This window comes from Sphingomonas sp. DBB INV C78 (genome assembly GCF_042693015.1).
Taxonomy (GTDB): Bacteria; Pseudomonadota; Alphaproteobacteria; order Sphingomonadales; family Sphingomonadaceae; genus Sphingomonas_E.
The window spans coordinates 2,387,617-2,502,959 of the sequence record NZ_CP170544.1 but is presented as its reverse complement, the minus strand read 5'-3'; the positions used below and the strand labels follow the sequence as shown (position 1 = coordinate 2,502,959).

99 protein-coding genes and 3 pseudogenes (2 of these 102 only partly in view) are annotated in these 115,343 nt (G+C 62.6%); 49 read left to right on the top strand and 53 right to left on the bottom strand.

From position 1 onward, the window contains the following. Positions 1-491, top strand: the 3' portion of a protein-coding gene (locus ACFB49_RS11825; RefSeq protein WP_380879662.1) for a TetR/AcrR family transcriptional regulator. Its footprint begins 181 nt before the window's first position; 491 of the gene's 672 nt are visible here — the last part of the coding sequence; its start codon lies off the left edge, out of view; it ends in the stop codon at positions 489-491. A 13-nt stretch (positions 492-504) separates the two neighbouring features. Here ACFB49_RS11825 and ACFB49_RS11820 read toward each other — a convergent pair whose 3' ends face one another. The 4 genes from ACFB49_RS11820 to ACFB49_RS11805 all read right to left on the bottom strand — a co-directional run bounded on the left by ACFB49_RS11820 (position 505) and on the right by ACFB49_RS11805 (position 3,635). Then, complete coding sequence (locus tag ACFB49_RS11820; protein WP_380879660.1) at positions 505-1,527, bottom strand: LLM class flavin-dependent oxidoreductase; 1,023 nt, start codon at positions 1,525-1,527, stop codon at positions 505-507. A gap of 27 nt (positions 1,528-1,554) precedes the next feature. Next, on the bottom strand, positions 1,555-1,932 hold the full coding sequence (locus ACFB49_RS11815; RefSeq protein ID WP_380879658.1) for a limonene-1,2-epoxide hydrolase family protein: 378 nt from the start codon (positions 1,930-1,932) through the stop codon (positions 1,555-1,557). Positions 1,933-1,939: 7 nt separating this feature from the next. After that, positions 1,940-2,257: a 2Fe-2S iron-sulfur cluster-binding protein gene (locus ACFB49_RS11810; protein ID WP_380879656.1), complete on the bottom strand. Its 318-nt coding sequence runs from the start codon at positions 2,255-2,257 to the stop codon at positions 1,940-1,942. Positions 2,258-2,351: 94 nt separating this feature from the next. After that, a complete protein-coding gene (locus ACFB49_RS11805) occupies positions 2,352-3,635 on the bottom strand; it encodes a sulfotransferase family protein (RefSeq protein WP_380879654.1) in 1,284 nt (427 codons plus the stop codon). Positions 3,636-3,804: 169 nt separating this feature from the next. Between ACFB49_RS11805 and ACFB49_RS11800 the strand changes: the two genes are divergently transcribed. The 13 genes from ACFB49_RS11800 (at position 3,805) to ACFB49_RS11740 (ending at position 17,186) form a co-directional block, all read left to right on the top strand. Next, positions 3,805-4,704: a helix-turn-helix domain-containing protein gene (locus ACFB49_RS11800; protein ID WP_380879652.1), complete on the top strand. Its 900-nt coding sequence runs from the start codon at positions 3,805-3,807 to the stop codon at positions 4,702-4,704. 116 nt (positions 4,705-4,820) lie between these two features. Beyond that, positions 4,821-5,606, top strand: coding sequence for an SDR family NAD(P)-dependent oxidoreductase (locus ACFB49_RS11795; protein WP_380879650.1), 786 nt, complete (start codon positions 4,821-4,823; stop codon positions 5,604-5,606). Positions 5,607-5,695: 89 nt separating this feature from the next. Beyond that, a complete protein-coding gene (locus tag ACFB49_RS11790) occupies positions 5,696-6,229 on the top strand; it encodes a VOC family protein (protein ID WP_380879648.1) in 534 nt (177 codons plus the stop codon). Then, a complete protein-coding gene (locus ACFB49_RS11785; protein WP_380879646.1) occupies positions 6,226-6,993 on the top strand; it encodes a tyrosine-protein phosphatase in 768 nt (255 codons plus the stop codon). Before ACFB49_RS11790 ends, ACFB49_RS11785 begins: the two co-directional genes overlap by 4 nt. Before the next feature lie 19 nt (positions 6,994-7,012). After that, entirely contained in the window at positions 7,013-7,858 is an 846-nt protein-coding gene (locus ACFB49_RS11780; protein WP_380879644.1) for an NAD(P)-dependent oxidoreductase, read from the top strand. Further along, a complete protein-coding gene (locus ACFB49_RS11775; protein ID WP_380879642.1) occupies positions 7,855-8,250 on the top strand; it encodes a carboxymuconolactone decarboxylase family protein in 396 nt (131 codons plus the stop codon). The genes ACFB49_RS11780 and ACFB49_RS11775 overlap by 4 nt, the downstream gene beginning before the upstream one ends. A gap of 395 nt (positions 8,251-8,645) precedes the next feature. Then, complete coding sequence (locus ACFB49_RS11770) at positions 8,646-9,221, top strand: helix-turn-helix domain-containing protein (RefSeq protein ID WP_380879640.1); 576 nt, start codon at positions 8,646-8,648, stop codon at positions 9,219-9,221. 280 nt (positions 9,222-9,501) lie between these two features. Beyond that, positions 9,502-11,877 (top strand): TonB-dependent receptor, encoded by a 2,376-nt coding sequence (locus ACFB49_RS11765; protein WP_380879638.1) that lies wholly within the window; start codon positions 9,502-9,504, stop codon positions 11,875-11,877. A 173-nt stretch (positions 11,878-12,050) separates the two neighbouring features. Next, positions 12,051-12,893: an SDR family NAD(P)-dependent oxidoreductase gene (locus ACFB49_RS11760; RefSeq protein WP_380879636.1), complete on the top strand. Its 843-nt coding sequence runs from the start codon at positions 12,051-12,053 to the stop codon at positions 12,891-12,893. A gap of 19 nt (positions 12,894-12,912) precedes the next feature. Beyond that, positions 12,913-13,713, top strand: coding sequence for an SDR family NAD(P)-dependent oxidoreductase (locus tag ACFB49_RS11755; RefSeq protein ID WP_380879634.1), 801 nt, complete (start codon positions 12,913-12,915; stop codon positions 13,711-13,713). Positions 13,714-13,789: 76 nt separating this feature from the next. Next, a complete protein-coding gene (locus ACFB49_RS11750) occupies positions 13,790-14,512 on the top strand; it encodes a TetR/AcrR family transcriptional regulator (RefSeq protein ID WP_380879632.1) in 723 nt (240 codons plus the stop codon). Beyond that, positions 14,509-16,086: a phytoene desaturase family protein gene (locus ACFB49_RS11745; RefSeq protein WP_380879630.1), complete on the top strand. Its 1,578-nt coding sequence runs from the start codon at positions 14,509-14,511 to the stop codon at positions 16,084-16,086. The genes ACFB49_RS11750 and ACFB49_RS11745 overlap by 4 nt, the downstream gene beginning before the upstream one ends. Further along, positions 16,083-17,186, top strand: coding sequence for a phosphotransferase (locus ACFB49_RS11740; RefSeq protein WP_380879628.1), 1,104 nt, complete (start codon positions 16,083-16,085; stop codon positions 17,184-17,186). Before ACFB49_RS11745 ends, ACFB49_RS11740 begins: the two co-directional genes overlap by 4 nt. Before the next feature lie 11 nt (positions 17,187-17,197). Here the strand turns inward: ACFB49_RS11740 and ACFB49_RS11735 are convergent, their stop codons facing one another. After that, positions 17,198-18,103: an alpha/beta hydrolase gene (locus ACFB49_RS11735; protein WP_380879626.1), complete on the bottom strand. Its 906-nt coding sequence runs from the start codon at positions 18,101-18,103 to the stop codon at positions 17,198-17,200. Positions 18,104-18,299: 196 nt separating this feature from the next. Between ACFB49_RS11735 and ACFB49_RS11730 the strand changes: the two genes are divergently transcribed. Beyond that, positions 18,300-19,481, top strand: a complete 1,182-nt coding sequence (locus ACFB49_RS11730) for a DUF1214 domain-containing protein (protein WP_380879624.1) — start codon at positions 18,300-18,302, stop codon at positions 19,479-19,481. Between the two features lie 110 nt (positions 19,482-19,591). Then, positions 19,592-20,812 (top strand): cytochrome P450, encoded by a 1,221-nt coding sequence (locus tag ACFB49_RS11725; RefSeq protein WP_232455641.1) that lies wholly within the window; start codon positions 19,592-19,594, stop codon positions 20,810-20,812. Positions 20,813-20,830: 18 nt separating this feature from the next. On the opposite strand, the gene ACFB49_RS11720 is transcribed toward ACFB49_RS11725, so the two are convergent. Next, positions 20,831-21,268, bottom strand: a complete 438-nt coding sequence (locus ACFB49_RS11720; protein ID WP_380879622.1) for a nuclear transport factor 2 family protein — start codon at positions 21,266-21,268, stop codon at positions 20,831-20,833. A 139-nt stretch (positions 21,269-21,407) separates the two neighbouring features. Between ACFB49_RS11720 and ACFB49_RS11715 the strand changes: the two genes are divergently transcribed. From ACFB49_RS11715 to ACFB49_RS11690, 6 genes are all read left to right on the top strand, one after another. Beyond that, on the top strand, positions 21,408-22,487 hold the full coding sequence (locus ACFB49_RS11715) for a TIGR03857 family LLM class F420-dependent oxidoreductase (RefSeq protein ID WP_380879620.1): 1,080 nt from the start codon (positions 21,408-21,410) through the stop codon (positions 22,485-22,487). Then, positions 22,487-23,611, top strand: coding sequence for a phosphotransferase family protein (locus ACFB49_RS11710; RefSeq protein ID WP_380879619.1), 1,125 nt, complete (start codon positions 22,487-22,489; stop codon positions 23,609-23,611). The genes ACFB49_RS11715 and ACFB49_RS11710 overlap by 1 nt, the downstream gene beginning before the upstream one ends. 116 nt (positions 23,612-23,727) lie before the next feature. Continuing rightward, positions 23,728-24,924: a sulfotransferase family protein gene (locus ACFB49_RS11705; RefSeq protein WP_380879618.1), complete on the top strand. Its 1,197-nt coding sequence runs from the start codon at positions 23,728-23,730 to the stop codon at positions 24,922-24,924. After that, a complete protein-coding gene (locus ACFB49_RS11700) occupies positions 24,921-25,700 on the top strand; it encodes an SDR family NAD(P)-dependent oxidoreductase (RefSeq protein ID WP_380879616.1) in 780 nt (259 codons plus the stop codon). The genes ACFB49_RS11705 and ACFB49_RS11700 overlap by 4 nt, the downstream gene beginning before the upstream one ends. Beyond that, a complete protein-coding gene (locus ACFB49_RS11695) occupies positions 25,697-26,974 on the top strand; it encodes a hypothetical protein (protein ID WP_380879614.1) in 1,278 nt (425 codons plus the stop codon). Before ACFB49_RS11700 ends, ACFB49_RS11695 begins: the two co-directional genes overlap by 4 nt. Position 26,975: 1 nt before the next feature. Next, the gene (locus ACFB49_RS11690; protein ID WP_380879612.1) at positions 26,976-27,506 is read left to right on the top strand and encodes a VOC family protein; all 531 of its coding nucleotides are present in this window, start codon (positions 26,976-26,978) and stop codon (positions 27,504-27,506) included. Here ACFB49_RS11690 and ACFB49_RS11685 read toward each other — a convergent pair. Genes ACFB49_RS11685 through ACFB49_RS11675 form a run of 3 tightly spaced genes read right to left on the bottom strand, consistent with a single transcriptional unit; the run spans position 27,503 to position 29,281 of the window. Then, entirely contained in the window at positions 27,503-28,297 is a 795-nt protein-coding gene (locus tag ACFB49_RS11685) for an SDR family NAD(P)-dependent oxidoreductase (protein WP_380879610.1), read from the bottom strand. The two genes, ACFB49_RS11690 and ACFB49_RS11685, sit on opposite strands and share 4 nt — an antisense overlap. 18 nt (positions 28,298-28,315) lie before the next feature. Further along, a complete protein-coding gene (locus ACFB49_RS11680; RefSeq protein WP_010124707.1) occupies positions 28,316-28,939 on the bottom strand; it encodes a TetR/AcrR family transcriptional regulator in 624 nt (207 codons plus the stop codon). A gap of 57 nt (positions 28,940-28,996) precedes the next feature. Continuing rightward, positions 28,997-29,281 (bottom strand): hypothetical protein, encoded by a 285-nt coding sequence (locus ACFB49_RS11675; protein WP_232455640.1) that lies wholly within the window; start codon positions 29,279-29,281, stop codon positions 28,997-28,999. A 268-nt stretch (positions 29,282-29,549) separates the two neighbouring features. Between ACFB49_RS11675 and ACFB49_RS11670 the strand changes: the two genes are divergently transcribed. Then, positions 29,550-30,866: a spinster family MFS transporter gene (locus ACFB49_RS11670; RefSeq protein WP_380879607.1), complete on the top strand. Its 1,317-nt coding sequence runs from the start codon at positions 29,550-29,552 to the stop codon at positions 30,864-30,866. Position 30,867: 1 nt separating this feature from the next. On the opposite strand, the pseudogene ACFB49_RS11665 reads toward ACFB49_RS11670, so the two are convergent. Then, a pseudogene (locus ACFB49_RS11665) lies at positions 30,868-31,850 on the bottom strand (aldo/keto reductase). Positions 31,851-32,102: 252 nt separating this feature from the next. Here ACFB49_RS11665 and ACFB49_RS11660 point away from each other — a divergent pair. Together ACFB49_RS11660 and ACFB49_RS11655 are read left to right on the top strand one after the other, a co-directional pair. Next, positions 32,103-32,912: an SDR family NAD(P)-dependent oxidoreductase gene (locus tag ACFB49_RS11660; protein WP_380879605.1), complete on the top strand. Its 810-nt coding sequence runs from the start codon at positions 32,103-32,105 to the stop codon at positions 32,910-32,912. A 23-nt stretch (positions 32,913-32,935) separates the two neighbouring features. Further along, positions 32,936-33,364, top strand: a complete 429-nt coding sequence (locus tag ACFB49_RS11655) for a nuclear transport factor 2 family protein (protein ID WP_380879603.1) — start codon at positions 32,936-32,938, stop codon at positions 33,362-33,364. Between the two features lie 23 nt (positions 33,365-33,387). Here ACFB49_RS11655 and ACFB49_RS11650 read toward each other — a convergent pair whose 3' ends face one another. The 13 genes from ACFB49_RS11650 to ACFB49_RS11590 form a co-directional block, all read right to left on the bottom strand. After that, positions 33,388-34,164 carry an SDR family NAD(P)-dependent oxidoreductase gene (locus ACFB49_RS11650; protein ID WP_380879601.1) on the bottom strand — a complete coding sequence of 259 codons (777 nt, stop codon included), beginning with the start codon at positions 34,162-34,164 and terminating at the stop codon, positions 33,388-33,390. After that, complete coding sequence (locus ACFB49_RS11645) at positions 34,161-35,834, bottom strand: FAD-dependent oxidoreductase (RefSeq protein WP_380879599.1); 1,674 nt, start codon at positions 35,832-35,834, stop codon at positions 34,161-34,163. The genes ACFB49_RS11650 and ACFB49_RS11645 overlap by 4 nt, the downstream gene beginning before the upstream one ends. A gap of 120 nt (positions 35,835-35,954) precedes the next feature. Then, on the bottom strand, positions 35,955-37,175 hold the full coding sequence (locus tag ACFB49_RS11640) for a cytochrome P450 (RefSeq protein WP_380879597.1): 1,221 nt from the start codon (positions 37,173-37,175) through the stop codon (positions 35,955-35,957). A 48-nt stretch (positions 37,176-37,223) separates the two neighbouring features. Next, positions 37,224-38,387, bottom strand: a complete 1,164-nt coding sequence (locus ACFB49_RS11635; protein ID WP_380879595.1) for an acyl-CoA dehydrogenase family protein — start codon at positions 38,385-38,387, stop codon at positions 37,224-37,226. 11 nt (positions 38,388-38,398) lie between these two features. After that, positions 38,399-39,121, bottom strand: coding sequence for a GntR family transcriptional regulator (locus ACFB49_RS11630; RefSeq protein WP_380879593.1), 723 nt, complete (start codon positions 39,119-39,121; stop codon positions 38,399-38,401). An 86-nt stretch (positions 39,122-39,207) separates the two neighbouring features. Then, positions 39,208-40,563 (bottom strand): phosphotransferase family protein, encoded by a 1,356-nt coding sequence (locus ACFB49_RS11625; RefSeq protein ID WP_380879591.1) that lies wholly within the window; start codon positions 40,561-40,563, stop codon positions 39,208-39,210. 24 nt (positions 40,564-40,587) lie between these two features. Continuing rightward, the gene (locus ACFB49_RS11620) at positions 40,588-40,941 is read right to left on the bottom strand and encodes a hypothetical protein (RefSeq protein WP_380879589.1); all 354 of its coding nucleotides are present in this window, start codon (positions 40,939-40,941) and stop codon (positions 40,588-40,590) included. 15 nt (positions 40,942-40,956) lie between these two features. Further along, a complete protein-coding gene (locus ACFB49_RS11615) occupies positions 40,957-43,371 on the bottom strand; it encodes a TonB-dependent receptor (protein WP_380879587.1) in 2,415 nt (804 codons plus the stop codon). 200 nt (positions 43,372-43,571) lie between these two features. Further along, entirely contained in the window at positions 43,572-44,180 is a 609-nt protein-coding gene (locus ACFB49_RS11610) for an NADPH-dependent FMN reductase (RefSeq protein WP_380879585.1), read from the bottom strand. Between the two features lie 233 nt (positions 44,181-44,413). Next, on the bottom strand, positions 44,414-45,241 hold the full coding sequence (locus ACFB49_RS11605) for an SDR family NAD(P)-dependent oxidoreductase (protein WP_380879583.1): 828 nt from the start codon (positions 45,239-45,241) through the stop codon (positions 44,414-44,416). Between the two features lie 20 nt (positions 45,242-45,261). Then, positions 45,262-46,119, bottom strand: a complete 858-nt coding sequence (locus ACFB49_RS11600) for an SMP-30/gluconolactonase/LRE family protein (protein ID WP_380879581.1) — start codon at positions 46,117-46,119, stop codon at positions 45,262-45,264. Next, positions 46,116-46,619 (bottom strand): VOC family protein, encoded by a 504-nt coding sequence (locus ACFB49_RS11595; RefSeq protein ID WP_380879579.1) that lies wholly within the window; start codon positions 46,617-46,619, stop codon positions 46,116-46,118. The genes ACFB49_RS11600 and ACFB49_RS11595 overlap by 4 nt, the downstream gene beginning before the upstream one ends. After that, positions 46,616-47,998 (bottom strand): aromatic ring-hydroxylating dioxygenase subunit alpha, encoded by a 1,383-nt coding sequence (locus ACFB49_RS11590; RefSeq protein ID WP_380879577.1) that lies wholly within the window; start codon positions 47,996-47,998, stop codon positions 46,616-46,618. The genes ACFB49_RS11595 and ACFB49_RS11590 overlap by 4 nt, the downstream gene beginning before the upstream one ends. Positions 47,999-48,633: 635 nt before the next feature. Between ACFB49_RS11590 and ACFB49_RS11585 the strand changes: the two genes are divergently transcribed. From ACFB49_RS11585 to ACFB49_RS11570, 4 genes are all read left to right on the top strand, one after another. Beyond that, a complete protein-coding gene (locus tag ACFB49_RS11585; protein ID WP_380879575.1) occupies positions 48,634-49,734 on the top strand; it encodes an ArdC family protein in 1,101 nt (366 codons plus the stop codon). Beyond that, positions 49,731-49,946 (top strand): hypothetical protein, encoded by a 216-nt coding sequence (locus ACFB49_RS11580; RefSeq protein ID WP_380879573.1) that lies wholly within the window; start codon positions 49,731-49,733, stop codon positions 49,944-49,946. The genes ACFB49_RS11585 and ACFB49_RS11580 overlap by 4 nt, the downstream gene beginning before the upstream one ends. Positions 49,947-50,029: 83 nt before the next feature. After that, the gene (locus ACFB49_RS11575) at positions 50,030-50,959 is read left to right on the top strand and encodes a HEPN domain-containing protein (protein ID WP_380879571.1); all 930 of its coding nucleotides are present in this window, start codon (positions 50,030-50,032) and stop codon (positions 50,957-50,959) included. 232 nt (positions 50,960-51,191) lie between these two features. Beyond that, positions 51,192-51,500: a hypothetical protein gene (locus ACFB49_RS11570; protein WP_380879569.1), complete on the top strand. Its 309-nt coding sequence runs from the start codon at positions 51,192-51,194 to the stop codon at positions 51,498-51,500. A gap of 128 nt (positions 51,501-51,628) precedes the next feature. On the opposite strand, the gene ACFB49_RS11565 is transcribed toward ACFB49_RS11570, so the two are convergent. The 3 genes from ACFB49_RS11565 to ACFB49_RS11555 are packed head-to-tail and all read right to left on the bottom strand — an operon-like array spanning position 51,629 to position 52,474. Continuing rightward, on the bottom strand, positions 51,629-51,958 hold the full coding sequence (locus ACFB49_RS11565; protein WP_380879567.1) for a hypothetical protein: 330 nt from the start codon (positions 51,956-51,958) through the stop codon (positions 51,629-51,631). Position 51,959: 1 nt separating this feature from the next. Continuing rightward, positions 51,960-52,259, bottom strand: coding sequence for a hypothetical protein (locus ACFB49_RS11560; protein ID WP_380879565.1), 300 nt, complete (start codon positions 52,257-52,259; stop codon positions 51,960-51,962). Then, positions 52,259-52,474 (bottom strand): hypothetical protein, encoded by a 216-nt coding sequence (locus tag ACFB49_RS11555; RefSeq protein WP_380879563.1) that lies wholly within the window; start codon positions 52,472-52,474, stop codon positions 52,259-52,261. The genes ACFB49_RS11560 and ACFB49_RS11555 overlap by 1 nt, the downstream gene beginning before the upstream one ends. A 613-nt stretch (positions 52,475-53,087) precedes the next feature. Here ACFB49_RS11555 and ACFB49_RS11550 point away from each other — a divergent pair. Genes ACFB49_RS11550 through ACFB49_RS11540 form a run of 3 tightly spaced genes read left to right on the top strand, consistent with a single transcriptional unit; the run spans position 53,088 to position 59,852 of the window. Beyond that, complete coding sequence (locus ACFB49_RS11550; RefSeq protein ID WP_380879561.1) at positions 53,088-57,086, top strand: hypothetical protein; 3,999 nt, start codon at positions 53,088-53,090, stop codon at positions 57,084-57,086. Further along, complete coding sequence (locus ACFB49_RS11545) at positions 57,019-58,344, top strand: ATP-binding protein (RefSeq protein WP_380879559.1); 1,326 nt, start codon at positions 57,019-57,021, stop codon at positions 58,342-58,344. Before ACFB49_RS11550 ends, ACFB49_RS11545 begins: the two co-directional genes overlap by 68 nt. Before the next feature lie 53 nt (positions 58,345-58,397). Then, on the top strand, positions 58,398-59,852 hold the full coding sequence (locus ACFB49_RS11540; RefSeq protein WP_380879557.1) for a TIR domain-containing protein: 1,455 nt from the start codon (positions 58,398-58,400) through the stop codon (positions 59,850-59,852). 225 nt (positions 59,853-60,077) lie between these two features. On the opposite strand, the gene ACFB49_RS11535 is transcribed toward ACFB49_RS11540, so the two are convergent. From ACFB49_RS11535 to ACFB49_RS11505, 7 genes are all read right to left on the bottom strand, one after another. Beyond that, a complete protein-coding gene (locus tag ACFB49_RS11535; RefSeq protein ID WP_380879555.1) occupies positions 60,078-60,929 on the bottom strand; it encodes a hypothetical protein in 852 nt (283 codons plus the stop codon). A 327-nt stretch (positions 60,930-61,256) separates the two neighbouring features. Next, positions 61,257-62,021, bottom strand: coding sequence for a hypothetical protein (locus ACFB49_RS11530; RefSeq protein ID WP_380879553.1), 765 nt, complete (start codon positions 62,019-62,021; stop codon positions 61,257-61,259). A 529-nt stretch (positions 62,022-62,550) separates the two neighbouring features. After that, complete coding sequence (locus ACFB49_RS11525; protein ID WP_380879551.1) at positions 62,551-63,543, bottom strand: hypothetical protein; 993 nt, start codon at positions 63,541-63,543, stop codon at positions 62,551-62,553. A gap of 120 nt (positions 63,544-63,663) precedes the next feature. Continuing rightward, on the bottom strand, positions 63,664-65,442 hold the full coding sequence (locus tag ACFB49_RS11520) for a hypothetical protein (RefSeq protein ID WP_380879549.1): 1,779 nt from the start codon (positions 65,440-65,442) through the stop codon (positions 63,664-63,666). A 94-nt stretch (positions 65,443-65,536) separates the two neighbouring features. Then, positions 65,537-66,199: a hypothetical protein gene (locus tag ACFB49_RS11515; protein WP_380879547.1), complete on the bottom strand. Its 663-nt coding sequence runs from the start codon at positions 66,197-66,199 to the stop codon at positions 65,537-65,539. 10 nt (positions 66,200-66,209) lie between these two features. Continuing rightward, positions 66,210-68,990, bottom strand: coding sequence for a patatin-like phospholipase family protein (locus ACFB49_RS11510; protein ID WP_380879545.1), 2,781 nt, complete (start codon positions 68,988-68,990; stop codon positions 66,210-66,212). A gap of 738 nt (positions 68,991-69,728) precedes the next feature. Beyond that, a complete protein-coding gene (locus tag ACFB49_RS11505; protein WP_380879543.1) occupies positions 69,729-70,592 on the bottom strand; it encodes a hypothetical protein in 864 nt (287 codons plus the stop codon). Positions 70,593-70,918: 326 nt separating this feature from the next. Here ACFB49_RS11505 and ACFB49_RS11500 point away from each other — a divergent pair, with 326 nt between their 5' ends. Beyond that, entirely contained in the window at positions 70,919-71,812 is an 894-nt protein-coding gene (locus ACFB49_RS11500; protein WP_380879541.1) for a hypothetical protein, read from the top strand. Between the two features lie 398 nt (positions 71,813-72,210). Here the strand turns inward: ACFB49_RS11500 and ACFB49_RS11495 are convergent, their stop codons facing one another. The 3 genes from ACFB49_RS11495 to nhaA all read right to left on the bottom strand — a co-directional run bounded on the left by ACFB49_RS11495 (position 72,211) and on the right by nhaA (position 75,295). Continuing rightward, positions 72,211-72,618, bottom strand: a complete 408-nt coding sequence (locus ACFB49_RS11495; protein WP_380879539.1) for a GFA family protein — start codon at positions 72,616-72,618, stop codon at positions 72,211-72,213. A 439-nt stretch (positions 72,619-73,057) separates the two neighbouring features. Next, entirely contained in the window at positions 73,058-73,924 is an 867-nt protein-coding gene (locus ACFB49_RS11490) for a hypothetical protein (RefSeq protein WP_380879537.1), read from the bottom strand. Between the two features lie 150 nt (positions 73,925-74,074). Further along, positions 74,075-75,295, bottom strand: coding sequence for a Na+/H+ antiporter NhaA (gene nhaA, locus ACFB49_RS11485; protein WP_380879535.1), 1,221 nt, complete (start codon positions 75,293-75,295; stop codon positions 74,075-74,077). Here nhaA and ACFB49_RS11480 point away from each other — a divergent pair. Further along, the gene (locus ACFB49_RS11480) at positions 75,213-76,877 is read left to right on the top strand and encodes a DUF389 domain-containing protein (RefSeq protein ID WP_380879946.1); all 1,665 of its coding nucleotides are present in this window, start codon (positions 75,213-75,215) and stop codon (positions 76,875-76,877) included. The two genes, nhaA and ACFB49_RS11480, sit on opposite strands and share 83 nt — an antisense overlap. 119 nt (positions 76,878-76,996) lie before the next feature. Here the strand turns inward: ACFB49_RS11480 and ACFB49_RS11475 are convergent, their stop codons facing one another. Together ACFB49_RS11475 and ACFB49_RS11470 are read right to left on the bottom strand one after the other, a co-directional pair. Further along, entirely contained in the window at positions 76,997-78,040 is a 1,044-nt protein-coding gene (locus ACFB49_RS11475) for an MBL fold metallo-hydrolase (protein WP_380879533.1), read from the bottom strand. 1,063 nt (positions 78,041-79,103) lie between these two features. Continuing rightward, a pseudogene (locus tag ACFB49_RS11470) lies at positions 79,104-80,891 on the bottom strand (conjugal transfer protein TraG); the annotation flags it as partial. A gap of 186 nt (positions 80,892-81,077) precedes the next feature. Here ACFB49_RS11470 and ACFB49_RS11465 point away from each other — a divergent pair. Next, complete coding sequence (locus tag ACFB49_RS11465; RefSeq protein ID WP_380879531.1) at positions 81,078-81,371, top strand: excalibur calcium-binding domain-containing protein; 294 nt, start codon at positions 81,078-81,080, stop codon at positions 81,369-81,371. 37 nt (positions 81,372-81,408) lie between these two features. On the opposite strand, the gene ACFB49_RS11460 is transcribed toward ACFB49_RS11465, so the two are convergent. Genes ACFB49_RS11460 through ACFB49_RS11450 form a run of 3 tightly spaced genes read right to left on the bottom strand, consistent with a single transcriptional unit; the run spans position 81,409 to position 82,286 of the window. After that, positions 81,409-81,750 (bottom strand): hypothetical protein, encoded by a 342-nt coding sequence (locus tag ACFB49_RS11460; RefSeq protein WP_380879529.1) that lies wholly within the window; start codon positions 81,748-81,750, stop codon positions 81,409-81,411. Positions 81,751-81,762: 12 nt separating this feature from the next. Beyond that, positions 81,763-81,999 carry a hypothetical protein gene (locus ACFB49_RS11455; RefSeq protein WP_380879527.1) on the bottom strand — a complete coding sequence of 79 codons (237 nt, stop codon included), beginning with the start codon at positions 81,997-81,999 and terminating at the stop codon, positions 81,763-81,765. Continuing rightward, positions 81,996-82,286: a hypothetical protein gene (locus tag ACFB49_RS11450; protein ID WP_380879525.1), complete on the bottom strand. Its 291-nt coding sequence runs from the start codon at positions 82,284-82,286 to the stop codon at positions 81,996-81,998. Before ACFB49_RS11450 ends, ACFB49_RS11455 begins: the two co-directional genes overlap by 4 nt. A gap of 60 nt (positions 82,287-82,346) precedes the next feature. Between ACFB49_RS11450 and ACFB49_RS11445 the strand changes: the two genes are divergently transcribed. Together ACFB49_RS11445 and ACFB49_RS11440 are read left to right on the top strand one after the other, a co-directional pair. Next, the gene (locus tag ACFB49_RS11445) at positions 82,347-83,018 is read left to right on the top strand and encodes an SOS response-associated peptidase family protein (protein WP_380879523.1); all 672 of its coding nucleotides are present in this window, start codon (positions 82,347-82,349) and stop codon (positions 83,016-83,018) included. A gap of 53 nt (positions 83,019-83,071) precedes the next feature. Beyond that, complete coding sequence (locus tag ACFB49_RS11440) at positions 83,072-83,740, top strand: SOS response-associated peptidase (protein ID WP_380879521.1); 669 nt, start codon at positions 83,072-83,074, stop codon at positions 83,738-83,740. Between the two features lie 373 nt (positions 83,741-84,113). Here ACFB49_RS11440 and ACFB49_RS11435 read toward each other — a convergent pair whose 3' ends face one another. Continuing rightward, positions 84,114-84,572: a PA2169 family four-helix-bundle protein gene (locus ACFB49_RS11435; RefSeq protein ID WP_380879519.1), complete on the bottom strand. Its 459-nt coding sequence runs from the start codon at positions 84,570-84,572 to the stop codon at positions 84,114-84,116. A gap of 437 nt (positions 84,573-85,009) precedes the next feature. After that, a complete protein-coding gene (locus ACFB49_RS11430; protein WP_380879517.1) occupies positions 85,010-86,179 on the bottom strand; it encodes a hypothetical protein in 1,170 nt (389 codons plus the stop codon). 298 nt (positions 86,180-86,477) lie between these two features. On the opposite strand from ACFB49_RS11430, the gene ACFB49_RS11425 reads away from it, so the two are divergent. The 4 genes from ACFB49_RS11425 (at position 86,478) to ACFB49_RS11410 (ending at position 93,315) form a co-directional block, all read left to right on the top strand. After that, a complete protein-coding gene (locus ACFB49_RS11425) occupies positions 86,478-87,740 on the top strand; it encodes a glycerate kinase (protein ID WP_380879515.1) in 1,263 nt (420 codons plus the stop codon). A gap of 271 nt (positions 87,741-88,011) precedes the next feature. After that, positions 88,012-88,806 carry an IclR family transcriptional regulator gene (locus tag ACFB49_RS11420; protein WP_380879513.1) on the top strand — a complete coding sequence of 265 codons (795 nt, stop codon included), beginning with the start codon at positions 88,012-88,014 and terminating at the stop codon, positions 88,804-88,806. A 259-nt stretch (positions 88,807-89,065) separates the two neighbouring features. Further along, the gene (locus tag ACFB49_RS11415; protein WP_380879511.1) at positions 89,066-91,972 is read left to right on the top strand and encodes a DUF1588 domain-containing protein; all 2,907 of its coding nucleotides are present in this window, start codon (positions 89,066-89,068) and stop codon (positions 91,970-91,972) included. Next, on the top strand, positions 91,969-93,315 hold the full coding sequence (locus ACFB49_RS11410) for a DUF1552 domain-containing protein (RefSeq protein WP_380879509.1): 1,347 nt from the start codon (positions 91,969-91,971) through the stop codon (positions 93,313-93,315). Before ACFB49_RS11415 ends, ACFB49_RS11410 begins: the two co-directional genes overlap by 4 nt. A gap of 60 nt (positions 93,316-93,375) precedes the next feature. Here the strand turns inward: ACFB49_RS11410 and ACFB49_RS11405 are convergent, their stop codons facing one another. The 5 genes from ACFB49_RS11405 to ACFB49_RS11385 form a co-directional block, all read right to left on the bottom strand. Next, complete coding sequence (locus tag ACFB49_RS11405) at positions 93,376-94,443, bottom strand: helix-turn-helix domain-containing protein (RefSeq protein WP_380879507.1); 1,068 nt, start codon at positions 94,441-94,443, stop codon at positions 93,376-93,378. Between the two features lie 183 nt (positions 94,444-94,626). After that, complete coding sequence (locus ACFB49_RS11400) at positions 94,627-95,523, bottom strand: 2-hydroxy-3-oxopropionate reductase (protein ID WP_380879505.1); 897 nt, start codon at positions 95,521-95,523, stop codon at positions 94,627-94,629. Positions 95,524-95,525: 2 nt separating this feature from the next. Beyond that, the gene (otnI, locus tag ACFB49_RS11395) at positions 95,526-96,317 is read right to left on the bottom strand and encodes a 2-oxo-tetronate isomerase (protein WP_380879503.1); all 792 of its coding nucleotides are present in this window, start codon (positions 96,315-96,317) and stop codon (positions 95,526-95,528) included. Next, positions 96,314-97,657 (bottom strand): glycerate kinase, encoded by a 1,344-nt coding sequence (locus ACFB49_RS11390; protein ID WP_380879501.1) that lies wholly within the window; start codon positions 97,655-97,657, stop codon positions 96,314-96,316. Before ACFB49_RS11390 ends, otnI begins: the two co-directional genes overlap by 4 nt. A gap of 62 nt (positions 97,658-97,719) precedes the next feature. Beyond that, the gene (locus ACFB49_RS11385) at positions 97,720-99,405 is read right to left on the bottom strand and encodes an L-lactate permease (RefSeq protein ID WP_380879499.1); all 1,686 of its coding nucleotides are present in this window, start codon (positions 99,403-99,405) and stop codon (positions 97,720-97,722) included. 220 nt (positions 99,406-99,625) lie between these two features. Here ACFB49_RS11385 and ACFB49_RS11380 point away from each other — a divergent pair, with 220 nt between their 5' ends. The 6 genes from ACFB49_RS11380 to ACFB49_RS11355 all read left to right on the top strand — a co-directional run bounded on the left by ACFB49_RS11380 (position 99,626) and on the right by ACFB49_RS11355 (position 110,127). After that, positions 99,626-100,702: a TolB family protein gene (locus ACFB49_RS11380; RefSeq protein ID WP_380879497.1), complete on the top strand. Its 1,077-nt coding sequence runs from the start codon at positions 99,626-99,628 to the stop codon at positions 100,700-100,702. A 218-nt stretch (positions 100,703-100,920) separates the two neighbouring features. Beyond that, a complete protein-coding gene (locus ACFB49_RS11375) occupies positions 100,921-103,287 on the top strand; it encodes a TonB-dependent receptor (RefSeq protein ID WP_380879495.1) in 2,367 nt (788 codons plus the stop codon). A 61-nt stretch (positions 103,288-103,348) separates the two neighbouring features. Next, on the top strand, positions 103,349-105,586 hold the full coding sequence (locus tag ACFB49_RS11370; RefSeq protein WP_380879493.1) for an alpha-amylase family protein: 2,238 nt from the start codon (positions 103,349-103,351) through the stop codon (positions 105,584-105,586). A 32-nt stretch (positions 105,587-105,618) separates the two neighbouring features. Continuing rightward, entirely contained in the window at positions 105,619-107,742 is a 2,124-nt protein-coding gene (locus tag ACFB49_RS11365) for an alpha-amylase family protein (RefSeq protein WP_380879491.1), read from the top strand. A gap of 62 nt (positions 107,743-107,804) precedes the next feature. Next, on the top strand, positions 107,805-108,581 hold the full coding sequence (locus ACFB49_RS11360; protein ID WP_380879489.1) for an SDR family NAD(P)-dependent oxidoreductase: 777 nt from the start codon (positions 107,805-107,807) through the stop codon (positions 108,579-108,581). Positions 108,582-108,792: 211 nt separating this feature from the next. Further along, a complete protein-coding gene (locus tag ACFB49_RS11355; RefSeq protein ID WP_380879487.1) occupies positions 108,793-110,127 on the top strand; it encodes an FG-GAP repeat domain-containing protein in 1,335 nt (444 codons plus the stop codon). Positions 110,128-110,483: 356 nt separating this feature from the next. Here the strand turns inward: ACFB49_RS11355 and ACFB49_RS11350 are convergent, their stop codons facing one another. From ACFB49_RS11350 to ACFB49_RS11330, 5 genes and pseudogenes are all read right to left on the bottom strand, one after another. Next, positions 110,484-110,867 (bottom strand): VOC family protein, encoded by a 384-nt coding sequence (locus ACFB49_RS11350; protein WP_380879485.1) that lies wholly within the window; start codon positions 110,865-110,867, stop codon positions 110,484-110,486. Between the two features lie 25 nt (positions 110,868-110,892). Then, positions 110,893-111,027, bottom strand: a pseudogene (locus ACFB49_RS11345) (S-(hydroxymethyl)glutathione dehydrogenase); the annotation flags it as partial. A gap of 89 nt (positions 111,028-111,116) precedes the next feature. Further along, positions 111,117-111,284 (bottom strand): hypothetical protein, encoded by a 168-nt coding sequence (locus ACFB49_RS11340; protein ID WP_380872345.1) that lies wholly within the window; start codon positions 111,282-111,284, stop codon positions 111,117-111,119. A gap of 319 nt (positions 111,285-111,603) precedes the next feature. Beyond that, the gene (locus tag ACFB49_RS11335; protein WP_380872344.1) at positions 111,604-112,077 is read right to left on the bottom strand and encodes a Fur family transcriptional regulator; all 474 of its coding nucleotides are present in this window, start codon (positions 112,075-112,077) and stop codon (positions 111,604-111,606) included. Then, entirely contained in the window at positions 112,067-112,456 is a 390-nt protein-coding gene (locus ACFB49_RS11330; RefSeq protein ID WP_380872343.1) for a MerC domain-containing protein, read from the bottom strand. Before ACFB49_RS11330 ends, ACFB49_RS11335 begins: the two co-directional genes overlap by 11 nt. A 90-nt stretch (positions 112,457-112,546) precedes the next feature. Between ACFB49_RS11330 and ACFB49_RS11325 the strand changes: the two genes are divergently transcribed. Both ACFB49_RS11325 and ACFB49_RS11320 read left to right on the top strand, forming a co-directional pair. Further along, complete coding sequence (locus tag ACFB49_RS11325) at positions 112,547-114,586, top strand: TonB-dependent receptor domain-containing protein (protein WP_380872342.1); 2,040 nt, start codon at positions 112,547-112,549, stop codon at positions 114,584-114,586. A gap of 54 nt (positions 114,587-114,640) precedes the next feature. After that, on the top strand, positions 114,641-115,343 hold the 5' portion of the coding sequence (locus tag ACFB49_RS11320) for a hypothetical protein (protein WP_380879483.1). The gene runs 41 nt beyond the window's last position; only the first 703 of its 744 coding nucleotides appear in the window; its start codon is at positions 114,641-114,643; the stop codon falls past the right edge of the window.

The following is a 115,343-nucleotide window of genomic DNA, read 5'->3' as shown; positions in this document are numbered from 1 at the left end:
ACAATCTCATCAACGTTAGGTTCGGCAAGAAGGCGGATCTGTGGAAGCGTGCGGTCGACTGGCGCCTCGGTCGCGCGTCGCTCGATGTCGCTGTGGCGTTCGACGTCGAGGATGGTCCGGAAGCGCGATTGCGAACCCTGGTCCACCTCTTCTGTCGCTGGGCGACATTCCATACCGACATCGTGTCGCTGACCCATGTCGAGGGTTACCGGAATACCTGGCGGCTCGATTATATCGTCCAGCGCTTCATCCTGCCCTTCAAGGAGCGGCTGGATGCTCTCGTCCACGATGTCGCGTTGATCCGGCCAGTGAGTCCAATTTCCACGCCGGCGTTGATGGCGCTTCTCGTCCAGGGCGTCGGCTATTTTTTCGGTGCGCAACCGCTCCAGCAGCGGATTGGCGCGGGCCCGCTTGTCGAACCGCGCCACGCCGAGGAGCAGGCCGCGCTGATGGCCGATTTCCTGCTCGCGGGCCTGCTTCCCGCCAAATAGATCGCTCGGGTCGTCAGCCGTAGAATAGCTCGCCGATCCGCCGGGTATAAGCCGCGCTCTTGTCCTCGCTCAGTCCGTAATGAGGAATGACCGGGGTGATCGCATCGGCCATGGCAGCGCGCTCGGCGACGCGACGACGTACTTCGTCCGCGCTGCCGATGATGGCGATGCTTTCCACCATTTCGTCGCTGCAGGCCGCGATCATCGTCGGGAAATCGCCACGCGAGAAGGCGTCCTGAATGGCAGCGGCCTCCCGGGCAAAGCCGATCGCCTCGAAATAACGAAGATATTGCGCGTTCTGGCTGTAATAGGCGATCGTCGCCCGGCTGTCCTCCAGTGCCTCGCGCCGATCATCCGAGATCGCGACAAAGCTCGATATGTTGAGCGAGAAGTCGCCCCGGGCGCGACCCGCGACTTCCAGACCCAGCTTGACGTTCTTCTGGACCTGGTCACGGATCCACGCATCGTTCCACAAGGGGTGGCCGAGCAGTCCGTCGGCGATCTCCCCCGCTTGGCAACAGGCCTTCTCGAACACCGCCGGAAGATAGATCGGTATCGAGGCGCGGATGGCCGGGTGGAGTAGGCGGAAATGGGAGAGGTCGAGCCTGTGATATTCGCCCCCGAGGGTCGTCAGCTCCCCGCTATGGCCATTGGCGACGATCGCGCGGATCATTGCAACGATCTCGCGCATATGGGCGAGCGGCTTGCCATAAGGGCTGCCGAACGAATCCTCGATCTGGCTCTGGGCGCTGGAGCCCAGCCCCAGCACGACGCGTCCGTTGCTGATGAGATCGAGGTCGATCGCGCTGCACGCCGTTTCAAGCGGGCTGCGCACGAAGGCCAGCGCTATGCCGCTTCCAAGCTTGATGCGATCGGTGACGGCGGCGGCAGCGGAAAGCGTGCCGAAGGGCGCGCCGAAAATCTGGGGCGACCAGATTCCCTCCACGTTGGCGGTTTCATAGGATCTGGCAAGCTCGACCAGCGCGTCCTTCGGCATCGGCGTCAACTGCGCCCAGACGGGCTTGCGGGTCGGCATGCTTGTTCCCCCGGGGTTCGAAACCGTTCAGAAGCCGGCTTTGGTGTCGAAATAGTCCCGCCACGCGAGGATCTTCGGACCGTCCATCTCGAATATGCCCATCAGCCTGATCGTCGCGATCGCCTTGTCCGCGGCGTCGTAGAAGATGTCCGTACGCTCGGTGAGCACGACATTGCCGATCGCGGCGGCATGATGAACGATCACTTCGCCGCGCTCGAACGGATATTGAGCGGAGAATCCCTCGAGAAACACCATCGCCTGGTCGAAGCCGACGGTGGTCGCGATCCCGACATTTTCCCACATGGTCCGGTCGGTGAATCGACGACGCATCGCCTCGATCATGTCGGCCTTGGCCAGACCCCACTCACCGAAGAACGACAGGACTTCTTCGAGCGCGCCGGACATCGCAGCCTCAATCCTCGGGAGCGATGACGACACGAAGACCTGACAGGGCTTCGCTCATCACGATCTGGCAGCAGAGGCGCGAGTTTGCGTTGCGATGGTCCGACCCGTCGAGCAGATCGTTCTCGTCGGCGCTCATCGGCGGAAGGCGATCGGAAAAGCCCGGATCGACATAGACATGGCAGGTTGCGCATGAGCAGCAACCGCCGCAAAGCGCGAGCAGTTCGTCGATGCCGCCGTCCCGCGTCACTTCCATGATGCTGAGGCCTTCGGCTGCCGCCAGGGTCTGCTCTTCTCCATCGCGGGTGACGACAATCAATTCGGCCATGGCTATTCCCTGAAAATGTCTGCGCGGACGGTCCGCGACGTTCGCCCGGGTCATTTCGCGCCAGCCGGTCCTGCGCACCTTTCCAAAGAAAGGGCTATCGGACCTCGGGCTTCACGGGAAAGCGGTCGAAGTAGAAGCCGAACCGCTGGCGCAATTCATCAGCGGTGACGCCAAAGTCGCGCTCGAGGTCATAGACGATCCTGTGCGTTTGCTTCTCTTCATGCGCGTCGAGATAGCCGTGGAGGGCGGTCAGCGCCTCGTCGGTCAGCGGCAGGTCGGCGCGACGGTAAATCTCGCGCAGGATGGGATCGGGATCTTTCGTCCACTGGTCGAAATAGACGTCGATCGTCTGCTCCTCGGGCAGGATAGCGCGATCGCGCACGCAGCGCCGGAGCAGTTCTTCGTAGCGCGCCGGCCAATAGCCGAGCGGCTCGGCCGGATCGACTTTCTTGCGCAACATCCGGGCCGCGTAGAGCGCCATGGTGAGCTGCGAGCGAACCGACCCCACAGGGTCGCGATGGGTGATGACGAAGGTCGCATCCGGGAAGGTTTTATAGAGCGCCGGGAGCTGTTCCATGTGCTGGGGGCACTTGATTACCCAGCGATTCGGCCCCTTGAGGAAGGTCAGGGCCTGCAGCGCCTTCTTGAGATAGGCATAGGGTCCGGTCTGATCGAGCGAAAGATAATAATCTCGCCAGCGAGGGACGTAGGCCAGCCACTCGATCAGATAGGAGGAAAAATCGAGCGCCTGGAGTTCGATATCCTCGCTGATATGATCGGCGGAGAATTCGTGCATGATCGCCATGTAGGGGAGGATGGCCTCCATCTCCTTCCAGCCGGCATCCGCCCTCGTCCAGCGAGGATTGGGATCGTCAGCCGTCGGCTCGTCGCCCGGCGAGGGGACGGGGGCGATCGCCTCCCACCAGGGAAGCGAGCGCAGCCGGGTGTCGGCGCTGAGCAGTCCCAGCAGATGCGTGGTCCCCGATCGTGGCAATCCTGCCACGATGATCGGTCGGTCGATCTCGATGTCGAGGATCTCCGGATGGCGCTTGACGAGGTCCTCGAGCCTTAGCCGGGTAGCAGCGAAACGGACCGTCATCTGGAACATGTTGAAGCGCGTGACCGAGGACGCATTCTCGTCCTCGGCAAGCGCCTGGAGCCAGATGGCGAGCCTCTCCAGAAAGTCGTCGCTGCCGAAATCGTCGAGGCCGGTCTCCGCACGCGCGGTGTCCAGCACGGCGTCCATCGAGAATGCGATGGGGATGGTGCTCGTCGCATCGAGCGCAGCCTGCTGCGCGGCGCTGAGCACGGGATTGTGCAGATCAGCGATGTGGATGCCGATCGGATCCGCATCGCGCTTCCTAGTCGCGCCCGTCATAGCCAGTCTCTCCGGATAGTCTTACTTGTCCAACGATAGGAGGATTAGCGCGCGATCTGGCTATCACGGCAATGCCCGAGGCTATCGCGAGGACGCCAAACCACGGTCGTTCGCGCCATCGCCTGAGTTTCCTTGGGCGAAAGCCGATCGCATGGACGGAGGACACGCAATGGGCCTGATGGAGCACGACCTGCCAAGCCTGCCCGAGGCCTACCGGGCATCGTTGCCGAGTTCTATCCGATGCGAGGTCCAGGGGCGGATTGCCTTGCCCCAGGCCGTCATCGAACTGCATGACTATCAGTTCGATGAACCACAACACGCGATATTCAAGTCGTCCCGCAGCTTTCTCGACCTCGCCCTCTCGCGACGTCCCGGTGACGCGCGCGGCGGCTATGTCGACCTGCCAGGCTTTGCAGCCCGTCCTCTTGGCGACATCATCTTCATTCCGGCCGGCCACGCGGTCGCCACTGAATGGGGGGCGGGTCGGCAGCAGTCGATTTGCTGCGGCTTCGACGGCGGGCGACCGGATGATGAGGATGATCTGTTCGCCTCTGCGGAACTCGAGGCCTGCCTCGACATCAGAAGTCCGTTCATCCGCGATGCAATGGTACGACTTGCGCGAGAGGTGCGCGACCCAGGCTTCTGTTCGGACCTGCTCGTCGGTGCGATGTGGATCGAGATCGCCGTCGAACTGGGGCGCCATCTGCGCCGCTCGCGCCACCGCGAAGAGGAAGACCGTGCGCGCCTGAGCGCGGCCAAGCTGCGCCTCGTCGACGACTGGATTGCGCAACCCGGAGCGATGCCCGCGGTCTCCGAACTTGCCGACGCTTGCGGGATGAGCGCGCGGCACTTCTTCCGGATGTTCAAGGCATCGACGGGCATGACCCTGTCCGATTATGCGGCCGCGATGCGCCTCGACCGGGCCAAGGCACTGCTGGCGACCGACCGTCTGGCGATCAAGGTGATCGCGTGGGAGTGCGGGTTCGGGACCGCAGCGGCCTTTTCCGCTGCCTTCCGCCGCGCCGTTGGCGTCACGCCTCACGAATTTCGCCGCTCCGCAATTCATTGAATGCGGCGCGGAACGGCGTTTGGGCAATGCAAATGGCGTAACGACGCTAGTATCGCCTGTTGTCGGCTTTCCGCGTCCACGACACGCTTCAGGCGATAAGGGAATGGAGAGCGTGGGTGGCTGAAAATCTGTTCGATCTCACGGGTAAGGTGGCGCTCGTTACCGGCGGCAATTCGGGGATCGGCTTCGGTTTTGCCCGTGGCCTTGCCCGGGCTGGGGCGGACGTCGTCATCTGGGGGCGGCGCGAGGATCGCAATGCAGAGGCAGCGGATGCCCTGCGGGCATGGGGCGGCCGTGTATTTGCCGATCAGGTCGATGTCGGCGACGAGGCCGCCATCGTGGCGGGGGTAGAGCGGGCGATCGAGAGGATGGGTCGCCTCGATACCGTCGTCGCCAATGCCGGTCTCGCCTCGCAGGCGCCTTTTGCGCAGATGGATGCCGCAACCTATCACGGGCTGTTGAACGTCAATCTGCATGGTGCCGTCTTCGTTCTGCGCGAGGCGGCGAGGCATATGATTTCCCGTGCAGGGGCCGGGGATCGCGGAGGGTCGCTGATTCTGTGCGGAAGCGGTTCCATCTTCCAGGGTGTGCCGACGATGGCTCATTACGGGATTGCCAAGGGCGCGCTGAACTCCTTGTCCAAGGCACTCGCCGCGGAACTGGGGCCTTATGGCATCCGGAGCAACGTCATCGCTCCGGGTTTCATTCACACCGAAATGACGCTGGCCGATCCCGAGCTCGGCGCCGCCATCACCCGGGCAGTCGAGGCCAAGACGCCGCTTGGCCGGGCCGGAAAGCCTGAGGATCTGGAGGGGGCGGTCATCTACCTCGCAAGCGACCTCTCCAGATATCATACGGGCGACACCTTGGTGATCGACGGGGGGAAGATGTCGGCCAACTGAACAATGTGCGCCGGGAATGGCGCACCCCATCGTTCGGCAGGCGGCCGGGCCGCGCCGGACGGGCACAGTTCGCCCCGAGAGGATACGCCATGTTCGCCCGACCCAATGCCAGCCATAGCCAGGTCGCCTATGTCACCAACGACATAGAGGCCGCTGCCGCCATGATGGAGGCGCAATTTGGTGCGCCGGGCTTCTTCATCTTTTCCAACGTCCAGCCCGGCATGGAGCAGGCAGGCGGGGCGGAATTGCGCATCGGTCTGACGCGCGTCGGCGGGATCGAGATCGAACTGATCGAGCCGCTTGGCGGCACCGCACCGCTGTTCAGCGACGTGCTGCCCGATGGCGATGGCGATAGCCTGGTCGTCAGATTCCACCATGTCTGCTCGCGAATCGAGGGGCCGATCGCGAACTGGGACGCGCACATAGCGTCGATCGACACCGATCTTCATCCCATCGTCTTCAGCGGTGCGCTGGGTGAGGACATGCGATTTGCCTATACCGACGAGCGCGCCACCCTTGGGCATCATGTCGAGCATGTCTGGTATTCGCCCGCCATGCTGGCGCAGATCCTGGCAGCAACCCCCACCTATCCGGCACCGGCGGAAACAGGAAAAGTTCAATGACGATCGCATTGTCCCGTCTCAATTTCCGGGATCTCGGCGGATTGCCGGCGGCGGACGGCCAGCGGGTGCGCACGGGGCTGATATTCCGGTCGGAAGGGCCCGCCAGCTTCTTTGATGCTCATCGGGCCGAACTGGCTGAACTGGGATTTCGCTCCATTTGCGACCTGCGTTCGAACGTGGAAAGGACGGCTGCACCCAATGACTGGTGCGGACCCGGCTGCCGACTGCTCAACCTGGACATGAACACCGACTTGCGCGCGCAAGGCAAGGAGGCCTGGGAGACCCTGCGGCTGGATCCCTCGCCCGAAAATGCCAAGCGCGTCATGATGGAAAATTACCGCCGGATGCCCGGCGCCCTGCATCCCTATCTGCCTGAACTCGTCGGCGCGCTGCTGACCGGCGACGTCCCCATGATGATCCACTGCACGGCGGGCAAGGACCGGACCGGTGTGGTCATTGCGCTGCTGCTTTCGCTCATCGGGGTTTCGCAAGAGACGATCCTGGCCGATTACGCAAAGTCCGATGTCTTCGGTGAGAATATGCGCATTGCAGGTTCGGTCGAGGACGGGTTTCGCGAGAGCTTCGGCTTCGTTCCCGGTGAAACGGTCATCGCCATGCTGATCGGAACCGAGCAGGATTTTCTGGTTGCCGCGCTCGACGAGGTCGACCGTCAGTGGGATGGGGTCGGCCAATATTTCGCGGCGGGCGGAGTCGATCGCGAGCTGCAGAACAACATTCGTACCATGATGCTGGAACCGCGGTGATGCGGTCGGGAGAATTATGATGAAGGCAGGAGTGATCGGACTGGGCGCGATCGGCAGCGGTGTTGCCTTGTGTCTGGCGCGTAGCGGTCAACTGGGTGCAGTCTATGATATCAGGCCCGAGGCGGCCGACGGGCTGGATGGCGTGCCGGCGGTAGCCGCGACGCCGGCGGCAGTCGCGGCAGCTGCGGACGTCGTCGTCATCGCCGTCGTCAGCGCGCAACAGACGGTGGATGTCCTCACGGGCCCCAACGGGATACTCGCAGGCGCGAAACCTGGCTTAACGGTGATCCTCGTCGCGACGGTTTCCATGGAAGATCTGGGACGGATCCGCGCCATCACCGATGCGGCCGGGGTCGCGCTCGTCGACTGCGGCGTGACTGGTGGGCAGAAGGTCCGTGAGAAGGGACTGGTTTGCCTCGTAGGCGGCGATGAGGCCATCGTTGCGAAGGTTCGTCCGGTTCTCGACGGCTTCGCAAAATATGTCGCGCACATGGGCGGACCCGGCGCCGGCATGGCGGCCAAGATCGCGCGCAATGTCATCGTCTTCGGGTGCCTTCGCGCTGGCTATGAGGCCGCGGTCCTGTGCCGCAATTCGGGGGTCGACATTCGCCAGCTGAGCGATGCGATCGACGCCAGTGCCGATGGTGTCGGCGGCCCGCTCATGCTCGCGACGCGCGAAGATCCGTTTCAGAGCGAACAGGAAGCCGGGGTCCGCGAATATACGCGGGCGCTGATGATCAAGGATCTTGATGCGGCGATCGACCTTGCTGCCAGCTATGGCATCCAGTTGCCGTTGATCGAATTGACCAAGAGAACCGACCAGGCCGTTGTCGGCATGGCAGATGTGATGGGAGAAAAAGCGTGAGCCTGACCGAGGAGCAATGGCTTAAGGGGCTGGGGATCGTCGACGAGGTCTATGGCCCTGGCGCGTCGGAGATGATGAAGCCCTATCGGGACAATCCGTTCAATCAGGAAATCGTCGGCAACCAGTTCGGCAAATTGTGGGCCGACCCGGCATTCTCCATCCGCGACAAGCGGCTGATGGTTCTCGGTGCGACGGCGATGCTGGGTCGGGCCGATCTGGTCGAGATCCAGATGGGCGGCGCGCTCGTCAACGAGGAGTTCACCGACGAGCAGCTCGACCAGATTCCACTGTTCATGCTTTTCTATGTCGGGGCCGGCAATACGACGGCTCTGTTCCGCGGGATCGAGGCGGCGCGCGCCAAGGCAAAGTCGAAGGCCGTGGCCACCAGCTGACATAGTTCGCCACACCCTACCCAAAGATAGAGGAGGAAAGGCCAAGTCCGACCTAATGTCGGCGAAACAAAAGCCGAGGAGAGGACATGTTTCGCCCCGAAAGCGATTGGACAGGGCAGGGCCGGGAGGGCGTAGAGGCTTTCGCCATCGACCGCCGGGTCGTGACCAACGGAGCGGCGGTCGATATTCGCCGGTTTCGCTGGGTAACCCCGAGCAGCGGCTCATTCTCTCCGGCGCGCCACTATCTTGATTATTCGCTGACGCAACAGCCGCGTCGGTCCTTGCTCAGGACCGATGCCTGGGCCGATGAATGCTATTCCGGGGATATCCTCTATCTGGCGCCGCGCCACGAATATTGGGGCGCGCCCGCGCTCCAGGAGCGCCGCTTGCTATGTGTGGCGCTCGACGACGATTTTCTGTCCGATGTGTTTGAGGACGGCGACCAGGCCGCAACGCTCCTCCCGAGCGCCGACGTTCGCGGCGGCGCGTTGAGGCGTCTTCTCGAGGCGACGGCGGCGGAGCTGATGGCGCCGGGCTTCGCGAGCGATGCTCTGGTGGGCGCGATGCTGGTAGGAATCGCGGTCGAGCTTGCCCGCAGCCTCCGGCAGCAGGATGCCGCCGAAAAGGAGGCCAGCGGCGTCGTGATGAGGCAGGTTCGTGCCATCACCGATTATGTGATGGATAATCTGTCGACGACGCTCAACATCGCCGACATCGGACGCGCGTGCGGATTGAGCACGCGCCATGTCGCGCGCGTCTTCAAGGAGGGGACCGGCATCAGTCTCGGGGAGTTCGTCGCTCGCAGTCGCGTTGCGCTCGCCAAAGAGCTCCTCACCAGGAACAATCTTCAGATCAAGGAAGTGAGCTGGCGCTGCGGCTTTGGCAGCACCGCCGCCTTTTCCGCCGCCTTCCGTCAGGCAACGGGGGCGACCCCGCGAGCCTTCCGGCATGGCACGAGCGCGCTGCAATGACCGGGAAAGTATAGGACGTCTGCCAAAGAGTATCGCGAGCAGGTCATGGATCGCTCAGACGATTGTCTCGAGGGTGTGAGACAAATATGGTATCATCTGTTCAATTTGTGCAATCCCGCGAGGCGGGTATAACAAATTTGGGGAGGGTCAGCTTATGAACCGCAAGATCAATATGCTGTTGTCGACAGCGCTTACAGGTATGTGCTTTACATTGTCTCAACCTGTATTGGCACAGGAGGAATCTGCTCAGGCGGAGACTTCCGGAGTCCAGGACATCGTCGTGACCGCGCGGCGTACCGAGGAAAATCTCCAGACGACGCCGGTTGCCGTCACCGCGCTTGGCGAGGCCTCACTTGTCGAGGCTCAGGTCAAGGATGTCGCCGACCTGCAACGCACGGCGCCCAGCCTCGTAATCTCCAAGGGCACGGCCGGAACCTCCGGCTTCGCGCTCGTCGCCATTCGCGGCCAGGGCAACCTCCAGCCGATCCTCGCCAATGATCCGGCCGTCGGTACCTATATCGATGGCGTCTATGTCGCGCGGCCTTCCGTCGGCCTGACCGACCTTCAGGACATCCAGCGCGTCGAGGTGCTGCGCGGTCCGCAGGGTACGCTGTTCGGCCGCAACACGACCGGTGGCGCGATCAACATCATCAGCAACGATCCCACCGACCAGTTCGAAGGCCAGGTGAGGGGTGAAGTCGGCAATTTCGACTACAAGTCCATTCAGGCGACGCTGAACATCCCGCTCGCCGACAATCTGAGCTCGCGCTTCAATTACGGATTCCGTCAGCGTGACGGCTTCGGCAAGAGCCTCACCACCGGCCGCGACATTGGCAATCTCGACAGTCACTTCGCACGCGGCAAGGTGAAATATGAGGGCGAGGGCTGGGACATCACCCTGTCCGGCGACTATAACAAGATGAAGGACACCGGCCAGAATATCCAGCTGAAGGCGGTCAACGAGGCCGTGATCAACGGCTCCCTGCGCCCCGGATTCTCCAACGCCTTCTTCGGCACGCCCAACTTTGCGTCGCTGACGCCTGCCCAGCAGGCTGTGGTGCAAGGCGCCATCAACGGGCTCTATCTCAACCCGCTGAATGCCGGCCTCCATTCCAAGGACAATTGGTGGGACAATACGGCCCGCGGCACCTTGCCCAACGCGGGCGCGGCCGCGCTCCCCGCCGATGTCCAGGCGCTTTACGGTGTGCCGCCGTTCAACAATCTCGAGGTTTACGGATTTGCCGGCACGATCAATGTTGAGCTCGGCGGCCTCAACCTGAAGTCGATCACTGCCTATCGGCACAATATGAACAAGGGCCTCAACGATACCGACGCGACCGCCGCCGGGCTTCTCGCGACCTTTTCGGGGTCGACGTCGGAATATTATTCGCAGGAACTGCAGCTCTCTGGCGACATCACCGATGCGCTCAGCTTCATTGCGGGCGGCTATTATGGCCATGAGAAGGGCGATGAATATAGCCGGTCGCAGATCTTCGGTGGCCTGCTTCGCGACTCCACTGCGGATATCACCAACGAGACCTTCGGCCTGTTCGCGCAAGGCTATTACCAGATAACCGACACGCTCCGGACGGTCGCGGGCTTCCGCTACACCTGGGACACTCGGGATTCGGTCCTGCATAACCGGCAGGTTCTCGGTCTGCCTTATAATGCACCGGTTGCAGGTACGCCGACCGGCATCAACTGCACTGTGACCAACCCCGACACGCCGCCGACGGCAGACACCTGCAACCAGACGCAGAACGCCAAGTTCAATTATCCCGCCTGGACTTTCGGTCTCGACTGGCAGGCGAGCGACGACGTGTTCGTCTACGCCAAGACCAGCGGCGCGGCCAAGGCGGGCGGGTGGAACCTGCGCGCGGGCGGCTTGCCCGCCTTCAAGCCGGAAAAGGTCATGGACGTCGAGGCGGGCCTCAAGGCCGATCTGTTCGACCGCCGGGTGCGTTTCAACACGGCGATCTTCCATACCTGGAAGAAGGACAATCAAGCGATCGTGAACTCGTTCGTCGAGGGAATTGGTGTCACGCAATATATCCAGAACAACGGCAAGGCCCGCATCTGGGGTATCGAGAACGAGCTTACCGTGATCCCGTGGGAAGGCATGGAGGTGAACGCCAACCTCAGCCTGATGGATGGCAAGTACAAGTCCGGCACGTTCAATGAAACGCAGGTGATTGCCGGCAGCGGCTGCCCCACGATCAACGGCGTGGCCAACAGCTGCGTTGTCGATCTGAGCGATTTGCCGCTCATCCAGCTGCCCAAGACCCAGCTCAACATCAGCGCCAAGCAGACCTTCCCGGTGGGCGAGGCCGAACTCTCGATCCAGGGCAACTATGCCTATGTGAGCAAGCAATATTTCAACCAGGTCAAGCCGGCCGATCAGCAGTCCGACGCGGTCAAGGCGCAATATGCCCGCGAGAACGAACTCGGCCAGATCCCGGGTTACGGCCTGTTCAATGCGCGCGTCGCAATCCAGCTGGAGAATCCCAATATCGAGTTCGCCGGATTCATGCGCAACATCGCCAACAAGAAGTATAACGTTCGCAGTTTCTCCGATCTCTACCGCCAGCTTGGCATAGCCGCCGAATATGCGGGCGACGCCCGCACATGGGGCATCTCGATGGCCTACAAATTCTGATCGCGCGAACGCGGATCGGATGAATGACGGGGGAAGCAGGCATGCCTGCTTCCCCTTTTTCGTGGCGCACATTTGACGCGCCATCCAATTGCACCCTGTCGGCGGATGGGACGATAGCGGTGGCGCGCTTTTAATATGCAGCCATTGACCATGGCGATCCCGGAGGAAGCAGCATGCGCAAAATCGACCGGCCCGATTATGATCGGGCAGCATTCGTCGCCAGATATGGGCCGTGGGCGGTGATCGCCGGCGCCTCGGAGGGGACGGGCGCCTGTTTTGCGCGGCAGCTTGCGGCGATGGGCATCAATATCGTGCTGGTATCGCGGCGGGCGCCGGCGCTCGAGGCGCTCGGGGACCAACTGGCCCAGCACCATGGCATCGAATATCGCGTGGTTACCGCCGATCTGCGCGAAGAAGGCGCCGCTGGCCAAATCATCGCGGCCACCGCTGACCTCGATGTCGGTCTTTATGTCTCGAATGCCGGGTCCGATGGCGCGGGCAACAGCTTTCTCGACAGTCCGGTCGAACGCTCGCTCAATCTCCTGTCGATGAATGCGGCAACCGTCGTCCGGGCAGTCCACGGTTTTGGCGAGCGTTTCAAGACAAGAGGCCGGGGTGGCTTCGTCATCATGTCATCTGGCGCGGGGCTCGGCGGTCAACCCTGGCTGGTGATGTATTCCGCAACGAAGGCGTTCGAGCTCAACTTCGCGGAATCGCTCTGGGCCGAACTGTCGGGCCAGGACATCGACATCATCGGCATTGCTGCGCCAATGATGGACACGCCGACCTTGCGTCGGGAAACCGAGGGCACGGGCTTCGATCTCAGCAATGCCTATGATCCGGACGACGTGGTCCACCTGGGACTCGCGGCGCTCGGTAAGGAGCCCCTCGTGATCGTGCCGGATGGACCGGACGAGTGGAAGATTCCACAGATCGAGGCGGACCGGAAAACGAGGCTGCTGGCCCTTGCCGAATGGGCCAAGGGCTACACGGTCGGCGCACGCGGCGAAGCCTGAAGCGGGTGAGGATGAAATCATGAAAAGACTCGAAGGCAAGGTCGCAATCGTCACCGGCGGCGGTGGCGGCATCGGATCCGCGGTCGCGCGGCGACTGGCGGACGAAGGAGCGAAGGTCGCGGTCGCCGACATTTTCGAGGACAGTGCCCGCCGCGCGGCTGAACCGCTCGGTGGCAACGGCCTCGCGCTCGCATTCGATGCGTCGGACGCGGCATCCGTCAAGGCCATGGTCGAGGCGACCGTCACGCATTTCGGTCGCCTCGATATCCTCCATAACAATGCTGCCATGACCGACCCGGTCAAAAGTCCGCAGGATACGACGGCGGTCGACATTCCGCTCGAAATCTGGCGCGAGATCCTCGACGTCAACCTCACCGGCTATTTGCTCGGCTGCAAATATGCGATCCCGCACATGGTCGCGGGCGGTGGCGGGTCGATCATCAACACCGCTTCCAATTCCGGCAGCGCAGGCGATCTAGCCCGCATCGCTTATGGTTCCTCGAAGGGCGCGATCATCGCACTCACCAAATATGTCGCGACCCAGCACGGCCGGCAGAATATCCGGTGCAACAGCGTTGCTCCCGGTGTGGTGCTCACCGAAGCACTTGAAAAGACGGTCCCGGGCCTGAAGGAGATCATCAAGCGGCACATCCTCACGCCCGAATTCGGAACGCCCGACGATATCGCGGCGCTCGTGGCGTTCCTGGCCTCCGACGAGTCCCGCTACATCACCGGCGAGAATATTTCGATCTCGGGCGGGGGGCTCGTCCACCAGCCCCATTATGCCGATCTGATGGCCTTCATGGAGCAAGCGGGCTGACCACCAGCCAAAGGACAGGGCCCGCAGCCTTCCGGTCCGGATAGCGTCTCCACTATAATTGGTGGGAGCGAGAGGCATGTCGACCGGAAAGGGAGCGGCCAAGCGGTCGCCGCAGCAGACGATCGCCGCCATCGTGGCGGCCGCCGGTGATGAATTTGGCGAGCGTGGCCTCGAAGGGGCGCGCATGGAGAATATCGCGCGGCGCTGCGGTCGGACCAAGCAGCTAATCTATCATTATTACGGTTCCAAGGAGCGGCTGTTCGCCGAGGTCGTTTCGCTGAGCCATGAAAGCGCCATCACCGAGTTGCTGGCGTATGATTATGACCGGTTATCGCCGGAAGAGGCGCTGGCGGCCTTCCTGCGCAACATGTCGGACCAGTATCGCCGGTTCCCGCAATGGGGCCCGATGATGCTCGATGAGAATCTGCTGCGCGGCGTGCATTATGCCGAACGCCGCCGGTTGAGCGCGATGACCCAACCTCTGCTCGCCCAGTTCCGCCGCATTCTGGTCCGGGGCGCGGCGCGGGGCGTGTTTGCCGCGGATGTCGATGTCGACAAATTCTATGCGGCCGCCTTCTCGATGGTGACCGCCTGCTATCTGACAGGGCAGGTCCTGTCCGAATATCTCGCAGTCGACATGCGCACGAGCGACGGGATCGCCGAATGGCATGAATATGCCATCGGCCTGCTCCTGGCCTCGCTCCGCCCTGGAAGTTTGACCGGGCGACAAATTCCCGCGGTGGACAAAGGTCGCCCGTCGCCGGCTAGTGCGATGGCAATCGAGGGGAGAATGGAATGACCGATCCGGTCGATGTGGTGATCGTCGGAGCTGGCCATAATGGCATGGCCGCCGCCGGCTATCTGTCCCGTGCGGGCAAGAAGGTCGTGGTCGTCGAGCGCATGGCCAAGGTCGGCGGGATGACCAGCTCTGGCTATATGATTCCCGAGGCGCCGGAGCATCTGGTCACACCGTGCGCCGTCGAGCTGCTGTTCGCACGCGGTTCCGGCATCATCGAGGATCTCGAACTCGACAAATATGGGCTGCGCACCGTCGATCCCGATCCGACCTATGCCTATCTCGACCCCGACGGCAGCTCGATCGCGATTTTCCGCGATCCTCGCCGGACTGCCGAGGATATCGCCCGGATCAATCGCAACGACGGCAAGGCCTATCTCGAATTCCTGCAGTGCCTCGACGCGATGATGGATATCGGCTTTCCGCTGATGAAGGCCGAACCCGGACGACCCGATGCGCGCAACCTGTCCAAGATGATCGGGAGTGCCATCCGCAACGTGAAACTGAAGGATGCGCTGACAGCCATTTCGAAGGGGACGGCGGACCAGGTCGCGTGCGAGCGGTTCGAGCATCCCGCAACGATCGCGCTCCTGCTCGGCATCGCTGCCGGGGCCGGACCGGTCGACGATGATGGCAATGCGGCTGCTTACATGATCCTTGCCGTGCTGCATCGGCTCGGCACGGGCAAGCCGATCGGCAGCCTTCAGGCCTTCGCCGATGCGATGGCGGCAAGCATCGCCGCCTCGGGCGCCACGATCGAGCTCAATGCGCCCGTAGCCGAGATCCTGGTCGATGGCGGCGCAGCCAAGGGCATTCGCCTTGCCGACGGTCGTGTGATCCGGTCGAAGATGGTGATCGCGACCTGCGATCCGCGGACCGCTATGGCGCTGACCACGCCCGGCGGTGTCGATCGCATGTTGATGAAGCGGATCGAACACGCCCCTGCCAACCGCGCAAATGCCGCACCTTTCCTGGCCAATGTGGCGATGAGCAAACCGCTCACGCTCGACCGGCACAATCAATGGAGACAGGATGGCGTCAATCTCGACCAGGCGGTCGGACTGATCGGCACGCCCGAGGAGGTGCGCGAATCCTTTGCGGCCGCCAAACGCGGGGACATCCCTCGCCGGCATGCGATGTCGGTCACGCCCTTGTCCAACTCAGATCCGAGCCAGGCACCGGCGGGCCAGTCGCTGGCCTATGTCTATCTGCCGGCGATCGCGGTGGATGCGCGCGAGGGCTGGTCCCCCGAACTCAAGGACCGGACGATGACTGACATCGTCCGGCACGCGTCGGAATATTATAGTGGTTTCGATGCCGAAGTCGGCCGCTTCGTCGAGACGCCGCGGGACCGCGAGAAGCGGCTCAACGTTACCAACGGCTGTGTCACGCATGTCGATTTCGGCGCGTTGCGGGCCGGCGTCCATCGGCCCGCAACCGGATTTGGCGGCCCCAAGCCGATCTTTCCCGGGTTCCTCATGGGTGGTGCGGGCAGTCATCCGGGCGGCGGGGTCTCGGGGATTGCCGGGCGTATCGCTGCAGACCGGGCGATCCGCGCGCTGAAGGCGATCCGGTGAGCGAGACCGAGGCGATGGCCGCAACGCGCGTCGCGATCCCGATGACGCTCGACGGCGTCAGTGCGGAGTGGCTGACGGCGATCCTCCAGTCGCGCTATCCCGGAATCGTGGTCGAGGCGATGGACGAAGTTCATCTGCGCAACAGCCACACAACCAAATATCAGGTGAGGCTGACGCTCAACGAGATCGGTCGCCTGGCCGGTATTCCCGAACATGTCTGCCTTAAGGCCAACTGGGCAGGGTTCGACAGCAAGGACATCTGCCGCCTCGAGGCTCGATTCTACGAGAATTTCCGACGGTTGGTCGATTTTCCGGCCCCCCGATATTATTTCGCGGATTGGGCCGACAATGCGTCGGGCCAGGGCTTCGTCATGATGGAGGACCTGGCCGTCGGCGGTGGAAAGTTCGGGCACAGTACCGACCATATGGGTGTGGAGGAGGCCGCCCGCGGCGTCGCCAGCCTTGCCAGGCTGCATGGCGCCTTCTGGGACAGCCCCGTGCTGCATGCGGCCGACTGGTTGCCCGTCTCGATGGCGACCCCGACGGATTCCGATCAGCTCCGCATGATGTATCAATATGCCGAGCTCAATCATCCGAAGCCCGAATATCAGGCCTTCCTGCCCCAGTGGATCCGGGGTGATCTCTCGCGGCTCCATATCGTCTATGACGCGCTCGTAGATTTCGCGCGCCACCGTGAACAGGGTCCTTACTGCCTCGTCCACGGGGATTCCCATCAGGGCAACAGCTATGTCCGCCCCGATGGCGAACGGGTCTGGCTGGATTGGCAGATGGTCCGGAAGGGCCGGCCCATCCGCGATTTCACCTATTTCATCCTCGGCGCCCTCACCATCGAGGAACGGCGCGCCCATGATCACGACCTGCTGCGCCACTATCGCGAATGTTTGGTGGCGACGGGCGCGCAGAATGTGCCGGACGACGACATGTTCTGGGAATCTTATCGGCGCTGGCCGCCTTATGCGATGCAGGCGTGGATCGCGAACATGGACGAATGGGGCCAGATCGGCATGCACATTGTCGAGCGCATCTTCACCGCCGGCGAGGATCTGAAGACGGTCGAGGCACTCGGCGTCAACTTCTGAGGCGCGCGCGGTCAGGCCGGCGTCGAGGCGATCCACCGGTCGAGTCGCTCCCAATGCTCCCGGCGCGTCGTTGCGAAATTCTGGCAGTGGGCAGCACCTTCGAGGACGCTGAGGGTGACATCCTTGCTGCCCTTGAAATAGGCTACCTCGCCCCACGGGTCGGGACTTGTGTCGACGATGCTATGGAGCACGAAGACCGGCGTGGCGATCGCAGCTGACGCATCATGGACGATCTGTGGCGTCAGCGCATCGCGCGCGAGGCACGACGGTGTCGGCGTACCCGCCGCCTCATCGGCCGCGACAATGTCTGCGGGTACGTCGGGCAGATAGAAGAGGCCCCGCATCTGCTCGCGCGGCGTCGGGATATAGCCTTCGGTGAGCAAAGTCTGCGACAGGGTCGCGACGTCGGTATCGCCCAGCACCATCGGCTGATTGGCCCATCCCAGCACCGCGACCCGGTGCATAGCCGGAAAGGCGGCCGCCTGGGTAATGACCATCATTCCGCCGATGCTGTGGCCGACGCCGGTCACCGAGACGCGTTGCGCCCGCGCGTGCGTGCCGTCGCCAAGCATCCGGACGGTTTCGGCGAGCGCATGGGCATTGGCGGCCGCGATCCTCGCGCGGGTCAGCTTGCTTTCGCGCTCCGGTGTCGAGCTGTCACCCATTCCGAGATGGTCCAGCGCCAGCACCACCTTGCCGCGATCGGTAAAGAAGCGCGAGAAGCTATACCCATCGTCCTCTCCGAAGGTGGGGTGCCAATAGCTCCGCCGATAGCCACCGCCATGAAGGGCAAGAATGAGGTCGACCGGATCCCCATCGGCAATTCCGTCGGGCAAGTGAAGCGTGCCCGCGACATGAACCGGCTCGTCGATCCCGGTTGCCGCGGTGACGTCGAATTTGAGGTCCAGTGAGCGCATCGGCAAAATTTCCTCATTCTGAGCCGGTGACGGCTTTGCAGGCCGACTAACAGCGTGAACCTGTCCCCGGACAGGATCATCATTGGCGCGCCCGCGATAGTCTTGGCAGTGGCCGTGTATCGAAGCGCCTACTTCAGCCTGTCCCAATGTCTATGGTGGGCCCGAACGAGCTCGACATGGCACGAGGGAGAAAGAGATGGCCGCGATGAACTGGGAAGAGTTGATCGACCAGTTGCGCCCGCTTGGCGAGATGATGCGCAACCGCGTGCCGGAAGCCCTGCGCAACGATCCTCATGTCATGCAGGAGTCGGTACGCCTCCTGCTCTACGGGCTGATGCGCGCGACAACCGATGCGGTCATCGGCGACCGCAATCACCCGATCTTCGTTCCCGAGCTCAATATCGCCCAGAATATCTTCCAGCCCAACGCCGATACCATCTACAAGACGGCGATGATCGGCCGGGGCGGCACCTATCGCCTGCGCGGCGACAGGGGCACCGTCCGGATGCTCATCCTCGCCCAGATGGGACCCGATACATTGAGAACCGGCCAGCATCATCCGGTGCTCGGTCAGCTCGATTTCGACGACCTGACGCTCGATGATCAGGGGCGCTTCGACGTGGTGATCTCGCCCGAACGACCCGCCGGTCATGCCGGCGACTGGCATGAGCTGCACGCCGAGGCGGAAAAGTTCATGGTGCGGATCGTGGGGTGCGACTGGGGCCGGGAGCGCGAGCCGCGCCTTTCGATCGATCGTCTGGACGTGGCGCCAGCGAAGGGTCGCGTCCCGCTCGAAGATCTCGCGTTCCGCCTGTCGGAGATCCCCGCGATCACGCGCAATTGCGCGCTCGCCTTTCCGCCCAAGGTCCAGCAGTTGCGCGACGAGGGACTCATCAACGCGCTCAAGGTTGTCGATTTCTCCCAGATGAGCGGGCTGTCGCGCCAATCCTATTATGAAGGCGCCTATGATCTTGGCGACGATGAGGCGCTGATCACCGAGGTCAAAATCCCTGAGTCCGTCGGCTACTGGTCGCTGATCCTGACCAATGAGCTTTATGAAACGACCGACTGGTACAATAACCAGAGCAGCCTGAACGACAGCCAGGCCATCGTCGATGCCGACGGCGTGTTCCGGGCCGTGATCAGCGCCCGCGATCCGGGCGTGCACAACTGGCTCGACACTTCGGGCTATCCGCGTGGGGCCGTGCAAGGTCGCTGGTTCGACACCGACGAGCGGCCGACGCCGACGATCCGCAAGGTGAAGGTCGATGCCGTGCGGGAAGCACTTCCCGCCGGTACAAGGCTGGTCTCCGCCGGGGAGCGAGAGAAGGCGCTGCGCGACAGGCGAAGCGCCGCCCAGTTGCGAACGATCTGGTGAGACGTTTGTCCGGTCGTGCCGTTTGAGCGCGCCGCCTGTCTTTGGTCAGGGTATCGCCCGCCCGGATCCTGTTAGACAATTGGCAGCGAATCTGACTCAGGAGCTTGATGATGGCGACCGCCCCCGAACTGACCGTGCCGGCCCATGTGCCGCCGGAACTGGTGTTCACGCTGCCGCTTTATGCGCGCAAGCGGGTCTACGAGAATCCGCAGGAAACCTTGATCCCTGAGATGCACGCGACGCTGCCGCCGATCGCCTACGTCACCAACATCTTTCCGGGTGACCAGCCGGGATGGCTCCTGAAGCGCGCCGAGGACGTGCAGGAGATGCTGCGCGACGCGGACAATTTCACCAAGAAGGGCATGGGCAAATGGGCCCAGAATATCGGCGAGGACTGGCTGGTGATCCCGACCGAGGCCGACCCGCCCGTTCACACCGAATATCGCAAGGCTCTGAACGCACATTTCTCGCCGCAGAAGATGTTCGCGCTCAAGGACCAGATCCGCGAGCGTGCGCGCGGGCTCGTCGCCGCGTTCAAGGACAAGGGGCATTGCGATTTCATCGAGGAGTTCTCGGAAAAATATCCGATCAACATCGTCCTCGACCTGCTTGGACTGCCCCAGGAGCGGATGCCGGAGTTCCTGAAATGGGAAAAGGACATGCTCCACACCAACGACTGGCAGGTCCGCGGCGATGCGGTGCGAGCGGTCAAGAATTATCTGCTCGAGGAGATCGAGAGCCGTCGCCAGGCCCCGCGCGACGATTATATCACGAAGGTCCTCAGCTTCGAGATGCAGGAACGGCTATGGACCAATGACGAGGTCCTCGGTCATTGCTTCAATCTTTATATCGGGGGGCTCGACACGGTAACATCGCTCCTCGGGAACATATTCCAGTTCCTGGCGACCCATGCGGACCACCAGAACCGGCTTCGCGCCGACCCGTCCCAGATCGTCCTGGCGGTGGAGGAATTCCTCCGCGCCTTCGCGCCGGTCACTGCCTTCCGCATCGCGTCGCGTGAAATCGAGATCTGCGGACAAAAGGTCATGCCGGGCGAATATGTCGCTGTGGCGACGCCGGTCACGGGTCGCGATCCGACCTTCTATCCCGAGCCGCAGGAGGTCCGTTTCGACCGAAAGGCGGCGCACATGTCGCTCGGCAGCGGGATTCACAAGTGCCTTGGGATGCATTTGGCTCGGCTGGAACTCCAGATCGCCGTCGAGGAGTTCGTGACGACGCTCCCCGAGTTCCGCATCAAGGATGGCTTCCAGGTGCCATTCTTCGTCGGCAACATTCTCCACGTCCCCGACCTGCACCTGCAGTGGGACTGAGGGGCGCTGCCCCGACTTTCAGCTGTGCATATCGACATGGAGGCGGGTCAGCTTCAGCGAAGCGATCCGCCATCCATCGCTCTCGCGGACATAATGCTCGTGATAGTGGCCGTAGCCCGTGATCGAGCGGACGCCCGGAATCGGTGACATGCCTTCGTTCCAGACGACGCGATCCTGCATCGCCCAGATGATGTCGCAAGCATCGTCGGAGACGAGCGTTATTTCGGGCGTATGGACCTGATGCGCGGACCGGGCGTGGATGACCGCGGCGCGAATCTGTTCGATAAGCGCGTCGCGTCCGACAAAGGGCTCCATGCCGGTGTCTTCGCGGACGTCGAGGATTGCGTCGGCCGTGAACAGACCTGCGAGGCCATCCCAGTCCTTGGTGTCGAGGAATCGGCAATAGCGCGCCTTCACGCAGCGAATGTCCTCGTAGATCTCGGCTCTGCTCGTCATCTGGATCCCTCGTCTGCCACCCGATGTCGATCGCCATTGTCCTTCCGGTCGAGACGCTTCTACCCTGCCTTCGGGCAGGTCAGTGCTAATGGCCGGCGAGGGAGAAGGGGCTATAGCCCCGTCCAGAGGATGCGATTTGATGACCGTTGAGGAAGCCGGCGCCGCGGCGCTGTTCGAGAAGTTCGGCACCTATATCCTGCCCGGCCGGGTCAGCGATCCGCGCCGCGGTATCGAGGAAGCACTCGAAGCCGAGCGGATCGGCCTTGGTGCGGTCTGGATCTCCGAGCGGTTCGCCCTGAAGGAGCCCGCCGTGCTCGCCGGCGCCGTCAGCGAGGCAACGTCGAGGATCCGCATCAGCGGCACGATGTACGCGACGATGCGGCATCCGATCGTGACGGCAAGCGTCGCCAACATGATGCAGGCGATGAGTGGCGACCGCTTCCGACTGATGTTCGCCCGGGCCGTTCCCGCCTATATGAAGATGCTCGGCGCGCCCGCGATCACGATGGAGCGACTGGCAGACGTCATCTCGATCGTGCGGCGCCTCTGGGCGGGCGAGACGGTCGATTATGAAGGCGTGATGGGCAAGTTTCCCATGCTGAAGCTGACCGACCGGCATGAAGGTCCGCCGCCGCCGATCATCTTCACTGCCATCGGCCCCAAGTCGCTCGAATTTGCCGGCGAGCATTGCGATGGCGTGCTGCTGCATCCGTTCGTGTCGGCGCAAGGGGTCGCCAACAGCATGAAGATCGTGCGCGAGGCGGCCGAGAAAGCCGGCCGGGATCCGATGTCGGTTCGGATCTATCACAATATCATCGTCGCGCCCGATCTGCCGAAGGATGAAGAGGAAGCGGTCGTCGGTGGACGCGCGATCACTTATTTCGAATTGCCGGGCTTCGGCGACCTGATCGTCGACATCAATGGTTGGGACAAGAAGGTGCTCGAGGCGATCCGGGCGCACCCCAAGATCGCCGGGCTCAATGGCAAGCCCGCCGACCAGGCCTATACGCGCCAGGAACTGGTCGATGTCAGCCGTCTGATCCCGCAGGCCTGGCTCGACGAGGGCGCTGCCGTCGGCACGGCCGCGCAATGTGCAACGAAGCTCATGGACTTTCTCGATGCCGGCGCCGACGAGATCCTCCTCCACGGCTCGGCGCCGAAGGACATGGGACCTTTGACCACCGAACTCAAGCGCGTGCTAGGCGCGAGGGCCGGTTGATGGCGGCGGTCGCACTCCAGCACGTCACGGTCACCCTGCGGGACTGGTTCGAGGCAAATGTCGGAGGCTGGCGCGATGTCGAGGTCAGGCCGCACGATGTCGAGCTGGGGGCGGGTTTCTCCGCCGAGATATTCTTCGTCGACGTGACCTATATCGATCGAGACGGTCCTCAGGCGCGCACGCTGGTCGTGCGACGCCAGCCCACCGATTTCGAGGTGGTTCTGGGAAGCAGCCTTGCGCTCCAGGGCAAGATGATGGCCGCGCTCGATGCCTGGGGCGGCGTACCCGTTCCGCCATGGATCGGCATGGAGCTCGATACCAGCGTCCTCGGCCTGCCGTTCCTCGTGATGGGCAAGGTCGACGGGCAGTGCGCGACGCAACGCCCGAACTATAATGTCGATGGCTGGCTCAAGGATATGGAGCCAGCCGGCCGCGCCCGGTCGTTTCGCAACGCGATCCACGCCTTTGCGAACCTGTCGAAGATCGACTGGAAGCAGGGTTTCGACTTCCTGGCCCGGAACGAATGGGGCAAGCCTGGCGTCGACCAGTATGTCGGCCATCTCGTCGCCTGGCATGCCGGCTGCGCAAAAGGCAGGTCGATGCGCTATATCGATGCGGCGCTCGACCATATCCAGCGCCACAAGCCCCTCCACGCCCCGGTCAACGTGCTATGGGGCGATGCGACGCCCTCCAATGTGATGTTCGATGCGAGCGGCGAGGTGCAGGCGCTGATCGACTGGGAGCTTGCAGCCCTTGGTCCGGCCGAACTCGATCTTGCCTGGTGGCTCTATTTCGACGACCTGTTCAGCCGCCGCTTTGGCATCGAGCGCCTGCCGGGTCTGCCGACGCGGGACGAGACCATCGCGATTTGGGAGGCGGCGGTCGGAAGGAAGGCCGAGAATCTCGAATATTATGATGTCGTCGTGGCGCTCAGGATGGCGCTCGTGGCGGTCGGGGCATTCGACCGGCAAGTTTCAGTGGGCAACATCAAGGCCGATAACAAATCGATCGATGCCAACCTCATGACGCTCTATCTGGCCGAGCGGCTCGGTATGGAGCCCCCGGAGTTCGGACCGGACTTCTATGCCTTCATGAGCAACCTGACCCCGGTCGAAGAGAAATAACGTCCGCCACGTCGACGCGGGCGTCGCCCGCTTGACGGTCCTTGCGCTCAATAAATATACACTGTGGATATAGTGGCGGCGTCACGCTGCAGGGACATTTCGGGAGAGGGTGTCAGATGACGGGACTTCCAGGCTTTCCAGGCGTCGATGCGCTGATCGAGGAAGCGAAGCTCGCCACCGGCCTGGAGGACCTCGGACCCGATTTGAGCTTCATGGAAGGCCTGCATCAGCTCGTCGCCGCCGTTGCGACGATGGAGGCGCCGGACCATCTCCGGTCGGCCCTGCATGCCAAGATCGTCGGGCTGTTGTCCGCACGCTTCCATTATGTCGAGGATGCGAAATGCCATCCAGAAATCCTTGCCCGGGATGTCGGTGACCCGCTGATCGTCTGCGGACTGCCGCGGACGGGAACGACGATCGTCTATGATCTTCTCTGCCTCGATCCCGCCGCGCGCGCACCGCGCGAGTGGGAATGGTACATCCCCTGGCCCGCCCCCGAGATCGCCACGTTCGACAGCGATCCCCGCATCGCCCAGGTGCAGTCGATCTACGAGAACTGGTTGAAGCATGCGCCGCAGCTCGCCGACATCCAGCGGATGGACTGTACCCAGCCCGGCGAATGCAATCATGGCATGATGCTCCATTTCGGCAGCACCAATTTCCCCGCCGAATTCGGCGTGCCGGCCTTTGCCGAGTGGCTCCAGGCCAATCCGCCCGAAGGCCAGTATCGCACGCACAAGCGCATGCTCCAGCAATTCCAGTGGAAGGGGCCTCGGGGACGCTGGACGCTCAAATCACCCCAGCACCTCTTCGACCTGCCCGGTCTCGTCGACGCCTATCCCGGAGCCATGCTCGTCTGGACCCATCGCGATCCGGTGCTCACCTTCTCTTCGCTTGCGAGCATGATCGCGGGCTTTCTCGCCGCCTTCGGTGCAGACAAGGATCTTCATGCGATCGGGCGATCCGTGTTTGAGATGTGGAGCGCGGGTATGCAGCGTGCGACCCGCGCACGTCTCGATCATCCCGACATCGAGGCTCGCATCATCGACCTCGCTCACAAGGATGTCGTCGCCGATCCCAAGGGCACGGTGACCCGCATCTACGAGCGGTTTTCCCTGCCGTTCGGCGAGGAACATGGACGGCGGATCACGCAGTTCCTCACCGACAATCCTGCTGCCGGCCGCCTCGGCAAGCATCGGCACAGTCCCGAGCAGTTCGGCATCGACGTGGCCGAAGTCCATGAGCGGCTCGCCGATTATTATGATCGTTTCGGCCACCTGCTCGGCCGCCCCCTCACCAAGGAACCAGCATGAGCGTATTCGACCGCTTCCGCCTCGACGGCCGCACGGCCATCCTCACCGGCGTCGGTCCGGGCGTCGGCGACCATGTCGCCAGGGCCTATGCCGAGCTCGGTGCCAATGTCGTGGTGTCGGCCCGCTCGGTCGACCGGCTCGAACGGATCGCGGCCGAGATCAATGCGGGAAAGGGGGGCAGGGCAATCGCGGTGGCCGCCGATGCGGGCGAGAAATCCGATCTCGTCGGCCTTGTCGCGGCTGCCCGCAAGGCCTTTGGTCCGATCCATATCGTCTTCAACAATGCGGCCGCCGGGATCGTCTACGGCAAGGACGGCAAGGGCATCTGGGACAATGACGATGCGGTGTGGAAGACCGCGCTCGACGTCAATCTGATGGCGACCTGGCGGCTTGCCGAGCTCACCACCGAAGACATGCAGGCCCATGGCAAGGGCAGCATCATCTCGGTCCAGAGCTGCGGCGGCTTCACGCCCATTCCACCGGCGATAGCCTATGGCGTGAGCAAGGCGGCGCTCGCCTTCCTGACCCGCTCGCTGGCAAAGGCGCTGGCGCCGCACACGCGCGTCAATGCGCTCTGCGTCGGGTCGATGAGCCCGGACGGACAGGAAGCCGAGATCCATCGCGGCCTTGGCCTTGCCGAGCGCAATGCCATCAAGCGTTTCGGCGCGGCCGACGAGGCCGTCGGTGCCGCGATCCTGCTGGCGGGCGACGGCTCGAGCTATTCGACCGGCAGCACCATCTTCACCGAAGGCGGTCGCGTCGGAACGATCTCATGAGCGCCAATCCGCTCCACACGGCCGACCAGCGCGCAGCCGAAACATTGGCGCTGCGGCTGATTGAGCGCGCAGACGTGCGAGCAGCACGCGAGCGCGCCCGGCGCGTCCTGCTGGCGGATGCGGTTGCCGCGTCACTCGATGGGCGCATCCTGCTCGATCGCGCGCTCGATCAATGGGTGCTCGCCCTTGCGATGCGCGAAGCCAATGGCGACGTCGCCGATCCGCGGGTCGTCTGGAACGTCAGCAATGCGCCCAGGCCCTGGTTCGACCATGTCTATCCGGGAGCCGCCGTCGCGATCGACAATCCCGACAATTTCAATCGGGAGATCCCGATCGCGGGCGAGGGCCGCTACGAGATCGCGATCCGGTTTTCGGAGGATCCGCCCCAGTTCAGCATCGTCATCGAGATGGAGCCCGATCATCATGCCGGACTTGGCCGGAACATCGGGGCTTTCACGCTTCAGGACCTGCTGGCCGGAGCCGACGCGGATCGCCGGGTCATCGTCACGGTCGGCCCCGACGATAATGGCGCGGGTCCCTTTCATTTCCGGACAGAGCCCGGACGCATCCAGATCTACACCCGCGACAGCCAGGCGGACTGGTCGCAGGTCCCGGCCGAGGTCAGCGTGCGGCGGCTCGATCCGCCGACGGGCTGGCAGCCGCGCAGCGAGGACGAGATTGCCACGACGGTCATCGCCGACATGCCCGCCTGGGTGCATTTCTGGGCCGGGTTCAAGGACGATTTTCTTGGATATCCCGAACCCAACCGGCTCGTCGGGCCCAATGGACGCGATGGCGGGTGGGGTTATCTGGCGGGCGGGCGATTCCGCCTTGCCGGAAACGAGGCCCTTGTCCTGACGCTCGACCCGGCCGGCTCTTATTATACGGGCTTCCAGGTGTCGGATCCGTGGACGATCTCGCCCGATCCGATGCATCGGACCGTCAGCCTCAACAAGGCCCAGACGGCCCTCAATCCCGATGGCACGGCGACCTTCGTGCTGTCCCCGGTTGACCCCGGCATTGCCAACTGGATCGATACGGTATCGCTGGCGGAAGGGTGGATGATGGTTCGCTGGCAGGGTGTCCCGGCTGGCGCCGATCCGGCGACCTTTATTCGCGATGTTCGCCTCGTTGCCGCCGATGCGCTGGATCAGGTACTGGCGGCCGGCGCGCCGCGGATCGAGATCGCCGGGCGTCGTCGGCAGATCGCCGAACGGGCCAGACTGCATGCGGCGAGGACCTGCGACGCGGCGTGGGCGAGACGGGAGGATTGAGATGCAACCGGACGGCGCGATTCTCGAACTTTGCCAGGTCGTGACCGACATCGACCGCGCGCTCGAGCATTGGACCAGGGTGATCGGGGCAGGGCCCTTCTTCGTCTTCGACGTACCGGTGCTGCCCGGGCAGCTCTATCGGGGACAGCCGACTGAGGTCTCGATGCGGGTCGCCTTCGGCTTTTCCGGCGGCCTGCTCATCGAACTGCTCCAGCAGACCAACGATAGGCCGTCGGTGTTCGGGGAGATGCTCGATGCCCATGGTGAGGGCTATCATCATGTGATGCTGCGCATCGCCTATGACCAAGGGGTCGAGCGGTTGTCGGGTCACGGCTACGAGATCGCCTTCAGCGGGCAGATGCCGTCAGGTGAGCGCTTCTGCCTCTTCGACACGCGTTCGGGCAATGGCGGCTATGTCGAGCTCATGGAGATTTCGCCGGCCATGGAGGACTCCCTTCGCCGCATGCACGCTGCTCATCTCGACTGGGATGGTGTGACTGCGCCGGTCCGCAGCATGGCGGACCTGCGCTAGAGCTTGGACCCGCCCACTTTGGCGAAGAAGGCCCGCATGTCGGCGAAGGTCGGCTGATGTGCGGTAAAGCCGCCGTCGACCGGAATCGCTGCGCCGGTGATGAAGGATGCGTCGTCGGAGGCCAGGAAGGCGACGACATCCGCAATATTCTCGGGCGTGCCGAGCTCGGGCAGAAGATGCTGGGCCGCGATCAGGTCCTTGATCTCCTGGGGGGTCGTCGCGATCGCCACGGGCGTCAGCACGAAGCCGATGATGATGACGTTCGAGCGAATCTTTTCGCGACCATATTGGGTGGCGATGAAGCGGCTGAGGTTGATCAATGCCGCCTTTGAGGCGCCATATGCCGTCAGTGTCGATTCTCCCAGCTGCCCGAAGCCCGACGAAGAGTGGATGATCGATCCGCCGCCTCCGGCAATCATGTGCGGAATGGCGTGCTTGCAAAGCAGCATCGGGCCCCTTGCATTCACGGCCATGGCGGCATCCCAGACCTCGGCATCGAGCTGGACAACGTCGAGGTCGCGCTGGCGCTGCGCCTCGCTCTGGAGGGCCGCATTGTTGTGGACGATATCGATCCGCCCGAAGCGGGCCATCACCCGATCGATGAAGGCTGCGATCGACCCTTCGTCCGTGAGGTCGAAGGCCTCGTTCACTGCGCCGTCGAGCTGCGGCTCCTGGAGATCCGCGGCAATGACCTTTGCGCCGTCGCGTCCGAGCCGCGCCGCCGTGGCGGCGCCAATGCCGCCTCCGGCGCCGGTGACGATCGCGACGCGGCCATCCAGCCTGTCTGTCATAAGGGCATCCTGTCCTGTTCAGTCACGGCGGTCGGTTGCCGCCTTTTCAATCGCGTCGAGCAGCATGTCCGTGCTGCGCGCAAAGGCTGCCTCGACCCGCTCTCGTCGAACCGCGAGCTGGGCATCGGCGGCGGGCAGGCTTTCGGCAATGACGACATTGCCCAGCACGACGACCGAGAAAAGGATCAGCATCTCTTCGCACTGCCGCTCGTCGAGCCCCGCCTGTCCGAGGGCTGCGAAGATTGCCTGGCGAATTTTGAGGGCATGAGGCTGGTCAAGGCGGTTGGCGCTCCTGCCGAGGATGAAACCTGCCGATCCCGGTACGTCGCGATAGGCGACATGGACGGCCGCGACGATGCGGCGCAACCTCGTCTGCCAATCCCCTGAAGTCAGATCGGGCATCCGCGCCCGCAGGATCTCGTCCGTCAGCAGGCCGAGCATTTCCTCCTTGTCGCGGACATGAAGGTAGATGAGGCGGGGAGAAACGCCGAGCGCCTGCGCAACCGCCCGGATGCTCAGGGCCTCGATACCCCGGGCGTGCGCCATCTCCACCAATGTATCCGTCAGGCGCTTCCGGTCGAGCGCGGGGCCTTCGACCAGGGGCCTGCGACCGCGACGGCCGGGGGAAGCTGTGACTGCCATGGCTCGCGTCCTAGCATGATCGCGGGCCCGGGCCACAGGTTCCCCCATGCCCCGGTGCTACATCTTCTTGAGCACGTCGTTGGTCAGGCTCGTCTTCAGATGATCGCCATCGGCGGCAAGCGAGTTCGCCGGGATGGTGATGAACTTGCCCCGATAGACGATGCGCGCGCCCGTCACCGCACCGCTCGAATCCTCGACCAGCTTGTCGATGCGACCAATCTTGGTGCCATCGGCGGAATAGACCGTGGCGCGCGCCTTGATGGCCGGGGCTTCGGTCTGTGCAAAGGCGGGGGCCTGCAACGCGGTTGCGGCGACTACCGCCAAAATCATCGGAAATTTCATCAGTTTCACCATTTGCGAGAGGTGGATTCGACGTCGGTCAAATTGGCGCCATTTTCAAGACAAAAATGAACAGATTAGTTAGAAGTTGTATAAAGTGTATCAAATAGCAGCGCTTGCCTTTTCCGTTCGTCAATGATTCCTGCCCCGACTCCGGCGTCGAGCATGAGCCGCCTATCCCTCGGAAGGCGCGGAGCGATGGCCGGGTGGCTTGATCGCAAACGGGCACTTCTCCAACAGGTCTGGCGGGTGCGGCAGGGAAGGGTGAGGCATGAGTGGGGCATTCAGCACCAGGGATCGATGGTTCCTCCTGATCCTCGGCCTGATTTACATGTTCAACTTCATCGACAGGACGATCATTTCCGTCCTCGGTGAGGCGATCCGCAAGGACCTCGCACTGAGTGATCTCCAGCTCGGTCTGATGGGTGGGCTCGCTTTCTCATTCTTCTACGCCGCGCTCGGCATTCCGCTGGCCCGGCTTGCCGAACGGCACAATCGCGTCCGTATCATTGCGGCGGTCACGGCCTTGTGGTCGCTCATGACGATGCTGTGCGGTGCCGCAGGCAGCTTTGTGCAGCTGCTCCTTTGCCGGATGGGTGTCGGAGTCGGCGAGGCGGGCTTCACGCCTGCGCTCGTCTCAATGATCTCGGATCGCTTTGCACCTGGGCGCCGCGCCTTCGTCTTTTCGGTCATCGCCGTCGGCGTGCCACTTGGCGGCGCCATCGCCGCGGTGGCCGGTGGCGCCATCGCGCAAACCTTTGGCTGGCGTCTCGCTTTCGCGGTCGTCGGCTTGCCGGGGCTGTTGCTCGCTTTGTTATTGTATCTGACCGTGCCCGAGCCCCCGCGGGACAGCGCCGGGGATGTCGCACCTTCGTTCGGCGCCGTTCTCAGGCGGCTGGGGCGTTCGCCGGCTTTCCTCCACCTGACCTTCGGCAGCGGCATGGTCGGACTTGTCGGCTTTGGCCTGAACCTGTTCCTGATCCCGCTTCTGGTCCGCCGGCACGGCATGGACCTTTCGCAAGCGGGCCTCGCCTTTGCTTTGTCCTTCAGCCTGGCCACAGCCTTGGGCACGCTGGTCGGCGGGCATCTTGCCGACCGTCTCGGGCGGCGCGACATACGCTGGTATGGCTGGACGCCGGCGCTCCTCCTGTGCCTGGGCCTGCCGCTCTACGTCGCAGCCATCTACCAGGACGACTGGCGCCTTTTGATGGGGCTCCTTTTCCTGGCGACAGCCTGTCTCTACGCATTCCTGCCGACGATCATGACGGTAACGCAGACGCTCGTGGAACCGCGGATGCGCGCATCGGCCGCCGCCATTCACAGCTTCGGCCAGACCGTCATGGGGCTGGGCCTGGGGTCCGTGCTGCTTGGTTATCTGAGCGACAGGCTCGCCGCTGCCGCCTTCGCCGGGAATTATGCTGAGACCTGCCTCGGCATGAAGGGCCATGCCCTTCTATCGCCTGCCTGCCATGAAGCTTCGGCGGTCGGACTTCAGCGCGCGATGATCGCGATCGCCGCCTTCCTCCTGCTTTCGATCGCCAGTTATCTGGCGGCGGCGCGCAACCTGCCGCGTGAGGTCACCCAATAGGTCAGGCAGGCGAGCTTAGTCCCGCGACCTTCGTACCCGCCGTAAGGCCCTCGATGATGTGCCCGCCCTTCAGGAAGTCGTGGGGAAAGCCGAGGTCGATGGCGGTCGCCTGGTTGAGCCGGGCCAGCTGGGCCTGATCGAGCGAAATGGCGAGAGCGCCGAGATTGTCCTCAAGCTGGCGGAAGGTCCTTGCACCGATCACCGGAGCGGTGACTGCCGAATGGTTGAAGGTCCATCCGATAGCTACCTGCGCCGACGTCGCTCCGATTTCGTCGGCGATGGCCTGGACGGTGTCCGCGACGGTGATGGACCCGGCGTTGATCCGTCCGACCGAATTGATAAGCGTGCCGCGGCCGCCTTCTTCTCCGGCGGGCATGGTTGCTCCGGTCGCATATTTGCCGGACAGCACGCCACTGCCGAGCGGCGACCAGGGCAGGACGCCGATCCCCATGGCCAGAGCCGCGGGCAACAGCTCGCGTTCGGCCGCCCTTTGCAGCAGATTATATTCGACCTGCATTCCGATGAAGCGCGGCCAGGCCCGAAGCTCTGCGAGCGTCTGCATCCGCGCCACCTGCCAGGCCGGCGTATCGGAAATGCCGGCATAGAGGATCTTGCCCTGCGGATCAGGTCGTCGAACCCCTGCAGGATCTCATCGGCCGGTGTCGTGTCGTCCCAGACATGCAGATAGAGCAGGTCGATATAATCGGTACCGAGGCGCGTCAGGCTGGATTCCACCGACGCGATCAGGCTCTTGCGGCCGTTTCCGGCCGCGTTCGGATCGCCATTCTCCACGGCCAGCGAATATTTGGTCGACAGGACAAGCCGCTGGCGCTTGGTACTCGCGAAGGCGCTGGTCAGCGCTTCGGACTGGCCTCGGGCATAATAGCCGGCCGTGTCTATGAAGTTGCCGCCACGATCGACATAGGCATCGAAGACGCGGCGCGATTCTGCTTCGCCGGCACCCCATGTCTCACCGAAGGTCATTGTGCCAAGGCACAATGGCGAGACACGCAGACCAGACCGTCCAAGCAGCCGATAATGGTCCAGAGAAAGCCCGTCGCCCATCGCGCGCATCCTTTTTTGCCCAGGAGGTGGTCATCCTGGAGGCAAATGCGATCGTGACCTTCCGGACGGCGGGCCGGCACGTTGGACGGTGCGTCCAATTAAGCTGCTTGCGCACCCGCCGGTGACAGCGTTGCTTGGCTCGATCAGGAGCGGGCCGGAAGAGGGTGTGCAATGAACCGATTGGCCGACAAGGTCAGCATCATCACGGGAGCTGGCAGTGGCATCGGCCGGGCAAGTGCCGGGATGTTCGCGAAGGAGGGTGCGACCGTCATCGTCACCGACATCCATGAGGATGCCGCCGATGCCGTCGCCCGCGAGATCGTCGCGGCCGGAGGCAGAGCGACTGCCATGAAGGTCGACGTCGGTGAAGAGCGCGACCTCGAGGCGATGATCGAGACGGTCATCGCCGCCCATGGCCGGATCGACGTCCTCTATAATAACGCCTTGTTCGTGAACAAGGATTTCGTGATGCGGGATCTCGACTTCCTGAAGTTCGACCCGGAAGTCTTCTACGCCAATATGCGCGTCAACGTGCTGGGCGGCGTGCTCGCCAGCAAGCTGGCGATCCCGCACATGCTGAAACAGGGCGGCGGATCGATCCTGTTCACCTCGTCGGGCAGTTCGCTTGGCGGGGACGTCACCGCCTATAGCTATGGCCCGTCCAAGGCGGCGCTCAACTGGTTCGTCCAGGCGATCGGGGCAACCTTCGGCAAGCAGGGTATCCGCAGCAACGCGATCCTGCCGGGGCCGACCCAGACGCCTTCGAAAAAGGCATGGTCGACGCCGGAAATGGATGCGGCCTTTCTCGAGATACTGAACGTGCCATTCATTGGCGAGCCCGAGGACATAGCGGCGATGGCCGTCTTCTTGGCGTCCGACGAATCCCGCTACGTCAACGGTATGCTCTACTCGGTGGACGGTGGCCTGAGCTGCACCGTCCCCTTTGTCGGGGTCACCCGCAAGATGCTGGCCGGATCCTGAAACACAGAAGAGAGGAATGAGAGATGGGCCGGAAGCAGGAGGAACTTGTCCGCGAATTTTGTGCGGCGTGGGGTGACGGCAGTCTGGAGACCAAGCCGGACGTCGAAAAGATCCTGTCGATGATGGCCGAGGATGCCGAATGGCAATTATGGGTGCCGGGCGGGCCGATCGTCAAAGGCAAGGCGGCGCTGCGCGAGGAGATCGAGCGGCAGAAGCGGATTGCAACCAACAACAAGTGCAATGAGGTCAATATCCTGTCGAGCGACGTCATGGTCATGCAGGAGCGATCGGATACCGCGATGATCCTGGGCAAGCCCTGCCCCCACCAGATGGTCGCGATCTATGAATTCGACGAGCAGGGCCTGATCAGCCGCTGGCGCGAATATCTCGACATGGCCGACCTCACCCGCAAGATGGGGGTCGACGAGACCTTTGCCGGAACCGGCGGCTAGGCGCCGCGGGCGCCCGGCACGCTTCAGCTCTGGGCCGTCCAGCCGCCGTCGACCGGCAGGATGTGCCCCGTCACCATCGCGGCAGCGTCCGAACATAGCCACATGATCGCCTCGGCCTGCTCGGCCGGCGCGATGGTCCGGCGGATGGGCTGATGGGCGAGCAGATCGTCGATCACCATCTGGCCGATCTCCGGACCTGCCTTGTTATAGGCCTGCGTCGGCGTCACGCCCGGGGCGATGCAGTTCACCCGGACGCCGCGGTCGGCATAATTGACCGCGGCAAATTTGGTGAGGCGGACGACGCCCGCCTTGGAAGCGGCGTAGGCGGCGCCCGATACGCCGACATGGAGGAGGGCGGCAAGCGACGTCACATTAGCGATGGCACCGCCCCCATGCTCGATCATGTGGGCGATCTCATGCTTGAGGCTGAGGAAGACGCTGCGCAGGCTGACCGCCATGGTGTGCTCCCAGGCATCGAGCGTCTGGAGATGAAATTCCGGGCCGCCGGCGCCAGGATGGGCATCGCCCACGACATTGGCGGCCAAATGCAGGCCGCCGAGCGTCTCGACCGTCTTGGCCACGAGCGCCTCGACATCCGCTTCGACGGTCGCATCCGCCGCCAGGAAATGCGCGTCATGGCCCGCGGACTTCAGACGTTCCGCCATGGCTTCTCCGGCGTCCCTGTTGATGTCGGAGAGCATGACGCGCGCGCCATGCCTGGCAAAAGCTTCGGCCGTCGCCGCACCGATGCCCGCGGCGGCCGCCGTTACCAGCGCGACCCGTCCTTCGAACCACGTCATGCCGGAACCCCTTGCGTGTCCGTTGGTGCGTCGGCGCGGCGCGTGCGTACCATGTCGAGCGCCGCCAGATAGCCGTAAAGAAGGCCGCGCGTGTTCGCGATGCCGCTATTGTAGCCGCCACCAATGTCGAGCCAGGCGGCCGAGTTGCCCGCGGCATAAAGTCCTGGAACGGGCAGGCCATCGGCTGCGAGGACGCGGGCATCGATGTCGATGGGAAGGCCCGCTGTCGGCACGCCCATCGTCACCCGCTCGATCTTCACCGCATGGAAAGGTGCTTTCTCCAGCGGCGCCATATTGGGATTGGGAAGTCGCGGGTCTCCGGTCATGATCCGTCCCCACGGCACCGAGCCGCGCGCGAAATCATGGTCGACCCCGTCTTCGCAAAACCGGTTGAAGCGGGCCACGGTAGCCTCAAGGCCCACTGCGTCGATTCCCGTCGCCACCGCCAGCTCGCCAAGGGTTGCCGCCGTCACCCCCATGCCTTCGGACATCGGCTGGCCGGGCCAGCCCGGCAGCATGCCATATTTGTCCAGCATGTTCTGGTCGAAGACGATCCAAGCCGGCCAATTGGGCTGACCCTGTTGCTGCCCGTCGAAGCGCGCAACCTTGGTGGCGACATCGGGATAGAAGGCATCATTGGCGAAGCGATGACCGGTGGCGTTGACCGCGATGCAATGCGGCGCGCCCGGCAGCCACATGCGATAGGATGGCTCGCCATAGACGGTCTCCGCCGGCACCTTGTAGCCGACGAAGATCGGGCTTTGCGACGGAGCGCGGGCGGGCACGGGGATCACGCCCGCCTTGGCCGCCATGACAATATGGTCGCCGGATATGGTGGGCGGAGCCATGCTGCCGGCCGCGGGCAAGGCATCGAATGCCCGGACATAGTCGGCCTTCCAGTCATAGCCGCCGGTCGCGAGCACCACACCCGATCGCGCGCGAATTCGGTGGGTGCCCTTGGCATCGCGCACGATGACCCCGGCAACCTTGCCATCATCGAGCACCAGATCGATCACTTCGGTCGATGTCCGCATCTCGACGCCCCGATCGCGCGCGGCGAGCACCTGCGCGGCCGCGAGACCCGCCCCGGCGCACCGTTCGCCTGCTTCAACGTGGCGCAGGAGGCAGACGCCCACAGGCGTCCCGCCTTTCTGCATCTCGACCCACTCATTGGAGGTGGTGAAACTGTAGCCGTCGCCATATGGCGAGGTCAGGACCTTGTCGGCCCAGTCGCCCAGTCTGTCGGCCGGAAAGGGCAGAACCTCGACATAGCGCCCTTCGGCCTGTGACCCGGAAACGGCCGGGAAATAATAGTCGGGAAGCCCGCGGACGACGGCCATCTCGACGTCAAGAACATCGGTTAGGTAGCGGAGCGCCTCGGGCGCCCGTCTGATGAAATTGGCCCGGCGCTCGGGCGTGGCAAAACCCTGGGACAGGTGACCGAGATAGGCCTCGGCCGCCGCCTCGGTATCCGCGATGCCGGCCGCTTCAGCCAGATGGTTGGGCCCGAGCCACAGCTGCCCCGACGACAAGGCTGATACGCCGCCGAGAAGTTCATATTTTTCCAGCACGATCGCGCGAGCACCATGCTCGGCCGCTGTCAGCGCTGCGGTCAGGCCTCCAAGCCCGGATCCCACGCAGACAATATCGAAATCCAGGTCCCATTGCATCGGCATCGCTCCAGTCGGGGAGGGTCTTTTGCCTCCCCCTCCGGGGTTCCGGACCTATCGCTCTCTAGGGTGCGCGGTTCGCTATGGGGCGCTGACCCGCACCCCCACCGGTTCCGTCGATCAGGGTTTCCAGACCAGCGGCAGCGCCACCGGCTGGATCATCCCCATATGGCTCACGACGACATGTCCCTCCGGCAGGTGGAATTCCGGGATGAGGGCAAGGAACTCCTCCATGGCGATCCGCATCTCGCGACGCGCAAGGTGCATGCCGAGACAGATGTGCGGCCCGAAGCCGAAGCTCACATGGCGGGGCCTGCGATCGAAGCGGACGGCGGCGGGGTCCGGGAACTCGGCCGGATCGCGGCCGCCGAGAGTCGTGCTCATCGCCACCTTGTCGCCTGGCAGGAAGCGCACGCCATTCAGTTCCGTTTCCTTGATGCAGGTGCGGAACGTCGTCACCGCCGGATAGGCGCGCATCATCTCCTCGATGGCATTGGGTATGAGGGCCGGACTGGCGCGAAGCAGCGCCTGGTCGTCCGGATGCTCGGCGAGATGCCGGAAATGGAGGCCCATGTTGGTCGAGACGGTGTCCAGCCCGCCAATGAAAAGGTTGAAGCAGAAGCCCATCAGCTCGTCTTCGGTGAGCGAGCGGCCCTCGACCTGTGCCTGGACGCCCCAGCTGATCAGGTCTTCTGTCGGATTGCGCCGCCGGTCCTCGATCTCGCCCCGCAGATAGTCGACGACGCTGCGGGTGGCAGCGGCGATCTTGCCGAGGTCATGATTGTGGAGGAGGTTCATCTCCCAGTCGAGGAACTCGCTGGTCTTGTCATGGGGCAGGCCCATCAGTTCCATGAAGACCTTGATCGGGAATTCGAAGGCGAAGTCCGCCATGAACTCGCATTCGCCTTTGGTCTGGAACGCGAGGATATAATCGCGCGCATAAGCACGGATCCGGTCCTCCAGAGCCGCCATTGCCTTTGGCGTAAAGAGCGGGTTGACCATGCTGCGATAGAGCCCGTGCATCGGCGGGTCATGCTCGGCCGGCAGGTTGTTCCAGGTCTCGCCGATCAGCTTGGAAAAGGGCGAGAAGTCCTTGCTCGAGAAATGCTCCGTATCGAAATAGATCTTGCGCAGATCGGCCATCCGCCGGGGCACCCATGCAGGCGTGCCGCCGGGATAGGCGTGCATCGCGTAAATGATGTCCGGCCCTTCATGCACGGAGTCGGCCAGGTCGTTGAACGGGTCCTTGTCGGTCGTCAGCCCGAACACGAACGGGAAGGGCTGAACGAGTTCGGCTGGCACATGGTCGGGCTTTGGAAGCACCGGGAATTCGAATCCCATTTCACTCTCCATGGATGAAGGCTTGCTGGTCGGCGAAGGCGACCAGCATCAGAAGGATCGGGGCAGCCCGAGGGATTCGGCGATGCCGTTGCGGACCATTTCGTTGGTGATGGGGCCGATCCGCCACAGGCGGGAATCGCGCCAGTAGCGCTGCATGTCGGTTTCCGCCGAATAGCCCATGCCGCCCATGATCTGAATGCCCATGTCGGCCGCCGCATTGGCATTCTCCGAAGCCATGAGCTTGAGCATGTTCGCCTCGACACCGACATTCTCGCCGCGGCTCTGCTTGCCTGCGCAGAAATGCAGCATCAGCTCGGTGGTCTTCTGCATTGTCGCGATGTCGGCGACATAATGCTGCAGGGCCTGGAAGCGGCCGATGATACCGCCGAAGGCCTTGCGTTGCTGCATATAGTCGACCGCGTCTTCGAGGACGCCGTCGATGACGCCGAGACAGAAGGCGCCGACCATGATCCGCTCGTTATTGAGCGTGGGCAAAAGCATGTACCAGGCCTTGTGCGGCTCACCGAGGACCAGGTCGTCCGGCACGAACACATTGTCGAGATGGATCGAGCACGACCCCATCGAGCGCATGCCGAGCTTGGCGAGCGGCGTGACCTTCACGCCATCGGTCGTAGTCGGCACCCAGAAGAGCGTCAGGCCCTGATGTTTTTTTTCGGCGGTCTTGTCGCTCCGGGCGATGAGCAGGAGATAATCGGCGACATGGGCCGACGAACTCCAGATCTTCTCGCCGTTCAGCACCCAGCCGCCCTCGACACGCTCCGCGGTCGTCTGCATCGAGCCGAGGAGATCGGTGCCGCCGGCCGGTTCGGTGAAGGCGATCGCCGCCTTGAGCCGCCCATTGGCGATCTCGGGCAGGAACTTCGCCTTCTGCTCGGCCGTGCCATAGAGGCCGATCGACTTGGACCCCGCGAACGAGGTGATGCCCCAGATCCATGCGAGGCCGCCAAGTGTCCGCGCGAGCTCGCGCGCGAGCAGCATCTGGGTGACAACGTCGCCGCCCTGGCCCCCATAATCCTCGGAGATGCCGACACCGTGTAGGCCCGCTTCGGTCAGCTTGTCCCACAGGACGAAAGGATAATTATGCTCGTCCTTCTCGAGCATGCGCGCCCAGTCCTTGGGGGCCTCCTTGTCGACCCAGCGGCGGACCATGTCGCGGAACGCGCGATATTCCTCGGGTAGTTCGAAATCCATGCTGGCCTCTTCTAGTTGACCGGTCGGAGGGGAGTGGGACGGACCGATTGTCCGGGAGCGTGCTGCGCCATGACGATCAGACGCGCGGACAGCTGGTCGAGGCGCGCAAGCAGGTCGGCCGTGTCGCCTCGTCTGAAAGCGGCGAGCATGGCCTCATGATGACGCAGGCCCTTCAAGGACAGGGTCGAGCGGCCATGAAGGAGAATGAAGCGGGCGATCAGCGATCGCCGGTCGAGCGTGGAACGCAGCAACTCGCTGTTGGCCGACGCCGATATGAATACCGTGTGGAAATCGTGGCCCGCGCCGATGATTGCGGGAAAATCGGCCGCATCGAGTGCTGCGCGATAGCGGCCTATGGCGGCTTCGAGCAGGCGAATTTGCTCGACGCCGACCTTCGAGAGGCCCCAGACATAGCCGAGCCGCCACAATTCGGTCTGGACCCGGAACAGGTCGAGGGTCGCGGGAAAATCGATCGGAGTCACTCGCTTCAGGCGATGGGCCTGGATCTCGACGATCCCTTCGGAGGCGAGCTCGCCCAGCGCCTCGCGGACCGGTGTCGCGCTGACACCGAGACTTCGGGCGAGAGCCGTCTCTCGGAGCAGCGTACCGGGTGCGATCTCCGCGGAAACAATGGCGTCGCGCAATTTGTCGACGACCGCCTGGCGGAGCGTGGAGGGCGAGGCCAGGCGTCCGACAAAGGCCTCACCGGCTCCGATTTCACGAACGCTCGTCATGCCACCTCACAGCATCACCAGTGCGGCGATGTTCGTGACGCCATATTCTATAGAATGTGGCACGCCGGTCCTGCCGGCCGATAGGGTCAGCGTGTCGGCGGCAGGCAGACGTGGGATGCGGACTGGCCGATCCGGGTCGGGCTGAACAGCAGCATGCGACGGGCTTCGATCGCGCCGAACAGTCGCAGCAGCCGCTCGTCCTGGTCCGGCCCGGCGTCGAGCACAAAGGTCTCGAGTGCCGTTTCCGCCTCGAACCACGAGCCAAAATCCCGTCCCAGAAGCGCGCCGACGTCGGCGAGATTGCGCGCGGCGACTTCTGCGCCCATCGCGTCGCTGCGGGCGACCCATTCGAGCAACTGGACGGCAAAATCCTTGCCCGACCTGTCCATCTCGGAAGCGCCTTCGATGCCGGCCACGGTATCCGCGAGCTTGGCGATCAGGGCTTCATTGTCACCGGATCGCGGCGTGAGTGGCGGCTCTTCCTCCAGCGTGACGCCGGTCAGCGCGGCCATGGCGAGCAGGATCGTCTGGCGCAGCGCGAGGTCGAACTCGAGATAGACGGCATGCGGATCGCCGGGCCGAGGCTCGCCGACCGTGCCGGCAAACTGCATCGTGCCGAGCGTCGCGAACTGAAGCGTGTGATAGTCGATGACCGCGTGATCCACCCTCTGGCCGCTGAAGGCCTCATAGTGCCCGCAGAGCGTGCGCAGCTCGTCGCCCAGCGGCTCGTAGCTGTCACGCATCCGCATGGTCGCGAGATCGACCATCGGGTCGCCGATCATGCTGAATTCGAAGTCGTAGAGGCCGGTCATGCGGCCATCTTCGAACAGGAACTGGCCGGAATCGAACTGGATGAAGGAAGGAATGCTCCGATGACGCGGGACGTTTCGCCGGATCCAGCCAATGACGAACTCGAGCATCGGTTCGGGCTTGCTCTTGGTCCGGCGATAGTGCGGCAGATAGGCATTGAGTCCGGCCAGTGCGATGGCTTCCGCGCCCTCGGGGACGGCAATGCCCTTTTCGGCAAACGCCTCGACCGGTACCTGATGCATCGCGACCACCGCGGCCATATAGTCGCGCGCGATCGCCTGGCGCTGGCTGTCGCTGGCAGCGTCCGCCACGTTGCGGCTGCCGGGCAGGGCATCCATCAGGATCGCCGGCGGGTCCGCGCAATAGCCATGGATGCGCGGCACGGGAATGCCATGGTCGCCTAGCACACTCATGACATCGGCTTCGCGCTTCAGTTCGGGAAAGATCGAGACATCGCCCTCGCGGTCACCGCGAAGGTGAAGATGCAGGATTTCGCCGTCGCGCTCGACATCGACGAACCAGGCGGGCCGCCAGCGCGTCTGCCGTTCCATGCGGATGATCCGGCCGCCCGTCTGCGCCTCGACGAAGGCCCGCATACGCTCCTCGCCGGCCGCGCCATAATCCGGGGTCATGCCTGATCCTCTCCGGTTGCTGTATCAGGCCTGGTGGAAATAGCGGATCTGCATCCGGCCATCCTCGAACTTGTAGGTCTCTATGCTCGGCATGCCGACATCGGTGTCGACGAAGCGGTTGTCGACATAGGTTGCCGCCTCATTGCCGTTGACGAGCAGCTGGAGAAGGTCTGTGCGGCACTTCCCGCCATATTGGGCGAACATCTCCTCCATCGCCTGCTCGCCGTCCTGGGGCAGGCGGCCGACATATTCGATCGTGAAGCCGTTGGGCGCCATGCGGCGAAAATATGCCATGAGCTCATCGCGCTTCTGGTCGTTCCAGAGCAGATATTGCTCGCGCAGGAAGGTCGCGATTTCGTCGCTCGACGGGTTGGCCATGTTGCTCTCCTGAAATCAGAAACGGTAACGAAGCTCGACGCCATAGGTGCGCGGCGGGGCGAAGATCGCGGTCGTGAAGCCGAGAAATGCGCCCGACGCATTGGCCGCCGCAGCATATTCCTCGTCGAACAGATTGCGCGCGTAGATCGATGCGTCGATCGCGGTGCCGCCGATCCGGTTCCAGTCGAGACGGGCATTGACCACGTCGTAAGATGGCAGGAACGTCCCGCTGTAAGAGAGCTTGTCTGACCAGTAATAGTCGGCATTGAACACGATCTCGCCGATCGATTCCGGAACGGGCAGCTCATAGCGGACGCCCGCCGTGAAGGTCTGCTTGGCGGTGTTGTTGAACGGGATCTTGTCCTCCGACACGAACGGCGCGATGGCTGCCGGGGCGTCGAAGCTGGTCGTCTCCGGCCACAGGAAGTTGACGGCATAGTTGAACGACAGCCGCCGATCGAACTGGACGATGCCGTCGATGTCGATACCCGACACCCGGCTTTCGCCGATGTTGACGAGCAAGGTGCCACCGGCCGGATCGTTGTTGGGATCGCAATCACCGTCGGGCGAGATCGGCGCGGGATTGTCGACGCCCGGCGTGCAGACGCCGAGCACGGTCTGGACGCCCGTCAGGGCCGTCTGGACATTGTCGTACCAGCCGATGAAGCCGCTTACGTTGAAACGCAATTGGACATCGCCAATGTCGAAGTCGGAACGCAGGCCCGCCTCGATATCGGTGACATCTTCGGGCGCGAAGGTCTGGAAGTCGACCAGTCGCCCGGTGAAGGACGGGCTGTTGACGCCTCCTGCCCGATAACCGTGGCGGGAGACGAGATAGGCGAAGATATTGTCGGTTGCCTGCCAGTTGACGCCGATCTGCCAGGTCGTGGCGTTGGATTTGGCCTTGTTGAGCGACGCGTTGGTCATTGTCGAGCTGCCGACGAAGCATTGATCGGGCTCGACATCGCCCGACGATGCCGTGGGGCCGATGCCGGTGCAGGCTCCGATCTTGTCCTTGGTGTAGCGGATCCCGGCCTCGACCTGCAGGCCGTCGGCGATCTCGTCGAGATTGTAGCGGACATTGCCGAAGACGGCCCTGCTGTCCTCCGTGATGAAGGTATAGGCGCCGCGTGCGGTCTCGAAGCCCGGGACCTGGGCAAAGCCCACGGTGTTGCCCTGCGGTCCCGAGGGTTTGGCCTTGAAATAGAAGCCACCGACAAGCCATTCGAGCTTGTCGCCGAACGACGTGCCGCGCAGCTGCAGCTCGTTGCTGTACTGGTGGACCTCGTTGGTGAGCGACGCCTGGATAAGGTCGACAGGCGTGCCGGCGGGGAAGGCACCCGTGCCATCGGCGAGGACGCGGCCCGTGCCGGAGTCGGTGTTGTAGGCGACCTTCGTATCGCGGTAGCCGAAGATGTTGACGAGCGTCAGATCGTCATTGAGCTCCCATTCGGTGCGATTGGTGATGCCGAAACGGCGATTGCGCTCATAGCCGACATTGGGCTGGGCATGGACGAAGGGTCCGCGGGCTTGCTGCGCGGCCAGTTCATCGAAGAATGGCTGCTGCAAGCCGAGCGCGGTCAACAGCGTGTTGCCGGGGAACACGTCGACCAGAATGCTCGCAAAACCGTGCGTGCTGCTCTTGTAATAATCGAAGATCGTAACGTTGGTCAGACCCTCGACGGGCTCGATCCAGATCGAGCCGCGCAGCGTATAATCGTTGATATTGTCCAGCTTGCGATCGGGGTGGGTGAGGTCGGTCGTATAGCCGTCGCGCTCATGCCAGGCGCCGCCGAGCCGGATCCGGACTGCCTCTGCGACCGGCACGTTGAGGACGCCTTCGAGTTCGCGATTGTCAAGATTGCCATAAGCAGCCTGGACATAGCCCTCGAGATCGGCCGTGGGCGACTGTGGCGAGATCAGCACTGCGCCGCCTGTCGTGTTGCGGCCGAACAGCGTACCCTGTGGTCCTTTCAGTACCTGGATAGAACTCAGATCGAACTGGGGCGTGAAGCTCCCGAACACCGGGTTCGGCACTTCCGCAAAATAGCTGATCACCGCCGGCGAACTCGGACCCGAGAGCGCCTTCGACTGGCCGCGGATCACGAAATTGGAATTCTGGCGCCCGCCATTGCCCGAGAGATACACGCCTGGCGTGCTCAGCTGGAGGTCTTCGGGTGTCGAGACCGAGTTTTCGCGCAAAGTCTCGCTACTGAAGGCCGCGACGGATACGGGCACAGACTGGATGCTCTCCTCGGACCGCCGTGCGGTAACGACGATGTCGCCCGCCGAACTCGCCTGGTCCTGCGGAGCTGGGTCCAGCCGGGGAACGTCGGGAGAAACGGCATCCCGTGCGAAGGCCGCCGGCACCGCGGTGCCGATGGCCAGTGCCATCGACGAGATCATCAACCCGAGCCCGGCCTTCGTCATCCTGTCCTCCCCGATGTGGAATTCTTGTTTCTGGCGGAGAGGATGGGCGGGCGCGCAGGGGCAGCGCCCTTTCTTGGGATAGGCGGCAATTTTACCGACCGACAAATGGATCGGGGCGCCAGCGCGGCTCCAGCCGGCAATGCAGTTTGACGTGGAGAGTTCGGGGGTGCCCGGCGGGACGGGCATGAAGCCTGCCGGAATCAGGCCGCTTCGGTCTCTTCCACTTCAGGTCGGGCCCGACTGAACCGCGCAAATTCGACGACCTGACAGCCGACCAGTTCGAGCTGATTGGTGGCGCCAGCGTCGCTGCACACGCCGCCCTTGAAGATCCCGCCCGAGCTATTGATGGCGGCGCCCAGTGGCGTTGGCCAACCGCGCAGCGCATGAACGACCGAACGCAGAGTGGCGAGCGTGCTGCCGGTCGCCTGCCAGCCATAGGCTGTGGCGATCAGGCCCACCGGAACACCGTCCAGATAGACGCGCGCATCCTTCGAGGTTTCTTCCAGATAATCGATGGCATTCTTGACGAGGCCCGAGATCGAGCCGTGATAGCCGGGGCTGGCGACGATCACGCCATCGGCGCGGCGGATCGCTTCCACCAGTTCCTTGCCCTCGGACGAAGTCGTGCTCTCCTCGGTCATGTAATGCGGCAGCGCTGCCAAGGTCGCAGCACCGAAAAGCTTCACCTCGGCCCCGGCGCGCTCGGCCGATGCGAGGGCGATCGCCAGGGCCTGTTCGGTCGAGGAATTGGCGCTCGCCGTGCCCCCTATCCCGACGATGAATGGCCGTGCTGAAGAGGAACGCGGCATCAGTGTCTCCCTGGCACCGGCGCAGTTGACGACGTCCGGCGGTTATGTCCCCGCAGCAATATTCGAGGCCATGCGAACCCCTCTTTCGACAGGGCTGGAGATCGACCCTCCCGACATGATTGCAGCGACGTCCGGGTGTGGCTGCAGATCCGGCGTGCGGATTGACGCAAGGCTGGAGCAGCTTGGCCGCGGATGGGCCCGGATGACCGCGACGTCACAGGTATCGCGAAGCCTCAATATTTGACGTTGCGGGTGAACCCGCCATCTACCGTGAGGTTGACGCCGGTGATCCAGGACGCTCGGGAACTGGCGAGATAAGCGACGGCATCGGCGATCTCGTCCGGTCTACCGAACCGGCCGGATGGCTGGCGGGACAGGTTGGCGGCGTAGTACTCGGGCATTTCGCGTTCGAGAAAGTCCCAGGATCCGCCGGGCATCTGAGTCGGGCCCGGGGATACGCAATTGCAGCGTATGCCCTCGCCCATGAACTCCAGCGCAAGCTGGTGGACATAGTTGATCAGCGCCGCCTTGATCGCGCCATAGCTGAACCCGCTACCGACGAACGTGTGGTTCTCGAAGGCCGTGATCGTTCCGATCTGGACGAAGGCCGACGGGGCGGCCGCCTTGAGAAAAGGGTAGGCCGCATCCCACATCGCGACCGCCGATTTGAGATCGATATCGTAGTTGAGGTCCCACCCTTTCATCGAGCGGGGTATGCCGCCGAGCGCGCTGGCGGCGGACACGACAATGTCGATCCCGCCCATCTGGTCCGCGGCCTTGGCCACCCAGCGACTGACTTGGAGAGCATCGCCACAATCGACGACCGAGCCATAGACCGTGCCGCGGCTGCTCAAGGCTTCTACCGCGTCATCGACCCCGTCGCCCATCAGTGGATTGGCGATGATATCGGCGTCGGTAGGATTGGGATCCGTGCCGCGGGCTCGGCGACCACAGAACGCGACGGTAGCACCTTCATCGAGAAACCGCTCGACGACCGCGCGGCCAACGCCTCGCGTGGCGGCGCTTACGATCACCTTCTTGCCGGCAAGCTCGAGGTCCATGGTGCGATACCTTCTGTGCGCTACAATCTGCTCTTGTGGACGGGCAGGCCGGCAACGCCGGGGTTCAGCCGGATCAGGCCACCCGTTCGGGAAGTGCCGTGACCGGCGGTCGTGACGAACAATTCAGTGAGGTCGGGGCCGCCGAAGGCGAGGCTGGTAACCGATGCGAACGGCAGCTTCATCCGCCGATCGAGCGTTCCGTCGGGACGATAGCGGCGAAGTTCTGCCTTTTCCCAGCAGGCGATCCAGACGCTGCCTTCGCAGTCCACGGCGAGGCCGTCGCAATCCGCGACCTCCACAATCAGCTCCTGGCCGAATGGCAACCCATCGTCGCCCATTTTCCAGCGCCAGACGCCGATGGTGGATTCGCTATGATAGAGCCACGCGCCATCGGGGCTGAAGCCGATGCCGTTGGACGCGACCACATCATCGCGCAGGACCACGACCTCGCCCGCCGCATCGAGCCGGAAGAACAGGCCGGGAGCAGGTGTGCCGCCGCTGAAGATCGCCGCGAAGTCGATCGTCCCGCCGAACAGATGGCCATGCGCATCGGCCTCGATGTCATTGACCGCGACGATCGAGTGGCCGGCGATCGCATCGAGCAAGGTTCTCTCGTCACCGCTGGCGGGATCGACCATTACCAGGCCCCCCTTGCCACCAAGTACGATTGCGCCACTCTCATCGAACACGGCGCCGCCGATCCACATGCGGTCGGCGAGCACGGTGCGCATTCGGCCGTCGGGATCCCAGGCATGATAGCCGCCGCCGGTCAGGTCGCTGAAAAAGGCGGTGCCGTCGTCCCCCGTCCGGGGAGCTTCGCAAAAGGCAAAGCCGGTCGCCAGCGTTTCAAACGCGACCGTGGCACCTGCGACCGTCAAAGCGCCGGGATCGCACTGTTCTCGCCGACTTCGATCAGCTCGAACACATTGCCGAAAAAATCCCGGCCATAGGTGGAACGGAAGCCCTGCCGGCGTCCGTCCTGCGCTTCCTCCCCGCCGGAATGTCGCGGTGGGCAGTGGAAGCGGATGCCTGCTTCCACCATGCGGGCATAGACCAGGTCGATATCTGCGACCTGGAGGCCGAAATGAGTATAGCCGAACCGGTTGACGGGGCGGTTCTCGTCCTGCGCAGTCGAGCGCGGCGTCAGATATTCGAACACCTCGATAAAGGCATTGCCCAGCCGCGCCATGAATTGCCGACCGGAACAGTCGGGCAGACCCACAATCTCGTTGATGAAGACGTTGCCCTCCTCCCACTCGGTCTGGGCCAACTCCTCCGCACCCAGCAGGTCGATGTAGAACTCCCGTGCGCGCGCGATGTCTGGAACCGACACGGCGACATGGTGGACGCCCTGGGCCAGCGGTTCCTGACGGCTCATTGCGGGGCCTGCGCCAGATACTTGTCGAGCGTCTGGTGCAGGTGGCGGATGCGCGATTCCTGGTAGACGGACAGCGTCTCCGCGCCCTTTTCGCTCGCATACATGCCTTCGCGCTGCCAGCGCATGATATCCGTGTCCTGGTCGAGGACGTGCGCGAGGAAGGGGTCCATCCCCTCGACCTCGGTGTAGGACTGGTGCTCCTCGATGCGGATCACGTCCGCTACCTCGAAATCCGAGCCGTCGGTGGGTTTGGGCCGCAGCACCATCTGGTCGAACAGGCAGCGATCATGGTCGTCGCCGTCGGGCCGGAACTGCTGGATCAGGGGCAAGCCGACCGACGGATAGATGAAGAGATTTGGGAATATGTTGTATTTGAGGGAGTCGATCATCTCCGGAACCGTGCGCTCCGAATAATCGAGGCCATAGGTGGCCGCCATCTGGCGGCGAAGCTGCTCCGCCATGGTCCACCGCGCGGATTTGCCGTCGGGAACGATCACGCGTTCGCCGACAGTGCTGCGATCGCCGACGAGCATGCTGTCGAGCAGCTCCTGCTCGCTCCGCTCCAGGGTCGATGTCGGGCTGGGGCTCGCCATGGCGCACAGGTCGCGACTGACATGGTCGGAGAAGATGTCGTGCTGCATGTTATGGTCGCTGACGACATGCGTCATTTCCGGATGCGCGACCGGCGTGTGATAGGCCTCCATGAAGGCTTCCTGCGCGAGCTTCCAGTTGCCCGGCAGCCGTTTCTGGACATGGGTGTGTACGTACCAGTTGGACATGTCCCACCGCGCGAAATGCTCGGGCAACACCTCCAGATAGTCGAGGAGGGGAGCCGCCTCGCGATCGAAGTTGACGAAGATGAAGCCGTTCCAGCTTTCGACGCGAGCCTGCGGCAAGCAAGCTTTCGCACGATCGAGCTGCGGAAATTCCCAGTCGCAGGGGATGTGCCTGATCGTGCCGTCGAGATTCCATTGCCAGCCATGGAACGGGCATTGGATCGATCCGCTCCAGCCGTTGCTGCCCGAAGGCTTCAACTTGGTTCCGCGATGGAGGCAGGAGTTGTGATAGGCGCGCAGGCCCTCGTCGGTGCGCACGATCACCAGTGAGAAGCGACCGATATCATAGACATAATAGTCACCGACTTCAGGAACATGCTCGTCCCGGCAGGCAAATTGCCAGACCTTGCGCCACATCTGGCGCATCTCGCGATCGAAGAAGGCGCGGCTCGTATAGCGTTCGAACGGAATATCTTCGGTCGATTGCTCCGGATTGCTTTGATGCTCGATCACCGGCGGCAGCTGCTCGCCATCGGCCCGCGCAATATCCCGATAGGTGCGGCCCGGGAAATGATCGCGCTGCAGTTGGGCGATATCGCTCATGCCGGATCCTCTCGCAACGTCATGGGCTCAACACGCGGCCCATGGATCACGGCTTCGAGGGTCGGCCGACAGGCTGGCTGGCACAACGAGCTTTATTGATAGGTGCGTGCGCGCCACTACGCGGTTGTGGAGGGTGTCCGATGGTCCGGGAGATCATTCGCTGCGGAACCTTGATGACAACGGTCGTCAGATGAGGTCGGCGCGCAATGGCAGGCGGGTGCGTGGCGGCCTTCACGATTGGCGCCAGGGCGTTTGCTGCTGTTCCGTCCTGCGATGGACCGAAACGGGGCGCGCCAGAACTGCCTGCCTTGGCCTCTCGATCCGCGGACGCACTCAGGCCTGACGGGGCAATGAGGACGCCGCGCGGTCCCCGGCGGGGACTCGCGCGGCGGCGCCTGCTGGTTGACCGGCCGCGGCCGGGCGGGGTGGGCGGAGCGCGCCTCTAGGTCCGCCGCGGCGGGCCGCAACCCGCGTATCCGCGGGTCCTCCGCTTTGCTTCGGCCCTTGAAGCCAGCGCTTCGCGCTGGCTTCCTGCGGGTGCGGCCCACCTCGATCGGCGGACCTGCCGTCCCGCTCCTTGCCGCCCACCCCGCCCATCCGGGGCCGGTTGCGGTTTTGGGAACGGGAGCAGGATCATGGGCAGGAACGATAGCGGGCGTGGCGTGGGCCTCGGAGGTCTGGACAGCGACGGGCAGGACGCAAGGCGGGCAGGGGAGGATCGACTGGGCAATCGGGATCGAAGCGCCGCCCGCGATCGAACCGGAGACGAGGAGCGGCGCAGTGCTTCGCTGCGGCGAGAGCGGCCGGCCGGGCGAGGAGCCGGCAAGGCGGCGATGCACCGGCGGCAAGGCAGGGAAGGGCGAGGGAGTCTCTATGGTGAGGTGACGCGCGCGATCCTTGCCGAAATGGGTGAAGGCCGGCTGCCATGGGTGCAGCCGTGGGACAGGGCGAAGGCCTGTGTGGGCATGCCGCGCAATGCGGCGAGCCATCGGCCTTATTCGGGGATCAATGTCCTGATCCTCTGGGGCGCGGTCGTCCGGTTCGGCTATGGCTCGCAAGGCTGGCTCACCTACCGGCAGGCACGCGAGCTGGGCGGACATGTGCGGCCCGGCGAGCGAGGCGTGACTGTCTGTTATGCCGACCGCTTCTGCCCGGATGGCGAGAGGGCACGGGCCGAACGCGACGGCGACGATCCCCGCAGCATTCCGTTCCTGAAGCGCTTCACCGTCTTCAATGTCGACCAGTGCGACGGTCTGCCCGAAATCGTGCGGCAGGGCGTCGAATCCTTGCCGCCGCGCGAGATCGTGCCGGTGGCCGAGGAGATCATTCGCAACACCGGTGCCGATCTGCGTGTCGGTGGCGACAAGGCCTTTTATCATCCGGGCGGCGACTTCATTCAGGTGCCGCCTTCTCAAGCCTTTCATCACCAGATCGACTGGTATCGCACCACCTTCCATGAGCTTGGCCACTGGACAGGACACCGCTCGCGCCTCGCGCGCGATCAGTCGGGGCGCTTTGGTTCAATCGAATATGCGAAGGAAGAGCTGGTCGCCGAGATTGCCAGCGCTTTCGTCTGCGCTGAACTCAATATCCGGCCAACCGTGCGCCACGCCGACTATCTGGCGACATGGGCCGATTATATCGGAGCAGACGAGCGCGCGATTTTCCGCGCTGCCGCGCAGGCCGCGAAGGCAGCGCAGTGGATCATGGGCCAGCGTCGCGAGGTGCGGCCATGAACCGGCACGATCGGCCATTAGCGCGGCTGCGCCGCGCCTGGGCGAGCCTTCCGGCGGAGGAGGCCGAGGTGCTGGCGCTTCACGCTTCGGGTGTGGAGCTTGCCGCGCTGGCCGTAGAATTGGGGATCGACGTGGCAGAGGTCGAGCGCCGGCTGGCCGCGGCGCTCGTCTCGTTCGACCGGGCATTGGGGGAGGGTGGGGCTTTCCCCTGAGCCGGCGCCGATACGACCGCGTTCCAGCGGTCGTATCGGCGCCATCTTCTTGTTAGGCCATCTTCTTGTTAGGGAAGAGCCACATGCGAACCGACCTCGACCATCTGCCGGCGTCCAAGCAGCGCGAACTCGAGCGCGTGGTCGCGATCCTGTTCGAGGAGTTCAACGACGTCGCGATGCTGGCGACGGGTCGGCGCAAGCTGGGCCGCGTTCTCAAGATCATCCTCTATGGCAGCCACGCGCGTGGGGGCTGGGTCGACGAGCCCCACACGGCGAAGGGCTATCGCTCGGACTTTGATCTGCTGATCATCGTCAACAACAAGCATGTCGCCGACCGCGCGCAATATTGGGCAAAGGCCGAGGAACGATTGAACCGTGAGGTGGCGATCACGAAGTCGCTCCGCACACCAGTGCATTTCATCGTCCACACGCTCCAGGAGGTGAATGACGGCCTCGCCCATGGCCGCTATTTCTTCATGGACGTCGCCCGCGAAGGCATCGCCCTTTACCAGCTCGACGACAGCGAACTGCACCAGCCCCGGCCCAAGACGCCGGATGCTGCGCTGGCGATGGCCAGGGAATACTTCGAGGAGTGGTTGCCAAGCGGGTTAAAGCGCTTCGAGATTGCGAAGTTTGATGTGTCGAAAGGCTATTTGAAGGACGCTGCCTTCGACATGCATCAAGCCGCCGAGCGGCTCTACAATTGCGTTCTTCTGGTCTCGACCTTCTACTCGCCGCATGTCCACAATCTTGGTTTCCTGCGGACGCAGGCCGAGCAGATAGATATCCGTCTCGTCCACGTCTGGCCGCGCGGGACGCGACGCGACCGCTCGAAGTTCGAGAAGCTCAAGGACGCCTATGTAAAGGCGCGCTACTCGAAACATTATCGCATCAGCGAGGAAGAACTCGGCTGGCTGGCCGAGCGCATCGAGGAGCTGGGAAGGGTCGTACACGCGATTTGTTCGGAACGTCTCGCCACCCTGGAAATGGCCGCAACCGCCAACGAAAAGTGAACGGCGCCACCTCAGATTGTCTCGTTACTCGTAGTTTTCGACTCGCGCTGGGGCGAGAAGCGGGTTGCCTTGCCGGAACCACTTCTTTGATCAATCCGTAGGTGCCTGACGGGTTTGTAGATACTGTCGCGCATCTCTGCGCCCGGTCGTCCTTGAGGATTAGCAAGCACTTGCTTTTGATAGCGGGTCGAATCTTCTAGAACAGCAATCGCTATTGTCGGAGGTTGCGCTCATGATTCAAGGTAAGGCTGTCGTCATCGCACTGGCCACTTTCGTTATCGGATTTGGTGCGGGCTTGGTGCTTCGCCCGGTTATCATGCCGATCAGTCAGACTACGGCTCTCGTCGTCCCTCCCGCGTCCACTGCGGCGATGTCCGCGCCGCGAGGCACGCAGTATTTTATCGCGCATATCGACGAAGCAAAGCAGGTCGTGGCGGGCTGTCGTGACGGGTCGGTACGCGGCGGCGAATGTGCAACTGCCGAAGAAGCGATATCGAAGTTCGATGCCGAGGACCGTCGCAAGCGGTTCTTGGGTAACTGACGGTCACCCGCCGCCGGGTTATGAGCTGCCCCCACCAAACTCCAGACCAGTTGGATCGGCTCCCTGTCTGGCGTGGTCACCTCAAGCAGGAAATGTGATCGCGTGATCCATGCCTACGTCCTTCTCCATCAACTGCGGAAGCGATTGACCGCACGCTTCCATATCCGTTCATCCGGGAACGGGAGGCAGATCGCGTCCACTGTCTCGTCGACGATTTCGACCTTCGCCGGACGCACCCGGCGCCCGAGACGGCCCGCGCAGGAACGGCACCAGAAGCGCGCGGCAACCTTCCTGAGATCGTCGTCGAAACCACGCTTCTCGAAGTGCCACCACAGTCCATGTGCGTTGAAGGTCGCAACATGGGGGCATTGGCTGCATCGGACGCGGATCGCGTGATGCCAGGCGGCACATTCGAACAGGTTCGTCGGAACCTTGAGGCCCTGATGGAAGCGCGCCACGTCATTCGACCACCATGTCGGCCGTCGGCATTGAGGCGATCAGGTCGTTGACGCTGACACTCCACGCACGGGAAAGTGCCTCAAGCTCGGAACGCGCGATCACGTCACCCTGGTCGATCGCCATCAGTCGTGCGGTCGGGATGCCCGTCCGTTGTGCGAGGCGCGGAAACGGGGTCGCCTTCTGGGCTATCCAGGCATTGAACCAGTTGGTGCCGGCGGCAATGCTGCGCGCGACCGGATGATCGGCGGACCAACGGTCGAGATAGCGCAAAACCGGCCGCTCTCCCTTGCGTCGTGTCATCAGAAGAACCTCGGCTGATCGTCAGCCTGAGGCTCGTCAGCGAGCGTGAATTCGTAGCAGCTCAGCCTGTCGGCGAGATGGAAGGCGAGGCGGCTCACGGCCGCCGACCTTGTCCGTCGGTCGCTGCCAAGCAGGCCAACGGTCAGATCGTGCGGCGCCGTCGCAAGAGCGATTTCCAGGTCATGCGCCAGATGGGAGGGGTCAATGCGACTCATGTTCACATCAGAACAAAAAGAGAACATTGAGTCAATCGGGCGATATAGGCTAGCAGCGCTTCATTCAATCCGCACGCGGCTCGTGGCGGCTGTGTCGGACGATCTCGACAGTCGGGAATCGGGACGCCCTTCGAAGTAAGCGGCCATTCGTTCAGCCGTTAGCGCATCTGCTTTGGGAGCAGGTGGGCGCGCGCCTGCTCCGTCGGACGATGGCGACAGTCACGAATCGGATTCCGTTCGAGGGAAGCGGCTGTTGGTGAAGCCCGTTAGCGCAACTGCTTTGAGAGGCAGAGGGAGCACTTGCTGCGTGGGACGATCGGGAATGACAAAATCCGGCATCGGCAGCGTGATACCTACCATCAAGCCGAGGACTTCCCCTTAGGGTGGCAACTGGTCAAACTTACTGGACTATAGAAGTCAGGCTATCTGTCCGGGTTGATCCTGAATCCGTGAGTTGGCCGTCAAATTGCTAGGCATCTCGTATAATGGGGTGCAGCTATTTGCTTCCGAGGAAAAGTTCTAGCAAAATGAGCATGATCCAGGCTGGTGCCGCAACCGATCGCGCGGTAGGCTCGATAGGCTCACATTTCGCACCACTGGATAAATTTTCAGCGTGAATATCATAGAGGATCCGATTTACCGGTGGCTTAGCTACGTGGATCATCGTGGTGAGACGCGGACGATCGGCCAGGATGAGATCGCTGGGATAGGTGGGCCCGTCGTCGTCCTCGGCGAGCCTGGCCAAGGCAAATCGATCCTGCTCGAGACAATAGCTGGTCAGTACAATCTGACCCTGGTCACCGCCAAGCAATTGCTGCGGCGCGTCCCAGCGCCGGTTACCGGGAGCATTGTGATCGACGCCTTGGACGAGGTCGTGACAGCGCGCGAGTCCGATGCTTTGCAGCGCGTCCTCGAACGGCTGGATGCCATGGGACGGCCAAGCTTCATTCTCTCGTGCCGCGCCGCGGACTGGCAGGGCATAATCGCGAGCCACGATATTGCCACCGACTATGGGCGCGCGCCGCGCCTCCTCACCCTACTCCCCTTTTCGCGCGATGAAGCCCGCACCTACCTCGGAGCTCATGTCCCCAACGCCGATTCCGAAAAACTGCTTGCGCACCTTGAGGATCGTGGACTGGAATCGCTCTACGGCAACCCACTGACTTTGCGCCTGCTCGCCGAAGTCGCCACAACGGCCTTGCCGGAAAATCGCGGCGCGTTGTTCGAAGCCGCGTCCAACCTGCTGTGGCGCGAAGAGGCGATTCAGCACGAGAATTCGCCGCTTGGAAACCTGACTCAAGGCGAAGCGCTCGACGCCGCCGGGGCGGCATGCGCGCTTCAGATTTTGACCGGTGCAGATGCAATCTCGACGCGCGCGGTGGGCAAGGTCGAAGCGAACGATCGCGCGCTGCGGGACGTGGAGATATTGCCAATGGGCGGATCCGCCCGGGCCGTCCTTGGCAGTCGGCTGTTTGTGAGGATCGCCGATCAACGCTTGGCGCCGTTGCACCGCGTTCTCGGAGAGTATCTGGGCGCACGTTGGCTGGCAGCATTGCTTACACATAAGGTGTCGCCGCGCCGGCTGTTCACGTTGCTCACCTTGTCGGACACCGTTCCGGCATCGTTGCGCGGCCTGCACGCGTGGATCGCCTATTACAGCGACGAAGCCGCTTCTGAAGTCATCCGCGCTGATCCGTTTGGAATGCTGCGTTATGGCGATGCGGGCGCCTTGAAGACGCCAAAAGCACGGCAACTACTGGAAGCGCTGGAAGTACTCGCAGCGGACGATCCCTACTTTCGCGCGCAGGACTGGGGCCAACTCTCGTTGCATGGTTTGGCACGCCCTGATCTCCAAGCTGACTTCGAGCGAATCCTCGACGACAGTAATAGCTTCCACCTACGCAAGCTCCTTTTGGAGGCAGTCAACGGTTCGCCGCTTGCACCGCTCATGGAGCGCCGCCTCATCGCGCTAATTCTCAACCCGGAAGCGACATTCTCGGAGCGCGCTGAGGCAGCCCAAGCGCTAATCGGCGAGATTGCCGATACGGCTTGGCCTGAAATGCTTGAAACGCTGCGATGTCTAGCGGACGAAAGTTCCGCGCGCTTGGCACTGGAGACGCTGGGTGACCTCGAACTTGCTCAGTTCTCGGACATACAGGTGGTCGAGATAATCGCAGCCTACTTGGGCTATACGTTGGTCCCAATCGAACGCGCTGCCCAGTGGACACGACAAATCGGCGGTACGATGAGTGTGTTTGCCGAAAGGATCCCGCACGAACGCGCCGCTAGCCTTCTCGATCTGCTCGTCGAGTATATCCCGATCAAGGCGTCGAAGGACGAATGGGAACGCCGCTGGGATCTTGCGCAACTCGCCATTACACTGGTTAAGCTCGTCGTGGCGGACAATTCAGTTGCTCCATCACGACTGTGGAGTTGGTTGCAGTTGCTCGACCCTTCCCATGGCCGCAGCCGCAACGACTACGTCATGCTTGAGGCACTTTTTCAGGGCAATTCCGATCTACGTCGAGCGATCCAGCGCCACGTTCTACTTGAACGCTCGGACAAAACGCTTTGGGAGCGCGCCTGGCGCCTGCACGAAACGCTTGTCGCGCTTGGCATAACGCCGGACGATGCATTGGCGTTTCTCACGGAAATCGGAGCGGATCGCCTACGTAGCGCCGAGCGAGATGGCCAGTGGATGGATTTGGTGCAGCTCGCACGCTCGCGCGACGGACTCAGCCCCGAGCAGCGCGCAATCGCGCGAATTTATGCTAAGGGCAACAGCGAACTGCTTGCTCATCTGCGCAAGGCAGCCAAGCCCACCAGCAATCGATGGGAAAAGCGGTCTGAGCAACGCCGCATCAAAGAAGAGCGCGAGCGACAGGCGCGATTCGCCGAGCATCGCATACAGTTCGCCGACCACATCGACGAACTACGCGCCGGCGAATTGAGTTGGATCGTACCAGCCGCTAGATCCTATCTTCGACTATTTCACGATTCCGATCGCGAACTGCCGCCCGTCGGAAGAGTGGAAGAATGGCTAGGTAATACCAACGCCCAAGCCGCGCTCGAAGGGTTTGAGTCCACCCTACATCGCAGCGATCTGCCTACCCCAGAGCAGGTCGTGACGGGGTTCACCGAACGCACCGTCTGGAACATGGTATATCCAATCATTGCTGGCCTTGCCGAACGTGTGCGTGAGCATCGCGGCCTCGACGATGTTCCGAGGGACACCGTCCGCGTGGGTTGGCTCATGCTGCAGCATGAGAGCTACCTTCCCGAGCACGCCAAGATCGACGACTTCACAGAGCAACTCGAAAAGCGGCTAGCCCGCGACCCGGCAGCATTCATCGATGATTTCCGTTTGCTGATCGAACCGCAGCTTGCAGCCAAGGCGGACCACGTTACGGGCCTTTACCGATTGATGCGCTCCCCGGGACTGCAGCCGACCGGCAATGCACTCGCAGCGGAGTGGATTGAGCGCCACAATGACCTCCCCCGCACAATCGAGCTTGAACTGGTGGATGGGCTATTGGCCATGCGGGCATTTTCTCAGCTCCGTGGCCTATGGCGCTCCCGCTGTCCCGATCCCACCGACAATCCCGAACGCGCACTCACTTGGCTCGCGGTGGCGTTTATCACGGACTTTTCTGCCGCAGAATTGACCCTCGACGAAGCAGCCTTCGTGCTGCCAGGGCTACTTTGGCCAATTCGTGGTCGGCTACGACGCGACGAGCGAGGCGAGCGCCTGCTCCTCACACCAGAGCAGCTCGCATGGATCGTCCGCACCTTCCGCGGCCGCTGGCCACTGACGCCCCACCCCAGCGGCGTCAGTTCAGGTGACAACAATCCTTGGGACGCGACCGACTTCCTTCAGTGGGCGATCGCTGAGCTTGCCGGCGACGTCTCCGAAAAGGCAATGGATTGCATGATCGCGCTTCGTGACGCGCCTCGTGACACCTATTCAGACACGATCCGTCATGCGGCTGCACAACAGCGCCGCGCTCGCAATGAAGCCAACTTCTCACCAGTGACAGCGGCCCGCGTCTTGGCGGTAGCCGAGAACAAGGCGCCGGCGTCGATCGATGACCTTCTGGCGACTCTGCTTGACAGTCTAACGGGTGTAGAGTCGAAGCTTCGGGGGAGTGAAACTAGACCGCTTGCCGCCTTCTATGCACTCGACGGTACGCCGCATGACGAGAATTACTGCCGCGACCGGCTGGTCGAATGGCTCGATCGTGAGCTGCCCCCCGGGGTCGCTCAGTCGACAGAGACACGAATGCCTGACGACAAGCGCAGTGATGTCGCCTTTACCTGTGGGAAACTTCTCGTTCCGTTGGAGATCAAGGCACAGTGGCATCCCCAGGTGTGGGACGCTGCGATCGAACAGTTAGACCGGTTCTACACAGGCGAGTGGCGCGCGGAGGGACGCGGCATCTATGTCGTGCTTTGGTTTGGCGAGACCGCCGCACGTCGCAAGCGCCTAACCCCCGCTCCGAATAGCCTTACGCCCGTTCGATCTGCGGACGGACTGCGGAGAGCGCTTGAACGCCGTATTCCTGAAGCGCGGCGCGGCCAGCTTGCGGTTGTGGTCATCGATCTGCAGCGATGAGCCCCACGGATCATCGGACAATATGATCGATCGTGCGCTCGCGCCGCGAGTCCGGGAACGCCTAGGTTCCTTCCCTTGTGTCGCCCTGCTCGGTCCCCGTCAGGTCGGAAAATCGACGTTGGCCGAAATGGTCGCGAACTCGGTCGACGGCGCGCTGGTCTTCAACCTCGCTCGCGCGGACGATCGCGCGCAGTTGGCAGGCGCCGAAGAATTTCTCGGCCGTCGCATTGGTCGCCTCATCGTTCTTGATGAGATTAGCCGCATGCCAGAACTAATGCCGATACTGCGAGCGCAAGTGGAACTACGCCTCCAAAAGCGTAATCGGGTGGGCCACTTCCTGCTACTGAGTTCGGATTGCGAATGGATGCGCCGCGCCGCTGCCGAGCACCTCGGCGGACATCTGGCTACGATCGATCTGGGCCCGTTCCAAACCCACGAGCTTGGGGTATCACGCCTCCCTGAGCTTGACCCGATGGCAGTCGAAGCAGCATCGCCAGCCTCCGTGGTTGACCCTCGCGAGGATGAGATGCGATTGTGGCTGCGTGGGGGCTTTCCGCTCAGTTATCTTGCCGAGAATGACGCACAGAGCCTGGAGTGGCGCCTGGCTTTTATCGATGCGGTAATCGGGCGGGGATTCGAGATCGACGGAGTGACGCTGGCGCTCGAGGCAATCCGGAGAGGCTGGGTTAGCGTTGCCACGCATCAGGCATGCGAGCTCAATAGCAACCGCATCGCACAGGCGCTCGGTACCAACGCAACTCAGGCCACCCGCTTCATTGACAAAGCGTGCGATGGTCAGCTGATGCGACGGCTGCCGCGATGGACTGCCAACGAGCGCAAGCAACAGAGTTTGCCGGGCAAACTCTATATACGCGATTCTGGTTTGCTACACGCCTTACTGGGCATCCATAATTCCGCTGCTCTCGAGCAGTATGGGTCCTCCGGTGAAAGCTGGGAGGGCCATGTCATCGAAGCGTTGTTCGCAGCTACGCGGTCCAACGTCGGTGCATCTTACTATCGCGCCGCGGATGGGCAGTCAGAGATGGACCTGCTCCTTCCTGTAGGCGGGCAACGTTGGTCCTTTGAGATCAAGAAAAGCTCCAAGCCTGGTCTATCAAAAGGTTTCTACGCCGCGCGGGACGTGCTGCAACCCGACCGCTCAATCGTGATCTATCGCGGCACAGACCGCTTCCAGACCGATCGCACCGTCGAGTTGATGTCGCTACGCGATGCGACGCGCGAGGTGGGTGCATCGTAGCTCGTCACGCGACACGACCATATCTATGTAGTGGTATCTAAAGGGAGGAATGCTTGTCCGAACGAGCAGAGGCCAATCGCAAGGCGTTCATCTCATATTCTTGGTCCACGCCGGAGCATAAAGCCTGGGTGAGGCGGTTGGCCGAGCGGCTGACCGAGGACGGCGTTTACATCATTCTAGACGAATGGGACCTCAAACCGGGTCATGATCCAATCCACTTCATGGAGCAGTCGATCACGAACCCCGAAGTAACCAAAGTGATGATCGTCTGCGATCGGGTCTACAAGGAGAAGGCCGACGGTCGCGCGGGCGGCGTCGGAACCGAGACGCAGATTCTCACGCCGGAAATCTATCGGATGACCGACCAGGGCAAGTATGCCGCCCTCGTTACCGAGGTTGATGATGAGGGGAATGCCTATGTGCCGACCTTCTATGGTGGCCGCATTTTCATCGATTTCAGCGACCCCGAGCGAGAAGAGGAAGCCTATGAGGAGCTAATCCGCTGGCTCAATGACGCACCGCTACACACGCGGCCCAAACTCGGGAAGACGCCCGCTTTTTTGACGAGTGGTGACGCAAAGCCCCTCGCGACGCAGTCGCGATTTCGTCGCGCCAAGGAAGCGCTCGACCGCGGAGTGCCGGGAGCGGCAAGTCTTGTTCGGGACTTTGGCGAAGGGCTCATCGAGCAGTTGATTGGGCTACGTCCGCCAGGCTCAAGCGGCCAGAACGATGTTCCGATCGATGAAGCCGTGGTGAATGCCGCCAACGCTATGCGGCCCTATGTCAAACAGGTTCACGAACTAACGCGATCAATCGCCAGGACAACGCCCCAGGCATTCGACGAAATACTGGCGATTCTGGAGCTGGTGCTGTCCACGACGGATCGCGCGCGAGGAACGACAGCATGGACCCCCGCGACCTTCGACGCGAACAAGATCATGGCCTATGAAGCGTTCCTTGGCGTTATCGCGACCTTGCTTGCCGAACGCCAACTCGACCTTATCGCGCGAGCCTTGGATCACCCCTATTATTATGATGATCCAAGCGGCGGACACGGGCGAAGCACCAAAGATTTTGGAGATTTTTCCCAGTACGCCGAGGTGCTTGAATACCGCAATCGGCGCCTCAATCAGAACCGCGCGGATTGGCAGGCCGATTTCGTCCACCAGCATTATCAATCAGGATCGCCATCATTCGTGCGGATGATGGAAGCCGACCTGCTATTGTTTATCAGGCGACCCGTCAGCGAGGAGAGTAAATATTATTCGTGGTTCCCGCACACGCTGATCTATACGGGAGGCTGGGGGTCGGCGCTGGAATTGTTTGCAAGGATGGAAAGCGCGCAATTCTTCGCCCTCGTCAGTCAGAAACTCTTTGGCGCGGTGAGTCCCCAGGTGTTCAAGGAAAGGGTGAGCGCCTTGAACGGCGAACGGCTCTGGCGAGGCGTTTACCCCGGAATGAGCATCGGAAGCATCGCGGGGGTTGGGCAGGTCGCATCGCGCCCATGAAGCACTGCAATCCGGAGCCACTATTTGGTGGATGATGTCTCAGACCATGAGAGCATGGGAAATATCGCACCGCCTCCACTGCGGCGGCTTGATGACGGAGGGTAAGTGTCGGGAGGCGCGCTCGGATTGAATGTTGCTTTTGTCGGCTTAATGCCACCTTCAAGGTCAGGATGAATGGGCACTAGGCGAATTTTCGTCAAAAAACCGGAGATCCGGCAGAATCGGCTAGACCTTCATGAGTGTCTGAAGCCGTGGACTTAGATCAGCTGCTAGCTTTTCGAGTCCCTCCTTATTGTTAAGGTACTGCACATATCGGTGGTGCTGCAAATCAAAGGGAACGTCGCTGGGGTGCTGAACAATCGGAATCACGTGTCGCCCGAGCGTGTGAGCGATACCCGCTTCATAAAAGACGTTGGCATTCTTCCCGCTGAAATCGCAGATCACCACCTTAGACTGGAAGATCAGCGAATAAATGTCCTGAATGACCGTGCTATGCTCCCAGATGTTATCGGCCCGGCTGCACTGATAGCCAATAGATTCCACGGCATCTTTGATAGCATTATAGACGGGCGTAAACTCCTGGCTAAAAGGCATCATTACCGAAACCAAGTTGGACTGCATCCTCTCGGGGGCTTTTAGGAACACCGATGATTGGGTGGTCTCCAATGCGCCGGCCTGTTGGAGGATATGGAGCAAATCACCCTCGCCTATCGTCCAGTGGCTGTGTTGCATGTCCCCGATTCCGCGAGACGGAAAGTTGCTTAGGCCGATAGCAGCTGCCATTCGATCGGCGGCAATGGGCGTGATCCCTGACGGAAGACTGTACGACACGTTCAGGTCGCGCCCGCTCTGGCTTATGTTGGTGATCCAACCAATCCGCGCCATCGGCACCTTATTATACCCGATCTCCTCGGTGAAAACTGTAGGTATGGACGTACAAAGTGCCTTCAATGAGCCGCCCGCGGGTGTCTGCCCTTCATATTCGGCCATGCTCTTCGGAAGGTAAAAACGGCTTCCAGACACCGTCGAGGTCCCGCTGTAATCGAAGAAGCCAACAATCACGTTATATTGAGACATGCAGATCGTTCCCCTTGCGAGCTAGCGGCCGTTTAACCGCGAACGGCTCACGTTGGGAAGATCGGTCGGAATACGCTGATGGGATGGATGTGCAGATTGGAAAATCAACGTCGGCCCATACAAGTTGCTACCCGATAAGCTGATGGGCGGCTTTCCCCGCCTTCATTAACATAATCGCCAGTTGCTCGAGGTTGTGATCCCGGTCGGTCGCGGATCAGCAGTTTCTGGTGAATAGATGGTCGCTTTCGAAACTAGCCTCAAACTGCCGAATCACCGCGAAGTGGACGGATATCTGAATGTGTCCCCGGCTTGTCCGCTACTGAAAGCCTAAATCATTGGCAGGAGGAAAAGAGACTCTTTGCCGGGGATGAAGAAACGTGCATCGCTTGGAAGCTTGTTTCGCGCGGCTAAACAGACCTGATTGACGTTAAGTCGCTTTTTCCGGTTCCAGGTCTCCGGCTGAGGAAAGTAGCGTGCCTTTCCGCTACCATGCCGTTCCCACTTCACGGGAAACTCCGGCTCAGGCGGGTTACTGCCGAACGCAAACAAAATATCTGAGCGCATGCCGTCTAATCGAGCATAATGCAGATGATAGCCGCTCAGGTTGTGCTCCTCAGCTTCGACCCTATGCCCCTTGTGCGGCTTACCGAGCGGTAGTCTTACCACCAGAAAAAGGATCGGCGTGTCGGATCGGTCGATTAGTGGCGAGTACTCGACGAGGTCAACATAGCTCCACGACGCATTCATTCGCCAGCATCTTCGCTCAATTGCAGCCAAACGTAGAGCTTCCCCGTAACGCTCGCCCAGACCGGTCAGAAAAGGACTGGATGAAATGGCTGCTAAGGCCTCCTCATCGGCCCCATCCAGACCATAGATTTGCGTTAACATTCGCTCTGCTTCCAAGAGCGGCTCACGAATGGCCTCAATAGGGTAATTGCTCCCTTGCCATACCCTGCCCTCTTTTTCTCCGCCAAATAGTTTCAGTTTTTCAGTGATTTCGCTTTGACGACGGGCATGCGCAACCAAGGCCGTTTCGATAAGGCCGGATAGATTGACCATGCGACCCAACACATCTTTGGTTTCTGTGTTCACGTCAAAATTCTCCGAATGCGTAGGGAGTTCACCTGATTCCTACCTATTTTCCAGATTCTTATACTGCCATACAAGCAGTTGATTTCGCGGTCTCGGACCGTCATCGCGCGGCACCATCAGCTGCGTACAGCGATTGCTTCTTCGATGGCTTGCTGTGCTACTAACTGTGCGATCCTCCCAGTGCTGCGCCCGTCTCAAATCAAGTCCGGGTCTTCCGGTCCCGACATCAGCGGGTTGCGATCCACATCACGGCATCGTGGTTTCATCTCATCATTTGCACTGTCTCGTCTGGCACCGGTTCGCATTCCATGGGCGGGGTCAAGCGCTAGCGACGACGTGACGGCGATAACTTTCGTGCAAAAATCTGGATGAACGAATGGCCGGTACCAAGGGGCCGGCCTATCCCTCCGAACGTCGGCAATGTCGGCGGCTTCAGTCTCCAGCCCAACGGTGACCTGGGAACGCCGATGGCGGCTGTCGGCGTCCCGTTATCGACTGAGACAGAAACGCCGACGTTGTGTCCGTCGCACTAACGCCCAATTGTCCCACCGTCTTCTTCTTCGCTATCGTAGCTCCTGTGGGTCAGGTCGCGAGGCGTTGAGAGCTTCAATCCCAGGCGTCTTGCGATCTCCAACTGGATCTCAGCGGCGGCGAGGGCGAAGCAATCGTCCGCGATCGCTCTGAACCGCCTATGCTTCGGGTCGGTCTCGTTGCGCAGCCTCTCGATTTCTTCCAACTGGCGGTGCTGCACTTCGAGCGAAATACCACCCTTGGAGACGTCTTTGAGATATTGCTTGATCGCCCCCTTTACCTCTTCCGGCAGGTCGGAAGGGAGGGCACGGCTGTTAAGCAGGCTGTCGATATTAGCCGCCTGAGCGGTAACTCGGCAGGAGCTGCCGTCAAACGCCACCTTCCCGCGCTCCACATCCTCATGAACGTCATGGAAGAAGCGGGTCGCATAGCGCAGGCGATCCCGCAGCCGGTCAATCGTGTCGTCATCGAGCAGGTCCTTTTGGACCTGGATCACGCCCCTGATGTCCTCAAGACGAATTTGCGCGGTCATCAATTCCGCCATGCATTTACGAAAACCCTCAGTCGGAAAAAGATAGGGTGGTCCCGCACGCCCCTTCGCGTCCCGCTCCGCGTCGATCAGCAGGGCGCGCAAGTTGCGTTTGACGGCCTTAAGTTCACGATAGGACCGCCCAAGCTGCGCATCGAGGTCCTGCAATGCCTTGATGCAGGCAAGCCGCTTCGTCTCTGCGTCCTTGCGGCGTTGTTCTTGGAGGGATTCGTTATCCCGTCGGAAAGCGAGCGCCGCGACCAGCACTGCGCCGACACCTGTGATCAGGAAAAACTGGAGTAGGAGTTTGACGGCTTCTCTCGCGTCAGCTCCACCGCGTTCAATCATGATGGCCGATACCGTCAGGCCCGCGACGGCAAAGGCCATTCCGAGAAAAAATAGAGGCTTCGCCGACGGTGAATTCCCGGATTTCTCTTCATCCAGCCTGGAAAGCTGCCCCATTGATCTTTCCGGAGTGACTTTCGAAGAGTCCGTCATGTGAATGACTCCCTTGCGGATTAATCGATCCCCGACGGTAGCAGAAATGGTCAGGTTTCCAGCCTTGCCCTCAACCCCAATTTCTCAAGTTGACCAGATTACTTCAAACTTGGCGCCAAGGCCGTTGCAACTTCGCCATGCACTTGCGAGCAAGGTGTTCAGCTGGTCGACCCGCAGACGATTGACGCCGGTTTTAGCTGCCTCCGCCTGGTCTTTTGCCGCCGTTCTGACGTGGGGCTGCAGCACCACGACCCGTCGCTCGAAATTATCACCAAGCTTCTCGATCGCTGCGACAAAATCGTCCTTGGCGACGGTCTTCCCATCCTTCCAGAAGTAGTTCGCGCTTCGCGCTGATCTGGAAAGGCCCTCCGCGAGGGCCTGTTTGTCGAGCCATTGAAGATTTTTGACAGCCTGGCCGGTCACCACCTCATAAGCCGACACCGATAGTCGACGACCGGGCTTGTCGCTTTTGGCGCCCTTGACGTGGATCAGCGAAAGAACGGGGACCTTTCCACTGTCGTCCAGATGGATGAAGTCGGCCTTCTCATTGGCGCCGTCATCGCAGGCAAGCCAGCCCCCATGAGTCTTCTGAACCCAGCAGAAAAGGCTATTTTCCCCGCCTATTTTGGCGAGATTGTCCGGCTTTTCCTTCTTCACGTTGAAGCCGGTGAAGTCCTGGTCGGCGAATTGCGTAAACGGGATGCGTGGAGCGCGCTGCTTGTAAACCTGGCCATCCGAGATGCTGTGGCCGCTGTCATAGCGGATGTTGATGCCTGCACCCTTGGCCAGGATCTCTGTCAGCCTCTCGAAGACCGGGTCGTCAACTCCGGTCGGTTTACGATTGTCGACCTTGAATTTGGTCTTGCCGTTGCGCGCGATGGTGACCTCAAGATCCAGTGTTCCAAGCGCCACCGAATTCAGTTCGATAGTGACCGCCAGATTGGCACCTGCAGACGGATCAGCGATAAAGTTGGCAGACAGGATGAGCGCAGCGTTCCGGTTGACGATGTCTGCATCATCGTCGCCGTCGTCCAGCATGTCCGGCGGCAGGATCGAAAGGTCATAGCCATCCTTGACGTCTTCCGGGTTGAGAGCCTCGAGAGGGACGGCCAGGAAGCGGAAGGGTTCGGATGCTTCTGCCTTCACCTTCGCTTTGGCTACGGAATCGATGACGATGGCCGTCGAGTTCGCAAAAGCTTCGAATTTCTTCGCCTTGCCGACCCAGATCCGCGAAGAACGTGGCGACACGCCGATTGTGATTTCAAGCGCCGCGCTGCGCGACCGCGCGGCTGACCAGTAGAAGCTTTGATCATCGAAGGGATCCAGCGAATAATCGAGATCCTGTCCCGCGAGGATCTTTGCGTCCGCCTTGCTGGCGCTTCGCCGGTGAATGCCCGACAGCCACAAGGTCTTCGCCTGGCCATTCTCCAGAAAGGCAGCCGACATCAGCAGCCGGGGAACAGGCGATAGCCAGGAAAGCGGGATGTCGGGATCATAGTCTGCGAGCAACCCGGCCCGTAGAGGCCCTTTCAGCTTCGGATCGGTCAGATGCAAGGCGACGTGGTTATTGCGGGCAATAGCGATCGCCAGATGATGCTCGACATTCTCAAAGCCGCCGCCACTGGTCCAGGAAGGCTGCAACGTCCGCTTGTAGCACATCGCCTGGAAGGTTGTTCCACCCGCCTTTTCCGCCTCGAAGCGCGTGAAATCGGTGGCGGTTGAAGTCTTTTCGTTCCCACAGGCCGTCTCGAGGTCCTTGAGGCAACGTTCCAGCCGCTCGCCGGGCGCGACCTGATCGGTCTTGGCAAGGGTCAACGATATAAAGGGATTTAGCGCTTCATAGAACCCTCTATCCTTGGCCATCCGCGGTCCTCTCCTCTTCCCTTCTCGTTGCCATCGGGCCGTTAGCGATGCTCCCCATCGTCATGCCGTCCCGGTGGACGGCGGAGCCGCTCCATCACATCCTCTCGAGGGCGGTCGTCAGCGGCAGTTCGCGGTTGAGTGTCGCGTGAACACTGAGTTCAAATGCCGGACTCCAGTCGCCACCTCCACCAGGCACACGTTCGGAAACAGGATCACCGCACCGCCCACGCAGGAGGCCGGACCAGAAACGCGGCCATTCGATCGCATTGACGTGGGACAGATCGCGCGACCGGAGACCGTGCGCCGCGAGCGCCGGGACAAGCAACATCCGGCCGCCCGAAGTGTAGATGAGCACGAAGCTCTCGGGTGTGTAGCTCAGCATGTTATCGAGCTGGCGCCGGAGCCGGGCATGGTCGCTCGACGACAGAGGCTTTCCGGGATCCTGCCGCTTGGCCTGGAGAAGCAGGAAGGTCTGCAACTGCCATTCTTCCGCGTCACAGGTGAAGCGGATGAGCGCATCCGTGCCATTCTCATTCTCGTCCAGCCGCTTGGTGAGCTTGGCGGTCAGGGACAGTCCAAGATCAGGCCTGCCCGCGGCGAAGCGTTCCGCTTCACTTTCGACGAGTGCCAGAAGCGGCCCCGTCACATGTTCCTCTTCCCGCCAGTCAGTACCAAATTTTCGCCTGTAGACCGCTTCGGTCCGTTCGCCGAACGCGACGCCCAACTGGTCCAGCATGATCTGGAATTCGGTCTGCATCCCGATCTCCTCAGGGCATCATCGAGGCCGGCCGCCAGCCACGTCTGGCTTCGGCGGGGGCGGGGCCGAAGAGTTTCTCGCCGGTCAGCTCGCCAAGCCTGCGATAGGCTTCCCATTGCGCCTCGTCGAAGAACTGGTCTGCCGTCGTTTGCTGCGGAAAGTCCCGATGACCACGGCCCTCCCTGTAAGCGAGGATCTCGGGCGGTTCGGCCAGCGTCAACCTGGGTTTTACCAGGAGGAGCGTGCCGATCGAGCCGTCGTCATAATCGATCCGGGCGATGGCGGCGACGGGGCCGGGGGCGCCTTCTTCGGCAGATTTCGACAGCGCGCTGAATTCGCCGATCAGACCTATGAGGTCCGTATTCTCCTTGAGTTTGTCCCTGATCTCGGCCGTCGAAAGGAAATGGATCTTCGCGCCGAGATCGGTGCGGGCTCGACCCATCAACCGGACCATGTCGGACATTTCGTACTGCGGGTCCGCGCCATTGTCGCAGATGATGATGAAGGCAACCCGCCGTTGAAGCAGTGCATAAGCGCCCGTATTCTCGAAATGCCCACCATCGGTCAGGTACCAGCGTCTGCGTCGCGTGCCGGCAAAGGCGCCTCGCAGTTCAAGCAGGAGGTAATTCTGGACAAAGTCGCGCAGATTAACCGGCAACGCGTCGAGCCACCCCATCACCGAGGCGCGCGCGGTGGCTCGATCGCCCAGGAGCTTCCTCATTGCGGCAATGAAATCACGGGCACGTTGCCACAACGACGGACGCTTTCTTGCCCGCGTGTCCTTCCACCAATAGCCAAGCCGAACATTGCCGAGCGTTGCCAGGATCGACGTGCCGAGCGAAGTGCCTGAACCAATCGCGGCTGAAACCGCGGCGCCGGAGATCGCTACCCAATTGGCCAGCGGCAGTTCCTCTCCGAATGCCAGGGGAAAGGAGCCTGCCTCGCCGACCATGGCCGTTCCAGGATGCGAACCCTCGTAGACGATCCCCCGCGGTGACAGATGCATCGGCTTGCCCTTCCGATCGCGCGCTACCAGGTTGGAATCGCCCGTCATGGTCTCGGCAATGGTGACGTTGATCAAATGCAGGGGGGCCAGGCTCCTTGCGCCGCCCGAATAATAGCGATCGAGCCGGATTGTGTCCTGAGGATTGTCGCTGCGAACCGATCCAGTGTCGCGCCCGGCACTGGACGCGCCGACATAGGCGCGGCGAAGGCGAGCTGCATAGAATGTGGAAAGCGACGAGAGGTTTATGAACGAGAAGGACATCCCCAGTATCAGGTTCGCGAGAACCAGGGGTAAAACCACGACGCAGGCCGGGCTCCATTGACTACCAAATATCGTCACGGCCTTGATGCCCGCGGCATTCAACGCGACGAACGCCCAGGCCGCAACGGCGCTCCAGATAACGAGCCACAGGACCAGGAGGCTCAAGCCGGCGATGCCGACGATTGTCGGTAGCCGTTGTTCGAGCCAATTGTTGCCGACCTGACCCGATCCTGACTTGAGCCGGGTGCTGGCCAGATAGCTCATGACCGGGGGAATGAATGTTGCAAGCAGGGGCCAGAGTTTTGCAAGGTCTGGCAATGTCGGACCACCACTTCCCCATGTCGTGAATGCCTGACGCAGCCGGTGTTCGACAAGGTCGCCAAATCGGACGACCACAAGAAGTGCCGCAATGGCGACAAGCGCCATTAGAGCCCTTGTCATCCCGTTGCTCAGCGCCGTCCGCACGCGATCTTCTGCCGCAATCAGATATTGGGGATTTCTGAGATCCTTCGCGCGTTTAGCTTTGCGCGTCTTGTTGTCGGCCTCATCGGAAACGGGCCTATGCTCGACGCCTCCATGCCAGAACTCCATTCCAACATAGAGGAGCAATGCCAGCCCTAATACGCTGGCAATGAACCCTGGCAGGAAACCTGCAGGAAAAGTCCAGGCGCCGAGCCCGTGGAGAGTATCGGCAAGCCGGCCGCCGCCGGGAAAAAGCGGCAGCCAGTCCATCAAACACTGCTTCCACCATGCGACGCTGAAATAGAGCACGGCGGCGACAATTGCCCAGAAGAACCCATTGGAGACCGCACGCCAGAAACGGTTACCGGGAATCCACTCGCGACGGGTCAACCAATAGGAGGTTCCAGCGGCCAGAACGGCGCCGGCGGCAAACAGGGTAACTCTCAGAAGCGTAGGGCTCCAATCGCCCGGTTTGGCACCAAGCCACTGGTCGGCAAGCCGCAGCGACCAGAACAGGAGCAACGCGACCATGCCGAATACGAAATGGACAGCGGCCCAGTTCCTGAGCACCAGCGCGGCCCCGAAGAATGCGTCACTGGTACCACCCGGCGTCAGATAGCGTCCAGCTTCCCGCAGACGCCGAACCGCTTCGCGTCCGGCTTCGCTCTGCAAAGGCTTCGTTGAGTCGAAGGCGAGCGCCTTGCCGGACAGTTCGCCATTGCCGCGATGGGTCTCAGGCACGAACAGGGCGCCGAAGAAGCTGCCAATATAGCTGCCGCCCGAGACCGTCGACAGATAGTCGATCCGCGGGATCAGGCCGTAGCCGCTTAGCGCCTGCAAGATCCCCAGGCTGAACGTGGCGCTTCGAATGCCGCCTCCCGACAAGGCCAGACCGGTGACGGGTTCATCGACGCTGATCGCTTCTTCAAATTTGCTGCGTCGAGCGTCGATCCCCTTGCGCTCAGCGGCGCAGAGCTTTTTGAAAGGATCTCCTTCGGTATTGACGAGTGGTCCCTGGTCGCTCGCTCCGACTTCGCCGGCCACTTGAGCATCGGCCGGCACGCCAGCCTCTGCATTTGGCTCCGCCTGCACTGGCGACGGCGCGTCCGTGTCCGAAGCTTCCGGCGACCCCAGAGAGTGCTCTGGGGCTTTAGTGGCCGGTGATCCACCCTCCGGCACAATGTCGGTTTTCCGGTCCTGGTCCAATTCTGCCCCCACACCAACTCTGCCCCGAATCGCAATTCACCAGTGCTGCACACCGGCGAACCACATTGATCGACCCGTATTGCTGACGCCTGGCTTTCAAGCCGTTCTTAAGAACGATTTCACCCGGACTGTTGTGCAGCGACCTTGCTCTGGAATGAGATTGAGCCAGTGATCGCGGAGCGAAGTCAAATGCAATTTGCAGAGTGTCGCGTGGCAAAGTCACATCTTCGGATGTTCGATTGGGGCCGAGCAAGCGGCGCCGGGTGATTCCAAAGGCTACGGTGCGCAGCATGATGTCGCAGTGTCCGCAGGAGCGACACGTTCAAGGAAGCCTGCGTGCTTGTAGTCATCAACGAGCGTCGAGGGCGAACCCCTCATACCAGCCGGCGCGCCGCTCGATTATCGCCCTCGATGCCACCCCTCCGAAGCGCGGTAGATCAGTTTCGTTCTCCGAACGTGCGCTTGGTGATTGTACGGCAACTATCAGGCGTCGCCGCAACAACCTTGTACGACCGCAAAGTCGGCGCCAAGCGACGGATCAGCAGTCCTATCGCGGCTCAGCCCTCGGTATTTCCAACTACCAGCCTCAAGCGATCAATTTCGGAGCCCCATCACCCCTTTCCCAAGTGGCTTTGCGGCAGCGATCATGGCGGCGGCCTCAGCCCGTTCGCCCGTGCGTGCATCGATAAGGTGCTCAGCACCGAACCGCACGAGCTCATAAGCGCCCGGTATAGCGGCCAGCAGGGTGGCGGGGTTGATTCCAAGCGCGAATGGCATCGCAATGCCAACCAAGGTGAAGACGGCCCGCGTCGCCACGACTTTCCCGCGCTGCGCAAAATAGGTCCGAATGGGCTGGTTGAGTTCGTCAGCTTGCCGGCGCAGGTCAGCAACGAGATCGCCTGAGCTTGCCCGACCTTTGGCAATGCGGTCGACGCCGTCCTCCATCCATGCGTAGAAGGCCGCTCGCTTCGCGCGGAATATCGGATCAAGCGACAGGTCTCGCGCACGCAGGACCAGATCCTCATCATCGTTTGACGATTGGATGATCGGTATCAACAGTTCGCGGCTGACGACGAATGCCAGCTGGCCCAGCGCAATATTATCAGGCTGCGGGATCGTCAGCTCGAAATCCTGCTGCGCTTCGTCTGCGTCGTGATACGCAGCAATCGCGCGCACCGTGACGCTCTCTGGTGTCTGTAAATCCTGATCCATCGCGAGAATTCGCCGGGTCGACTGCCACGGATCTTCGGCGATCTCCTTCCGTGCGCTTCGCCAATCTCGATATTGTCGTTGGCGCTGTTCGTCCCACTCGGCTCGTATAGCGACTTCCGGGCCGAGTTGTTCGATAAGCCCTTCCTGGAGTTCGGGCGCCCATCCCTCCCTTCGCCAACGTGTTCGCTCACCGTGTCCCGAAAATGTAGGAAAAACCAGGCGGTCGTAAAGCAAAAGGTCGGCCACAAGGGCCTGCGCGTTAAGGTGATCCCGAACGGATAACGTTCCCCAAAATTCTGCAGGCATTTCGACCCCATGCGATTACCTACCCACCGCCATCCGCGATAACACTTACCTTGGACGGCGTCGGTAACTCCTCAGGGCAAGGTTTTTGCCCTGCCGATTTTATCACGGACACAACCGGTGCGACAGGTCGCCGTGGCCAGATCGGCTGGACGATCGGCGCAGCGCAACTTGCGAATTTCCTCGATAGTCGGGCGCGGTTTCCATGATATATCGCCCAGGTTTCTTTGCGTAGATCGGCGATGTCCTCTGCTTGTGCGGAGTTGGCTATGGCAACGGTACCTAAGAGCTGGCGATCCTGGATCGCCCCGGGTTTCGCGATTTCTATGATTTTTGGCGTTGCAGCGTGTGGTAATGCGGAGAATGGAAGCACCGCTCGATTGCTCGACCCCACCGTCGAACATTCAAGCAGCGTTATCTTTGCGTCCATCTTCGGCGGAGCGGCCCTGATCGCCCTTTTTGCCGGCGCCGTGATCCTTGGAATCTCGCGCGCAGAGGCGGCCTCGAAGTCTGGCCCGAAATGGTATGGGGCCGTGCGCAACATGCTGATCGTCTTGTTGGGATCGCTAGCCGGCTGGGCCATTGCCGTCGCCTTCTCGCCGTTCGACGAGTCTGATGCCACACGAATATATTCAGTTTCCCAAGCGCTTACCGTTTTCGCGAGCGGCTATTTGCTGAGCAAGTTCGACCGCTTCCTTGAGCAGTCCCTGTTCGGGCAGAATGCCAACACGGAGCGCTGGGTTCTCCTTGCCCTTTTTATCGGAGGATTGCTCGCCGCTTTCCTTTTGACTTTCACGAACCGCCTCTACGGTGCTGGAAGTGAAAGTGATGTCCCGTCGCTCATCGCTCCCGCCCACCGTGGGGCAATCATCACCGTCGGCACGACGGTTCTAACGATCTCGGAAGATGGCCGATTGAGCGCAAATGGCCAATCTATGGGTGTGGCCGGTGCAGGGGCCGAAATCCGCGTCTACGAAGAAAGGCGGAAAGTCTATGTCGCGGGCGAACTGAGAAATCCGGGGCACCCTTACCCAAAATGGCCACCATCGACGGCGCCCGCGTCGCGTGCGGGCACCGCAGTGAACCAGAGTCGGAAGGTGTCCTCGACGGCGGCGGAGGCTGCACAAAACGAAGCTGCTGCGGCAAGTCACAACAGCATGTGAGCGCTAGACTGCGTTGAAAGGACTTGGACCATCAGGCGAACGGCGGCTAGGTTGAGCGAACATTAAGGGTCGGACGGTTTAGCCTTGGCGGGTTGCTATGTGAAGGAGCGTATGGCGAAAGCTGTCACTGTTGCCCCCTCGCAGGTGCATACTCTTTCCGGAGAGCAACCTTGGGTTTGAGACTTTCCCAGTTCACTGGATCGTAAGAGCCACCACCGCTCCGCCAACATGCTCAAAAGCAGAAAGGCAGATGGCCCCGCTCGCGGGCCTCTGGACGTCCGCCGGAACCGTTGTTCGTACTCAATCTGAACGTAGGGCAGCAATCGGGAGCGCCAAACGCCGCCTTCAACGTCGGCAATGGCGGCGCTGCCGGACCCAAAGGCTCCGATCCAACACGATTAACTCGGAAGCCCGTCTATTTTGGGAATGTCTTCCAAACGTGCATCCCACTGCGCCCGGCTCGCAAAACAGATATGCGCGTTTGGTTGGATGTCGATCGCGTTATCAAGACTTCCAGCAGGCACAACCAGCAAGGCACCGTTTAATTGGACGCTCGGAAGAGCAGATCCGCATTCCGTGCAAAAGCTCCTTTCATGGCGAGTCGCGGGAACCCGGTAAGTCTTGATGCAGTCATATCCCGACATCCAGGTGATCGCCGCGGTCGATGAAAATAAATTCGCCGCATGGGCTGACCCCGTACCCTTTCGACAACGCGCACAATGGCACAGAAAAAAGGTCTCGAACTCTCCGGAAATCTCAAATCGAACGGCGCCACACAGGCAAGAGCCATTATTTTTTCGGGCCATGTGTAGACTCATGTTCGTTTGAAATGGCCACCATCTTTAGCAAGGTTGCGGCCTTTTCGTAGCGTGAAAGGCACCGCTCTCGTGGCGGGACACTGCCTGAACCCGGGCATCGCCGCAAATCTGAATGGCGGGCAGCTATTGGGCAGCGGAATTCGCCCCCTAGATGACGGCTATGTGAGCGGATGCTGTCTGGTGCCTACCGAACGGGATAGCAATGCGGATGTCCCGTCGGAGCGTTGATCACGTCTAACCCTGCCGTATTGGGTCATCGATAGAGGAGCCACACGAATAGCCCGAAAAACAGGGCGACGGTTATGACGACGGCAGCGGGTCGAATGACTGGAAAGCGCATGTCCCACATAATCCTCAACGGCGTCTGACTGCGGGAATGTTCCCGCGGCATGATTACCATGCGGACCCGTAGCTGATGGCACCGCTGTTAACGCGTTGGCGAGGATAATGTCCCCGGCACGTTGAATCGATCGAACGATACCGGTGGCTGGGTCCTGATGAAATCTCGAAGCTGCGTCATCGGGAGCTGTGATTCGGCGATACCGCCCGTGGTGGGTCGATCAATGTCGATGACCAGCAGGAGGACGATGCCAAACAGGACGAACAGGAAGATGGCCGTCTCCCGCCCCCGCTGGCCAACGAGCATGTAGCTAATCGCGCCGGCGGCGACGAACAAGTAGATCAGCAGCACGAGAAACACCTCAGACGGGACATGCGCCTGACGCCCGGCCTTCCGGGTGGCATCCATGTCGATCATTGCGTTCATCGTTTCCAGATACGAACTGGAAAAATCATAGGGCTTCATCGACGGGAAGGCTGCGACGGTAGCCGTCCACAAATCGACGATCAGACGGTCGTTGCTGGTGAGCAGCGGCTGCACCGCCGGGCCTGGCCGACTGGTGGCAAGAGCGATCCGCACATCGGTATAATCCGCCAGCAGCTTGCTCAATCGTGCCCTGTGAGGCTCCTCGAGCAACTGGCTGCGTAAGTAGGTCGTGCCGATTGCATTGGCTTCCTCGAGCACATTCTGCCGTCGTGTTTCGAATCGGTCGACCGCGAGCGAAAAGCTGAATCCGATCAGCAGGGCCAACAGGCCCATGACCGACGAGACCATGAAGGATTCCTGGCTGCTCTCCTTTTCCTCGCCTTCGCGTCCATCTGGGCTCGCCTGGCGCTTGTGGCGCTGGCGGAGGAGTCTTCCAACATAGAGCATGACGAACATGCCGCCGAAGATCAGAAAGGCAATGGCCCACAGCGGGGATGTGACCAGGTAGTTGCCAAAGGGTTCGAGCATCAGATGATCTCCTTCAGCGACCACAGTGTGGTTCAAGAGGGGCTTCAACAATCGGGGAAAGCCCTGAACCGGGCAACATCCAGGATGACCGGCCAAGGTCCTTCCGCCTTCGATTGCTTGCGACGAGATCCTTCAGACGCCCGTTACATATCAGCTGTCCCCTGCCGACCGCATCTGCGGGGCGAAACGAAGGAGGGTATAGCCTGCGAGCGCCGAGAGCAGCGAACCGCCCAGCACTCCGATCTTCACCTCGTCCACCAGCAGTGGATCGGCGAAGGCGAGCCCGCCGATGAACAGGCTCATGGTGAAGCCGATGCCGCACAGCAGGGCCACGCCATAGACCTGGAGCCAGGTCGCGCCTGCCGGCCGCTCGCCGATTTTCAATGCCACGGCCAGCCGGACACTGGCGAAGATGCCGATCTGCTTGCCGAGGAACAAGCCCAGCGCCACGCCGAGCGGCAGCGGCGCCGCCAGCTCGGCCAGGCCCGTGCCCGCCAGCGACACGCCGGCATTGGCGAAACCGAACAAGGGCACGATCGCATAAGCGACCCAGGGATGCAGGCCATGTTCCAGCCGGTGCAGCGGCGAATCATCGGCGTCCGGCGCCCCCGGCGTCACCTTGATCGGGATCGCGACGGCCGCCAGCACGCCCGCGATCGTCGCATGGACGCCCGACAGCAGCACCGCGAACCAGAGGCCAACCGCCAGCAGCAGATAGGGCCATAGCCGCGTCACGCCGAAGCGGTTGAGGGCGAACATCGTCCCCCAGAGCAGGATCGCCGCCAGCAGCGCCGGGCCGCCGATGCTCGCGGTATAGGCCAGCGCGATGATCGCCACCGCGCCCATATCGTCGACGATCGCCACCGTCGTCAGGAACAGCTTGAGCGAGGTCGGTGCGCGGGAGCCGAGCAGCGCGAGCACGCCGATGGCGAAGGCGATATCGGTGGCGGACGGAATCGCCCATCCCCGCAGCAACGCCGGCGCCCCGCCCGTGACGATCAGATAGACCAAGGCGGGGACGATCATGCCCCCCGCAGCCGCAAAGATCGGCAGGCCGCGATCCTTCCAGCTCGCAAGATGGCCGTCGACGAACTCGCGCTTAATCTCCAGCCCGACGATCAGGAAGAACAGGGCCATCAGCGCATCGTTGATCCACAGATGCAGCGTCATCGGCCCCAGCTTCTCGCTCAGCACCGGCCCGGTTTCGAGATGGAGGAGATGGAAATAATCATCGGCCCACGGGCTGTTGGCGACGATCATCGCCAGCGCAGCCGCAACCATCAGCAGGATGCCCCCCGATGCCTCGGAATGGAGGAAGTCCCGGAGTGCGGAATTCACACCCCGGCGTGCGGTGGCCTTATGCACGATCATTTCCCGGAAATTTGCAGTTGTGCGCGGGTTAGCCGATGAAGCGGACGGATTGAACCTTTACCGACATCCTGCGGGCGAAAGGGAGCGAGTGACGGATCAGGCGATTGGCGAGCACAGGGGGCCATTGAGGGTCATGACCCGGTGGTGGCGGCTGCATGGGGTTGCCACGGTCGATCATGTCACCGTCCTCCAGAAAGTCGAGGAAGAGGCGCTCTGGTCGCCGCGCTATCTCTTCATGATCCTGATGTCTGCCGGGATCGCGCTGCTTGGCCTGCTCCTTTCCTCGCCAGCCGTTGTGATTGGCGCGATGCTGATCTCCCCCTTGATGGGGCCGATTCTCGGCGTCGGGTTCTCGCTGGCCGTTTTCGATTTCGACGACTTGAGGCGATCGGCGGGAGCGCTCGCTGTCGGTTCGTTGATAGCAGTCTTGTTCACCGCATTGATCGTGCTGGTATCGCCCATCCAGACGGTGACCGCAGAAATCGCCGCCCGGACGCGGCCTAATCTGTTCGATCTGCTCGTCGCGCTCTTCTCGGCCCTTGCCGGTTCCTATGCGATGATCCGTGGCAAGAGCGGAACCATCGTTGGCGTGGCGATTGCGACCGCGTTGATGCCTCCTCTGGCCGTTGTCGGATTCGGGCTGGCCACCTGGAATGGCGCGGTGTTCGGCGGCGCTCTCCTGCTCTTTGTCACCAATCTCATCACCATCGCACTCTCTGCCACTGCCATGGCGCGGATCTACGGTTTCGGGTCGCATCTCTCGCCCGGCCAGACGCGCTGGCAGGGTGCCTTGCTGATCGCCACCTTCGTGATCCTCTCCGTTCCGCTCGCCGTTGCGCTTCGCCAGATCGCCTGGGAAGCGGTTGCCGCCCGCCAGGCCCGCGATGTCGTACGCAGCCAGTTTGGCGAAAATGCTCGTTTGTCGGAGATTGACGTGGATTATTCCGCGCGGCCGCTTGCCGTCCGCGCGGAAATGCTGACCTCACGCATAGAACCGAATGCCGATGTAGCCGCAACGAAGCAGCTGGCGCGTCAGCTGGGACGTCCGGTCCAGGTCGAAATCTACCAGATCCGCATTGGCGAGGGGGCGCGAGACGCCGAACTTGCCGCGATAACCGCAGCGCAGTCATCCGAGGCCGCCCGCGCACAGGATCGTGCTCTTTCCTCCCTCCTCGCCAGGTTGAGCGCTGCCGCGGGGGTGCGCGAGGACGCGATCACCGTCGATCGTTCCAATCGCCGTGCGATTGCGTCGGCGGTACCGTTGCCGGGTGCGACCCTGGCGAGCTATCGCACCCTTGAGCAACGCGCCACCGAGGATATGGAGGGGTGGACGATCCTCCTGCTTCCGCCGCCCGCGGCGTTTCCGCCGCTAACTTTTACCGACGGGGTGCCGGATGCTGCGCCGCTGGACACTGCGAGTTGGGCCCATGCCCGACTATCGATCCCGATCGGCGTCGCCGGCGGGAAAGACAAGGATGCCGACGCGGTGCTTCAGGCGCTTCTTCAACGCGGCGTTGCTGTGACACGTTCGCGCGCCAGTGGCGATCTGCGTCTGGTGTGGCGGCTTGAAGCGTCCGACTGAACGAAGGGAAGCGTCGGGGATGAAACTACAAGGATGGGAAGGTCCGGAATGGCGGCGCCACCCGCTGCCGCCACTCTGGCGTGATCACCAATCCCTTCGTCGAATCGGGGTCAAGCCCGCTACCAATCGGCGAACTGCAACTCAGTTCCAACATATGGACGGATGATTTTCTGAGGCATGACCCGCATCGCCTCCTGGATGAACACGTCTCCAGTACAGTGCATCGGCACAATGTAGGTGGGATCGATGGTGGCGAATTCCGCGACGGTGCGGCGAGCCTCATCCTCGGTTCTGGGGCGTACGAGGTGAAATCCTCCGACAACGGCATGAACCTTGTCGATGCCGGACACCTTCTGCGCCTGCCGCACGCTGTTGATCACGCCCCGATGGCTGCAGGATGCAATGACGACCAGGCCGAGATTCTTCACGTTGTAGCACGTAGCGAGCTCGTGCTCGCCGTCATCGGGAAGTTGGTCGAGGTGGCGCTTGGACGGGTTCAGCGCATTCCTGTCACAACCTCTGCCCGGCCGCATTTGCGTTGGGATCGCCGCGCGCTCAAATCCAGCAAGGGGGATCACACCGGTGGAAAAGGCCTGCTGCTTGATAATCTGGGGCTCGGGCGAAATTCGAGCCATGAACCCAGCTTTTGCGAGCGCCGCGCGATCGAGCGTTCCCATTATTGGGGGCGGATCGCCGATGAGGGCGATCCGTTCGCAGAAGACCTCTTCACCACCGACATAGAGCGGCACCTGAGGTCGCGGTTCGTCCGGGAAGAATCCCCGAAATCCGCCATAATGATCCAAGTGTCCATGGCTGAGTACCGCGGCGTCGAGCCCGGAGAGGTCGATGCCGAGCATCGCGAGGTTGTTGCGAACCGCCTCAGGCGAGTAGCCGAAGTCGACCAGCACCTGGGCCGTCGAGCCATCTCGCCGGGAGGTTGCCAAGATCGAAAGGCCGAACTCCGCGTGAAGCGCAGTTCGAGACATAACTCCACCGACGGGATCACCGGTGTGGCGCTTTACACTTAGTCCGGGAAGCACGAGGTCGGGCAGAAACGGACCGAACGTGGCGTTGTCGACGAGAACTTGCAGCGTGAGCGTATCAACGACAGGAACGGCAGTCAGACCTCGGCCGGTCGCTGAACCAATAGCGAAGGCGGCCAAGCCTCCTGCGCCCGTTCGGAAAAACATCCTGCGACTTATCATACGAGTTGAGCTCGCGACGGGGACCGTTCGCTACCTTCCGTGCGGTGAGGTGCGCTAGTGTTAAATACTATTTGCGCAGTGGCGCCCCGAGTGTGCTCGTGAGGACACCTGCCGAAACCGGTCTTTAACCCGGGCATGGCACGTTGCGCCTCTGTTGCGTCGTTCCGGTCCAACTGACTTCGATCATGACGCATTTTGACCCTGATGCCGCAGGCCAGGTGATCGCAGAATTCCTGCCGCGCGTGACGATGCTTGCCGGATCGCCGTTGCCATTGAAGGTGATGGAGCCGGCGACGCGGTCGATCATATGTGTCCCGTCGGGCCGGGAAATCACCGCGATAAGCTCGCAGTCGGAACCGCAGTAAGGCTTTGGCCTGACTGCTGGCGAAAACACGCCACAACTCAAGTCTGCGGTGTCGATGACATAATCGCGCTTGCCATCACGGTTCAGGTCGAGCGGAACGGAAGTTCCCGCCTCCGAAGTGCTTTTTCCAGTGATCAACTCACCGCCGTAGCCAGGCAGAAACCGAAGGCGCCTCCCGGCCGCGGCACAATCCTGATCCCACTTTGCGAACTGGTCTTGCAGAGACCGGGGATAACCACTCAACTGACCAAATCGCCAATCCGGCTCTCCAAGCTGGCCCTTTTGCCAGGTCGTCGGCCCGGTCATCGACAGGGTCTCGTTGATGGCAGGCGAATCTCCCTCCGCCTCGCCGCCCGCGTGCAGGGCCAGTAGTGCGACGAGCTTCGGGACCAGCCTTTCCCGCTGATGGTGATAGGCGATCAGCCGGCGCTTCAGCTGGACGGCCTTTGCCGCGTCGAACAGCATAGCGATCGATGCGAGTTCCTCGTCGACATCCGCTATCAGGCGCGTCTCGCACTGCCGCGCCAGATGGAGCCGATCGTTGATCCTGCGCATTGCGTCACGATGTTCGACATTGTCCGATGCCCCGACGATTCGCTCGAAGAGAAAACGGGTCTGATCGGCGACTGACGGAGGGTTCGGCGCCGCCGCTGTCGGTGTGTCCGCCGACACGGCGACATCCGCCGGTTTGCCAAGGCCCGTCCAGTCGTCGCTCCGCGGTGCGGGGCGATCCGCATAGGGACCGTCGGCAAGCACCGGCGGCGGCAGGACGCGGGTCCGGAAATCGGCGTCCTTGTAATAAGCGAGCTTCTTCGCACGGATCGGCGGGAGGCCTGAGACCATCACGATCTCGTCGGTCGCCGGCAGTTGCATGATCTCGCCCGGCGTCAGCAGCGCGCGGGCTGTCTCCTGGCGGCTGACCATGACGTGGGCGAGCCAGGGGGCGAGCCGGTGCCCGGCATAGTTGCGCATCGCGCGCTGCTCGGTTGCCGTGCCGAGCGCATCCGAGACGCGCTTGGCGGTGCGCTCGTCATTGGTCGCGAACGCCACGCGGACATGGCAGTTTTCGAGCACCGAGTTGTTCTCGCCATAGGCCTTGGCGATCTGGTTCAGGCTCTGCGCGATCAGGAAGACGCGCACGCCATAGCCGGCAAGGAAGGCCAATGCGGTCTCGAAGAAATCGAGCCGGCCGAGTGCTGGAAACTCGTCAAGCATCATCAGCAGGCGGTGCTTCGCACCCGCCGTCCGGTCGCCATCGAGCGCTTCGGTAAGCCGCCGGCCGATCTGGTTGAGGATCAGGCGGACGAGCGGCTTGGTCCGCGAGATGTCGGCGGGCGGAATGACGAGATAAAGCGAGACCGGATGATCGGCGGCGATGAGATCGGCGATCCGCCAGTCCGAGTACGAGGTCACCTCGGCCACCACGGGATCGCGGTAGAGGCTGAGGTAGGAAAGCGCGGTCGAGAGCACGCCCGAACATTCATTGGCGGATTTGTTGAGCAGTTCCTGGGCAGCGGACGCGACGACCGGATGGACGATCGCCTCACTGTCCGACCCCAGATGGTTGGTCGACTTCATCGCGGTGAGCGTCGCGGCAAAGGGCCGCGACGGATCGGCAAGCACGGTTGCGACCCGCGCCAGCGTCTTCTCCTCCTCGGCATAGAGGACGTGGAGGATGACGCCGACGAGAAGCGAATGGCTGGTTTTCTGCCAATGGTCGCGCTTGTCGAGCGAACCTTCGGGATCAACGAGGATGTCGGCGATATTCTGGGCGTCGCGGACCTCGTTCGCTCCGCGCCGGACCTCGAGCAGCGGATTGTAGCGCGCCGAGCGGGGATCGGTCGGATTGAACAGCAGGCAATGCGAGAAGCGCGCCCGCCAGCCGGCGGTCAGCTGCCAGTTCTCGCCCTTGATGTCGTGGATGAGCGCAGAGCCGGTCCAGGACAGCAAGGTCGGGATGACGAGCCCCACGCCCTTGCCGCTCCGCGTCGGCGCGAACACCATGACATGCTCGGGGCCTTCATGGCGGAGATAAAGCCGGCCGATGCGGCCGAGCAGGACGCCGGCATCGTCGTGAAGGCCGGCCTTCGCGATCTCGGTCCGCGACGCCCAGCGCGCCGAGCCATAGGTGGTGACGAAGCTCGCCTGGCGGGCCCGCCAGAGGGATCCGCCAATCGCCGCCGCGCATCCCAGAAGTCCACTGGCCGATGCGAGCGTGCCGGCCTTGTCGAAGATGTGCGGCGCATAGGCGTCATATTGGTACCACCAGACGAACAGCGACCATGGACGATAGATCGGCGTGCCGAAGAGCAGGAACCAGGGTTCGCCGAGGCGCGGCTGGTATCCCAGCATGCTCGCGCACCACTGGGTCGAGATCCACACGCCCAGGATCATGATCGCGAACACAATCAGGATCTGGCCGATCAGGAGCCTGGTAGGGGTCATGGGACTCTCCCGTCCGTCCATCCGCTCTGGACGCCTGGGAAAATCTGCCCGATGCGTCTCATGTGACAGGGTGCGGCGGGTACGGCTGATGGCGTCTTCGCGGAATCAGGCGCGCACGGCGGCCGGCCTGGACGGATATTTTAAGGGGGCCGGGCTAGGGGATGCGCCCGGCAATGGGGGGATAGGATGCGGTGGATTTTGGGGACGGGATTGTTGTGCCTCGCGACGATGGCGTCCGCCCATCCGGGCGGCCTCAACGCCGAAGGTTGTCACAACGACCGGAAGAATGGCGGCTATCATTGCCACCGGGCCCCGGCACAGCCTGCCAGATCGCAGTCGATGGGGCTGGTGGGCGGCGGATCGCGACCCTTTGCCAATTGCTCGGCGGCGCGCGCGGCGGGCGCTGCGCCCGTTCGGGCCGGCTCACCCGGCTATGGGCCGCACCTCGATCGGGACGGCGACGGCATCGGTTGCGAGTGACGCTGGATCAGGTGCCAGCCGGCATGACGGCTGCAGCTCAGGAGCGATAGCGGCTGACGACTCTCTTCCATTCGCGGTCGTCGGGCCAGGGCAATGCGTCGCCCGTGGGGTCATCTTTGGTCAGCGTGACCGTGTTCGGGCGGACCTTGCGACGGCTAGCCATCCAGCAGGCCGAGCACCAGAAACGGCGCGGCAGATGCTCGAGCCGGTCATCCCAGCGACGGCGGTGGAACAGCCACCAGAGTTGGTGCCCCTCGAAGATGCGCACATGTGGGCACGACCGACACGCGACGCGAACATTATAATGGTAGAGTGCCGCGTGCTGGACACAGGTGAGCTTGCGGCTAAGATGGGTGAGGGCAGGGTCGGTATCGGGCATTGAACACCGCTTTTACCCCCGGCCATGACCGGCCGGCTGCGACCGGTGCAGGACGTCGAACGGCTCGAAGCGGCGCGCGACCCGTTCCATCAGGACCTTGAGTGCGCGCTCGCGCTTCGACCGGTCCTTTGAGCGTATGTCGACATAGAGATAAGCGGGCGCCTGGCCGAGCTCGAACAGGATCAGGAACTGGATCGCGTCCATGTCCAGTCGGCGCGGTGCCGCGGGCGGCTCCGGTGCATCGCTCATCCTCCGTGCACGGATCCGAGATCCGGAAAGAGCGGCATGGGCTCGTCGCGCGACGGCCCTTCTGCCGGAATCACCTCGAATCCGTTCATTCGCTCGGCGAGCAGATGAGCAAGCGTCGCGACCGCGGCGAGCCGGCGGTAGCGATCGGGTTGGGCGAGCTCCGCCACGATCTGGGGAGCAGCGGTGGTAAGCGCCACTTCGAAGTGCAGCGCCAGCGATTGTTCGTCGAGTCGGGCCATGGACAAATGAGAACATTTAGGGAACATTGAGTCAATGCCGTCGGCCATCGTCCGATCGCATTTGACAGACGGCGGACCCCACCTGACACTGGCGCTTGAGGAAAGGTCATGAGCAATCTCTACACCTTGCGGGCGAACGGCCTCCAGCTTGCCACGCATTTTGACCTCGAGTTTGAGGCGGGGCTCGCGGTGCCGGAAGAGACGACACCCGAGACGCAAGGGCTGGTTGTCCTCGAAAACGAAGGCCGGCGCGTCTTGAGATCGATGCGCTGGGGATTTCCGCGCCCGACGCTCGAAGGCGCCATCCGCGGCGAGGAGCCAAAGCCCGTCAACCTTGTTGCCAATCTCATGTCGCGCATGTGGGAGGATCTAGTCGTCGAGCCCCGCTATCGCTGCCTGATCCCGCTCACCGAATTTGCCGAACCCGATGGCGAGAAGGGCAAGATGACGCGCACCTGGTTCCGGTTGAAGGGCGAGCCGATCTTCGCCTGGGCAGGCTTCTGTCGCCGAAGCGAGCAGTGGGGGCCGGTCTTTGCCGGCATGACGACCGGCAGCAACTCGATGGTTATGGGCTTCAACGAGCGGATGCCGGTGCTCCTCATGCCGGGGGATTATGATCGCTGGCTCCATGGCACGATCGCCGACGTCATCGACTTCCAGTTCCATCGGCCCTTGCCCTCAAAGCGCCTCGACGTGGAGCTGACAGCGGATCGCTGGAAGAGCGGGAAGGGGCCGAAGGACCCGATCTGGCCAGAGGCGCAGTTGGGGCTTGGCCTTTGACGAACGGCCTGCTTTGATCTGACCTGCGTCTGCAAAAACAGGTCGAAGGCCCGATGTGCAATCTCACCACCGCGCGAAAATCCGCCGACGAGGTGGCGGCCTATTTCAGGGCTAAGGTGCCGGGCGCGTTCAATGTGGCGGCCGAAACCTATCCCGGCACGCCGGGCATGGTCGTCATCGAGAATGAGGGTGTTCGCGAGCTCCGCTCGATGGTCTGGGGTTTTCCGTTGATCCTGAAAGCGATGCGCGAGAATGCGGAAAAGCGTGGCGTCCAGCCGCGCCCCAAACCCGTCAACAATGTCGCCGACCTCTCAAGACCAATGTGGCGCGGCATTGCCGCGAAGCCCCAATGGCGCTGTCTCATCCCGATCACCGCCTTTGCCGAGGCCGAGGGTCCGAAAGGCGCTATGACCCGCACCTGGTTCAGCATGAAAAGCGAGCCGCTGTTCGCCTGGGGCGGGTTCTGGCGGCAAAGCGTGGAATGGGGCGACGTCTATACCGGGCTCATGACCTGCGCGAATGAAGCGATCCAGCCGGTCCATGATCGCATGCCGGTCCTGCTTCACGCCCACGAGCATGACGCCTGGCTGCACGGTTCGATCGACGATGTCATCGCGTTCCAGGACCGGAAATTCCCGCCCGAACTGTGCGCAATCGAACGGACGAGCGAACTATGGGTGAAGCGGAAGGGCGTAGCCGAGGCGGTGCCAATGCTTCTCTAGGCGCAACCTGACAAATGTTCTGTATTTGTTCTTTCCTACATTGTGCCAAATAGGTTAAGTGCGAGTCGAAAGGAGAGGAGAAATGCTCCAGGTCGACGCATCCCTCATCACCGCCATTGCCGCACTGATCACCAGCCTCTCGGTTCTAATCCGGGCCGTTCGCAGCAAGGTGTGAAAGCGGCGTCCGGTTCCGACATCAGGCCGCTCATCTGACCGGCGTTTCTCAACTGCTACGGCTCTTGGATTCCGGATCGCCAGCCTAGCCGTTCAGCACGACCTCTTTGCGATCCTATGTGATAGGGGCCGCGGCATCATGCGATGCCGCGGCCCGGTAGCCCGACTATTTGTCAAGTTCGAGCAGGCAGCACGGCTATCACCGAGCGGGATCGAGAGAATGCTTCAGATCGCGCATCTGATCGTGTCCCTCGCGTACCGAAGCGTATGCCCGTTCGATCGCCGCTCGGGTCTGAGGGGTAAGGTCACTATCCTTTAGTGCGTCCTCGAACTTCGACTTTATATGATCTTCGCCGCGTTCGACCTCATTGACGATCGCCTTGTCGTCCTTGCCCGTCACCGCCGATTTGAGATTGAGGAAGGCGCGGTGGACGCCGGCCAATGCGGTGCCGTCGTCCTCGGGGTTGCCGCCGAGGCGAACCACTTCGGCCTGGAGATCAGTTGCGGCCTGACGGCGCTCGGTCGCACGGCTGGAGAAAATCGAACCGAAGCGTCCGCTCTCGCTGTCCCGGGCCGCCTCCGAATAGCCGTCGATGCTGTCGATCGTCGTCGCGATGAGGCCGTTAAGCGTGCGAATGTCGTGGCTGGTATCGGTCATGCTACGCTCCTTACTGGGGAGGTGCTCAACGGTTAACCGGTGCGGAGTATCCCGCGTTCTTGCATCAAAGAGGACCGGCGCCCCGGAACGCCGCGCTGTGGTCGTCGAGGCGGTATGCCGCGCGCTCGTTCCTCATGTCAGCGGCGGCGAGGCGCGCTTCGCGGCTGCCTGCTGGCAGATCGAAGCCAAGGTTGGATAGCGACGACGGCGGATGCACGAGATCCGCATCCGCCGCCAAAGCCGCCGTTTGCCTTGCGATTCTTGCATGCTGAAAGCAGGCATTGGTTCAGGGCAGAGCCAACAGCCTGTTTGGGATGCGGCCTCTGGAATGCGGTTATCGTTCCACATCAGGGCGCACATGGACGATATCTGGCAAGTGCACCTGCATGGCGCAGTTCGAGGACCACAAACCGCCCTCGCACTGCGCCTGGGCACGATCAACGGGCAGATCCGAACGTCCCGATATAGAGGCCGCTTTTGCCCGCATAGGGGCCGGTGCGCGGTGCGATCATGGCAAAGGCAATGCGCTGCCCGTCGGGCGCCACAACGGATTGATGGGCATTGCCGCCAAGATGACTGATTTCGGTAAGGCGCCGCGATTTGTTTTCACCGATCATACTCGTCACATAGAGGTCGAACGGACGTGCCATGCCCTTGAGGGGGCCGTACGGCGCATAGTCGGCAAGATCCTCGGGGCGGGTATCGACACCCCCGAGCGCCTTCATGATCGCGGCTACGCCAGGGGCCTCGAGACTACTGATCCCGCGAAATTTGCCCTCGGGATCGGATGCGCGGTTCGCTTCCTCGAGACCGTAGCGTTCATCAGGGAAGAAATGGGTCTCGTTGTGCGCCGGATCCCGCGATAGCGGCCGTACCGCCCCGGTCGCAAGGTTGAGCTCGTACATCTCGCCGTTGAGAGTTCCCCCCTCCACCGTCCAGAATGTGAGCGCCGAGCCGTCCCCCCGGAAATTATAGGTCTCGGCGAAGGTTGCCTGGCCGGCCGTGGATTTCGCGTGGAGGTGCTCATAGACCACCCGCCGATTGGTGAGGGCAACACCCGTCCGGCCTGCGACCAGCTCGGCGGTCACGATGGTCGACATGGTCGCTTCGGCCGATCCCCAGGCGATCTGGATCCCGCCAGCCGTTCCGGGTTTCGCGGAGATCGCGATTTCGCCCCACGCCGGGGCGTCGAGTTTGACCGGCGGCATGTCGAGCGATGCGGACATCCAGTAGAGTTCTGTCGTCTGCGCGTCCCGGTGCGCAACGGCACCCGGGCGCGCCTTGGCTGTGCCCAGGCCCGGCGGTCCGAGAACGAGGAAATTTCCGTCAGGAAGATAATAGATGCGGGTGATGAGCCCGTTCGCACCCCAGCGACAGGTGAGACAGCGGACGGTTCGTGACGACACGTCGATCTCATAGGCCGGGGTGGCCTCGAGGTCGGAGCGTGTGAAGGCGATCTTGCGGCCATCGGGCGACCAGTCGGGACGCTCGCCCCAATCGAGGATGCGCTCCATCGCAAAGGGCGCGGTGAAGTAATCCGGTGCCGCGCCATTTGCGGCCTGCGCTGGCAACGTGATCCACGGCATCAGCATCGTCGTCATGGCCATTCGCAGCCCCCGCACTGCCTTCCGTCCTCGCCGATCACCTGGTCCTGCCGCCCTCGTCATCGCCGCTTTCCTTCTTCCATTGCATCCGGGTCATCGTCGCGCGCAGCGATAGCGAGGCTCGTGACTGGCAGCCGTCGATTTTGTCGCTTGTCCCGCATTGTGGAACATCAGGGCCGGGGCCTCTTGCCAGTCTTCTGGCAGGCGATAATTGCCCGTGAAGTAGACAAGACGGAGCGGGCCAAGCGATGACGGGGTGGCGGTGACTGGTCCGGCGATCGGGAGCGAGGCGCACAGGCTGTTGCTTGCGGACATGCTCGCGGCGGCCTTGGCCTCGGTGTCGGCCGAGCGGTGCCTGCCGGCCCATCTTCCTGCCGAACCCCGGGGCAGGCGGCTGGTACTGGCAGTGGGAAAGGCGGCCGCCGCGATGGCGAAGGTCGCGATGCGCGAAGCCAGATCGACAACGCGCGCGATCATTCTCGTGCCATATCGCCACGCCCTCCCACCCGGCGATTTTCCCGAAGGCACCATCATTCTCGAAGCAGGACACCCGCTCCCCGATGAACATGGCCTCGAGGCGGCGCGGCGGATCTGCGACGCTGTTCGCGCTCTCGGACCGGAGGACCAACTCCTCGCCCTGATTTCCGGCGGCGGTTCAGCGCTTCTGGCCCTTCCGGCCGACGGCGTATCGCTCGACGACAAGCGCAGCTTGACCCGCGAACTCCTTTACTGCGGTGCGACGATCTCCGAGATCAATTGCGTGCGAACGCATCTCTCGCGCATTAAAGGCGGCCGCCTCGCCGCCATGGCGCATCCTGCGGAGGTCGTGACCCTGGCTTTCTCGGATATACCGGGTGACGATCCCGCCCTCATCGCGTCCGGTCCAACGGTCCCCGACCGGACCACGCTCGCTGACGCGCGCCGGGTGCTCGAACGCTACGGAATCAGCATGGCCGATCATATCAACGCGGTACTTCGCGACGAGCGATCCGCGACGCCACAGCCCGATGCTGGCGATATCGCGGCCGGCCGGACGCGCATAGTCGCGCGCAGCCGTATGGCACTCGAGGCTGCGGGCGAGATTGCGCGCGCCGCCGGATATATGCCGGTCTATCTGGGCGACGATCTCGAGGGCAATGCTACAGAGATCGGGACCGTCCACGCCGCCCTTGCGCTGCATCACCAGCGCAAGGGCGGGCGATGGGCATTGCTTTCGGGAGGCGAGACGACCGTTTTCGTGCGCAATCCGGACGGCAAAGGTGGTCGAAACAGCGAATATGCCCTGAGCCTCGCCCTGGCGCTGGGACAGGCCGAGGGCATTTCGGCGCTGGCTTTTGATACAGATGGCCTTGACGGGGTCGGTGGACACGGGGGCGCGATCATCGACTGGACCACGCTCGCGCGCGCCAGGTTCGCCGGCCTGTCGCCATCGCGGATGCTCCAGGGCAATGACAGCTTCGGCTTCTTCGACGCCCTGGGGGATCTTGTCCATACCGGCCCCACGTTGACCAACGTCAACGACCTCCGCGTGGTGCTCGTGGATGCGGATCAGGTCTCGCACTGAAAACACGCTTGCGGTTCATCTGCCACTCGACCGCCTGTTAACGATCGCAAATACCCCCGATCCTGATCGCGCATGGGGGTGGTGCCGCATTCCGGCTTCGCTCGATAATCGACCCGAAATCAGAACGGTCGAACAATCGACCGCGGGGGAGGCTGGATTGGCAGAAGTGTCCGGTCCCGCATCATCGCTCCGGGACTTGTCAGCTCGCGGACCCTCACCGGGTCCGTTTCGGGACCGACGTCACGCAGCGCACGGATAAGGGTCAAGCGGCGTGACGGACAAGGATACGCTCCAGGATGATCTGCTGCTCGGCCGCGTGCAATCGCTCGTCCGCGCGTTTGGCATTCTCGACGTGCTCGCGAAGGGAGGCAGCCTCACGCTCCGGGAACTGGCGCTGGCGGTCGACCTCCCGCGCTCCACGGCTCATCGCCTTCTCACGACGATGGAGGCGCTGAGGTACGTCGCGTTCGACCGCCGTACCAATCGCTGGGCGATCGGCGTTCAGGCGTTCACCGTGGGAGCGGTCTTCGCCCAGAGCCGCGATCTCGGTCATCTCGGACGTTCGATCATGCGGTCGCTTGCCACCGAGTTGCAGCATTGCGTCAATATCGCCGTCCCGGAGGGCTCGGGAATCTGTTACGTCGATCAGGCTGCTGTGGACGGCTATCGTCAGACCGCCGCGCGACCGGGGGCAGTGCTCCCGCTCCACACGACCGCATCGGGCAAGATGATGATGTCGCACTGGTCGAGGTTCGAGCTCGACCGCTATCTCGATCGGGTGCCGCTGCGCGCGCGAACGGCGCGCAGCATCGTCGAGACCAGCGGCTTGCGTCAGGAATTGGCGCGCGTCCGCGAACGAGGCTTCGCCACCGACGACGAGGAACATGACCAGGGACTGCGATGCGTGGCCGCGATGGTGTTCGATCGCCTCGGCACGCCGCGTGGTGCTCTTTCGATTTCGGATCGCGCGTCCATTCTCGGACGTGAACGCCTTGTCGAGCTCGGATCGACGGTGGTCGATGCCGCGCGCCAGATAACCAGCCAGATGGATCCACGCTTCGGATAGGCTTCGCCGCCCCCAGACATTGCGGTGGACGGCCTGCTCCCGGCCGAAGCGGCGGCGCCGGTAAAGGCGCTCGACGCAGCGAAGTGCGAGCAACATGGCTGCGATAATCATGGGTCCGGCGGCGACCTGCTCCGCAAGGCCCCCGAACGATCAGAATTACCCCCGGGACTGAACTTCCCCGGGGGTGGTCCGGCCGGGGGCGGCCGGTCGATACCGGGGTCAAACAAGGCGGCGCGACCGCAATCATGAGGAGAGCAGGGTGGCCGGCCGACGAAACATGCAACGCGTCCTGACGGCGCGATCGTCGCGTATCCTGCTCGCGGGCGTCGCCTTCATGCTCGTGGCGGCCTCGCCGCCGCCCTCGCGGACCGCAGGCTACGTTCTGGCCAACATCTATGTGGCATCGCTGGATGATGACAAGGCCTGCCGGAACCTCTCGCTAAGCGCGACCGACATCTTCCGCGACCGCTTGCCCGCAGCCGAGCGCGAGAAATATGCCGACCCTGCCAAGGTGCAGGAGCTTCAGAAACTCATGGAGGCGAAGCTTGGCTTCAAGATGGTTCCGACGGGCCGCAGCGCCGGTGCAAACGGGCGTTCAGCGGAGCTCAGCCAAGCCGATCTCGCAAGCCTGCGCCAGTCGGCCGGCATCAAGCCGGGCAAGGGCATCCCGGCCTTCCTGGGCACGCGGTTCGCTTATGACAGCTGCACCAATCCGGAGGATTTCCGGTTCATGGTCAAGGGCAACGAGCTCTATCGGGGACGCGTCGCCTACGGGATCGATCTCGATGGCAAGATCAGCGACAATGATTTTACCGGCCCGGACGGCGAGCAGGGTGTGGACAACGAACTCATTCGTGCGGCGGGCTGCAATTTCGCTACCCGGGACTTCGGCAATCCGCGCGTTGCCGACCATGTCATCACTTCGGCCGCTGCGCCGACGTTGATGGAGGTCGGCGACATCGACGATCTCGCCGACGACCCCGAAGTGACGATCAGTTTTTACGCGAGCGCCAGCGCGATCGAGCTCACCGGCTCGGGCAAACCCGTCGCCTGGACAAGCCTCGATGCTGATCCCGACGCTCGCTACCGGGCGACAGTCAAGGCGCGGATCGAGAAGGGCGTGCTGGTGAGCGAGCCCTTCGACCTGAGGGTACGGATGCGCGAACAGATCGTCGATGGCTATCGCGAAATCCGCCGTGCGCGGATCCGCGCAGTCATGGGGTCCGATGGCAACGTCGAGGGCGGAATTTACGGCTATCACACGATTGCCAGCATCATCGACGCCTACCGGCAGTCGACACAGGTCGGTGCCAACCTCACACGGATGTCGTGCCCCGCGCTGATCGATGCCGTCGAACGACATGCCGACGCTTTCCGCGACGCGCGGACAGGTCGCAACACGGCCATCTCCTCGGCGCTTCGCTTTCGCGGGACGTCGGCCTTCATCATCAAGCCGACCGGCGCACCCGCCGGCGGGGGGGGCAAACTGATGACCGTGCACGCGCTCAGGCGAAGCGGCCCGTTGCTGTTCGCGGCGGCCATCTTCGCGATATCGCTGACCCCTTCGTTCAGCCAGGTCGAGGCCGAAGCACCGGCGGACCTGCCGCAGCTCCGGCGGCTGACCCAAGGGCAATACAAGGCGACCATCGCCGACATCTTCGGCAAGGACATCAGCATCAGCGGGCGGTTCGAGCCGGATCTCAGGGTCGACGGTCTGCTCGCGGCGGGCACCAGCAAGGTTTCGCTGACCCCGGCGGCGGCCGAGCAATATGAACAACTCGCCCGCGGCATTGCCGAACAGGTGACAAGCGAGCAACATCGCGCGCGGCTGGTCGGGTGCGCGCCGTCGGGCGCCGATCCGACGGGTCGGGCCTGCGCCGCGTCCTTTTTCCAGCGGGTGGGCGAACGCCTCTATCGCCGGCCACTGATGCCGGCGGAGTTGAGGCTCGCTACCGACCAGGCGCTGGCGGCGGGGCAGGCGCTTGGCGACTTTCATGCCGGCCTCGCGATCATGCTGACGGCGATGATGACCGACCTGCCTTTCCTCTTCCAGGTCGACCAGAGCATTGCTGATCCGGACGCTCCGGGCCGAAGGACCCTCGATGCATGGTCCCGGGCGTCGAGGATCAGCTATTTCCTCTGGAACAGCACGCCTGATGCCGAACTGCTCGACGCCGCGCGGAACGGTTCGCTGATGACGCGGGCCGGACTCCTCGGACAAGTCGATCGACTGATGGCGTCGCCGCGCTTTGATGCGGGGGTGCGCGCCTTCTTTGACGATTTCTTCCAGCTCGAGGGTCTGGAGGGCCTGGCCAAGGACGGTCTCATCTATCCCGGCTTCCGATCGGCCGTGGGACCCGCCGCGCGCGAGCAGACGTTGCGTACCGTCATCGACCTCCTGATGGCGCGAGACGGAGATTATCGCGACATCTTCACGACGCGATCCTTCCCGATGAACCGGACGCTCAGTCCTCTCTACCGCGTCGCCTTCGCGTCTCGCGAATGGGACATGTACCCACTTGCGGACGACGACCCGCGCGCCGGTCTGCTGACCCAGCTCAGCTTCCTCGCGCTGCACGCGCATGAGGGGCGGACATCGCCGACTTTGCGCGGCAAGGCGGTGCGCGAAATCCTGATGTGCGACACCGTTCCGACGCCGCCCGCCAATGTCAATTTCACGATCGTCCAGGACGTCTCGAACCCCAACCTCAAGACGACCCGCGAGCGGCTGCAGGCGCATCTCAGCGATGAGGAATGTGCGAGCTGCCACAAGCAGACCGACCCGATCGGTCTCACGCTGGAATCCTTCGACGGGGCCGGCCAGTTCCGGACGATGGAAAATGGCGTGCGCATCGATACAGCCGCCGTCGTGGACAAGCATCCGGTTGCCGACGCAGCCGCGCTCGGGCGAGCGCTTCACGACAATGAGGTAGTGACCCGCTGTGCGGTCAAGTCCGCCTGGCGTTACGCCGTGGGACGACCGATGGCCGAAGGCGAGGACGCAGTGGTCGAGCGGCTTCATGGGCGTTTTGCGGTCAGCCGTTATCGGCTTCGCGCCCTCTTCCAGGCGATCATCCTCGACCCGGCCTTTTTCAGAATGATGCCGGTGCGAACTCCACCAGCACGCGTCGCCCGTGCCGCCGCGGTCGAAGGAAAGAAGCTATGAGCGGTATCGGCAGACGTGGCTTTCTGTTGCGCGGTGCTCTCGGTGGAGCGGCAGTGACGGTGGGCCTGCCCTTCCTGAACCTTTTTCTCGACGGCAACGGCTCGGCGCTTGCGGCACCTTATGGTGGGGGGCGCCTGCCGGTCCGCTTTGGGACCTGGTTCTGGGGTTGCGGCATGATCCCCGACCGCTGGACCCCGAAGAAGGCGGGCGGTGGCTATGATCTCCCGCCCGAACTCCAGCCGATCGCTGCCGTCCAGGACCGCGTGAACATCCTGTCGGGCTTCAGCGTCGGGCTCGAGGGCAGGAGCAACCAGCCTCATATTTCGGGAAATATCGGGTTACGGACCGGTGTCCCGGCCGACAGCTGGCAGCAGATAGAAGCGCCGACACTCGACGTCCTCGTCGCCGACGCGATTGGGGCAGGTTCCTTCTTCCGGAGCCTCGAACTCAGCGCGGATGGCAACCCGAGAACCAGCTTCTCCTATCGCAATGGCAGTACGATGAATGCGGGCGTTGCCACCCCCGCCGAGCTCTATCGACGCATCTTCGGTCCGGAGTTTCGCGACCCGAATGCCGCCGATTTCCGGCCCGATCCGCGCGTGATGGCCCGCCGCAGTGTGCTCTCGGCGGTAACCGAGGAGCGCCGGCACCTGATCGGGCGGCTCGGCGCCGAAGACCGTGCAAAGGTGGACGGCTATTTCACGGCTATCCGCGAGGTCGAGACCAAGCTCAGCCTACAGCTCGAGAAGCCGCTGCCGGCCGAGGCATGCCGGGTGCCGGGCGAGCCACAGGACTTGCCTGCCAGCACCGACGTCGGCGATCGCCAGAAGTCGCACCAGGTGATGACGGAGCTTCTGGCCATGGCGCTCGCCTGCAACCAGACGAAGGTCTTCAACATGGTCTTTTCCACCGCCACGGCGGATTTGCGCCAAGCGGGCGCGACAACCGGCTACCACCAGGCGACTCACGAGGAACTCGTCGATCGCGATAAGGGGTATCAGCCCACCGTCGATAATTTCTCGACCCAAAGCATGAAAGCCTGGGCGGACTTTGTCGCAACATTGTCGGCGCTGCGAGAAGGCGACGGGACGCTGCTCGACAATATGCTGGTCCTTGCGCATTCCGACGTGAGCTTCGCCAAGAACCACGACGTCAATGGCATCCCGATGATGCTGGCCGGCCGCGCGGGTGGCAAGGTTAGGACAGGCCTGCATGTTGCAAGCCAGGGCGATCCGGTGACCCGTGTCGGGCTCACCGTACAGCAGGCACTCGGAATGCCGGTCGAAGGATGGGGCCGGGAGTCCATGCGGACGACGCGTGCGGTGTCGGAGATCCTCGTCTGAGCATGAACGTGTACAGCCGGATGCGCGGCGCGCGCCGGGAGACTGCATCGAGCCGGTGGGTCAGGGGCCGGGCGCCTCGTCGAGGGTGCGGCGATAGTCGGTCGGCGACATTCCGACCCAGGTCCGCACCGCCGCGCGCAGCGCATCGGAATCGCAAAAACCGACGCGTTCGGCAATTTCCTCGATCGACAATGCCTTGTTGGCCATGAGATCAAGCGCCAGGTCTCGGCGCGCGCCGTCTTTCAATTCCTGAAAGGAGGTGCCAGCGCTGGCGAGGCGCCGGCGCAGCGTCATGCTGCCAATTCCGATCTGGCGCCCCAGTTCGTCGAGCGAGAGGATATGGCGATCCTCGCGCAGTGTCCGCGCCAGAAGGCGGCGCGTGCGATCGGCGACGGCAGCCGGATGGTCGGCCTGCGCCAGACCGAAATAGAAGATCAGGCTTGGAAGCGCGACGCAATCGTCGATCGAGCGGATGACGGGCTCGTCGAGCAGGCGGGACGCAAAGCGCAATGTCGGAGCCGTTGCTTCGAGCGTCAGCCGGAAAGGCATCAAATCCTCGTCGGCGAGCGGCCTCATCGTTTCGGGAAAATCAAGCTCCACCGTGCCGCCCAGCGGACGGCCGATGAGCCATCCGAAAATCTCGTGAATATTGAGCATGCCGTTCAGAGCCACCGAGAAAGCGAGTTCGGCGTCATCACCCCGGTCGCCTTCATAGACGAGGACCGCCTCACCTCTGGCCGTGGCCATCCGCGCCAGCCCTAGGCGCCCGTCAATGGCATCGAACAGCTGGACCATGGTCGCGATAGCCTCGCGCAGCGTGCGGGCGTTGACGAGACAGTAAAACAGGAGGTGCCAGTCGCTGCCCCGGAAGGGTGGCCGGCCGATCGCTTTTGCCTGAAGGTCGGTGGCGGCAAGGCTGGCGCGCGACGACAACAACCTTAGAGTCGTCTCGTCGACACGGCCGAGACCCCCCTCCAGCAGGGCGCCAAGCGGTTGGCGGACTCCGGATTCGGCAAGGATCGCAGGGATGTTTGCCCGCTTGCGATCGAGCAAGGTCAGCAGCCGGACGACGACACGCTCTGCCCGTAATCGGGACAGCGGGTCCTTGTTGATGATTCCCCCCGTCATTTGCGGTTGCAACGGCATCGTTCCTGACCTTTGCTGCAGCAGACCCTGCAACATGACGAACGGGTTGCCTAGCGTCTTGCGCGGTTCTCGCCGGAGGGAATGGTCTGCTGGCTCGTCACGGCGGGCAGCTTACGCATCGAGGGGCGTGAACGGCGCTTGTCGCAGATCGGCGCCGCTCTGGTTTCAGCTGCCCTGATCGGAACCGACGGTGGCGGCCGCGGAAAGCTCGAGGGCCTTCACCATGGCCGAATGGTCCCAGTCTCCTCCACCCTGTGCGATGCAGGCGTTGAGGAGTTGCTGGACCGCAGCGGTTCCAGGGAGCGTAAGGCCCATACTGCGCGCGCCGGCCAAAGCGAGATCGAGATCCTTCTGGTGAAGGCGAATGCGAAAGCCCGGTTCGAACGAGCGCTCGATCATGCGCTGGCCATGGACGTCGAGCACCCGGGATGCAGCAAATCCACCCATCAGGGCGTCGCGGACCTTCGCCGGGTCGACCCCGGCCTTCGACGCGAACAGCAATGCTTCGCCGACTGCCTCGATGGTGAGAGCGACGACGATCTGATTGGCCACCTTGGCGACCTGACCGGCTCCCGAAGAGCCCACGAGAGTGATATTCTTGCCCATCAGCTTGAGGATGGGCCGCACAGCCTCGAAGATTCCGGGCTCGCCCCCACACATGATCGTGAGCGCGGCATTTTTAGCGCCGACCTCGCCTCCAGAAACCGGAGCATCGAGATAATTGCCGCCGCGCGCCTCGATCCTGCGGGCGAATCCGCGCGTCGCCAGCGGATCGATCGAACTCATGTCAATTATGGTCGTGCCGGCGGCAAGGCCCTCGATCACTCCGCCCGGGCCGAACAGGACGAGTTCGACGTCCGGCGTGTCGGGTAGCATCAATATGATGACTTCGGCGTCTGCCGCGACTGCGGACGGGCTGGAAAGAACTTGCATCCCTGCGTCGACAAGCTCGACCGGTGGTCCGGAGCGATGGGTGCACGTGCTGAGCTGATGCCCCTGTGCCGCCAGATGCCCCGCCATGGGACGGCCCATGATGCCAAGGCCGATAAAGCCGATCCGCATGCTCAATTCTCCGTTCCGGAAAGATAGGGCCGGGCCCATGCAAGGCCCTCGCCCGTGTCGCCGAGCGGTCGATATTCGCAACCGATCCAGCCGGCATAGCCGAGCGCGTCGATATGGCGCAGCAACCAGGTATAATTGATCTCGCCGGTTCCGGGCTCGGCGCGACCCGGATTGTCGGCAAGCTGCATGTGACCGATGATCGGCAGCAAGGCCTCGACGTGGCGAGCGAGATCCCCTTCCATGATCTGCATGTGATAGACATCATATTGCAGGCGAACGTTGGAGCGGCCGCACGCGGCGACGAGATCGGCGGCCTGCCGGGAGTGCGACAGGAAATAGCCGGGAATGTCGACGCGCGTATTGATCGGCTCGACGAGGATGTCGACGGCATGGGTTGCGGCGAGATCGGCGGCGTAAACCAGATTGTCGAGCAGCACGCCCGCATGCAGGTCGTCGACAGGTGCCTTCCCGGCCATGAGGTGAAGCTGCCTGCACTGGAGGATACGCGCATAATCGAGCCCGGTTGAGACTCCCCGACGCTGCTCCTCGATCCGGTCGGGCAGGGCGGCGATACCGCGTTCGCCAGCGTCCCAGTCGCCTGCGGGAATGTTGAAGAGGATGATGGGAAGACCGCATGCCTCGGCGCGCGCCGCGACTTCGGCTGCGGGAAACGCATAGGGGAACATGAATTCGACGCCCGTGAACCCGGCGGCGGCGGCGGCGGCGAACCGCTCGAGAAAGGGCCGGTCGGTGAACATGAGGCTCAGATTGGCGGCAAGTCGGATCAAGGTCATTCCCCTCTGCGGGTCGTGGAGAAGCGCCGGGCGTCGCGCGCGTCGGCTTCGAGCCCGGGACCGGCCGTCGACGTCGGCGCTGCGAGCCCGAGGACCAGATCCATGAGATTGGTGCCGGTAGGCCCGGTGTGAATGAGGTCGCCGGTGCGCTCGAAGAAGCCGTGGCTGTCATTGTCTGCAAGCGCAGCCTGCGGATCGAGCCCCATCGCGCGTGCGCGTGCGCACAGCTTGCCGTCCGCGAACGCGCCTGCCGTCGGCGTCGGTCCGTCGGTCCCATCGGTTCCGACCGCGAGCAGTGTCGCCCCTTCAGTACCATCCAGTGCGATCGCGGCGCAGAGCGCGAACTCCTGGTTGCGTCCGCCCTTGCCGGTGCCCGTCACCTCCAGCGTAGTCTCTCCCGCCGAGACGAGGAGTGCCGGTCGGTCTGACCGAGACACTCCGGACAAGGCCGACGCAAATACATGGCTTGCGTCGTGGGTGTCGCCTCGCATGGCGAGATCAACGGGGATGACCGGCAGGTCCTCGCGCCCGGCCGCCGCCCGCACCGCCTCAACCAGCGTATGCCTGTCGCCGACGACGATCGCCGCATTTCGGACGGGCGGAGGTGGGCGGACCTCGGCGGGGCGGGCGAGGACGTCGCACACCGGACCCGGAAGCCGCGCGCGCAGACCGTATCGTTCGACGATTTCGAGAGGATCCATCTCGCTGCCACCGGCCGCTATCGTCGGGCCGGATCCGATCGCCCGCCAGTCGCCGCTCGGTACGTCCGAAAGCATCAAGGTGAGCACCGCCGCCGGTGCGATATGGTCGAGCAGGCGACCGTCCTTGACGCGCGACAGCCGCCTGCGCACGCAATTGATCTCCTCGACCGACGCGCGCGAACGCAACAGGAGTTCCGTCGTGCGTGCCTTTTCAGCGAGCGTGACGCCTTCGACCGGGGCCACGAGCAATGCCGAGGCACCGCCGGTGAGCAACATGATCACGGCGTCGCGCTCGGTAAGGTCGGAAACCGTTTCGAGGAGTGCCGCGGTGGCGGCGACTCCCGCGTCATCGGGAAGCGGGTGACCGGCCTCGAGCTGGGGGATCGCGACCGTCGGCTCGCTATGTCCATATTTGGTAATGAGACAGCCGCCGTCTACGCGGTCGCCGAGCATGCGCAGGACGCCCTGGGCGAGCGCTCCGACGGCCTTGCCGGCACCGATGACCAGCAGACGACCGTCGGTTGGAAGGACCCAGTCGACCGCGTTTGCGCCGCACCGGATCGACCAGGTGTCGCCTGATAATTTGCTCTGGGTTTCGATGAGGCGGTCGCCACGAACCGAAGCCAGCGCGTCTGCCAATATTCGTCGCAGGCGATCGCGCTCGGGCGACTTTGCGGCGGATAGGGGTGCGATAGTGCGCGTCATCCTTGCGGCACCATCAGGGTGAAGGGCCATACATATGCCTGAAGGGTCACGAACAGCGCGACGAGGAGGCCGAGTAGGAGACTGTGAAGCGCGACATAACGCAGGATGCGCCCCTCCTGGCCGAACCAGTTGGTCGCGGTCGAGGCGACGACGATGCTTTGCGCGTCGATCATCTTGCCCATCACCCCACCGGCGCTATTGGCCCCGGCCATAAGGATGGGCGAGAGGCCAAGCTGATTGGCGGTCACTTTCTGAAGGCCGCCAAAAAGTACGTTCGAGGCCGTATCCGATCCGGTGACGGCGACGCCCAGCCAGCCCAGCATCGTCCCGAAGAGGGGATAGACGGGACCGGTGGCGGCGAAAGCGAGGCCCATCGAGGCATCGATGCCGGAATAGCGCGTGAGATATCCCAGCCCGAGCATCGCGGCGATCGTGAGAAGCGAGGGCCACACCATCAGCAGCGTCTGGCCGTAGAGCTTTGCCGCGGCTGCCGGGCGGACCCCGAGAAGACAGGCTCCGAGGATGCTTGCAACGAAAATCGCGGTGCCCGTCGCCGACAGCAGGTTGAGGTTGAATATGGCCTTCTCCGCCTCGGGTGCTGCGACCACCGGCGGCATTCGCTGAACCATTTCATGAAGACCGGGCACGGCGATCTGGTGGCTGAAGATACCGTCGAGAAGCGATTTGACGGCGGGAAGGCCCCAGATGAAGACGCATAATATAAGCGCTATCCACGGTAACCAGGCGCGTCGGAGCGCGGCTGCACCGGCGATTGCGGGCGCATCGCCTGGCCCGTCATCCCTCGCCCCGGAGGCGCCGGCGTGCGAGCCGTCGTCCCCACCGGCACCCGCTGTGACGGGCATGATGGTCCGGGGCTGCCAGATTCGAAGGAAGGCGACGAGCGCAAGGATCGAGGCGATCGACGCGCCGATCGACGTCAACCAGGGACCATGCAGATTTGAAATCAGGAGCTGCGTGGTACCGAATGTTACCCCGGCGACGAGGACGACCGGCAATACCTCTTTCGTCCTGCCCCAGCCGCAATAGGCAACCATCAGCCAGATTGGAACGATGACGGCGAAGGGCGTCATCTGGCGGCCGACCATTGCAGACAGCTCGTGGAGCGGCAGGCCCGTCACGCCGGCAAGGGTCACGATCGGAGTGCCGAGCGCGCCGAACGCAACCGGGGCGGTATTCGCTATCAGCGAGAGGCCAGAGGCCTGCAGGCGGGTGAAGCCGAGGCCGATGAGCATGGCGCCCGAGACAGCGACGGGTGTACCGAACCCCGCGGCACCCTCGAAAAACGCGCCGAAGCAGAAGGCGACAAGGAGCAACTGGACGCGGCTGTCGGGACTGAAGGTGGCCACCGCCTTGCGCAGCAACTGGAACTGCCCGGTCGTCTCGGTAAGCCGGTAAAGGAACATGATGTTGAGGACGATCCAGCCGATCGGAAGCAGGCCGTAGGCGGCGCCCAAGCCGACCGCGCGCAGTGCGAGACCCGGGGGCATCGCAAAAAGCAAAGTTGCGATGAGCAGGGCTGAAGCCAGGCCCAGGAGCGCGGCCACATGCGCGCGAATATGAAACAGGCCGATGCTGCCGAGGAGAACGATGAGCGGCACCCCTGCGATGAGCGCCGACGTCCATATCGTCCCGGTGGGATCGTAATTCTGCGACCAGATCATGCGATTTCCTTGATCGGTCGGACCGGCATCCGGTCGCGATCGCGAAGCCCGGCGGTCGATATGGAGCGCGCTCGAACCCCGGAAGGCACCATTCCACGATATGGAACATGAGCGTGGCCCGGGCGCGGCCCTGATCCCGCATCATGGGATCGTTTGATCGCGCGGTTGCGCGCGTTGAGCCCGGCGCCCCAGCTAATTCGCGATAGTCATGGAGAATGAGATGAAGATATTCGCGAGCGCCGCGCTGGTGCTGCTTGCGGCGAGCCCGATGGCACCCGCTGTCGCCGGGGGACCGGGCTTCGGGCGAGGCGATGCCGTCCCGAAATCAATGCCGATCGGCAACCGCCCTGGCAATCCGCTCTACGACATGCCGGTGGGACAGCGCCTGATCTCGGCTTTCGGCGAACGCCCGGTCTTTTCGCCGGATGGCAAGAAGCTCGCCTTCATCGGTCGGTCCTATGGCGATGCTTTCGAATATGACCTGGCAACGGGCACGACCCGCAACCTGACCGCGCATTCGCCGAACAAGGGCTTTTTGCGTATCCACTATCTTGCCGACGGGAGTTATCTCCTGCTGGGGCCGCGCCTGCCGGCAGCGACACGCGAGGAGACGCGCTTCTCGCGCATCGAGCTGTTCTGGATGGATGCCCGCGCGGAGCGGGCTCCGATGCCCCTTGGCAAGACCGTCTTCGAAGGGATCGCCACCAGCCGGAACTCGAATCTCGTCGCTTGGGGCCAGATGAAGATCGATCCCGTCAAAAAGGAGCCCGTGGGTACGACGATCTTCACCGCCAATGTAACGGTATCGTCCGATGGCGCGAAACTCGCGAATGAGAGGGAGGTCGTGACGACGACCGAATGCTCGGTGGAGGCCCAGGACTTCCTGCCGGGCGATCAGGCGCTTCTGATGCCCTGTTACCGCTTTACGCCGACGCATGAAGCCGCTGGCGAGGAGGTTGTATCGGTCGATCTGCGAACCGCGAAGCTGACACGCTATCCGACGCCCCCCCAGCTCTACGGCGAAGTTGAGGGGATCTTTCCCGACGGCAGCAAGGCGCTCGTCGAATGCGCCGACGATCGCCGGCGCGGGATGGATCTGTGCGTACTCGATCTCGACCCGGCGCGGCCGCGCTACACGCGCATGACCGACATCGTCCAGTACGGCGGTTACAAATATGGCAATCCGAGCGTGCATCCTGCAGGTCATATGATCGCTGCCCAGATCGGGCCGGCCGAGGTCGCAGATGCGGGCGTTGGCGAAGGGATCGTCCTCATCGACCTGCGTCCGGATTTCTGAAGCCGCGACACGGCAGCGGATCATGCCGGAAGCCAAAACTTCACAATGACGTAGCGGCAGCGGCGGAAAAATGAGGGCAGGGACCGTCGGGTTGCCGTCCCATATCGTGAAACGGCCGGTTACTGGCCCGCACGATTGTCCGTACGCCGTTCGCGAATGCAACGGGCCCGCTTGCCAGGGCCCGAACGGGGAGGGATCAGGTGACAGATTTTCAAACAATGCGTATCTTGCTGCTGGCTTCGGCCAGTGCCTTTGTTGGGGCAGGGCCGCTCATGGCCCAGACGGAGGGCGCGGACGCCGCTGGCGTGGATGCGGCCGAGATCGTCGTGACCGCGACCCGTCGTGCGGAGACGCTGATCGACACACCGGTGGCAGTCGACGTCGTATCGGGCGACGAGATCGCGCGGCTCAACCTTTTCGACATCAAGGAGATCCAGAACACGGTCCCCGGACTGTCGCTCGAAAACGCTGATGGCCGCAGCAATGTCGCAACGCTGCGCGGTATTTCCTTCAACCCGGACAGTGGCTCGAGCGATGCCGTTCAGGTCTATTTCAACGAAATCGATGTCGACCCGAATACCTTCTTCAGCGCCATCTACGATATCGACCAGATCCAGGTCCTGAGGGGGCCGCAGAGTCTTTTTCGTGGAAGGGTGTCGCCGGCGGGATCGATCGTGATCGGCACGGCCCGACCCGATCTTTCGCGGCCCACCGGCTATGTCCAGGCCGCGCTGACCGACCGCGACGCCTATAATGTTCAGGGCGCCGCCTCCATTCCGCTGGTCAGCGACGAGCTCGCGTTGCGCGCGGCCTTCCTCTCGGATCGCAATCGCGCCTCGCAGGTCAAGAATATCGACGGGCGCAAATCCTATAACGAGACGCTGAGCGCCCGCCTCTCGCTCGCCTGGGAACCGACGCCGGACTTCCGGGCCGATCTCGTCTACCAATATCTTTACACCGACGTCCGCCCGTTCCGCGCGGTGTTTGGGGCCGGCAATCAGCCCAGCCCCAACAGCTTCTTCCCGCTACGCAGCGGGCCGGCAATCGAGTTGTCCGACCGGCTTGCGGTGAGCGAAGGACCGCTTCGCTTCCAGAACGAGAGCCATATTGTCACGCTCAATGCGAATTATGATTTCGAGTGGGCGCAGCTGGCATTCAATGGCGGTTATCAACGGACCCGGCTCGACCAGTTGCGCGATCAGGACGACGGCAATGCGGTGCCTGATCATACGCTGATGCAGCGAGTCCGGACACCATATGATCTGTGGTCGTCGGAGCTCCGTCTGCAATCGGTGCCTGACTCGAAGCTGATCTGGGCGATCAGCGGCAATTATGACTATTCGACTTTCCACGACGTTCGGGTGGACCAGCAGAACGACTATTTCCTGACCGATCCGTTTGGCTCGATCTTCCCCGGCATGACCGCGCCAGGACCGGTACCGCCGCAGATCTTCGTCGTGCCGGTCCCCGTCCAGGTAACGCTGCCGATCACCAGCAAATCCTATGCGATATCGGGATCGCTGGGATATGAAATCGTCGACGGTCTGAGCGTGATGGGTGGTCTCCGCCAGACCTGGGGCAAGACAAAGCGCACGCAGCGTCTCCAGATCCCGGCCTTTGGTATCGACACGACCACTCCGAGCACGGTCAAGCCCGACGGCCTGACCGGTGGTGCCACGATCACCTGGGAGGTCAATCCCGATCTCACGGTCTACGGCAATTACGGGCGCTCGTTCCGTCCGGGGGTGGCGGCGACCGGGGTCACCGCGCCACTGGACCCGCAATATCTGAGCACGCCCGACGAGACCTCGGACGGTTTCGAAATCGGGGTGAAGAGCAATCTGTTTGATCGCCGGGTGACGCTCAACGTCGCGGCCTTCTACCAGACCTTCAAGAACTATATCGACTTTGCGCCCTCGTTGACGACAAACTCGTCGGGCATTGCGGGACAAGTCGACCCCGCTTCAGCGCCGCTGCCCACCTACGGCCCCGCGATCAGCAAGGGCGTCGAGGTCCAGCTTCTCACGCGTCTGGCGAGCTGGATCGACTTCAACATCAATGCTGCTTATGCGGATGCCCATTACGACAACGCGATGCTCTATTGTAACGATTACAACGGAGATGGCGTGCCCGATGCCGACGGTCCGCCGAGCGTGCCGGGAACGGCGCAGGTTGCGACCTGCGCGCGTAACGACCGGATTTCCGAAGTGCCCAAGTTCAGCCTCTCGACGGACGGCGAGATGCGTTTTCCGGTGGGCGACTATACGCCCTTCGTCCGTGGCCTCTTGTCCTATCGGCCGGGTTATAATTCGACCAATACAAATTATCGCTATCGCGATTTCACCAAGATCGATCTGTTCGTCGGCCTTCGCGGACCGGACTCGAAGTGGGAACTCAACCTCTTCGTGAAGAATCTGCTCGACCAGACGCGAGCCCTCCGCGTCAGTCAGGGCAATTCCCAGGTGTCCACGAATGCTATCGAAGGACTCGAAGCGTTCGGCACGATCCCGTTCGACTCCGGTTACCGGTCCGCGACGATCACCGCCCCGCGCGAGTTCGGATTTACGATGCGCTTCGGATGGTGAGGTTCACCAACCGCGGCAAAATGAGGGGACGGCCGGTCGGCCGTCCCCTGCAATCGGCATCTTGGGCGGAAGCGGCTTCGCGCTGCCGCGCAGGTATGGGGCCATGCTGATTGGTCGGCGGGACTTCCTCGCAGCATCGGGCGCGCTTCTTACCGCTATGCCCGGAGCGCTCGTGGCTGGCGGCGGCTCACTGGCACCGACTGCCGGCGCCTGGGCGAAGGAGCCGATGCGTTGGTTCCAGCTTGCTTTTACCGAGGACGATCCGGGCCGCTACGACAAGGATTTCTGGCTCGATTATTTCCGGTCGATCCATGCAGACGGGGTTTGCCTGAGCGCCGGCGGCGGAATTGCCTTCTATCCGACCGACATTCCGGATCATGGCCGCGCCCGCGGCCTCGACGCGGGCCAGGATCCGTTCGGCGAGATGGTTGCGGCCTGCAAGAGCATGGGGCTCCGGGTCCTGGCGCGGATCGATCCTCACGCCATGAACGCGAACGTCGCCGCGGCCCATCCCGAATGGGCGCTGATCAATGCCAGCGGCGAACCGCAACACCATGCCAGCTCGCCGGATCTCACGCTCACATGCGCTTATGGCGGCTATAATTTCGATCTGATGCCGCGCGTCATCGAGGAGATCGGCGCGCGCTATCCCGTCGACGGTTTTTTCGGCAATCGCTGGAATGGCAGCGGAACGTGCCATTGCGCCAGCTGTCAATCGCTGTATCGGGCGGCGACGGGTGAGGACGTACCCGCCAACCCCGACCCCTCCACGCCCGAGGGTCGGGCTTATGCCGCATGGGTGTCGGAGCGCCTCTTCGCGCTGATCGACCGCTGGAACGTGGCTGCAAGTCGCCATCGCCCCGATGCGTTTTTCATTCCCGGCAGCGATCGTCGCGGTCTCGTGGATCTCGACGGCGCTGCACTCGCAAAGCGCCTGCCTTTGGCTTTTGGCGACCGACAGGCGCGCTCGGCGGGGCACGATCTCTGGTCGACGGGGCCCGAGGCCTGGGGCGCGGGCCGCTATGTGAAGGCGTTGCGCGCCTTCCTGCCCGGCAAGCCGGTGGGCCAGATCATCTCGGTCGGGGTCGAGGAGCGCTATCGCTGGAAGGATTCGGTCCAGGATCCGGCGGAGATACGCATCTGGGCTGCCGGCTCGATTGCGCAAGGCGCGCTCCCATGGGTGACGAAGTTCAATGCCAAGCCGCTCGACACGCGCTGGATGGCAGTCGTTCGCGAGCTCTACGACTGGCATCACGCGCATGAGCGTTATCTGCGCAATACCGCCAATCTCGCCGAGATCGGGCTGGTAATATCGAGCCGCACGCCGGCCTTTCTCGGCGGCTGGAAGGATCGCCAGCGGCTGGAGGGTCACGAGAAAGGCTTTTATCAGGCCTTGCTCGAGGCGAGACTGCCGTTCGAGATGATCGACGATGCGTTGCTCTCGACCGACCAGCTCGCGCGCTTCAGGACGCTGGTGTTGGCGAACGCTGCGGTGCTCTCCGACAGGCAGTGCGATGCGCTGCGCCACTTCGTCCAGCGCGGCGGCCGCCTGGTGGCGACCCACGAGACATCGCTTTACGACGAGACAGGACGGCGCCGCGCGAATTTCGGGCTCGCGGATCTCTTTGGATGTTCGGTTGCAGGCAAAGCCGAAGCACCGCTTCGCAACGCCTATCTGGCCGTCGATACGCGTCATTCAGCGGTGGCGGGCTTCGGCAGCGTGCGACGGATGATCGGACCAGTGGCACGCCTGCCCGTCGCCGTCCGGACGCCCGCCGAGGTGGCGGTGTCGCTCATTCCATCTTATCCGGACCTGCCGATGGAGCGCGTCTTCACCGAACAGCGTTCGAGCGACATCGCGATGATGATTGCCCGGCGGGCCGGAGCAGGGCGGGTCGTCTACATGCCGATGGACCTGGATCGCAGCTTCGCCGAGCTTTCCCATGGGGATCATCTGCGCCTCCTGGGCGCCGCCGTCGCATGGGCACATCAGGCTCCGCAGCCGCTTCAGGTCGAGGGCCCCGGGATGGTCGATATCGCATATTGGCGACAGGAAGCGTCGGTTGCGGCGCATCTCGTCAATCTCAACAATCCCATGACGATGCGTGGGAGCTATCGCGAACCGATCCGCACAGGTCCCTATCGCGTCACCCTGCTTCTGCCGGAAGGGCGGAAACCCGTCGGCGTACGTCTGCTCGAGGCGGGCCGCGCGATCGACTTCGCCGTCTCAGGCCGCGAGCTCAGCGTCACGATTGCCGATATCCTTGTCCATGAAGTCGTAGCAGTCGACTTGGTGTGAAGCATGAACGCGGCGCGCTTCAGGGAGATAGCATGAACGATCGACAATTGCGGGCGTCGCGCCGCGACATTTTCAAAGGCGCGATGGCGGGCGTTTCGCTTGCATTGCCGCTGGGACCCGCCGGCGCGATGACCGCCGGATCGCCCGACAAGGACTGGTGGAAGAAAGAATATCGCATCCTCCAGACCAATCTGCGCGAGATCGACGCACGCCAGGACCCGGCGACGATTGCGCGGGACGTCCGGGCGTTCGGCGCGAACACGCTCGTTTCGAACGTCGGCGGGATCGTTGCATTCTATCCGACCAGGCTTCCCCTGCATTTTCGCAACCGCCACATGAAAGGCGACTTCGCGGGCAAGATGATCGCAGCTGCCCATCGCGAGGGATTGAGCTTCGTCGGCCGCTTCGATCTCTCCAAGGCGATGAAGCCGGTCTATGATGCGCACCCCGACTGGTTCATGCGCAACCGCGACGGATCGGCCCGGGAATATGCCGGTTCCTACCAGGCCTGCCCCAATGGCGGCTGGGCGCAAGACTATGCGTTGCGCATTATCGAAGAGGCGCTCCGGCTCTATCCGCTGGACGGGCTATTCTTCAACATGGTCGGCTATACGCGGACCGACTACAGCAACGTCGATCATGGCATCTGCGTCTGCAGGAATTGCAGCGGCCGCTTTCGCGAGCTTTACGGTCTCGACCTGCCGGCGAGCGACGGGCCCGACGATCCTGACTGGCAGGCCTATGTCGCGTTTCAGAGACGGACGCAAAGCGAGCTTTCCAAACGGACGATTACGCTCGTCCGGCAGTTGCGCCCCGACGCGGCGCTGATGGACTTTGGGGTTGGCGAGATCGCGCGCGGCGAGGTGCAGCGGCGGGTCGACCGGCCGGCGCCCGAATGGCCCTACGCGATGGGCGAGCAGATCCGCTGGATCAAGAGCGTTGCGCCCGGACGCCCCTTCTCTGCGACCTCGACGGCGCATATCGACTATCCCTGGCGTGAGACGACCGAAACCGCGGCCAACCATATGCTGCGTTTCGCTCAGGCGCTCGGAACCGGGGGCAAACTCGATCTTTATCTGATCGGCACGCTTTCCGACCAGGTCGACCAGTCTTGGCTGAAGCCGGTGTCGGAGCTCTATCACTGGCATGAGGCGAACGAGCAATTCTATGCCGGGTTGAGGCCGGCCTCACGCGTGGGGCTGTTGGGGCCGAACGTCGAACTCACGGGCGGCAAGGAGAGCGTTTCGGAAGCGCATCGCGGTGCCTATCTGGCGCTCGTCAATCTGCGAATTCCCTTCCTGTATGTCGACCGCGGCCGCCTTGCCCGGCAGGGCGCGGCGGTGCTCGACGGCATCGACGTGCTGTTGGCGCCCGATGCCAGGAAGTTGAGCGACGAACAGGCCCGGGTGCTTGATGCGTTTGTCGCGCGTGGTGGGCTGCTGATCGCCACCGGCAAGACGGGGTCGCTCGATGAAGCGGGGAAATCGCGCGATATCCCGGCTCTCGCGTCGAGCCCGGTCGCAGCGTTCGGGGCGGAAGAGCCGGCCCATGGCTGGTCGCTCGCAGGCGATGCATCGCTCTATGGCGGCGGCCGCATTCCGCTCGACGGCACCTATTTCGCATCGACGGCGCGGGGCGATGCGCGCAACCTGATCTCCTTTGCGCCCGACCATCCCTTCGGTCCTCCGGAATTCGCTTATCCTGCAGCAGGCGAGCCCGTGCGATCGGCACCTGGAGTGCTGGCGCGTCCGTTCGGCAAGGGCCTCTCGGTCCACATCCCCTGGCAGCCGGACCTTCTTTATTATCGCCAGGGTCTGGCCGCCCATCGCGACCTGCTGGGAGCCTTGATCGTTCACCATGCGCCACCCGCCTTCGTCAGGCTTGAAGGAAATGGTGCGGTAGAGCTCACGATCGAGCGGCAGGGTCAATCAGGCACCTGGATGGTGCATGTGATCAACTATGCCGGGCAGCGGCAAGGAGATTATTCGGAGCCGCCGACGCTTCACGGTCTTCGCCTCGGGCTGCGCGATCCCACTCTGGCATCAGCGCGGGCCTTGCGCGCCGGCGTCATGATCACGGGGCAGCCGGGCGGGGACGGCTATATGTGGTTCGATCTTCCTCCCGTGAAGCATTTCGAGGCGATCCGGATCAGCTGAACCCGGACATGCTAACATAAGCACATCACAATGCTGAGATCGTTTGAAGAGTGGAGTAAAGTATGAAGAACAGGCTCAACGGGCGCAGGATCATCGTCTTCGGGAGCGCGACCGGCATTGGCGCTGCGACCGTCCGGCGCCTCGCGGCGGAGGGCGCGCGGGTCTGCGCGGCCGACATCAACCTTAAGGTCGCGGAAGAGGTCGCGCGCGAAGCGGGCGGCGAGACTTTCGCCGTCTATGTCGACATATCCGACGAAGCGACGGTCGAAGCCGCTGTTGCGGCCGCCGTCGATCGGTTCGGAGGTCTCGACGGTGCGCACGTGAATGCGGCCGATCTCGCCGTCATCATGCGCGATTCCGATGCGCTGGCGCTCGATCTCGAGGTTTTCGATCGCACCATCGCGGTCAATTTGCGGGGACATCTCCTCTGCACCCGCGCCGTCCTGCCCCATCTGCTCAGGAACCCCGCGTCCGCGATCGTCTATACGAGTTCGGGATCTGCTTATGGCGCCGAGCCGACACGCCCGTCTTACGCCATGTCCAAGGCCGGAGTTAACGCGCTGATGCGGCACGTCGCTTCGCGCTGGGGCAAGGAGGGGCTTACCGCGAATGTCCTCGCACCGGGATTCACCGTAACCGGCGAAATGAAAATGCAGATGGAGGCCAATGCCTCCGAGGCCAAGAAATGGAGCGATCATTTCATGGCACGCACGCCTCACACGCGGCTCGGCGAGTCCGAGGATCATGCAGCGACGGTGGCACTGCTCCTGTCGGATGATGGATGCTGGATCAACGGGGCGATCATCGACGTCAATGGCGGTTCCCTCATGCGCGGTTGAGCCGAGGATGAGATCCATCGAAGTCGCTGGCTCCTGGCCGGGACGGTGGGCGCCGTCGCAAGGTACGCGTTCGACGGCCTAGCCGGCATCACGCGATAAAGGTCGGATTTGCCGGGAGTGATCTCGGGAATAGCCTGACCTCAACCACCGATCCATTCAGCCACCAAGTGACAGTCGGCAATTTCTTCCATCCACCTGCAGGCGAGATACTATGGCGCGACCAGTGATGTGTGCACTAATTCTGACGGCTTCCACCTGCGTTGCCGTGACGGCGCTATCTGCCGACAAGGGCCTGCAAGACCCGTCACGGCAGGACTTCGCGCTCATTCCGGAACGCCCATCGTCCGCATTCGTCGATGCGACGGCGACCCACGTGCCGCTATCGCCGAGCCTTCATGCCACGGACTCGGTTCTCATCGACGTTGATAGGGACGGAGATCTGGACGCGGTACTATCGGTCGAATATGGCGCAAATCGCCTCTATATCAATGAAGGCGGCGGTCGACTGATCTATCGCCCAGGCGCATTCGGCGAAGCCTTCCACGACAGCGAGCATGTGCGCGCGGCCGATTTTGATCGCGACGGCATCATGGACGTGGTTTTCGTTTCGGAATCCGATGAGGCACATCAATTGTTCCTTGGTGATGGCCGCGGCGGTTTCACCGACGTGAGCGACCGACTGCCTGCGATGAGCCAAGGTAATGGTCTGGCGGTGGGCGACGTCAATGGCGACGGCCTACCCGACATATTCATCGGTAGCACCGGCGAGCTAAATGACGGCCCGAAGTTTGTGCCGGCCCATAATCTCCTGTTCCTCAACGATCGGAAGCGTCCGGGCCATTTCGTCGATGCTACCCGCACGCATCTGCCTGCCGGCAACGATCAGACCGAAGGAGTCGCTTTGGCAGACATGGATCAGGACGGTGATCTGGATGCGGTCCTCGCCAGCCCATCGCTCACCAACCGCCTGTTGATCAACGACGGCAAGGGGCGGTTCTCCGACGCCTCCGATCGCCTCGACTTGAACCAACCGCTGGAAACGCGCGAGGTGCATGTATTCGACGCCAACGGCGATGGCCTTAACGACATCGTCTTCTTCAACATCACAAGCAACAACCATGGCTGGCAGAAGGATCCCCAAACCCGTCTGTTGATAAACGATGGGAAGGGCCGCTTCCGCGACGAAACCGCGACGCGCCTTCCAGCCCACAGCTTTTCGAGCTGGGCCGGTACCGTCATCGATTTCGACGGAGATGGTCACAAGGATCTGTTGGTCGGTGCTATCCAGGTGCCAGGCTTCGTGCCGCTCCAGATTCGCGCGTGGCGCAACGATGGGACGGGGCGCTTCACCGACGTCACCCTCGACGCCGTGCCGCAATCGACTGTGGGGCGGAGCTGGAGCATGGGTCAGGGTGACCTTGATAGCGATGGAAAGCCGGACGTCTTGATCGGCGGCTGGGGAACACAGGTGCGCCTGCTTCTCACCGATCGCGGCGCCTATTTCAAAACTCTGCCGCCATTTCGGAAGCTGACGCCCAAGCGCTGACACGAAGCGTCGGCGCGTTGCCAGTTATGCAAGTTAACAGCGCACTGCGGTAATTCGTAGCGCTTCAACCTGACCTGAGCGCCTACCTGTCAGGCTTGGAGAGCGCGAAACTGGAAACGCCGCCACAGCTGTCATTCCGAGCTCGATTTCGGCTCCCCGAAACCTTCCCTACATTCATCTTCTTGAGAGTGGCGGGTTCTAAGCGGCGCCGTGAGGACGGTATTGGAGGGTTGGTGCCGGAGCATCGCGGTTCTCGAAGGATCTGCGTAAACGTCCATGGTTGTTTTGGCTTATCGATTCCCGCCCATGACATTCCGATGGAAAACTGCCCCGGCCAAAGCCGGGGCCTTGGCATCTCACTGCTCCGGGCGGTGCAAGGCGCAGAGCTTGTTGCCGGCAGGATCGCGCAGATAAGCGAGATAATATTTGCCGAACGGCGCCTCGCGATAGCCGGGTGCATTCTCACAGGTCGTACCGCCATTGGCGACGCCGGCGGCGTGCCAGGCGTCGATCTGATCAGGCGACATCGCACCGAAGCCGATCGTGCCGCCATTGGCATGGGTCGCGGGCTCGCCGTTGATCGGACTGGTGATCATGAACATTGCATTTTCGTGCACGTAGATCACCCGGCCCTTGTCGTCAGCGAAGCCGGGCTTCGCGCCCAGCGCGCCCAGCACCGCATCGTAAAAGGCCTTCGACTGGTCAACGTCGTGCGCGCCGACCATTACATGTGAAAACACCGTTATCTCTCCTTGGCCTGTTGTATCAGAACATTACGACGGATCGGACGCTCTCGCCCGCATGCATCAGGTCGATGCCCCTGTCGATCTCTTCAGGGCTCATGACGTGGGTGATCATCGGATCGATTTCGGTCTTGCCGTTCATGTACCAGTCGGCGATCGCAATCGTACGGGCGATGCAGGACATAATCGAGAACCGGCCGGCGCTTTCACGCTGGTACCTCGATTATCAGCAGGCCTTTGCAGATTTCATGACGCGCCAGGCGAAGCGTACTCCAGGCTGACCGCCTGATTTTCAAACTCGCATGCCCGATTCTCATATCGACGTTCTTCTGTCTGGTTCGCCGCCTGGGACGCCCGGCGGCGTTCTTCATCGGCCCTCAACCGGAAATACGCCCGGTCAATTTCGTCGAACATGATACGCCTCCTAAGCAACGCCGGGCATTGTTTTGCCCGGTCTGTTCAGGTCACCGAACAAGATGTGGACGCGACTGAAAACGCCACAGGCATACCGTTCGGAAATCGACCCTTACGACCTCCACATTGCAGAACTGCGGCATTTCTGCGCTGATCGAGGTTATTCTCCAGACTATCTTAGGTAGTAGTGGTGCGATTGTGAGCGTAGGCGTGGAGCAAGCCGCTTGGGTGCGGGTAAGATAGTGCCGGGGGCCGCCGACGTTCCGGCCGTTCAAGCCGCGCATTCGTCGCCCCAATACCTGCCGGTCATTCAGCTTGCTCATCGAGCTTCGCCGTTCGCTTGCCGGCCTTCCGCTGATCGCTGGGTGCAGTCGAAGCAAACTCCGACTGCCTCAATGAACGGCCGGGACTCGGCAAACCCAAGCTTGGAGGCAAAGTCTTCAAGCTCGAGCATGAGGGTATCGCCGGGCAGCTCCGCGATCGAACGACATGCCTTGCAAACGAGGAATATCGGCCGTTCGCATTCCGTTATTACATAGGCGGACAGGCATTCGATGCGACGAACCCGGCCTTCCGCGATCAGCCGATCGAGGACGCGATATACCTGCATGGCGCTCAACGACTTCCCTAGCGCCTCGCTCGTGGCCGCGATTTCATATGCCGTTGCTGGCTCTGGCATCTGGCTCATCAGGGCGATGACGAGTTCGTTCAGCGCGGCGGGAGTGCGATGCTGCTTCTTGCGGTGATGGCCTGGACTGGCAGTTTGATCGATCGGCAGCACTTCACGCGGCATGGACGCGCAGCCTCCAATTTCGCAGATGACCGGCAAACAGCAACAGACTTCCGACGACAGTTAGGAATGTCTGGACAGCCGGCGGGAACGGCGAGATCCCGGCGGCGAGACAGCCGATGCCAGCTACACCGAGAGCTGCCGGAACGCGGTGCCCATGATGCTGGTAGCCGATCCAGAAGGCCGCGAGGGCGAACGGAGTCACGCTCGTAAGCAGCAAGACGTGAACCTCTTCCGAAAGGGCAAAGGTGGCCAGCGCAGCGGGAAGGGTGAGAAGGAGCAGCGGGAGCGCAAAGCAGTGGAGGAGGCACAGGATCGACGCCGATGCGGCCGTTCCCTCGATAAGGTTGGCGAAGACAGATCGGATGCGTCCTCGACCCAAGTGATTGTTGCGCAGCGTTCATCTCCGCCGGTTGCATGATGATATAACGTCTCCTATAGCGACGCCCTCCGTTGTGAAAAGGGGTCCGTCGTGACAATTCGTTTCTTCCTGTTGTCTGCCACTTCGCTGCCTGCGCTTGCCCCCGAGATCGCCTTCGCGGCACAGGCCGGCAGCAACGCCACAGCCGATATCGTGATCACCGCAGCACCGCTCGATCTTAATGCGGACGAAATGGCGACACCCGTCATCACGCTTTCGGGACGCGATCTCGTTCATCGCCGCCAAGCCACGATCGGCGAGACATTGGCAGGACAGCCGGGCATCAACTTCGACAATTTCGGCGGGGGTGCGAGCCGCCCGGTCATCCGCGGGCAGACGGCACCGCGGGTGCAGTCGCTCTCGGACGGTGCCAATATCCAGGACGCGTCGGTGATTTCGCCCGATCATGCGGTGACGACCGAGCCGCTTCTGCTGCGGGGAATCGAGGTTCTGCGTGGTCCCGCCGCATTGCTCTATGGCGGCGGCGCGATTGGCGGTGCGGTCAACCTGCTCGATGAGAAGGTGCCCACCGCGCTTCCTGAAGGCGGCATCGCCGGTGTGGCCGAAGGCCGGATCGGCACCGGGGACGATGAGCGCTCGCTGGTTGGCGGCCTGACAGCGGGCGTCGGCCCGTTCGCCGTGCGCGTCGAAGGCGTGCACCGTTCAAGCGACGATTATCGCGTGCCCCGCGGGTTCGGCGAGAAGCGCGTCGACGGCTCCTATAACGACACCTCGACCTTCAGCGCGGGCGGCTCATGGATTGGCGAGGGGGGATATCTCGGCGTTGCTTATACCCGTCAGCGCAGCGAATATGGGTTGCCGGGGCACAGTCACGACTATGAGTCCTGCCACCCGCATGGCAGCAGCCTGCACTGCGGCGGTCATGGCCATGCGGACGAAGATCATGACCATGATCACGATCATGAGCATGACGAGGTGCCGTTCGTTAAGCTCAGGAGCGAGCGCTTCGATATCCGCAGCGAATATCGCGATCCGCTGCCCGGTTTCGAGAAGATCCGCTTCCGCATGGCCTTCACCGATTATGTACATGACGAGATCGAGGGCGACGAGATCGCGACGACCTTCAGGAACAAGGCGCGCGACATTCGCCTCGAACTGACCCACAAGCCGATTGCAGGCCTGCGCGGGGTGCTGGGCGTCCAGCATTCGCAGAGCGATTTCAGCGCGCTCGGCGAGGAAGCCTTCCTGCCGGAAAGCGACACGACCAACACCGCGCTGTTCCTGATGGAAACAGCCCAACTCGGGCCGGTGCGTGTTGAACTGGCTGCCAGGCAGGAATGGCAAAGGATAGAGACGACGCTCGGCCGCAAGGTCAGCCACCGACCATTCTCCATCTCTGGCGCTGCTGTCTGGGACATCAGTGACGGTTATTCGGTGGCGCTCTCGCTCGCGCGCTCCCAGCGCGCCCCCAACACACAGGAACTTTATGCCCGCGGCATTCATCTTGCGACCAACACCTATGAGTTGGGCACAGCGACCCTGGGCAAGGAGACTGGGAAATCCATCGACCTGACGTTCCGCAAGGTCGCGGGCAAGACGACCTTCACGCTCGGCGCCTATCATCAGGATTTCGACGACTACATCTTTGCCGACACCCTCGACCAATATGAGGATTTTCGCCTCATCCGCTACACGGCGGCAGACGCTAGCTTCACCGGTGTGGACGGCGAAATCCGGCATCAGCTGACGACTGACTTCGCGGTATCGGCGTTCGGCGATTATGTTCGTGCGAAGCTCGACAACGGGCTTGGCAATTTGCCGCGAATTCCGGCGGGACGCCTGGGCGCGCGGGCCGATGGGCGTTGGGGTGCCTTCTCTGGTGAACTCGAATATTATCATGTTTTCGAGCAGGATCGGATCGCCGCCTTCGAAACCCGCACGCCGGGCTACGACATGATCAACGCGACTTTTGCCTATCAGCTTCGGCTGGGCGCCAAGGCCGACGCGGAACTGTTCGTCCGGGCGACAAACCTCACCAATGAACTCGCGTTCAACCACGCCTCCTTCATCAAGACCGCTTCGCCGTTGCGGGGGCGCAATCTGGTCGTCGGCTTGCGGACCCAATTCTAGGCGATGACGAGCCGCGCGCCGTCGTCCGCCGTTGAACGGCGGACTGAATCAGGCTTGTTTCGCTGCATCGAGGACCTCCAGGGCAACCAGCCCTGGGGCTCCTTCCTCGATGCCGGTACCGGCACCAACTCCATCTCCTGGGTTTCCTCGCTCGAAACCGACCGCTGGACAGCCGTGACCGGCGCGGAGGCGCATGCGATCCAGGTGCGCGACGCGATCGAGAAGCGGCAACGGAGGCAGGACCGGATCGTCCTCGGGAACTGGGCGGACGAAGCATTGCTGGAGGGCGAGCGTTACGACACGGTGCTGGCCGATTATCTCGTCGGTGCGATCGAAGGATTCGCGCCTTATTATCAGCCCTATCTGTTCGAACGCCTGCGCAAGCTGGTGGGCCGCCGCCTCTATGTGGTCGGCCTTGAACCCTATGCTACGATCGAACCCGAGTCGGCTGCGGGTAAGCTCGTCTGGGAGATTGGGCGATTCCGCGACGCCTGCCTGCTCCTTTCAGGTGAGCGGCCGTACCGCGAGTATCCGGCCCAGTGGGTGGCGGATCATCTCGAAGCGGCGGGCTTTCGCATCGTCGCCGCCCGACGCTTCGCGATACGTTACAAGGCGCGGTTCGTGAACAGCCAGATCGATATGTGCATGCCGCGGCTTGCGGCGATGGAAGACCGTGCGCTCGCTGAAGCGCTTCGCAAGGTCGGTGAGGTCCTTCGAGTGCGGGCACTCGCAAAGGTAGAGACAGAGGGCGGACTGA

Coding starts and splice junctions, on each gene's coding strand:
- ACFB49_RS11820 (WP_380879660.1), bottom strand. CDS start 1,527: ATGCCGACCCGCAAGCCCGTCTGGGCGCAGTTGACGCCGATGCCGAAG.
- ACFB49_RS11815 (WP_380879658.1), bottom strand. CDS start 1,932: ATGTCCGGCGCGCTCGAAGAAGTCCTGTCGTTCTTCGGTGAGTGGGGT.
- ACFB49_RS11810 (WP_380879656.1), bottom strand. CDS start 2,257: ATGGCCGAATTGATTGTCGTCACCCGCGATGGAGAAGAGCAGACCCTG.
- ACFB49_RS11805 (WP_380879654.1), bottom strand. CDS start 3,635: ATGACGGGCGCGACTAGGAAGCGCGATGCGGATCCGATCGGCATCCAC.
- ACFB49_RS11800 (WP_380879652.1), top strand. CDS start 3,805: ATGGGCCTGATGGAGCACGACCTGCCAAGCCTGCCCGAGGCCTACCGG.
- ACFB49_RS11790 (WP_380879648.1), top strand. CDS start 5,696: ATGTTCGCCCGACCCAATGCCAGCCATAGCCAGGTCGCCTATGTCACC.
- ACFB49_RS11785 (WP_380879646.1), top strand. CDS start 6,226: ATGACGATCGCATTGTCCCGTCTCAATTTCCGGGATCTCGGCGGATTG.
- ACFB49_RS11780 (WP_380879644.1), top strand. CDS start 7,013: ATGAAGGCAGGAGTGATCGGACTGGGCGCGATCGGCAGCGGTGTTGCC.
- ACFB49_RS11760 (WP_380879636.1), top strand. CDS start 12,051: ATGCGCAAAATCGACCGGCCCGATTATGATCGGGCAGCATTCGTCGCC.
- ACFB49_RS11755 (WP_380879634.1), top strand. CDS start 12,913: ATGAAAAGACTCGAAGGCAAGGTCGCAATCGTCACCGGCGGCGGTGGC.
- ACFB49_RS11750 (WP_380879632.1), top strand. CDS start 13,790: ATGTCGACCGGAAAGGGAGCGGCCAAGCGGTCGCCGCAGCAGACGATC.
- ACFB49_RS11745 (WP_380879630.1), top strand. CDS start 14,509: ATGACCGATCCGGTCGATGTGGTGATCGTCGGAGCTGGCCATAATGGC.
- ACFB49_RS11735 (WP_380879626.1), bottom strand. CDS start 18,103: ATGCGCTCACTGGACCTCAAATTCGACGTCACCGCGGCAACCGGGATC.
- ACFB49_RS11730 (WP_380879624.1), top strand. CDS start 18,300: ATGGCCGCGATGAACTGGGAAGAGTTGATCGACCAGTTGCGCCCGCTT.
- ACFB49_RS11725 (WP_232455641.1), top strand. CDS start 19,592: ATGGCGACCGCCCCCGAACTGACCGTGCCGGCCCATGTGCCGCCGGAA.
- ACFB49_RS11720 (WP_380879622.1), bottom strand. CDS start 21,268: ATGACGAGCAGAGCCGAGATCTACGAGGACATTCGCTGCGTGAAGGCG.
- ACFB49_RS11715 (WP_380879620.1), top strand. CDS start 21,408: ATGACCGTTGAGGAAGCCGGCGCCGCGGCGCTGTTCGAGAAGTTCGGC.
- ACFB49_RS11710 (WP_380879619.1), top strand. CDS start 22,487: ATGGCGGCGGTCGCACTCCAGCACGTCACGGTCACCCTGCGGGACTGG.
- ACFB49_RS11705 (WP_380879618.1), top strand. CDS start 23,728: ATGACGGGACTTCCAGGCTTTCCAGGCGTCGATGCGCTGATCGAGGAA.
- ACFB49_RS11700 (WP_380879616.1), top strand. CDS start 24,921: ATGAGCGTATTCGACCGCTTCCGCCTCGACGGCCGCACGGCCATCCTC.
- ACFB49_RS11695 (WP_380879614.1), top strand. CDS start 25,697: ATGAGCGCCAATCCGCTCCACACGGCCGACCAGCGCGCAGCCGAAACA.
- ACFB49_RS11690 (WP_380879612.1), top strand. CDS start 26,976: ATGCAACCGGACGGCGCGATTCTCGAACTTTGCCAGGTCGTGACCGAC.
- ACFB49_RS11685 (WP_380879610.1), bottom strand. CDS start 28,297: ATGACAGACAGGCTGGATGGCCGCGTCGCGATCGTCACCGGCGCCGGA.
- ACFB49_RS11680 (WP_010124707.1), bottom strand. CDS start 28,939: ATGGCAGTCACAGCTTCCCCCGGCCGTCGCGGTCGCAGGCCCCTGGTC.
- ACFB49_RS11675 (WP_232455640.1), bottom strand. CDS start 29,281: ATGAAATTTCCGATGATTTTGGCGGTAGTCGCCGCAACCGCGTTGCAG.
- ACFB49_RS11670 (WP_380879607.1), top strand. CDS start 29,550: ATGAGTGGGGCATTCAGCACCAGGGATCGATGGTTCCTCCTGATCCTC.
- ACFB49_RS11660 (WP_380879605.1), top strand. CDS start 32,103: ATGAACCGATTGGCCGACAAGGTCAGCATCATCACGGGAGCTGGCAGT.
- ACFB49_RS11655 (WP_380879603.1), top strand. CDS start 32,936: ATGGGCCGGAAGCAGGAGGAACTTGTCCGCGAATTTTGTGCGGCGTGG.
- ACFB49_RS11650 (WP_380879601.1), bottom strand. CDS start 34,164: ATGACGTGGTTCGAAGGACGGGTCGCGCTGGTAACGGCGGCCGCCGCG.
- ACFB49_RS11645 (WP_380879599.1), bottom strand. CDS start 35,834: ATGCAATGGGACCTGGATTTCGATATTGTCTGCGTGGGATCCGGGCTT.
- ACFB49_RS11640 (WP_380879597.1), bottom strand. CDS start 37,175: ATGGGATTCGAATTCCCGGTGCTTCCAAAGCCCGACCATGTGCCAGCC.
- ACFB49_RS11635 (WP_380879595.1), bottom strand. CDS start 38,387: ATGGATTTCGAACTACCCGAGGAATATCGCGCGTTCCGCGACATGGTC.
- ACFB49_RS11630 (WP_380879593.1), bottom strand. CDS start 39,121: ATGACGAGCGTTCGTGAAATCGGAGCCGGTGAGGCCTTTGTCGGACGC.
- ACFB49_RS11625 (WP_380879591.1), bottom strand. CDS start 40,563: ATGACCCCGGATTATGGCGCGGCCGGCGAGGAGCGTATGCGGGCCTTC.
- ACFB49_RS11620 (WP_380879589.1), bottom strand. CDS start 40,941: ATGGCCAACCCGTCGAGCGACGAAATCGCGACCTTCCTGCGCGAGCAA.
- ACFB49_RS11615 (WP_380879587.1), bottom strand. CDS start 43,371: ATGACGAAGGCCGGGCTCGGGTTGATGATCTCGTCGATGGCACTGGCC.
- ACFB49_RS11610 (WP_380879585.1), bottom strand. CDS start 44,180: ATGCCGCGTTCCTCTTCAGCACGGCCATTCATCGTCGGGATAGGGGGC.
- ACFB49_RS11605 (WP_380879583.1), bottom strand. CDS start 45,241: ATGGACCTCGAGCTTGCCGGCAAGAAGGTGATCGTAAGCGCCGCCACG.
- ACFB49_RS11595 (WP_380879579.1), bottom strand. CDS start 46,619: ATGAGCCGTCAGGAACCGCTGGCCCAGGGCGTCCACCATGTCGCCGTG.
- ACFB49_RS11590 (WP_380879577.1), bottom strand. CDS start 47,998: ATGAGCGATATCGCCCAACTGCAGCGCGATCATTTCCCGGGCCGCACC.
- ACFB49_RS11585 (WP_380879575.1), top strand. CDS start 48,634: ATGGGCAGGAACGATAGCGGGCGTGGCGTGGGCCTCGGAGGTCTGGAC.
- ACFB49_RS11580 (WP_380879573.1), top strand. CDS start 49,731: ATGAACCGGCACGATCGGCCATTAGCGCGGCTGCGCCGCGCCTGGGCG.
- ACFB49_RS11575 (WP_380879571.1), top strand. CDS start 50,030: ATGCGAACCGACCTCGACCATCTGCCGGCGTCCAAGCAGCGCGAACTC.
- ACFB49_RS11570 (WP_380879569.1), top strand. CDS start 51,192: ATGATTCAAGGTAAGGCTGTCGTCATCGCACTGGCCACTTTCGTTATC.
- ACFB49_RS11560 (WP_380879565.1), bottom strand. CDS start 52,259: ATGACACGACGCAAGGGAGAGCGGCCGGTTTTGCGCTATCTCGACCGT.
- ACFB49_RS11555 (WP_380879563.1), bottom strand. CDS start 52,474: ATGAGTCGCATTGACCCCTCCCATCTGGCGCATGACCTGGAAATCGCT.
- ACFB49_RS11535 (WP_380879555.1), bottom strand. CDS start 60,929: ATGTCTCAATATAACGTGATTGTTGGCTTCTTCGATTACAGCGGGACC.
- ACFB49_RS11525 (WP_380879551.1), bottom strand. CDS start 63,543: ATGGGGCAGCTTTCCAGGCTGGATGAAGAGAAATCCGGGAATTCACCG.
- ACFB49_RS11520 (WP_380879549.1), bottom strand. CDS start 65,442: ATGGCCAAGGATAGAGGGTTCTATGAAGCGCTAAATCCCTTTATATCG.
- ACFB49_RS11515 (WP_380879547.1), bottom strand. CDS start 66,199: ATGCAGACCGAATTCCAGATCATGCTGGACCAGTTGGGCGTCGCGTTC.
- ACFB49_RS11500 (WP_380879541.1), top strand. CDS start 70,919: ATGGCAACGGTACCTAAGAGCTGGCGATCCTGGATCGCCCCGGGTTTC.
- ACFB49_RS11495 (WP_380879539.1), bottom strand. CDS start 72,618: ATGGCCCGAAAAAATAATGGCTCTTGCCTGTGTGGCGCCGTTCGATTT.
- ACFB49_RS11490 (WP_380879537.1), bottom strand. CDS start 73,924: ATGCTCGAACCCTTTGGCAACTACCTGGTCACATCCCCGCTGTGGGCC.
- ACFB49_RS11480 (WP_380879946.1), top strand. CDS start 75,213: ATGCCCCCCGATGCCTCGGAATGGAGGAAGTCCCGGAGTGCGGAATTC.
- nhaA (WP_380879535.1), bottom strand. CDS start 75,295: ATGATCGTGCATAAGGCCACCGCACGCCGGGGTGTGAATTCCGCACTC.
- ACFB49_RS11465 (WP_380879531.1), top strand. CDS start 81,078: ATGCGGTGGATTTTGGGGACGGGATTGTTGTGCCTCGCGACGATGGCG.
- ACFB49_RS11460 (WP_380879529.1), bottom strand. CDS start 81,750: ATGCCCGATACCGACCCTGCCCTCACCCATCTTAGCCGCAAGCTCACC.
- ACFB49_RS11455 (WP_380879527.1), bottom strand. CDS start 81,999: ATGAGCGATGCACCGGAGCCGCCCGCGGCACCGCGCCGACTGGACATG.
- ACFB49_RS11450 (WP_380879525.1), bottom strand. CDS start 82,286: ATGGCCGACGGCATTGACTCAATGTTCCCTAAATGTTCTCATTTGTCC.
- ACFB49_RS11445 (WP_380879523.1), top strand. CDS start 82,347: ATGAGCAATCTCTACACCTTGCGGGCGAACGGCCTCCAGCTTGCCACG.
- ACFB49_RS11440 (WP_380879521.1), top strand. CDS start 83,072: ATGTGCAATCTCACCACCGCGCGAAAATCCGCCGACGAGGTGGCGGCC.
- ACFB49_RS11435 (WP_380879519.1), bottom strand. CDS start 84,572: ATGACCGATACCAGCCACGACATTCGCACGCTTAACGGCCTCATCGCG.
- ACFB49_RS11430 (WP_380879517.1), bottom strand. CDS start 86,179: ATGGCCATGACGACGATGCTGATGCCGTGGATCACGTTGCCAGCGCAG.
- ACFB49_RS11410 (WP_380879509.1), top strand. CDS start 91,969: ATGAGCGGTATCGGCAGACGTGGCTTTCTGTTGCGCGGTGCTCTCGGT.
- ACFB49_RS11405 (WP_380879507.1), bottom strand. CDS start 94,443: ATGACGGGGGGAATCATCAACAAGGACCCGCTGTCCCGATTACGGGCA.
- ACFB49_RS11400 (WP_380879505.1), bottom strand. CDS start 95,523: ATGCGGATCGGCTTTATCGGCCTTGGCATCATGGGCCGTCCCATGGCG.
- otnI (WP_380879503.1), bottom strand. CDS start 96,317: ATGACCTTGATCCGACTTGCCGCCAATCTGAGCCTCATGTTCACCGAC.
- ACFB49_RS11385 (WP_380879499.1), bottom strand. CDS start 99,405: ATGATCTGGTCGCAGAATTACGATCCCACCGGGACGATATGGACGTCG.
- ACFB49_RS11380 (WP_380879497.1), top strand. CDS start 99,626: ATGAAGATATTCGCGAGCGCCGCGCTGGTGCTGCTTGCGGCGAGCCCG.
- ACFB49_RS11375 (WP_380879495.1), top strand. CDS start 100,921: ATGCGTATCTTGCTGCTGGCTTCGGCCAGTGCCTTTGTTGGGGCAGGG.
- ACFB49_RS11365 (WP_380879491.1), top strand. CDS start 105,619: ATGAACGATCGACAATTGCGGGCGTCGCGCCGCGACATTTTCAAAGGC.
- ACFB49_RS11360 (WP_380879489.1), top strand. CDS start 107,805: ATGAAGAACAGGCTCAACGGGCGCAGGATCATCGTCTTCGGGAGCGCG.
- ACFB49_RS11355 (WP_380879487.1), top strand. CDS start 108,793: ATGGCGCGACCAGTGATGTGTGCACTAATTCTGACGGCTTCCACCTGC.
- ACFB49_RS11340 (WP_380872345.1), bottom strand. CDS start 111,284: ATGTTCGACGAAATTGACCGGGCGTATTTCCGGTTGAGGGCCGATGAA.
- ACFB49_RS11335 (WP_380872344.1), bottom strand. CDS start 112,077: ATGCCGCGTGAAGTGCTGCCGATCGATCAAACTGCCAGTCCAGGCCAT.